This is a genomic window from Rhodococcus sp. JCM 9793 (assembly GCF_055380405.1).
Genome location: NZ_AP043721.1, coordinates 5685458 through 5800800, shown reverse-complemented (window position 1 = coordinate 5800800; position 115343 = coordinate 5685458). Strand labels below are relative to the sequence as shown.

General features: G+C 65.9%; 94 protein-coding genes, 5 tRNA genes and 3 pseudogenes (2 of these 102 running past the window's edge). 58 read left to right on the top strand and 44 right to left on the bottom strand.

Annotation, left to right across the window (positions count from 1 at the left end; translation table 11 throughout):
- Positions 1 to 733 carry the end of an ABC transporter ATP-binding protein gene (locus ACZ46K_RS28940; RefSeq protein ID WP_464746142.1) on the top strand. The gene continues 1100 nt to the left of window position 1, outside the view, so only the last 733 of its 1833 coding nucleotides appear in the window; the start codon falls outside the window, past its left edge; its stop codon occupies positions 731 to 733.
- A gap of 31 nt (positions 734 to 764) precedes the next feature.
- Here ACZ46K_RS28940 and ACZ46K_RS28935 read toward each other — a convergent pair whose 3' ends face one another.
- Both ACZ46K_RS28935 and ACZ46K_RS28930 read right to left on the bottom strand, forming a co-directional pair.
- Entirely contained in the window at positions 765 to 1535 is a 771-nt protein-coding gene (locus ACZ46K_RS28935; protein ID WP_464746140.1) for an SDR family oxidoreductase, read from the bottom strand.
- Entirely contained in the window at positions 1532 to 2674 is a 1143-nt protein-coding gene (locus ACZ46K_RS28930; RefSeq protein WP_464746138.1) for an isochorismate synthase, read from the bottom strand. The genes ACZ46K_RS28935 and ACZ46K_RS28930 overlap by 4 nt, the downstream gene beginning before the upstream one ends.
- A gap of 245 nt (positions 2675 to 2919) precedes the next feature.
- Between ACZ46K_RS28930 and ACZ46K_RS28925 the strand changes: the two genes are divergently transcribed.
- On the top strand, positions 2920 to 3960 hold the full coding sequence (locus tag ACZ46K_RS28925) for an ABC transporter substrate-binding protein (protein WP_054807135.1): 1041 nt from the start codon (positions 2920 to 2922) through the stop codon (positions 3958 to 3960).
- A gap of 55 nt (positions 3961 to 4015) precedes the next feature.
- On the opposite strand, the gene ACZ46K_RS28920 is transcribed toward ACZ46K_RS28925, so the two are convergent.
- Complete coding sequence (locus ACZ46K_RS28920; protein WP_054807136.1) at positions 4016 to 4426, bottom strand: hypothetical protein; 411 nt, start codon at positions 4424 to 4426, stop codon at positions 4016 to 4018.
- A 181-nt stretch (positions 4427 to 4607) separates the two neighbouring features.
- Positions 4608 to 5522, bottom strand: a pseudogene (locus tag ACZ46K_RS28915) (MFS transporter); the annotation flags it as partial.
- Between the two features lie 83 nt (positions 5523 to 5605).
- Between ACZ46K_RS28915 and ACZ46K_RS28910 the strand changes: the two are divergent.
- Positions 5606 to 6826, top strand: coding sequence for an RNA-guided endonuclease InsQ/TnpB family protein (locus tag ACZ46K_RS28910; protein ID WP_464746136.1), 1221 nt, complete (start codon positions 5606 to 5608; stop codon positions 6824 to 6826).
- Here ACZ46K_RS28910 and ACZ46K_RS28905 read toward each other — a convergent pair.
- Positions 6819 to 7346 (bottom strand): annotated as a pseudogene (locus ACZ46K_RS28905) (MFS transporter); the annotation flags it as partial. The gene ACZ46K_RS28910 and the pseudogene ACZ46K_RS28905 overlap by 8 nt on opposite strands.
- Before the next feature lie 138 nt (positions 7347 to 7484).
- Here ACZ46K_RS28905 and ACZ46K_RS28900 point away from each other — a divergent pair.
- From ACZ46K_RS28900 to ACZ46K_RS28865, 8 genes are all read left to right on the top strand, one after another.
- The gene (locus ACZ46K_RS28900) at positions 7485 to 8369 is read left to right on the top strand and encodes a phosphoribosylaminoimidazolesuccinocarboxamide synthase (protein ID WP_054806745.1); all 885 of its coding nucleotides are present in this window, start codon (positions 7485 to 7487) and stop codon (positions 8367 to 8369) included.
- A gap of 5 nt (positions 8370 to 8374) precedes the next feature.
- Entirely contained in the window at positions 8375 to 10501 is a 2127-nt protein-coding gene (locus ACZ46K_RS28895) for a S9 family peptidase (protein WP_464746134.1), read from the top strand.
- Positions 10502 to 10958: 457 nt separating this feature from the next.
- Entirely contained in the window at positions 10959 to 12689 is a 1731-nt protein-coding gene (locus ACZ46K_RS28890; protein WP_464746132.1) for an ABC transporter ATP-binding protein, read from the top strand.
- Positions 12686 to 14473 carry an ABC transporter ATP-binding protein gene (locus ACZ46K_RS28885; RefSeq protein ID WP_464746130.1) on the top strand — a complete coding sequence of 596 codons (1788 nt, stop codon included), beginning with the start codon at positions 12686 to 12688 and terminating at the stop codon, positions 14471 to 14473. Before ACZ46K_RS28890 ends, ACZ46K_RS28885 begins: the two co-directional genes overlap by 4 nt.
- Before the next feature lie 117 nt (positions 14474 to 14590).
- Positions 14591 to 16213, top strand: coding sequence for a (2,3-dihydroxybenzoyl)adenylate synthase (locus tag ACZ46K_RS28880; RefSeq protein ID WP_054810916.1), 1623 nt, complete (start codon positions 14591 to 14593; stop codon positions 16211 to 16213).
- Complete coding sequence (locus ACZ46K_RS28875; RefSeq protein ID WP_464746129.1) at positions 16210 to 29478, top strand: amino acid adenylation domain-containing protein; 13269 nt, start codon at positions 16210 to 16212, stop codon at positions 29476 to 29478. The genes ACZ46K_RS28880 and ACZ46K_RS28875 overlap by 4 nt, the downstream gene beginning before the upstream one ends.
- A gap of 92 nt (positions 29479 to 29570) precedes the next feature.
- Positions 29571 to 29798, top strand: coding sequence for a phosphopantetheine-binding protein (locus tag ACZ46K_RS28870; RefSeq protein WP_241997449.1), 228 nt, complete (start codon positions 29571 to 29573; stop codon positions 29796 to 29798).
- A gap of 22 nt (positions 29799 to 29820) precedes the next feature.
- Positions 29821 to 31647 carry a siderophore-interacting protein gene (locus ACZ46K_RS28865; RefSeq protein WP_054810358.1) on the top strand — a complete coding sequence of 609 codons (1827 nt, stop codon included), beginning with the start codon at positions 29821 to 29823 and terminating at the stop codon, positions 31645 to 31647.
- 9 nt (positions 31648 to 31656) lie between these two features.
- Here the strand turns inward: ACZ46K_RS28865 and ACZ46K_RS28860 are convergent, their stop codons facing one another.
- Together ACZ46K_RS28860 and ACZ46K_RS28855 are read right to left on the bottom strand one after the other, a co-directional pair.
- Entirely contained in the window at positions 31657 to 32349 is a 693-nt protein-coding gene (locus tag ACZ46K_RS28860) for a response regulator (protein WP_054806565.1), read from the bottom strand.
- Positions 32346 to 33947: a sensor histidine kinase gene (locus ACZ46K_RS28855; protein WP_464746126.1), complete on the bottom strand. Its 1602-nt coding sequence runs from the start codon at positions 33945 to 33947 to the stop codon at positions 32346 to 32348. The genes ACZ46K_RS28860 and ACZ46K_RS28855 overlap by 4 nt, the downstream gene beginning before the upstream one ends.
- A 120-nt stretch (positions 33948 to 34067) precedes the next feature.
- Here ACZ46K_RS28855 and ACZ46K_RS28850 point away from each other — a divergent pair, with 120 nt between their 5' ends.
- Positions 34068 to 35438 (top strand): cation:dicarboxylate symporter family transporter, encoded by a 1371-nt coding sequence (locus tag ACZ46K_RS28850; protein ID WP_464746124.1) that lies wholly within the window; start codon positions 34068 to 34070, stop codon positions 35436 to 35438.
- Positions 35439 to 35522: 84 nt separating this feature from the next.
- Here ACZ46K_RS28850 and ACZ46K_RS28845 read toward each other — a convergent pair whose 3' ends face one another.
- The 6 genes from ACZ46K_RS28845 to ACZ46K_RS28820 all read right to left on the bottom strand — a co-directional run bounded on the left by ACZ46K_RS28845 (position 35523) and on the right by ACZ46K_RS28820 (position 41127).
- Positions 35523 to 36305, bottom strand: a complete 783-nt coding sequence (locus tag ACZ46K_RS28845) for a TetR/AcrR family transcriptional regulator (RefSeq protein ID WP_277874525.1) — start codon at positions 36303 to 36305, stop codon at positions 35523 to 35525.
- 191 nt (positions 36306 to 36496) lie between these two features.
- On the bottom strand, positions 36497 to 37291 hold the full coding sequence (locus ACZ46K_RS28840) for a hypothetical protein (RefSeq protein ID WP_132475385.1): 795 nt from the start codon (positions 37289 to 37291) through the stop codon (positions 36497 to 36499).
- Complete coding sequence (locus ACZ46K_RS28835) at positions 37285 to 38784, bottom strand: LLM class flavin-dependent oxidoreductase (RefSeq protein ID WP_464746122.1); 1500 nt, start codon at positions 38782 to 38784, stop codon at positions 37285 to 37287. Before ACZ46K_RS28835 ends, ACZ46K_RS28840 begins: the two co-directional genes overlap by 7 nt.
- Positions 38781 to 39038: a hypothetical protein gene (locus ACZ46K_RS28830; RefSeq protein WP_464746120.1), complete on the bottom strand. Its 258-nt coding sequence runs from the start codon at positions 39036 to 39038 to the stop codon at positions 38781 to 38783. Before ACZ46K_RS28830 ends, ACZ46K_RS28835 begins: the two co-directional genes overlap by 4 nt.
- A 40-nt stretch (positions 39039 to 39078) precedes the next feature.
- Positions 39079 to 39702, bottom strand: coding sequence for an HD domain-containing protein (locus ACZ46K_RS28825; RefSeq protein ID WP_054716780.1), 624 nt, complete (start codon positions 39700 to 39702; stop codon positions 39079 to 39081).
- A gap of 57 nt (positions 39703 to 39759) precedes the next feature.
- A complete protein-coding gene (locus ACZ46K_RS28820; protein WP_241997451.1) occupies positions 39760 to 41127 on the bottom strand; it encodes an MFS transporter in 1368 nt (455 codons plus the stop codon).
- A 514-nt stretch (positions 41128 to 41641) separates the two neighbouring features.
- Between ACZ46K_RS28820 and ACZ46K_RS28815 the strand changes: the two genes are divergently transcribed.
- Complete coding sequence (locus tag ACZ46K_RS28815) at positions 41642 to 42385, top strand: class II aldolase/adducin family protein (RefSeq protein WP_054716787.1); 744 nt, start codon at positions 41642 to 41644, stop codon at positions 42383 to 42385.
- A gap of 82 nt (positions 42386 to 42467) precedes the next feature.
- Positions 42468 to 43718 (top strand): amidohydrolase family protein, encoded by a 1251-nt coding sequence (locus tag ACZ46K_RS28810; protein WP_054810437.1) that lies wholly within the window; start codon positions 42468 to 42470, stop codon positions 43716 to 43718.
- A gap of 39 nt (positions 43719 to 43757) precedes the next feature.
- Here ACZ46K_RS28810 and ACZ46K_RS28805 read toward each other — a convergent pair whose 3' ends face one another.
- The 6 genes from ACZ46K_RS28805 to ACZ46K_RS28780 all read right to left on the bottom strand — a co-directional run bounded on the left by ACZ46K_RS28805 (position 43758) and on the right by ACZ46K_RS28780 (position 50061).
- Complete coding sequence (locus ACZ46K_RS28805; RefSeq protein ID WP_464749500.1) at positions 43758 to 44501, bottom strand: FadR/GntR family transcriptional regulator; 744 nt, start codon at positions 44499 to 44501, stop codon at positions 43758 to 43760.
- 180 nt (positions 44502 to 44681) lie between these two features.
- The gene (locus ACZ46K_RS28800) at positions 44682 to 45611 is read right to left on the bottom strand and encodes a 2-hydroxyacid dehydrogenase (protein WP_464746118.1); all 930 of its coding nucleotides are present in this window, start codon (positions 45609 to 45611) and stop codon (positions 44682 to 44684) included.
- Between the two features lie 56 nt (positions 45612 to 45667).
- Positions 45668 to 47134 (bottom strand): MFS transporter, encoded by a 1467-nt coding sequence (locus tag ACZ46K_RS28795; protein WP_158289211.1) that lies wholly within the window; start codon positions 47132 to 47134, stop codon positions 45668 to 45670.
- On the bottom strand, positions 47131 to 48012 hold the full coding sequence (locus tag ACZ46K_RS28790) for a VOC family protein (protein ID WP_132475397.1): 882 nt from the start codon (positions 48010 to 48012) through the stop codon (positions 47131 to 47133). The genes ACZ46K_RS28795 and ACZ46K_RS28790 overlap by 4 nt, the downstream gene beginning before the upstream one ends.
- A gap of 16 nt (positions 48013 to 48028) precedes the next feature.
- Complete coding sequence (locus tag ACZ46K_RS28785) at positions 48029 to 49192, bottom strand: acyl-CoA dehydrogenase family protein (RefSeq protein WP_132475400.1); 1164 nt, start codon at positions 49190 to 49192, stop codon at positions 48029 to 48031.
- A gap of 32 nt (positions 49193 to 49224) precedes the next feature.
- The gene (locus tag ACZ46K_RS28780) at positions 49225 to 50061 is read right to left on the bottom strand and encodes an alpha/beta fold hydrolase (protein ID WP_054719589.1); all 837 of its coding nucleotides are present in this window, start codon (positions 50059 to 50061) and stop codon (positions 49225 to 49227) included.
- Between the two features lie 272 nt (positions 50062 to 50333).
- Between ACZ46K_RS28780 and ACZ46K_RS28775 the strand changes: the two genes are divergently transcribed.
- From ACZ46K_RS28775 to bluB, 4 genes are all read left to right on the top strand, one after another.
- Complete coding sequence (locus ACZ46K_RS28775) at positions 50334 to 52022, top strand: class I adenylate-forming enzyme family protein (RefSeq protein ID WP_132475403.1); 1689 nt, start codon at positions 50334 to 50336, stop codon at positions 52020 to 52022.
- A 208-nt stretch (positions 52023 to 52230) separates the two neighbouring features.
- A complete protein-coding gene (locus tag ACZ46K_RS28770) occupies positions 52231 to 52818 on the top strand; it encodes an HD domain-containing protein (RefSeq protein ID WP_241997453.1) in 588 nt (195 codons plus the stop codon).
- A 100-nt stretch (positions 52819 to 52918) separates the two neighbouring features.
- Positions 52919 to 53413 carry a glutathione peroxidase gene (locus ACZ46K_RS28765; protein WP_054719685.1) on the top strand — a complete coding sequence of 165 codons (495 nt, stop codon included), beginning with the start codon at positions 52919 to 52921 and terminating at the stop codon, positions 53411 to 53413.
- A gap of 38 nt (positions 53414 to 53451) precedes the next feature.
- A complete protein-coding gene (bluB, locus tag ACZ46K_RS28760) occupies positions 53452 to 54123 on the top strand; it encodes a 5,6-dimethylbenzimidazole synthase (RefSeq protein ID WP_132475406.1) in 672 nt (223 codons plus the stop codon).
- A gap of 65 nt (positions 54124 to 54188) precedes the next feature.
- On the opposite strand, the gene ACZ46K_RS28755 is transcribed toward bluB, so the two are convergent.
- Entirely contained in the window at positions 54189 to 56315 is a 2127-nt protein-coding gene (locus ACZ46K_RS28755) for an NAD(P)/FAD-dependent oxidoreductase (RefSeq protein WP_132475409.1), read from the bottom strand.
- A 210-nt stretch (positions 56316 to 56525) separates the two neighbouring features.
- Between ACZ46K_RS28755 and ACZ46K_RS28750 the strand changes: the two genes are divergently transcribed.
- On the top strand, positions 56526 to 57230 hold the full coding sequence (locus tag ACZ46K_RS28750; RefSeq protein WP_054806039.1) for a DUF2334 domain-containing protein: 705 nt from the start codon (positions 56526 to 56528) through the stop codon (positions 57228 to 57230).
- Positions 57231 to 57292: 62 nt separating this feature from the next.
- Complete coding sequence (locus ACZ46K_RS28745; protein WP_464746114.1) at positions 57293 to 58933, top strand: FAD-binding dehydrogenase; 1641 nt, start codon at positions 57293 to 57295, stop codon at positions 58931 to 58933.
- Here the strand turns inward: ACZ46K_RS28745 and ACZ46K_RS28740 are convergent, their stop codons facing one another.
- Positions 58934 to 59578, bottom strand: a complete 645-nt coding sequence (locus ACZ46K_RS28740; protein ID WP_054806040.1) for an MBL fold metallo-hydrolase — start codon at positions 59576 to 59578, stop codon at positions 58934 to 58936. It abuts the gene before it with no gap.
- A 102-nt stretch (positions 59579 to 59680) separates the two neighbouring features.
- Between ACZ46K_RS28740 and purS the strand changes: the two genes are divergently transcribed.
- The 13 genes from purS to purM all read left to right on the top strand — a co-directional run bounded on the left by purS (position 59681) and on the right by purM (position 73728).
- Complete coding sequence (gene purS / locus ACZ46K_RS28735) at positions 59681 to 59926, top strand: phosphoribosylformylglycinamidine synthase subunit PurS (RefSeq protein WP_054714511.1); 246 nt, start codon at positions 59681 to 59683, stop codon at positions 59924 to 59926.
- Positions 59923 to 60600 (top strand): phosphoribosylformylglycinamidine synthase subunit PurQ, encoded by a 678-nt coding sequence (gene purQ, locus ACZ46K_RS28730; RefSeq protein ID WP_054806038.1) that lies wholly within the window; start codon positions 59923 to 59925, stop codon positions 60598 to 60600. Before purS ends, purQ begins: the two co-directional genes overlap by 4 nt.
- Positions 60601 to 61009: 409 nt before the next feature.
- Complete coding sequence (locus ACZ46K_RS28725) at positions 61010 to 61840, top strand: acyl-CoA thioesterase (protein ID WP_054714514.1); 831 nt, start codon at positions 61010 to 61012, stop codon at positions 61838 to 61840.
- Positions 61841 to 61930: 90 nt separating this feature from the next.
- A complete protein-coding gene (locus ACZ46K_RS28720; protein ID WP_464746112.1) occupies positions 61931 to 63076 on the top strand; it encodes an RNA-guided endonuclease InsQ/TnpB family protein in 1146 nt (381 codons plus the stop codon).
- Positions 63077 to 63194: 118 nt separating this feature from the next.
- Positions 63195 to 63614 carry a DUF427 domain-containing protein gene (locus tag ACZ46K_RS28715; RefSeq protein WP_054806037.1) on the top strand — a complete coding sequence of 140 codons (420 nt, stop codon included), beginning with the start codon at positions 63195 to 63197 and terminating at the stop codon, positions 63612 to 63614.
- Between the two features lie 56 nt (positions 63615 to 63670).
- Complete coding sequence (locus tag ACZ46K_RS28710) at positions 63671 to 64978, top strand: M18 family aminopeptidase (protein WP_054810002.1); 1308 nt, start codon at positions 63671 to 63673, stop codon at positions 64976 to 64978.
- Positions 64979 to 65043: 65 nt separating this feature from the next.
- Positions 65044 to 65646 (top strand): Uma2 family endonuclease, encoded by a 603-nt coding sequence (locus tag ACZ46K_RS28705; RefSeq protein WP_054810001.1) that lies wholly within the window; start codon positions 65044 to 65046, stop codon positions 65644 to 65646.
- Between the two features lie 67 nt (positions 65647 to 65713).
- On the top strand, positions 65714 to 67996 hold the full coding sequence (gene purL, locus ACZ46K_RS28700; protein WP_464746110.1) for a phosphoribosylformylglycinamidine synthase subunit PurL: 2283 nt from the start codon (positions 65714 to 65716) through the stop codon (positions 67994 to 67996).
- Between the two features lie 4 nt (positions 67997 to 68000).
- A complete protein-coding gene (locus ACZ46K_RS28695; RefSeq protein ID WP_464746108.1) occupies positions 68001 to 69776 on the top strand; it encodes an alpha/beta hydrolase in 1776 nt (591 codons plus the stop codon).
- Positions 69773 to 70423 carry a lysostaphin resistance A-like protein gene (locus ACZ46K_RS28690; protein WP_464746106.1) on the top strand — a complete coding sequence of 217 codons (651 nt, stop codon included), beginning with the start codon at positions 69773 to 69775 and terminating at the stop codon, positions 70421 to 70423. Before ACZ46K_RS28695 ends, ACZ46K_RS28690 begins: the two co-directional genes overlap by 4 nt.
- A gap of 11 nt (positions 70424 to 70434) precedes the next feature.
- On the top strand, positions 70435 to 70821 hold the full coding sequence (locus ACZ46K_RS28685; RefSeq protein WP_054806553.1) for a sterol carrier family protein: 387 nt from the start codon (positions 70435 to 70437) through the stop codon (positions 70819 to 70821).
- A 95-nt stretch (positions 70822 to 70916) separates the two neighbouring features.
- The gene (gene purF / locus ACZ46K_RS28680; RefSeq protein WP_054806552.1) at positions 70917 to 72500 is read left to right on the top strand and encodes an amidophosphoribosyltransferase; all 1584 of its coding nucleotides are present in this window, start codon (positions 70917 to 70919) and stop codon (positions 72498 to 72500) included.
- 154 nt (positions 72501 to 72654) lie between these two features.
- The gene (gene purM / locus ACZ46K_RS28675) at positions 72655 to 73728 is read left to right on the top strand and encodes a phosphoribosylformylglycinamidine cyclo-ligase (RefSeq protein WP_054806551.1); all 1074 of its coding nucleotides are present in this window, start codon (positions 72655 to 72657) and stop codon (positions 73726 to 73728) included.
- 188 nt (positions 73729 to 73916) lie between these two features.
- Here purM and ACZ46K_RS28670 read toward each other — a convergent pair whose 3' ends face one another.
- The 4 genes from ACZ46K_RS28670 to ygfZ form a co-directional block, all read right to left on the bottom strand.
- Positions 73917 to 74123, bottom strand: coding sequence for a DUF3073 domain-containing protein (locus tag ACZ46K_RS28670; RefSeq protein WP_054806550.1), 207 nt, complete (start codon positions 74121 to 74123; stop codon positions 73917 to 73919).
- Positions 74124 to 74317: 194 nt separating this feature from the next.
- Positions 74318 to 75274 carry an asparaginase gene (locus ACZ46K_RS28665; RefSeq protein ID WP_464746104.1) on the bottom strand — a complete coding sequence of 319 codons (957 nt, stop codon included), beginning with the start codon at positions 75272 to 75274 and terminating at the stop codon, positions 74318 to 74320.
- Positions 75271 to 75942: an MOSC domain-containing protein gene (locus tag ACZ46K_RS28660; RefSeq protein ID WP_464746102.1), complete on the bottom strand. Its 672-nt coding sequence runs from the start codon at positions 75940 to 75942 to the stop codon at positions 75271 to 75273. The genes ACZ46K_RS28665 and ACZ46K_RS28660 overlap by 4 nt, the downstream gene beginning before the upstream one ends.
- Positions 75939 to 77069 (bottom strand): CAF17-like 4Fe-4S cluster assembly/insertion protein YgfZ, encoded by a 1131-nt coding sequence (gene ygfZ, locus ACZ46K_RS28655; protein WP_464746100.1) that lies wholly within the window; start codon positions 77067 to 77069, stop codon positions 75939 to 75941. The genes ACZ46K_RS28660 and ygfZ overlap by 4 nt, the downstream gene beginning before the upstream one ends.
- 55 nt (positions 77070 to 77124) lie before the next feature.
- Between ygfZ and ACZ46K_RS28650 the strand changes: the two genes are divergently transcribed.
- From ACZ46K_RS28650 to ACZ46K_RS28625, 6 genes are all read left to right on the top strand, one after another.
- Positions 77125 to 77979 (top strand): aminodeoxychorismate lyase, encoded by an 855-nt coding sequence (locus ACZ46K_RS28650; protein ID WP_054806547.1) that lies wholly within the window; start codon positions 77125 to 77127, stop codon positions 77977 to 77979.
- A gap of 209 nt (positions 77980 to 78188) precedes the next feature.
- Positions 78189 to 79709: a cytochrome ubiquinol oxidase subunit I gene (locus ACZ46K_RS28645; RefSeq protein ID WP_054806546.1), complete on the top strand. Its 1521-nt coding sequence runs from the start codon at positions 78189 to 78191 to the stop codon at positions 79707 to 79709.
- A 9-nt stretch (positions 79710 to 79718) separates the two neighbouring features.
- Complete coding sequence (gene cydB, locus ACZ46K_RS28640) at positions 79719 to 80756, top strand: cytochrome d ubiquinol oxidase subunit II (protein WP_464746098.1); 1038 nt, start codon at positions 79719 to 79721, stop codon at positions 80754 to 80756.
- Complete coding sequence (gene cydD, locus ACZ46K_RS28635; protein ID WP_054810538.1) at positions 80753 to 82465, top strand: thiol reductant ABC exporter subunit CydD; 1713 nt, start codon at positions 80753 to 80755, stop codon at positions 82463 to 82465. Before cydB ends, cydD begins: the two co-directional genes overlap by 4 nt.
- Positions 82462 to 84129 carry a thiol reductant ABC exporter subunit CydC gene (gene cydC / locus ACZ46K_RS28630; RefSeq protein WP_464746095.1) on the top strand — a complete coding sequence of 556 codons (1668 nt, stop codon included), beginning with the start codon at positions 82462 to 82464 and terminating at the stop codon, positions 84127 to 84129. Before cydD ends, cydC begins: the two co-directional genes overlap by 4 nt.
- Before the next feature lie 321 nt (positions 84130 to 84450).
- On the top strand, positions 84451 to 86175 hold the full coding sequence (locus ACZ46K_RS28625; RefSeq protein WP_464746093.1) for a BCCT family transporter: 1725 nt from the start codon (positions 84451 to 84453) through the stop codon (positions 86173 to 86175).
- Between the two features lie 3 nt (positions 86176 to 86178).
- Here ACZ46K_RS28625 and ACZ46K_RS28620 read toward each other — a convergent pair whose 3' ends face one another.
- The 7 genes from ACZ46K_RS28620 to ACZ46K_RS28590 all read right to left on the bottom strand — a co-directional run bounded on the left by ACZ46K_RS28620 (position 86179) and on the right by ACZ46K_RS28590 (position 90207).
- Positions 86179 to 86838: a heme-binding beta-barrel domain-containing protein gene (locus ACZ46K_RS28620; RefSeq protein WP_464746091.1), complete on the bottom strand. Its 660-nt coding sequence runs from the start codon at positions 86836 to 86838 to the stop codon at positions 86179 to 86181.
- 240 nt (positions 86839 to 87078) lie between these two features.
- The gene (locus ACZ46K_RS28615) at positions 87079 to 87384 is read right to left on the bottom strand and encodes a DUF1416 domain-containing protein (RefSeq protein ID WP_054807291.1); all 306 of its coding nucleotides are present in this window, start codon (positions 87382 to 87384) and stop codon (positions 87079 to 87081) included.
- A gap of 4 nt (positions 87385 to 87388) precedes the next feature.
- Complete coding sequence (locus ACZ46K_RS28610; protein ID WP_054810574.1) at positions 87389 to 88222, bottom strand: sulfurtransferase; 834 nt, start codon at positions 88220 to 88222, stop codon at positions 87389 to 87391.
- 52 nt (positions 88223 to 88274) lie between these two features.
- Positions 88275 to 88727 carry a DUF4395 domain-containing protein gene (locus ACZ46K_RS28605; RefSeq protein ID WP_464746089.1) on the bottom strand — a complete coding sequence of 151 codons (453 nt, stop codon included), beginning with the start codon at positions 88725 to 88727 and terminating at the stop codon, positions 88275 to 88277.
- A 134-nt stretch (positions 88728 to 88861) separates the two neighbouring features.
- Entirely contained in the window at positions 88862 to 88948 is an 87-nt protein-coding gene (locus ACZ46K_RS28600) for a putative leader peptide (RefSeq protein WP_464749499.1), read from the bottom strand.
- 57 nt (positions 88949 to 89005) lie between these two features.
- Positions 89006 to 89428, bottom strand: coding sequence for a thioredoxin family protein (locus ACZ46K_RS28595; protein ID WP_464746087.1), 423 nt, complete (start codon positions 89426 to 89428; stop codon positions 89006 to 89008).
- Complete coding sequence (locus ACZ46K_RS28590; protein ID WP_464746085.1) at positions 89425 to 90207, bottom strand: LmeA family phospholipid-binding protein; 783 nt, start codon at positions 90205 to 90207, stop codon at positions 89425 to 89427. Before ACZ46K_RS28590 ends, ACZ46K_RS28595 begins: the two co-directional genes overlap by 4 nt.
- A gap of 134 nt (positions 90208 to 90341) precedes the next feature.
- Here ACZ46K_RS28590 and ACZ46K_RS28585 point away from each other — a divergent pair, with 134 nt between their 5' ends.
- The 6 genes from ACZ46K_RS28585 to pstB all read left to right on the top strand — a co-directional run bounded on the left by ACZ46K_RS28585 (position 90342) and on the right by pstB (position 96228).
- Entirely contained in the window at positions 90342 to 91064 is a 723-nt protein-coding gene (locus tag ACZ46K_RS28585) for a winged helix-turn-helix domain-containing protein (RefSeq protein ID WP_054810965.1), read from the top strand.
- 17 nt (positions 91065 to 91081) lie between these two features.
- Entirely contained in the window at positions 91082 to 92014 is a 933-nt protein-coding gene (gene mshD, locus ACZ46K_RS28580) for a mycothiol synthase (protein WP_054806863.1), read from the top strand.
- 237 nt (positions 92015 to 92251) lie between these two features.
- Positions 92252 to 93370 (top strand): phosphate ABC transporter substrate-binding protein PstS, encoded by a 1119-nt coding sequence (gene pstS, locus ACZ46K_RS28575; RefSeq protein WP_054806864.1) that lies wholly within the window; start codon positions 92252 to 92254, stop codon positions 93368 to 93370.
- Between the two features lie 61 nt (positions 93371 to 93431).
- Positions 93432 to 94481, top strand: coding sequence for a phosphate ABC transporter permease subunit PstC (gene pstC, locus ACZ46K_RS28570; protein WP_464746082.1), 1050 nt, complete (start codon positions 93432 to 93434; stop codon positions 94479 to 94481).
- A gap of 4 nt (positions 94482 to 94485) precedes the next feature.
- A complete protein-coding gene (pstA, locus tag ACZ46K_RS28565; RefSeq protein WP_464746080.1) occupies positions 94486 to 95394 on the top strand; it encodes a phosphate ABC transporter permease PstA in 909 nt (302 codons plus the stop codon).
- A 57-nt stretch (positions 95395 to 95451) separates the two neighbouring features.
- Positions 95452 to 96228 (top strand): phosphate ABC transporter ATP-binding protein PstB, encoded by a 777-nt coding sequence (pstB, locus tag ACZ46K_RS28560; RefSeq protein ID WP_464746078.1) that lies wholly within the window; start codon positions 95452 to 95454, stop codon positions 96226 to 96228.
- 81 nt (positions 96229 to 96309) lie between these two features.
- Here pstB and phoU read toward each other — a convergent pair whose 3' ends face one another.
- The 6 genes from phoU to ACZ46K_RS28530 all read right to left on the bottom strand — a co-directional run bounded on the left by phoU (position 96310) and on the right by ACZ46K_RS28530 (position 103163).
- Entirely contained in the window at positions 96310 to 97014 is a 705-nt protein-coding gene (gene phoU, locus ACZ46K_RS28555) for a phosphate signaling complex protein PhoU (protein WP_054806866.1), read from the bottom strand.
- Between the two features lie 85 nt (positions 97015 to 97099).
- Positions 97100 to 99112, bottom strand: coding sequence for an LCP family protein (locus ACZ46K_RS28550; protein ID WP_464749498.1), 2013 nt, complete (start codon positions 99110 to 99112; stop codon positions 97100 to 97102).
- Between the two features lie 397 nt (positions 99113 to 99509).
- Positions 99510 to 100652: a tRNA dihydrouridine synthase DusB gene (dusB, locus tag ACZ46K_RS28545; RefSeq protein ID WP_464746076.1), complete on the bottom strand. Its 1143-nt coding sequence runs from the start codon at positions 100650 to 100652 to the stop codon at positions 99510 to 99512.
- A gap of 165 nt (positions 100653 to 100817) precedes the next feature.
- Positions 100818 to 101774: an acyl-ACP desaturase gene (locus ACZ46K_RS28540; RefSeq protein WP_464746074.1), complete on the bottom strand. Its 957-nt coding sequence runs from the start codon at positions 101772 to 101774 to the stop codon at positions 100818 to 100820.
- Between the two features lie 250 nt (positions 101775 to 102024).
- Entirely contained in the window at positions 102025 to 102633 is a 609-nt protein-coding gene (locus ACZ46K_RS28535; protein WP_054810003.1) for a DUF937 domain-containing protein, read from the bottom strand.
- Between the two features lie 65 nt (positions 102634 to 102698).
- On the bottom strand, positions 102699 to 103163 hold the full coding sequence (locus tag ACZ46K_RS28530; protein ID WP_054805933.1) for a hypothetical protein: 465 nt from the start codon (positions 103161 to 103163) through the stop codon (positions 102699 to 102701).
- Between the two features lie 124 nt (positions 103164 to 103287).
- On the opposite strand from ACZ46K_RS28530, the gene ACZ46K_RS28525 reads away from it, so the two are divergent.
- Positions 103288 to 103932 carry a hypothetical protein gene (locus tag ACZ46K_RS28525; protein ID WP_464746072.1) on the top strand — a complete coding sequence of 215 codons (645 nt, stop codon included), beginning with the start codon at positions 103288 to 103290 and terminating at the stop codon, positions 103930 to 103932.
- Positions 103933 to 104230: 298 nt separating this feature from the next.
- Here the strand turns inward: ACZ46K_RS28525 and ACZ46K_RS28520 are convergent, their stop codons facing one another.
- The gene (locus ACZ46K_RS28520) at positions 104231 to 104914 is read right to left on the bottom strand and encodes a DUF2510 domain-containing protein (RefSeq protein ID WP_464746070.1); all 684 of its coding nucleotides are present in this window, start codon (positions 104912 to 104914) and stop codon (positions 104231 to 104233) included.
- A gap of 242 nt (positions 104915 to 105156) precedes the next feature.
- On the opposite strand from ACZ46K_RS28520, the gene ACZ46K_RS28515 reads away from it, so the two are divergent.
- Entirely contained in the window at positions 105157 to 105477 is a 321-nt protein-coding gene (locus ACZ46K_RS28515) for a nucleoside triphosphate pyrophosphohydrolase family protein (RefSeq protein ID WP_054805936.1), read from the top strand.
- Here the strand turns inward: ACZ46K_RS28515 and ACZ46K_RS28510 are convergent.
- The 4 genes from ACZ46K_RS28510 to ACZ46K_RS28495 all read right to left on the bottom strand — a co-directional run bounded on the left by ACZ46K_RS28510 (position 105474) and on the right by ACZ46K_RS28495 (position 108093).
- A complete protein-coding gene (locus tag ACZ46K_RS28510) occupies positions 105474 to 105629 on the bottom strand; it encodes a hypothetical protein (protein WP_464746068.1) in 156 nt (51 codons plus the stop codon). The genes ACZ46K_RS28515 and ACZ46K_RS28510 overlap by 4 nt on opposite strands.
- A 377-nt stretch (positions 105630 to 106006) precedes the next feature.
- Complete coding sequence (locus ACZ46K_RS28505; protein ID WP_464746066.1) at positions 106007 to 107194, bottom strand: AAA family ATPase; 1188 nt, start codon at positions 107192 to 107194, stop codon at positions 106007 to 106009.
- Between the two features lie 330 nt (positions 107195 to 107524).
- The gene (locus ACZ46K_RS28500) at positions 107525 to 107758 is read right to left on the bottom strand and encodes a hypothetical protein (protein WP_464746064.1); all 234 of its coding nucleotides are present in this window, start codon (positions 107756 to 107758) and stop codon (positions 107525 to 107527) included.
- A gap of 86 nt (positions 107759 to 107844) precedes the next feature.
- Positions 107845 to 108093 carry a helix-turn-helix domain-containing protein gene (locus tag ACZ46K_RS28495; protein WP_054805941.1) on the bottom strand — a complete coding sequence of 83 codons (249 nt, stop codon included), beginning with the start codon at positions 108091 to 108093 and terminating at the stop codon, positions 107845 to 107847.
- 103 nt (positions 108094 to 108196) lie between these two features.
- Between ACZ46K_RS28495 and ACZ46K_RS28490 the strand changes: the two genes are divergently transcribed.
- Both ACZ46K_RS28490 and ACZ46K_RS28485 read left to right on the top strand, forming a co-directional pair.
- Positions 108197 to 108697, top strand: a complete 501-nt coding sequence (locus ACZ46K_RS28490) for a helix-turn-helix transcriptional regulator (protein ID WP_054805942.1) — start codon at positions 108197 to 108199, stop codon at positions 108695 to 108697.
- A pseudogene (locus tag ACZ46K_RS28485) lies at positions 108694 to 109851 on the top strand (site-specific integrase); the annotation flags it as partial. The gene ACZ46K_RS28490 and the pseudogene ACZ46K_RS28485, both read left to right, overlap by 4 nt.
- A 197-nt stretch (positions 109852 to 110048) precedes the next feature.
- Here ACZ46K_RS28485 and ACZ46K_RS28480 read toward each other — a convergent pair.
- A tRNA-Lys gene (locus ACZ46K_RS28480) sits at positions 110049 to 110124 on the bottom strand.
- 233 nt (positions 110125 to 110357) lie between these two features.
- Here ACZ46K_RS28480 and ACZ46K_RS28475 point away from each other — a divergent pair.
- The 9 genes from ACZ46K_RS28475 to ACZ46K_RS28435 all read left to right on the top strand — a co-directional run.
- Entirely contained in the window at positions 110358 to 111002 is a 645-nt protein-coding gene (locus ACZ46K_RS28475; RefSeq protein ID WP_054805944.1) for a TetR family transcriptional regulator, read from the top strand.
- A gap of 106 nt (positions 111003 to 111108) precedes the next feature.
- Positions 111109 to 111181, top strand: a tRNA-Glu gene (locus tag ACZ46K_RS28470).
- Between the two features lie 55 nt (positions 111182 to 111236).
- A tRNA-Asp gene (locus tag ACZ46K_RS28465) sits at positions 111237 to 111310 on the top strand.
- A 38-nt stretch (positions 111311 to 111348) separates the two neighbouring features.
- Positions 111349 to 111422 (top strand) — tRNA-Phe (locus tag ACZ46K_RS28460).
- A 105-nt stretch (positions 111423 to 111527) separates the two neighbouring features.
- Positions 111528 to 111601 (top strand) — tRNA-Asp (locus tag ACZ46K_RS28455).
- A gap of 196 nt (positions 111602 to 111797) precedes the next feature.
- Entirely contained in the window at positions 111798 to 113030 is a 1233-nt protein-coding gene (locus ACZ46K_RS28450; protein WP_464746062.1) for a glycosyltransferase family 4 protein, read from the top strand.
- Positions 113030 to 113761 carry a class I SAM-dependent methyltransferase gene (locus tag ACZ46K_RS28445; RefSeq protein ID WP_464746060.1) on the top strand — a complete coding sequence of 244 codons (732 nt, stop codon included), beginning with the start codon at positions 113030 to 113032 and terminating at the stop codon, positions 113759 to 113761. Before ACZ46K_RS28450 ends, ACZ46K_RS28445 begins: the two co-directional genes overlap by 1 nt.
- 13 nt (positions 113762 to 113774) lie before the next feature.
- A complete protein-coding gene (locus ACZ46K_RS28440; RefSeq protein WP_054805947.1) occupies positions 113775 to 114836 on the top strand; it encodes a hypothetical protein in 1062 nt (353 codons plus the stop codon).
- A 113-nt stretch (positions 114837 to 114949) separates the two neighbouring features.
- A protein-coding gene (locus ACZ46K_RS28435) for an FMN-binding glutamate synthase family protein (protein WP_054805945.1) crosses the window boundary here: on the top strand, positions 114950 to 115343 show its 5' portion. It continues 1193 nt past the right edge of the window; the window shows 394 of its 1587 coding nt (coding positions 1–394); it begins with the start codon at positions 114950 to 114952; its stop codon lies off the right edge, out of view.

Genomic DNA, 115343 nt, shown 5'->3' with positions numbered 1-115343 from the left:
AGTGCGATTCGAGAACGTCGACTTCCGGTACGACGGCGCGCACCGCCTCGCACTCGACGACGTCACCCTCGACGTGCCTGCCGGTGCTCAGATTGCCCTCGTCGGCGAGACCGGTTCGGGCAAAACCACACTCGGCGGTCTCGTCGCGCGGTTGTACGATCCGACATCGGGGCGCGTCACGATCGATGGTGTAGACCTGCGCGACATGTCGCTCGCCGATGTCGCCGCGCTCGTCGGTGTGGTCTCGCAGGAGACCTACCTTCTCCACGCGACGGTGCGTGAGAATCTGCGCTACGCGAAGGCCGACGCGACCGACGTGGAAATCGAGGACGCCGCCCGCGCCGCGCGTATCCACGACCTGATCGTGTCGCTGCCCGAGGGTTACGACACCGTCGTCGGAGCACGGGGCCACCGCTTCTCCGGTGGTGAGAAGCAGCGGCTCGCCATTGCGCGGACGTTGCTGCGCGACCCGCGGATCCTGGTGCTCGACGAGGCCACCAGCGCATTGGACAACGAAACCGAACGCCTGGTGCAGCAGGCGATCGACACGGCGCGACACGGCCGTACGACGATCACCATCGCGCACCGCCTCTCGACGGTCCGCGACGCCGATGAGATCGTCGTACTCGATCAGGGCAGAATCGCCGAACGAGGTAGCCACGACACGCTTGTCGCGCTCGGCGGCCGGTACGCGGCACTCGCTGCCCGAGTCGAACAACCCGTCGCCGTGTGAGATGAATCCTCACGGGTACTTCAGCGGCGGATCATGCTCTCAGTGTGGCACCGCCGTCGACGTACAGGGTCTGCATGGTGATGTGCCGTGCACGCGGTGAGAGCAGGAACTCGATCGAGTCGGCGATATCGACGGGGTCTGCGATGCGTCCCAACGGAATCCCGACCTTGAACTGCGCGAGGTCGCCCGCGATCGCGCCGAGGGCTCCATCGTTGTCGTCGGGGTCGGCCCACAGCGTCCGCTGCATCGCGGTGTCGGTGGAACCGGGCGCGACGATGTTGGCGCGGATCCCGTACTGCGCGAGTTCGAGGCCGAGAATCCGCACGAGCATCGTCGCGGCTGCCTTCGACGATCCGTAGGCTCCCATACCCATGCGGGGCACACCCGCAGAGTTCGAGCCGACCACCACGATCGACCCGGATCTGCGGTCGCGCATCGCACGTCCGACAGCCCGCAGTACCGAGACGAGTCCGGTGACGTTGATGTCGTGGATGCGTTGCCATTCGTCCGGATCGCAGTCGAGGATCGAGGCGACGGAGAACACACCGGCGACGTGGGCGAGGCCGTCGATCGGGCCGTGGGTGCGTTCGATGTCGGCGATCACGGTGTCCACGGCCTCGCGGTCACGGATGTCGAGTCGGTACGAGGGAGCAGGGTCGTTCAGCATTGCTGCCGTCTCGTGCACTCCGTCGAGATCACGATCGGCGAGGACGACGCGATGTCCTGAGGATGCGAGTGTCAGGGCTGTTGCCCGTCCGATGCCCTGGGCTGCGCCGACGACGAGGGTGACCGGCGCGCTCATCGCCGAACTCCGAAGGCATCGAGTACGGTCCCGAACTTGACTGTGGTCTCGGCCAATTCGTCGGTCGGATCGGACGCGGCGACGATACCTCCGCCCGCGTGGGCGGTCAGTGTCGTTCCGTCGGGTTCGAGGACCGCGCAACGGATGGTGACCATCCATTCGCCGTCGCCGTTGCCGTCGCACCAGCCGAGCGCGCCCGCATAGAAGCCGCGGTCTCCTTCGAGTTCGTGAATCAGATCGCGGGCGGACTCGGTGGGGGTACCGCAGATCGCGGGTGTGGGATGGACGGCAAGTGCCAGGTCGAGGGCGGTCACCGACGGGTCGCGAAGTCTGCCCGACACCGGCGTGCCCAGATGCCATAGCTGCCGAGTGCTGGTGAGGGAAGGGTGATTCGGAATGTCCAGTTCCGAGCACAGCGGCTCGAGCGATGCCCGCAGGGAATCGATCACGTGGGCGTGTTCACGCAAGTTCTTGGCCGATGCGCGAAGTTCCTCGGCGGTGGCGCGGTCGAGCTCGGGGTCCGAATTTCGGGGCGCAGAACCGGCGAGCGGGTGCGCGGTGACGAGGTCGCCACGGCGGCGGATGAGCACCTCGGGGCTTGCCCCTACCAGGCGACGTCCGGACCACTGTGCGCCGGCCGCGCTGAGATCGACGGAGAAGCCGTTTCCCACGGTGTCGTGGGAAACCAGAGCGGCGAGAAGTGCTCCGGGATCGATGCGGCTCTCGGCCTCGAGGACGAGAGCGCGGGCGAGAACGACTTTCTCCAGCGCGTTGTCCTCGGCGCGGAGCAGGCCCAACGCTGTGGACACCCGGTCGACGTGCTCGTCCTCGGGCGGTATGACTCCGGATACCCGGATCATCGGCAGCGCAGGGGTTTCTGTCACGTACGCGGTGGCGGTGTGGTCGAGGACCTCCGGCGCGGTGAGTGCTGCCGGGTGGTCGGGGGCGAAGGGCAGTGCTCCGACCACGGCGCGAACCCGTCCGGTGCGCAGTGCGGAGGCGGCGTCGGCGGCGGAGTCGAAGCGGTCGTGAACACCGTGGGCGAGCACGGTGCCGTGAGGACGGGACAGCACGAACGGAGGTGGTGTGGCCCGTCCGGCCCGGTCGGTTGCGGTGGCGACGGCGACCGGTACTCGCATGCTCACGCCTTTCGGTTGCGGCTCATCGGCCGCGGCGGCTGCGCACGACCGATGACGAAGATATACGGTTAGCCTTACCTTTGCTAGCGTTTCGAATCATGTCGCGGGACAAGGCGAGTCGGGTCGTCGAAATTTCGGTCGAAATCGGATGAACGGGGCGCTTGGCTGGGCAACCCTTTACGGTTAGCCTAACCAATCGTGACCGGGACAATGCACCCCGGCGAAGGATATGTGGGAGACATACGATGCGGGTTCTGGAACGGAGCCGGGCGCGCAGCGCCGCAGTGCTCGGCGCGGCGGTCTTGTTGACCGTCGGGCTGGTGGGATGCTCGAGCGACGGCGACAGTGTCGATGGGGCTGCCGCGGATGCCGACACGGCGGCTTCCGCGGAGACTCGGACGTTCGAGGCGCAGAATGGTTCCATCGAGATCCCGGCCGACCCGCAGCGCATCGTCGCCTGCGGCTACGCGGTGCTCCCTCTGATTCAGGCGGGCGCCGAGCTCGCTGCAGTGTGCGAGTGGACCCGCGAGACCGAGAACATGGACGAGGAAACTCTCGCTGCATACGAAGAGCTGCCGAAGGTCGCTCCCGACATGTCGGTCGCCGACCTCAATTACGAGGCCATCACCATGGCCGAGCCCGACCTCATCATCATGGGCGTTCCCGCGATGGTTCAGGAGCAGCTCGACATGGCCACGCTGGAAGCGCTTGCGCCGGTGGTGTTCCTCGGCCCCAGCATTCCGGGTGAATGGCGTCAACTCGGCGAGCAGTTCGCCGATGCTGCGAACGTGAGTGACTCGTACGGCGAGTTCAAGGACGAGTACGACGCGCGCGCTGCGGAACTCGCCGATAAGTACGCCGGTACCCTCGGCGACCTGAGGTTTGCGGGTGTGTGCAGCGAGTGTGGCACGAACCCCGGTGAGTACATGCGCGAGTACAAGTCGTCCTACACCTCGAACCTGTTCGACGACTTGGGCTTCGACTTCCCCGGTGAGTCGTCCGACCCCGCGATCACCCACGGTGAGTACCTCTCGTTCGAGCAGTTGCCGGAGAATCTCGGCGACGCCGACGTGATCGTCTACGGCGTCGAAGCGGATGGCTCCGTCACTCCGGCGCTGCAGGAACTGTTCGACTCACCGCTGTGGAAGGAACTGCCCGCCGTGAAGGCCGGTAACCTCGTCGCCGTCGAGCACGCCAATGCGGCAACCTATCAAACCGCTCTCCTCGCACTCGATTCCATCGATGCGGCACTCGAAAAGCTGCCGGCCGACCAGTCGCAGCAGTAGTACCTCGTTGCGGGCGCGAGCCCGCCGCAGGTATGCCCGAACGGATGTTCGCGTATCACGGACGCAGAGCGTTCTTGGTGGTGCGTGCCCACGTCTCGATCGCCGAGTAGCTGTCGCCGACACCCTGTGTGTAGGCCACGAGAGCCCCGTACAGGTGTGCTCCCTCGGCGGCCAGTTCGATCGTGCTGACCCAGTGGGATGCGCGCGCCATCACGGCCGCGGAGATGTCGAGGCGATCACGCGTCTCCCTGGAGACCACGGTGAACGAATCGTCTGCGATCTGGAACGTCTCCTTGACGCCGCGCCAGTAGTACTCCGCGTCCATTGCCGCACGCAGTGATTCGTAGTCGGTCGTGTCCTGCATAGCCGTGGCATTCCGCAGTTCGTTCGACGCCTGGCCGGACGAGCCGAGGGGGATGTACGTGATGTCGTCGGTGGATCTGTTGTCGCCGCGTCTGGTCCTCACTGGAGAGATGGTGCCCCATCATGCGGCAGAACGAAACAAGCGGTTCCGTTACGATCACGACACGGTCGCGGAGTTGTCTCGATGGGGGTGGGCGCGCCTGTTGCCGCGGGTCGTGTTCGTCCTGATTCGTCATGTCCCCGGCACGCCAGGGAAACCTGATCCGATTCAGCGGGGTGGGGTTTCAGCTGTGTCGGCGTTCCGGGCCCGGCCGGTGCGGTATCAGTGCGACGCAGGCCGAGAGTACGAGCGCACACACCAGAACGGCCGTGAACACGGGGGCGACGGACGACGCAAGCTGACCGGCATCCGGCGTCGCCCCGTCGGCCACACCGGAGCGAGACAGCGCGGCGTTCGCGAGAGCACCGAACACCGCAACGCCCACAGCGCTGCCGACCGAACGGGCGAATGCGTTCGCTCCGGTCACGACGCCACGCTCCGACCATTCCACGCTGGACTGGGCGGCGATGAGCGACGGACTGGCGATCAGGCCCATGCCCAGCCCGATGACGACACAGCACCCCGCGACCTGCCACGGCGTCGAATCCGGTCCGGTCTGTGTCAGGAGGGCCGTGCCGGTCAGGAGGGGGACCGCCCCGATGAGGCCGGTGGTGCGGAACCCGAGGCGCAGGTACAAGCGTCCCGATTGGGAGGCTGCTATCGGCCAGCCGAGTGTCATCGCTGCCAAGGTGAACCCGGCGACCAGGGCGGTCGTGCCCAGCGAGCCCTGCACGAACGACGGCACGTACGACGTCAGGCCCAACACCACAGCACCGACCAGGCACGAGACCGCGCTGGTGGTGATCAGGACCCTGAGGGTCAGCACCCAGACCGGCAGGATCGGTTCGGCTACGCGGGTCTCGATCCACACGAACAGGACGAGCAGCACCACACCGGCCGAGAAGATCGCAATGCTCGCCGTCGACGTCCACGCCCACGCCTGGCCGCCCTCGAGTAACCCCAGGATCACCAATGCTGCCCCCACTGCGAGCGTGGCGGCGCCCGCCCAGTCGATGGGGCGTCGCGGGCCGCGGGGCTTCGACTCGTGGAAACTGCGCACGAGTACCCACGCCGCAATTGCGCAGAGGAGCACGTTCACCGGGACCTCGCCTGGATGCCCCGTCGTTCACGGCAGGCAGGAATGGCGTTCGACATGTCGGACCCTTCTGTTGTCATGAGGAGATGAGGACCGCGTACAAGGTCCGGGCCTACCCGGACCCCGAACAGTCGGCGCTGCTGCGCCGCACGTTCGGCTGCGTGCGCGTCGTGTGGAACAAGACCCTCGCCGACCGGCAACGCCGGTACACCACCGAACAGAAATCGACCTCGTACAAGGACACCGACGCCACACTGTCCGAGTGGAAGAAAACCGAGGAGCTTGCGTTCCTCGGAGAGGTGTCCTCGGTGCCGCTTCAGCAGACGCTGCGCCACCAGCACACCGCGTTCCAATCGTTCTTCAAGGGCACCGCCAAGTACCCACGGTTCAAGAACCGGCATTCTCGCCAGTCCGCGCACTACACACGCTCCGCGTTCCGCATCAGAACGGACGGGCTGTGGCTGGCGAAGACCACCGCGCCGCTGAAGGTGGCGTGGTCCTGGCCGGACATCGACCTTGCCACGCTCGACCCGACAATGGTGATCGTCTCCCGCGAGGCGGACGGGCGGTGGTTCGTGACGTTCGCCGTCGACACGTCCGATCCCGCTCCGCTTCCGGATACTGGCGAGTCGGTCGGTGTGGACCTCGGGATCAAGGACTTCGCGGTCCTCTCGACCGGGGAGAAGATCGGGAACCCGAAGCACATGGCCCGGCACGAACGCGGCCTGCGCCGCCACCAGAGGCGCCTGGCGCGGATGCAGAAGGGCTCGAACAACCGCGCCAAGCAACGCCGGAAGGTGGCCCGCAAGCACTCCCGTGTCCTCGACGCTCGACGCGACTTCCTCCACAAGACCAGCACGGATCTCGTGGCGCGGTTCGACACCATCGCCGTCGAAGATCTCGCCCCGCGCAATATGGTCCGCAACCGCAGCCTGGCGAAGTCGATCAGCGAATGCGGGTGGGGAGAGTTCCGATCCATGCTCGAGTACAAGGCCGAGCGGGCCGGTCGCCGGTTCGTGGTGATCGACCGCTGGTATCCGAGCTCGAAGACGTGCAGCGCGTGCGGGCGTCTGCTCGCCGTGCTGTCCCTCGGGACACGCCACTGGACGTGCCCCGACTGCGGTACCCGGCACGACCGGGACGTCAATGCCGCGAAGAACATCCTCGTCGCCGCCGGGCTGGCGGAGATACCAAACGCCTGTGGAGGCGATGTCAGACGGCACGGGTCTTCCCGTCCGCACTCGCCGGTGAAACAGGAACTTTCGGATGTGAGTCCGAGAGTCCCCGTCTTTCAGGGCGGGGAGTAGTCAACCAGAAGATCCACCGCCACGACAGGAAATCCGAGAACACACCACCGACCGTGGGTCCCACGATCGACGACATGCCCCACACACTGGCCAGGTAGCCCTGCGCCTTCGCGCGTTCCGCCACCGTGTAGATGTCGCCCGCGATGGTCTGCGCCATCGGCAGTACCGCGCCCGCCCCGATCCCTTGGAGGGCGCGGAAGGCGATGAGTGCCGGCATGCTCCACGCCAGCGCACACAGCACCGAACCTGCCGCGAACATGCCGATGCCGAACAGCAGGACCGGCGTGCGTCCGAATATGTCGGACAGCTTCCCGTACACGGGGACGAGAACGGCCTGCGTGAGCAGATAGCTCGAGAACAACCAGGGGAACTGGGTGAATCCGCCGAGGTCACCGACGATCGTGGGTATCGCGGTTGCCAGGATCGTGCTTTCGAGCGCCACCAGCGCGGTCGCGAGCATCAGGGCGATCAGGACCGGCCCTCGCTCCGACCGGAAGCCGACGTCCACGCGGTCCGGCACGGCCTTGCCACCTCTCGTTGGTTCTGCCGCGTCGTCGTCCTGGGGAGCGATCTTCGTGGCCACTTTCGGCAATTGTGGTCGATGGGATATCCGCCACGGCGTGCGGTGTGCGTCGGTGTCGACCACTAAGGTGTTCTCGTGCGTCCTTCACTCGAGTCCTACTCACACCTCGCAGGCGGCAAGGTCCGCGACCTCTACATCGTCGACGACGAGCATCTGCTGCTCGTGGCCAGCGATCGGATCTCGGCCTACGACCACGTTCTGGACACTCTGATTCCCGACAAGGGGCGTGTCCTCACGGCGATGAGTGTGTTCTTCTTCAACCTTCTCGACGCCAACAACCACCTTGCCGGCGAGCCCGACGACGAGCGGATTCCCGCCGAGGTCCTCGGACGCGCGCTGATCGTCAAGCGCCTCGAGATGGTGCCGGTGGAGTGCGTGGCCCGCGGCTACCTCACCGGGTCCGGTCTCGCCGACTACCAGGCCACCGGCTCGGTGTGCGGCGTGCAACTGCCGGAGGGGCTGGTGGAGGCATCCCGGCTTCCCGAGCCGATCTTCACGCCCGCGCGGAAGGCAGACCTCGGCGATCACGACGAGAACATCAGCTTCGAGCAGGTCGCGGAGAAGATCGGGCTGAACCTCGCGATGCAGCTGCGCCAGGACACCCTCGACATCTACGACCGAGCTTCGATCTACGCGTACGAGCGCGGCATCATGCTCGCAGATACCAAGCTCGAGTTCGGTCTCGACAAGGCCGGCAATCTCGTGCTGGCCGACGAGGTGCTCACCCCTGATTCGTCCCGGTACTGGGATCTGGCCGAATACGAAGTAGGCAAGGCGCAGCCGAGCTTCGACAAGCAGATCGTCCGCAACTGGCTGACCAGCGCCGAATCCGGCTGGGATCGTGCGTCCGACACTCCGCCGCCCGCGCTGCCGCAGCACATCGTCGACAAGACCCGTGCGCGCTACATCGAAGCCTACGAACGAATTTCAGGACTGTCCTTCGACGATTGGATCGGCTGACCACGATGACCTCCCCGACCCCGCCCGTTGCCACGAAGGTTCCGCAAGAGCGCATCCATCACGGTCATACGTTCGTCGACGACTACGAGTGGCTGCGCGACAAGGACAACCCGGAGGTGATCGCGTACCTCGAAGCCGAGAACGCGTACACCGAGGCGCAGACCGCGCATCTGGCACCGGTGCGTGAGTCGATCTTCGAGGAGATCAAGTCGCGGACTCAGGAGACCGACATGTCGGTCCCCGCGCGCATGGGCGAGTGGTGGTACTACGCTCGCACGGTCGAGGGCAAGCAGTACGGAATCCAGTGCCGCTGCCCGATCACCGACCGAGACGACTGGACTCCGCCGGAGGTCACGGCGGGCACCGAACTGCCCGGCGAGCAGGTACTGCTCGACGGCAACGTCGAGTCCGAGGGGCACGACTTCTTCTCCGTCGGCGCCTTCTCGCTCAGTCACGACGGCACGCTGCTCGCGTACTCGACCGACGTGGTGGGCGACGAGCGCTACACGCTGAAGTTCAAGGATCTCACTACCGGTGAACTCCTCGCCGACGAGATCCCCGGCACCGCACCCGGTGCCACGTGGGCGCTCGACCACAGTCACGTCTTCTATCAGACGGTCGACGAGTCCTGGCGCCCCGACACCGTGTGGCGGCACCGGCTCGGCACCGCCGTGGACGACGACGTGAAGGTCTTCCACGAGCCCGATGAGCGGTACTGGGTGTCGATCGGTGCCACGCGTAGCGAGAAGTACCTGATGATCTGGGTGGGATCGAAGATCACCACTGAGGGCTGGGTTCTCGAATCCGACGATCCCACAGGTGAGTTCCGCGTCCTGTTGCCACGGCGCGAAGGTGTCGAATACGGCGCTGAGCACGCCGTCGTCGGAGGCCGAGACCGGTTCCTGGTGTTGCACAACGATGTCGACCCGGACACTGGAGAGAAAGCGGAGAACTTCGTCCTCGCGGAAGCTCCCGTCGACGATCTGTCGGCGCTGCGCACCCTGATCGAACACCGCAAGGACGTCCGGCTCGAAGATGTCGAGGCGTTCGAAGGCCACCTCGTGCTGAGCTACCGACGCGAGGCGCTCACCCGCATCGCGGTGTGGCCGCTCACCTCGGACGGATACGGCGAACTCCACGAACTCGAATTCGACGAAGAACTGTTCGCCGTCGGACCGGGCGGAAACCCCGAGTGGAAGCAGCCCGTGCTGCGACTCGGATTCACCTCGTTCATCACCCCGACCCGCGTCTACGAGTACGTCGTGGGCACCGGCGAGCTGCTGCTGCGCAAGTCGCAGCCTGTGCTCGGCGACTTCGATCCGTCGCACTACGAACAGCGACGTGAGTGGGCGACGGCCGACGACGGCACGAAGATCCCGATCTCCATCGTCGCAAAGAAGGGCACTTCTGGAAACGCTCCGACCCTGCTGTACGGGTACGGCTCGTACGAGGCCAGCATCGACCCCGGTTTCTCGGTCGCGCGACTGTCGCTGCTCGACCGCGGCATGGTCTTCGCGGTCGCGCATGTGCGCGGTGGTGGCGAGATGGGCCGGCACTGGTACGAGCACGGTAAGTCGCTCACGAAGAAGAACACGTTCACCGATTTCGTCGCGTGCGCGCGGCACCTCGTCGACACGGGTGTCACGAGCCCCGATCGGCTCGTCGCCGACGGTGGCAGTGCGGGCGGATTGCTGATGGGCGCGGTCGCGAACATCGCACCCGAGCTTTTCGAGGGCATCCTCGCGAATGTGCCCTTCGTCGATCCGCTGACCTCGATCCTTGATCCGTCGCTGCCGCTGACGGTGATCGAATGGGACGAGTGGGGCAATCCTCTCGCGAATCCTGAGGTGTACGAGTACATGCGCTCGTACAGCCCCTACGAGAACGTCGAGGCGAAGGATTACCCGGCGATCCTCGCGATCACGAGTATCAACGACACCCGCGTGCTGTACGTCGAACCCGCCAAATGGGTCGCGAAGCTGCGCGCGACGAAGACGGGCGATTCGCCGTTGCTGCTCAAGACCGAGATGAGCGCGGGCCACGGCGGTGTGTCGGGCCGGTACGAGAAGTGGCGCGAGGTGGCATTCGAGTTCGCGTGGGTGCTCGACATTTCCGGCGCCCTTCGCTCGTGATGGGGTTCCCGCGGCAGACCTGCGGGTGAAGCGGCCCCGGTAGGTCGCCGACGAGGTGCGCGATGCCCTCCGGATGTACGCCCGTCAGGGCACAATCCGGAGGGCATCCTCCGTTTCCGGGCGACCGACACGCCACGCTCAGGGCTAGGCCTGTACTGATCGACCCGAGGTAGGTTAGGCTCCCATTACTGATACCGGGTGAGGGGCGGATTGTGTCTACGAGGCGTGTCCAGGTTCTGTACGAGAGTTCTGGTTCATGTTGTACCAGAGATGGATTCGTGCACCTTGACGCGCGTGGATCTGCACTCCACCCGCGACGAGCCCACTTCCGCGCGCGAACGAACGCCGGGGACGGGTCATCCGCAGTGCTCGGCACCGTGCCGACCCACTGACGTACCGACCACTCGGAGCTGCCGCGACATCGGTGGCTCCGTCATGGGCCAGGAGAGCCGAGTACATGCAACTGCCAGTTTTCTTCGAAGCGCCTGCGACACCGCTGCGCACCAAACACATAGACGTCACGGAATCCACGACTCCGCGGGAGCTGACGCTGCGGACGATGTTCGCGGCGAAGAAGTACACGGTCCCGGGCGGTCTGCTGCTGATCGTCCATCAACTGTGTGCGGCACTCGTTCCGGTCATCATGGGCGTGGCCATCGACCGGGCGATCAGCACGAACGACTCGGGTCAACTGGTGCTGTGGGTCGTGGTGCTCGCCGTCGATTTCGCCCTCGTATCGTTCACCTTCCGGTTCGGATCCCGCGTCGGATTCCTCGGCATGCAGTCGATTCAGCATCAGGTGCGGACGCGGATCACCGACCGGATCCTCGATGCGCGGGGACTGGGTGGTCCGTCGCGGCAACCCGGAATGTTGCTGAGCATCGCGACGTCCGACGCACGTCAACTTGCCATGTCGGTCGCGATCGTCGTGTACCCATTGGGTGAATTCGCCGCGGTGGTCTTCTCGGCGATCATCCTGCTCTTCATCTCGTGGCCGCTCGGACTGGCGATCCTGGTGGCGGCGCCGCTGATGCTGTGGGTGATGGACCGCGCCGGTTCGCCGTTGCGCAAACGAAGCATGCAGGAACAGCAGGTGGCGGGAGAGGCTGCAGGTACTGCTGCGGATCTCGTGGGAGGCTTCAGGATCGTCAAAGGACTCGGCGCGGAACACGAGGCGGGACGCCGATACCTGGCTGCCAGCGAACGCGCGCTGCAGGGCACGCTCAAGGCGAACGTCGCCCGCGCAGGCTACCTCGGGTCGATGGAGATCGTCTCCGGGCTGTTCATCGCCGGAGTCGCGATCGCTGCCGGATTGATGGCGGTCGGCGGCGAGCTGACCATCGGCCAACTCATCACCGTTGTGGCAGTGACCCAGTTCGTCATGGGTCCCCTCCAAGCGTTCGCGGCAAACTTCGGTGCCATCTGGGCGCAGGCGCTGGCCTCGGCGGAACGCGTCCTCACGGTGCTGCAGGCACCGTATTCGAACGAAGACGCCGCTGACCCGCATGCTCCGCACGGCTTCGAACTGCGATTCGACGGTGTTGCGTGCGGTACCGCGACCGATATCGACCGCCTCGTCCCCGAAGGGGATTTCGTCGCTGTCGATGCAGACGCGGCCACCACCTCTGCATTCGCCGACGTGCTTGCCGGACTGGTGAAGCCGAACGTCGGAACGATCACCGTCGGCGGTGTGGATGTCCGCTCTCTGCCCCACGAGGTGCGTACACGAACCCTGCTCGTCGCCCCGCACGAGAGCGACCTGTTCGAGGGAACGATCGAGGAGAACATCGCGGCAACCGCCGACGTCACCGACGAGGCCGTGACTCGTGCGGTCTTCGCAGCAGCCTGCGACGATGTGCTGGCGACGCTTCCCGACGGGCTCGCCACCGACGTCGGAGAGGCCGGCCGACTGTTGTCGGGCGGGCAGCGGCAGCGCGTCTCGCTGGCACGGGCCCTCGCCGCGGACCCTGACATCCTGGTCTTGCTCGACCCGACGACGGCCGTCGATTCGGTGACGGAAGCGACCGTCGCCGGTCGCATCGCGGCTTCCCGGGCCGGAAAGACCACCATCGTGTTCACCTCGTCGCCGGCGCTGTTGGCGGCAGCGTCGACTGTGTGGCGAATCGACGCCGCCACCGGCGAGATGAGCAGCGATATCGATTCGACGCTGATGGAGCCTTCACGATGACCACCCAGTCGATTTCCGAGTCACCAAGACTTCCGATCGCCGACGCACGATCCGTGTGGCACGAGGTCCGCCGCACGATGCACGGACAGGGCACCCGCCTGATCACGGTCGTGGCGACGATGGTCGTCGGGGCTGCGCTGGGGCTCGTTGCTCCGTGGGCGCTCGGTCGGATGGTCGACACCGTCATCGACGGGAACGGCACGGGCCGGATCTGGCTACTCGGCGCGGCCATGATCGGTGCTGCGCTGGCCTTCGCCGGATTTACCGCACTGGGAGTCATCTTGTCTTCCAGGCTCTTCGAGATGATTCTGGCGCGGCTGCGCGAGCGGATGTTCACGACGAGTCTGTCGCTGCCACTGGAACGGGTGGAGGCGGCGGGTAGCGGCGATCTCGTCTCGCGCGCTACGGACGACGTCGAGGAGGTGTCCCGAGCCATCAGCACGGTGGTGCCTGCGCTGTCGACGTCGTTGTTCACGGTGGTGCTCACCGCCGTGGGACTGACCGCTCTCGACTGGCGATTCCTCGCGGTGCTCGTGGTGGCCCTGCCGATCTACGTGTTCGCGGTCCGCTGGTATCTGCGCAAGGCGCCGGCAATCTACGCGGCCGAGCGGGTGGCTATGGGGCTTCGAGCACAACAGGTTCTGGGCGGCGTACACGGACTTCGCACGGTGCACGCGTACGACCTGTCGCCGCGACTGGCGGATCGCATCGGATCGCACTCGTGGGAGGTGGTGCGCTGGTCGATGCGCGCACGCATCGTGCAGAACCGCTTCTACGGACGGCTCAACTCCGGGCAGTTCGTCGTCATGGCCGGCCTGCTCGTCGCCGGATACCTCCTGGTGGGAGCCGATGCACTCACCGTGGGTGCGACGACGACGGCAATGTTGCTCTTCCTCAGGCTGTTCGCGCCGATCGACGACCTCCTCCTGGTCATCGACGAGTTGCAATCGGCGCTCGCATCGCTCGCACGGATCGTCGGTGTGATCGAGGTACGTACGGCGGAGGAGACCGAAGGAGACGAAGGGGAGAGCGCATCGCGGCTGCCGTCGCGAGGCGCGCTCGCGGTGAGGAACGTGACCTTCGGTTACACGCCCGGGCGGGACGTCATCCGCGGCATCGACCTCGATGTCGCACCCGGCGAAACGGTCGCAGTCGTGGGATCCTCGGGCGCGGGTAAGTCGACGCTGGCGGCACTGCTCGCCGGTGTCCGGACCCCCGATTCGGGGGCGATCCGGTTCGGTGGCGTCGACATCGGAGATGTACCGGAAACCGCGCGCGCCCAGCGGATCACCTTGGTCACACAAGAGGTGCACGTCTTCGCCGGATCATTGCGTGACGATCTCGCCCTCGCGAACCCGACAGCCGATGACGCCACCATGGAGGCAGCGTTGCGGACCGTCCTCGCCGGCGACTGGTTCGATCTGCTTCCCGACGGACTCGACACCGTCGTCGGGGACGCCGGCCATCAGCTCACGCCCATGCAGGCCCAGCAACTCGCTTTGGCGCGACTGGTACTTGCGGATCCGCCGATGGTGATTCTCGACGAGGCCACTGCGGATGCCGGCAGCGCCGGCGCCTCGCTACTCGAGCGTGCCGCTCGCGCGGCGCTCGACGGACGCAGCGCCCTCGTCGTCGCACACCGCTTGGGGCAGACCCGAGATGCGGACCGAATTCTGTTGATGGAGAACGGGACGGTGGCAGAAGAGGGCACGCACGAGCAGTTGATCGCGCGTGACGGCCGCTACTGCGAACTGTGGGATGCATGGAGCATGCATCGGCAGTGACCGTGCGCGCGGCAAAGGACTTTCTGGCACAGCGGGGCAGAGCCGAACCCCCCCGCTGAAGACCGAAGCGAGAGGGATGCAATGGCAATACCGACGAGTTCCGTTCACACGATGCCGATGCGTGACGGGACGGTCGATCCGGTCGTCTCCCCGCTTCGGCTCGACGGGGTGGTGGACTATCCAGCAGAGTTCGCTGCGGAGTACCGCGAGAAGGGGTACTGGATCGGGCAGACACATTCGGCACTCCTCGCCGGCGCTGTGTCGGCACATCCGGATCGGCCGGCGGTGGTGGATCTCCGGCGCACATTGACCTACGCCGGACTCTCGGAGCGAGTGCAGGTCATCGCGGGCGCCTTCGCCGCCGAGGGACTCGGCCGCGGCGACCGCGTGATCGTCCATATGCCGAACACCGTCGAGTACGTCGAGGTCGTGTTCGCGCTGTTCGAGATCGGTGCGTTGCCGGTGTTCGCCCTGGCGGCACATCGCTCCGCCGAGATCCACCAGTTCTGCACGGCGGCAACGGCCCGCGGGTACGTCACCGTCGACAAGTTCGGTCTCACCTCGTACGGAGACCTCGCGACGGAGATCGATACCGATTTCCCAGACGTCTCGACCTTCGTGATTCCGATCGGAGACGAATCCTGGGCGGCCGGCCCGCCCTTGCCTCGGGTCGACCGCTCGCTGCCCTCGGACGTGGCGTTCCTCCAGCTCTCGGGCGGTACCACCGGCACCCCGAAACTGATCCCACGCACTCACGACGACTACCTGTACTCGGTGCGGGAGAGTGCTCGCATCTGCCACATCGACAGCTCCTCGGTGATGCTCGCGGTACTGCCGATCTCGCACAACTTCACGATGAGTTCGCCGGGCCTCCTGGGAATGATCGCCGTCGGTGGTTGTGTGGTGATGTCCCCGGATCCCAGCCCGGACACCTGCTTGCGACTGATCGAAGAACATGCGATCACCCACGCGGCGCTCGTGCCTCCAGTGCTGATCGCGTGGCTGAACTCGTCTGCTCTCGCCGATCGCGACATCTCCTCCCTCGAATCGGTCTGGGTGGGCGGCGCGAAACTCCCGGAGGAAGCGGCCCGGCGCGTCGCCCCGGAACTCGGATGCACTCTGACCCAGGTGTTCGGAATGGCCGAAGGCCTGGTCAACTACACGCGCACCGGTGACGACGACGAGACCGTCACCACCACGCAGGGACGCCCCATCTCGCCCGACGACGAGGTGCGGGTCGTCGACGACGCCGGCGTGCCGGTGGCCGATGGCGTTGCGGGGCACCTGCAGACCCGCGGTCCGTACACGATCCGCGGCTACTACCGGGCGCCGGAGCACAACCGGAAGTCGTTCACGGCCGACGGGTTCTACGCGACCGGCGACATCGTGGTCCGGGACCCACGCGGATACCTCACGGTCGTGGGCCGAAGCAAGGACCAGATCAATCGCGGAGGCGAGAAGATCGCGCCGGCGATGGTGGAGAACCATCTCCTGGCACACCACGAGATCCACGACGTATCCGTCGTGGGTATTCCGGACGACGCTCTGGGCGAACGCATCTGTGCGTACGTGATCCGGCGCGACTCCGAGTCCGGGACGCCCACGGCGTCACAGTTGCGCGCGTTCCTCCGCACCGAACGGCAGGTGGCTGCGTACACGATCCCGGATCGATTCGAATTCGTCACCGAGTTTCCGACCACCTCGGTCGGCAAGATCGACAAGAAGAGTCAGGGCGAATGACACTTACTGAAGGGCACCCCGCCGCGGCCCCTGTCCCCACTACCGCTGCCCCCACGCTGCTGCCGCTGACCGGAGCGCAATTGGGAATCTGGAACGCGCAACGACTCGAACCGGATTCGCCGTACTACCTCGTGGGTGAGGTACTCGAGATCGACGGCTCCGCGGCGGGGGTGGAGATCGATCTGTCGGTGCTGATCGCGGAGATCTCGGCGACCGTCACCGAGGCCGAGACGATGAGATTGCGATTCGTCGAGACCGAAGACGGACCCCGCCAGTGGATCGCTCCCGGCGAGGCGTTGTCGATCCCCGTCGTCGACCTCTGCGACGAGGAGAATCCTCACGCCGCAGCAGACGAGACAGTGACCCGGATCCGCGCCGACGCCGCCCGTGCAGCCCGCGACATGGAGGATCGGGAACTCTTCACCTATACCCTGCTCCGGTTGTCGTCGACGCAGGTGTGGTGTGTTCAGCTGTACCACCATCTGATCGTCGACGGTTACTCCGCGGCGATGATCTCCCGACGGTTGGCGACACGCTACACCGCCGCGATGACCGGAAAGCGTCTCCGCCCGAATACTTTCGGCTCGATCGCCGATGTCGTCACCGAGGACGTGGAGTACCGGAACTCCGAGCAGGCGGCGCTGGACCGTGCCTATTGGACGGCACGCCTCGATCCGCTGCCCGCACTGCACGGCCGCCGCGGCGGCGCCGACCTCGGATCGGCAGCGCAGACGCATTCCGCGCGCGCGATCCTGGATGCAGACGTCAGGAAGCGGCTCGAGCTGATCGCCGACGAGTGCGGATGCACGTGGGCCGACCTGCTGATCGGTGCCTACGCGGGATTCGTTGCACGACTGCACGGGACCACCGACGTCGTTCTGGCGCTGCCCATCATGGTGCGCACTACGCGCACCGCCCTCACGACTCCGTCGATGGCAGTCAACGTGCTGCCGTTGCGGGTCTCGGTGTCGCTCTCCGATGACATCTCGGCGCTGGGATCGACAGTCGCGACCGCGCTGGGTGAGCTGCGCGAGCACCAGCGTTATCGCGGTGAGGATCTCGTACGTGACCTGGCCGCACCCGGAGCGGGTGCCGTGCTTCACGGCGTCGGGATCAACCTCAAGGCATTCGATTTCGACCTCGACTTCGCAGGGGCCGTCGGAACCTTGCGTAACGTCGCGGGTGGTCCACCGGAGGAACTGGGACTGACGGCCACACCGATCGACGGTGGGCGAATGATGCTCGGGTTCGAGGTCGACGCCCGTACCGTGTCCGCGGCCGAGGTCGACGCGAGGGTCGAGGGTCTGGCCACGCTGGTGCGCGCGCTGTGTTCACCCGATCGCCTGCCGCTCGGCCGGCTGGATCTGAGCGGACGAGGGCCCGCCGACGGGTGGACTCCGGCCGCACTGCCGAATGCCGGGGCGCGATCGGTCGCCGACATGTTCGCGGACATGGTGGCCCTCCACGCCAGCGACGTGGTGCTCACGGACTCCGAAACCTCCCTCACTGCAGTGCAACTCGCTGAGCGTAGCTACCGGCTCGCACGGCTGATCCGGTCTCGCGGGGTCGGACCGGACGACATCGTGGCGATCGCGCTTCCGCGGACCGCCGACATCGTGGCGTGCATCTTCGCGGTCTGGGAGGCCGGTGCCGCCTACGTGGTGCTCGACCCGGCGTACCCGACGGAGCGTCTCGACGGCTTGGTCGATCTCGCACGCCCGTCGTTGCTGCTCTGCAACGACGAGCCCCCGGTCACCAATGCAGAGTGTGACATCGTCCGACTCGGATCGGATCCGATCGAGTCCGAGCTCGCCGCACTCGCCGGCGACCGGTTGAGTGCCGACGAATTGGCGACCACCCCGCACCCCGACGACATGGCCTACGTCCTGTTCACCTCGGGCTCGACGGGTACTCCCAAGGGAGTGGTCGTCCGCTCGGGAGGCCTCGCGCACCTTGTTCATCGCCAGCGCGGCACGGTGTACGCCGACGCGCGTGAGCGCGCCGGTGGACGGCAACTGCACGTCGCCCATACCACCTCGTTCGCGTTCGACGCCTCTCTCGATCCGCTGTTGTGGATCGTCGACGGACATCGAATCCATCTCTACGGCAGCGATATCCAGCGCGACGCCGATATGCAGATCCAGAAGTTCACGGACGACGCGATCGACGTCGTCGACACGACCCCGTCCATGGCGGCGTTCCTCGTCGAGGCGGGACTGATCTCGACGTCCTCCGAGGACATGCGGCACGCCGTCGGCACGATCGTCGTCGGTGGTGAAGCGTTGCCTTCCGCGCTGGCCGAACAGCTCGGGCGGAGTCCGGCCCGGGTCTACAACATGTACGGGCCCACCGAGGCCACCGTGGATGCGATCGCGGCCGAGGTCACCGGCTCCGATGTGCACATCGGTACGCCGCTGGAAGGTACCGCGGCGTACCTCCTCGACGCGGCACTGCAGCCCGTCCTCGAGGGGGAGACCGGTGAGCTGTATCTGGCCGGACCTCAACTCGCCCGTGGCTACCTCGGACGTCCGGGTGCGACGGCCGACCGCTTTGTCGCAGATCCGTTCGGTGCCCCGGGCGGTCGCATGTACCGCACCGGCGATCTCGCACGCTGGAATCCGGAGACCGGTTTCGAATACCGCGGTCGTGCCGACGACCAGGTGAAGATCCGAGGCCACCGCGTCGAACTGCGCGAGGTGGAAACCGCATTGTCGCAGTGCCTTTCCGTATCCGCTGCGGTTGCGGTGGTCGTCGGATCCGGACTGTCGGCGAAGCTCATCGGCTACGTGACGTCCGACGATGACGTACTGGCGGGTGACGACATCCGGCGTGAGCTGCTGTCCCGGGTGCCGGATCACCTGGTTCCCTCCGCCGTCATCGTTCTCGACGAGATGCCGGTGACGGTCAACGGCAAGATCGATCGCAAGCGACTGCCGGATCCGCTCGGCTCCGGTGCCGCGAGCGGCGGAGAGAACCGCAAACCCGGCACGTCTGCGGAATACGCCCTGTGCGCCGTCATCGGCGAGGTGCTGGGTGTCGCAGAGGTATCGCTGGACGCAGACCTCTTCACACTCGGCGGCGACAGTATCGGTGCGATCAGCATCAGCAGCCGTCTGCGCACCCACGGCCTCGTGCTCACTCCCAAGGAACTGCTGTCCGGTCGCGATCTGGCGACCCTCGCGCAGATCGGTCGCGAGTTGGTCGACGATGCCACGGAGATCACGGACGACGCCGGAATCGGGTCGGCGCCGACCACACCGATCATGCGCAACATTCTGCGCGCCGACACCGTCGACGACGTGGCCTCGTACGCGCAGTGGACCGCAGTGGAGCTCGACGGCGACATCGACCGTGACGCGCTGGTCGCGGGCGCACAGACCCTGCTGGATCGGCACCCGGCGCTGCGGATGATCGTCCGTGACGGTGACACCGCGGACATCCCGGCCCCGACCGACGTGGCCGTGCAGATCGCGGAACGCGGACCGGTCTCCGCGGACGACTTCACTCGTGAGGTGGCATCGTGGGTACGTGAGGCTGCAGCCGGACTGTCACCAACTATCGGAGACCTGCTGCGTTTGATCATCGTTCGCATGTCCGACGGCAGCGATCGCGTGCTGACGGTGGTGCATCACTTCGCTGTCGACGCCGTGTCCTGGAACGTCCTGATGGCCGACCTGGTAGCGGCGTGCAGTGGTCGGGCACTCCCGCCCACCACCGGTGAGTCGTGGCGTCATCGTGCGGCCGAGTTGGCTTCCCGCGGTGCGGTGCACCGATACGTCGACGAACTGGATGCGTGGCGTGCGGTCCTCGGATCGGGATCGCGGGTGCTCGTCGAATCCGATCTGCGTCGCGGAATCGACACCCACTCGACGACGACAGTGACGCGAACGGACACCTCGCCCGCGGTCACCGCCGCCGTCCTCGACGACCTGTGCTCCAAGTATCGCGCACGCCCCGACGAGGTGCTGCTCGCGGCACTGACCGTCGCGATGCGTGCGTACCGCGGAACGTCGACCGGTGACTTCCCGGTTCTGATGGAGGGGCACGGCCGCGACGCAGACGCGGGCGTCGAGCGTGGATCGACCGTCGGCTGGTTCACCACGGAATATCCGGTCTCGGTGCCCGCCGAGATCATCGACTCGGACGAGCGTCTGGCCGAAGCGACGGGTGGCGGGCACGTGCTCGCCGAGATCCTCCACGAGATCAAAGCGCGTCGGCGGGCGTTCCGCGACAACGGAATCGGATACGGGGTGCTGCGATTCCTGGACGAGGCCGGTGAACCGCTCACGACACTTCCGGCCCCTCAGATCGTGCTCAACTACCTCGGTAAACCCGCGGCTCTGTCGGGCGACGGGTGGCGCACGGTCGGAGACGACGGATTCGGAGTGGTGGAGCCGGACGGACGAACGCTCACGGAAGTGTTGGCGATCAACGCGTTCGTGCACGACGGCCCCGACGGTCCGGCGCTGTCGATCGAATGGACAGCCGCAGGCGAACTGCTCGACGCGGTATCCGTCACCGCACTCCAGGACCACTTCGGCCGAGCGCTGGAAAGCCTGGCGGCGCACGCGGCGTTGCACCCCGGTGGCCTGAGCGCGGCCGACTGCGACGACGTCGCCGTAACTCAGAGTCAGATCTCCGCTCTGGAGTCCGTGACCGGACCGTTGGCCGAGATCCTGCCGCTCTCGCCGCTGCAGGAAGGTCTGCTCGCGCATGCGGCGCGCTTCACCGATCACGACCCGTACGTCCTGACGGCGGTCGTCGATCTCGCCGGCGAACTCGACGTCGACCGGTTGCGATCCGCTTTCACGGCCGTCGTCGCCCGGCATCGGAATCTGTCGGCCGGCTTCCATTTCGAAGGTGTGGACGAGCCTGCGGCGACGATCCCGCGGGTCGTCGATATTCCGTGGCGTGTCTCCGATCTCGGTCATCTTCCCCCGGCTGCGGCAGCCGCCGCGGCGGCAGAGGCACACCGCAGTGCCGCAGGCCGGGTATTCGACGTCCGGCGTGGTCCGCTGCTGGCGGCACATGTGCTCCGGCTTCCCGGGGCGCGGACACAACTGATCCTCAATGCGCACCATCTCGTGACCGACGGATGGTCGACTCCGATCGTGTTGCGCGAACTGGTCCACCTCTACAACCATGGCGCCACCGGCCTGCCGATTGCCCCGGACTACGCCGACTTCCTTCGGTGGCTGGCCCGCCTGGACAGGGACGCACTGCACGTAGCGTGGCGTCGGCGTCTGGAAGGCATGACGGAGCCCACCTTGGTTGCACGAGGGGAGGGTACCGCGGAGCACCCCGTGGCAACCGAGATCACGGTCGACGACGCGCTCGGTGCGCGGCTCGCGGAGGCTGCGCGCGAGAACGGGCTGACCGTCAATACCTTCGTGCAGGGGGCGTGGAGTGCCGTGCTGTCTGCGCTCGTCGGGCGCGGCGATGTGGTCTTCGGTACTACGGTGTCCGGGCGACCCGCAGATCTCGCGCGGGTCGAAACGATGGTGGGTCTGTTCAGCAACACCGTGCCGGTCCGCATGCGCATGGACGATCGCCCGCTGCGGGAAGTGTTGCAGGACAGTCAGCGTGAACAGTACGACCTCGGCGACGCCGAGCACCTGCCGCTGTCCGAGATCGAGACCTGCAGCACTGTGCGAGGGAGAACCGGTCTGTTCGACACCCTGGTGGTGTTCGAGAACTATCCCGCGAGGTTCGGTGCGGACTCTGCGGACTCCGGCGATTCGACCCACATCATCGGGATCGGCAACATCAGCACGACGCAGTACCCGTTGTCGCTGCTGGCGCCCCCCGGCGACCGCTTCCGGCTGGTCGTCGACCACGACCCGGTGGTCGTGGACGGGCGAACGGCGGAGATGGTCGCGGCGGCGCTTCCGATCGTGATCGCCGAGATGATCGAGGACCTGGATCGTCCGGCGGCCGAGTTCGTGCCGGACACGATCGAGATGCTGCCGGCGCGGAGCATCGCCCCGCGCGTGCCTGCGGCCTCGGGTGCGCCGCACGTCGTGGACACTGTCACGGCGCGGTTGGGTGAGGTTCTCGAGACCGCGTTGCTACCGGACGACGACTTCTTCGATCGCGGTGGGCACTCGCTGGTGGCGATGCGCGCGGTGAGCAGTCTGCGACGGCACGGCATCGTCGTCACGGTCGCCGATATCTTCGCGGCGCGCACGCCCCGGGCGCTTGCGGCCCGCGCGCAGACCGTCGACGCTCTCGAGGTGCCGGATGCACCCGCACAGGAAGCGCCCTCCGGTGAGCCGGTTCTGTCGTCCGCGCAGGAACGTCTGTGGATCGTGCAGCGGCTGGACAGCGTATCCCGAGCTCACGACGTTCCCATCGTCCTCGAGCTGTCCGATGCTCTCGACACGCAGGCCCTGAACGCGGCATGGCGAGATCTGCTGGAGCACCACGTGATTCTCCGTACCTGCTATCCCGCCGGGGACAACGGTGAACCCCGAGTTCACGTGCTGCCGGAGAGTGCGATTCCCGAACTGCGCGACCGCAGCACGGGCCTCGACCTCGACACCGCTGTGCGCCTCGAAATCCAGGACCCGGAGTCGGCATTCGACATCGAGTCCGACGTGCCTGCACGTGCAGCCCAGCTCCGGGGGCCCGGATGGGTGGCCCTCGTGATCGTGATCCACCACATCGCCGTGGACGGTGCATCGGTGCCCGTGCTTCTCGACGCTCTGGCCCTGGCATATCGCGAACGGCTGGCGGGGAGAACCCCGCAACTGCCCCCTGCTGCACCCGCTTTCGACGAATTCGCCGCGGCAGACCGGACACGGACGAGGTCTGCAGAGGCAGACCGTGCGCTGCAGTACTGGTCTGCACAGCTCACCGCCCTGCCGTCCGAACTCGAACTGCCGACCGATCGGCCACGCCCGCGACAGTCGACGTATCGATCCGCCGAAGCTTCACGCCGGCTCGACGAGACGACGACCAGCGGTATGCAGCGTGCTGCAGTGCATCACGGGGTATCGGCACTGATGCTGCTCGAGGCCGCGGTCGCGTTGACGTGGCAGCGGTTCGGAGCAGGCACCGACATTCCTCTGGGCACGACGGTCTCGGATCGGGAACTTCTCGAGGACGGACGATTCCGCGACACTGTCGGGTACCTGGTGAACACGACCGTGCACCGGATCGATCTGAGCGGAAACCCGACACCCGGACAGGTCCTCGACCGGGTGCGCACCGCCGGGCTCGGCGCGTTGGAGCATCAGCACGTGCCGTTCGATCGTGTCGTCGACGCGATCGCACCGGAGCGTGCGGCCGGACGCCACCCGCTGTTCCAGACGATGGTCGGGCACGAGGTCCTCGGCGCACCGATCGCGCTGGGAGATGTCACCGCAACTCCCGTCGAGCCGATCGATCCACCGGCGCGCATGGACGTCGCAGTCTGGCTCCGTGAGCGCGATGCTCAGGCCGAGATCCGTCTGGGAGCGGCGGCCGACCTGTTCGATGACGACACGGTCGCCCATATGCTCGACGAGCTGATCCTCACGCTCACCCACATCATCGAGCAGCCGGACCGGCCCATCGCACAACTCGATCGCATCGTCGCCGAGAACGGACCGACGCGCGACGTGACTCCACGCACGGTGGTCGAGCGGTTCCTGCACCAGGTCAGCGAGCGACCCGAGGCCACAGCCATCGTCGCGGACGGGCAGGAGACGAGCTATCGCGACGCGGGAGTTCGTGTGGACGCGGTAGCACGCGAATTGACCTCACACGGGGTGCGGTCCGGATCCGTCGTCGGTGTCGCGGTCGGCAGGGGCGGGGACCTTCCCGTGGCACTGCTCGCGGTACTCCGGTGCGGTGCCACCTATCTGCCGCTGGACGTCGACTACCCCCGTGATCGCGTGCGGTACATGATCGACGACGCACGGCCGGTCTGTGTCCTGACATCGGACGCCACGGTCGACGACGTCGCATGGATGGACCTACCGACGGTGCGGGTGGACGCCGCAGATGCCGACTCGCATGCGGACACAGCGCTGCCGGAGGTGCCCGTCGCCGACGACGGGTTGGCCTACATCATCCACACCTCGGGGACGACCGGAAAACCCAAGGGTGTCATGGTGACCTCGTCCAATCTCGCGGCCTTCGCGGATTCCGTGAGCACGCTGGGATGGGTCCGCCCGGACGATCGCGTGGTCGCGGTGACCACGGTGTCGTTCGACATCGCGGTGCTCGAACTGCTGTGCCCGCTGGCGGTCGGCGCGTCCGTCGTGGTGGCTCCGCGCGCGTCGGTGATCGACCCGGAGAAGCTCGCTGCGCTGATCACGACCACCGGCGCCACGGTCGTGCAGGCGACCCCCTCGCTGTGGCGACTGCTCCTGACCGTGCCCTCGGTGCGCGTGACGCGTGCTCTGGTCGGCGGTGAGGCAGTACCCGCAGAACTGGCGGAGCAGCTGACCACCGTGAGCGACGAGGTCTGGAATGTGTACGGCCCCACGGAAGCCACGGTGTGGGCGACGGCGGATCGGCTCACGAAGGACGCGCCGGTCACGATCGGTGAACCCTGGATCGATGTGCAGGCCCGCATCCTCGACGACCTCCTCCGCGAGGTTCCGGAAGGGGCGTTCGGCGAGCTGTACCTGGGTGGCGCACAGATCGCGCGCGGCTACCTGAATCGACCGGCGCTGACCGCAGCCCGCTTCGTCGCCGATCCTCGGCGGCCGGGGGAGCGCCTGTACCGGACCGGCGACGCGGTACGCACACGCCGCGGCCGGATCGAATACCTGCGACGCACGGACGACCAGGTCAAGGTGCGCGGATTCCGGATCGAGCTCGGCGAAGTAGAGACCGCGTTGCGGGCGCTGCCCGGCGTCGGTGACGCGGCAGCGAAGGTCGCTGCGATCGCGGACGGAAGCGCCAGACTCTTCGGGTATGTCGTCGTCGCCGACGGTGCGACGACCGATCCCGCCCGGATGCGTCAGTCACTCGCAGAGATGCTACCGGATCAGTTCGTTCCCCAGTCGATCACCGTTGTCGAGACACTGCCCCGCACATTGAACGGCAAGCTCGACCGTGCGGCCCTACCATCTCCGATGGCGCCGGCGTCGGTGAGCAGTGCGCTCGCGGCCACCGCTGAACAGGTGCCGGCATCGGTTGCCTCCGATCTCGCTGCGGCAGCGGAAGAAGTGCTCGGAACCGAGATCGACCTGCAGTCGAACTTCTTCGCGATCGGCGGTGACAGCATTGCCGCGGTCCGGTTCGTCTCGTCCGCGTCCGGGCGCGGTGTGCGCATCGCGGTCGCCGATGTGTTCGAGTGCGACACGCTCGCAGAATTGGCCGACCGTGCCGTACGGATGGTGACCGGAGAGGACGGGGCGCACGAGCGTTCCGAACTCGTCGAGATGGACTCCGCCGCAAGAGCACTCGTGGAGGCCCAGTATCCGGGATGGCAGCAGGTGCTGCCGCTGACACCGCTGCAACGGGGCATGTACTTCCAATCCGTCACCGGCGGACGAGGTGCCACGGACAGCTACCACGTACAGCACCGCTTCACGTTCCCGCAGCCCGTCGACCGTCGGGCGCTGGCAGCTGCCCTCGTCGCGATCGTTCGGCGGTACCCGAACCTCGGTGCCGCGTTCACACATTCGATGTTCCCGGAACCGGTCGCGATCCTTGCGCCGGTGTCGCTCACGGTCGAAGAGCAGTCGGTCGACTCGCCCGCAGACTTCGATTCCGTTGCCGCGGACGAGTTCGCACGACCCTTCGAGCTCGACCGCGCGCCGTTGGTGCGCGCGGTCCTGGCGACCGGACCCGATTCGGCAGAGCACCTGGTGCTGACCCAGCATCACCTGCTGTCGGACGCGTGGTCCCAGGGAGTGCTCTTCACCGAGCTGTTCACTCTCTACGGCGTCGCGAAGATGCTGGTCGGGTTGCATCAGGAGGGCGGTGAGGGCGATCGGGAGGTGACGGCGGCGTTGCAGCGCGTGCTGCTTCCTGCAGCCGACTTCACCGATCACCTGCGCTATCTGGCCGACCGCGACACCGTGGTTGCGGAGAAGGCGTGGGCACTGAACCTGGCCGACCTCGGCGAGCCGACATTGGTGGCACCGAACGCGGACCCCGGTACGATGTCTCTGCCGAGCCGCGTCACGGCCGGGCTCGACGACTCGGTACGTGACGAGATCGTGGCGGTCGCAGCGGAGCACGGCGTGACCGTGTCGACCGTGATGTCGCTCGCGTGGGCGCTCACGTTGCGCCGGTTCACCGGCCGCGACGACGTGGTCTTCGGGTCCACCGTGTCGGGTCGCGACCCGCTCGTACCCGACGTCGATCGCATGGTCGGGCTGACACTGAACACCGTGCCCGTCCGGGTGCGGCTGCGCTCGGCGTCGACACTGTCGGACATGCTGCGCCAGTTGTTCGTCGAACAGAGCGGTCTGATCGAGCACCAGCACGCCGGGCTGGGCGAGATCGCCCGGGCCGCCGGTTTCGGGGTGCTGTTCGACACGTTGCTGGTGTTCCGCAATGTCGGTGGGGACGCGGCGCGATTCGGTGTGTTCGAACGCGCAGGGATCATCGCTGCAGACGCGACGGACGCCACCCACTATGCGATCACCGTCGATGTCGACCCCCGGAGTCGAAGCGGCGCGATGGAGGTGACCATCGAGAACCGCCCCGATCTCGTCGACGACGAGACCGCCGCGTCGCTTCTCGAGATCATGACCGGCATGCTCGTCGAGATCGCAGGACTTCGGGCGCGGGGCCGGGTCACGGTGGCCGAATCCGGTCGCGGACACGGCGAACTCGAACGCACCGCACTGACGGCGCCCCGCGTGGCGATTCCGCTGCCCGGCGCCGTGGAGGGAAGTATCGACACCCTCCTGTGCGAACGTGCTGCCTCCACCCCCGATGCACCCGCATTGACCTGTGGTACCGAGACGTTGACCGCTCGGGAATTCGACGACCGCGTGACCGCGCTGGCGCGGTACCTGGCTGCGTCCGGTGTGGGCGCAGGCGATCTGGTCGCACTGATGCTGCCGCGAATCGCCGATCACGTGGTGGCGATCTTCGCGGTGATGCGCACCGGCGCCGCGTACCTGCCGCTCGACCTCGAGCATCCGGGTTCGCGACTGCGGGAGATCGTGCTCGACAGCGGCGCCCGCACTGTGATCACGGCCGATGCGCGGACCGAGCGGGTGGCAGAGGTGGCTTCCGGTCTGCCAGGGGTTTCCGTCGTCGATCTCGCAGAGCCCGCGGTGGCCGAGGTGCTGTCGGGGGCTCGTCCCGCACCGAATGTGCCGATGCACCGCATCGGTGGACCCATCCATCCGGACCAGCCCGCCTACGTCATCTACACGTCGGGATCGACGGGTAAACCCAAGGGCGTCCAGGTCGGTCATCGTGGTCTGACGACGATGTACCACAATCACCGTGACGAGATCTTCCGCGGGACAGAGCAGCTCGTCGACGGCCGGCAGTTGCGCATCGCGCACACCGTGTCGTTCTCCTTCGACATGTCGTGGGAAGAGCTGTTCTGGTTGCTGGCAGGCCATCACGTGCATGTCATCGACGAGGCGGCGAGAGCCGATCCGCGCACGCTGGTCCAGCATTATCGAACTGTCGGAATCGACGTCGTGAACGTGACACCGTCGTATGCACGGGAACTGATCGCTGCCGGTCTGCTCGACGACGAGCGGGCTCCGAAGCTGGTGATGCTCGGCGGCGAGGCCGTTCCGCAGGAATTGTGGACCCGGTTGCGTGAGCAGGACGGAATCGACGGCTACGACCTCTACGGACCGACCGAATTCACCATCAATGCGATGGGATCGGCCGTCGCGGACAGTGAAAGTCCCTGCCTCGGTCGGCCGATCCGCAATGCCTGCGCACGTGTCCTCGATTCCGGGCTGCGCCCGGTCGCCGTCGGAGCGGTCGGTGAACTCTACATGTCCGGTGACGGTGTCGCGCACGGGTATCGAGGCCGGCACGGACAGACGGCATCGGTGTTCGTCGCTGATCCGTTCGCAGCCGGAGAGCGGATGTATCGCACCGGCGACCTCGTGCGGTACCTCGCCGGCGGCCGCGTGGAGTACCTGGGACGGGTCGATCGCCAAGTCAAGATTCGCGGCATCAGAATCGAACTCGGCGAAGTCGAGTCGGCGCTCGAAGCGTTGCCCGGTGTGACGCGAGCCGCCGCAACGGTCCGATCGAACGGCCCTGTGGCGCGGCTGATCGGCTACGTCGTGGGTGAGGGGGCCGACTCGGAGAGCGACCTGCGCGCACAGCTGCGTGAGATCGTCCCCGCGCATCTCGTGCCCGCGCAGATCGTGCGAGTGGACACCATCCCGCTCACGGTCAACGGCAAGCTGGACCGCGCGGCGCTGCCGGAGCCGCCGCGTCGCAACGTCGCTGATTCGCTGCGCACGCCGACCCAGTGGACGGTGGCCGCCATCTTCTGCGAGCTGCTCGGATTGGACGAAGTGGGAGCCGACGACGGCTTCGCCGACTGCGGGGGCGACTCGCTGGCGGCCATGCGGATGGTTTCTCGGCTCGAGCGCGACACGTCCGTTCGAGTGGACGTCCGGGAGCTCCTCGAGCGTCAGTCGGTTGCGTCGGTCGCGGAACTCATCGACTCCCGGCGTGACGGCGGTGTCGACGAGGTACCGGACGATGTGATCCGATTCGGACGGGACGGAACAGGTGAGCCGTTGTTCTGCATCCATCCGGCCGGGGGCTACGCCTGGCAGTTCGCATCACTGGCGTCGATGCTCGATCGCCCGGTCGTCGGGCTGCAACTTCCCCAGGGAGATCGTCCGGGTACCTTCGACGAGCTCGTCGAACATCACGTCCGTGCGGTACGTCGTGAACAACCGCGAGGGCCGTACCGCCTGCTCGGATACTCGTTCGGCGGAACGCTCGCTCACGCGATGGCCGCGATGTTGACGGAGGCGGGCGAGACGATCGCCTTCGTCGGCCTCGTGGACAGCGAGCCGCTGGATGGGCGAAACTCCGACGTTCCGGCAGCACCGGCACGTGAGCTTCCGGCGGAGTTGGCAGACGACATCGCCGCGAACTTCACTTACACATCGTTGCTCCTGAGGACTGCGAAGGCACCCGGATACTCGGGCATCGTCACGTTGTTCGAGGCGCAGCGCGGAAAGCCGTCCGATGGCTTCGCCGACCGGTGGCGACGGATTCACGGCGGCGAGCTCGTCGTTCACGTGGTGGACGAGGACCACGACGGCATCGTGTCGGAGACCGGATGGCGGCAGATTCTGCCGGCGCTCGAGTAGGTCCACCACGTCGAGGTTCAGCAAGTTGAGGTTCGGCTCGGCGCCGGTGGGTGCGGAGAAGAAAACTGATTCGAAATCGGAAGGACGACACTGTGCTCACTCGTGAGACCGTCATCGGAGACATCGCGACGGCCCTGGATCAGCCGCCCGAGTACATCAGCGACGAGCTGAATCTGCTCGACGAGGGGCTGGATTCCATTCGGATCATGGGGCTTGTGGAGCGATGGCGGTCTGCGGGCGTTCCGGACATCGATTTCCCGACGCTCGCCGCCGATCCGACCGTGGCACACTGGGTTGCCGTCGCGCTCGGCGAGTACTGATTTTCGAAAGAAAGGTCTATCGATGGCTGGGACCGCCCGTGAAGTCGAGGTATTTCCGATCTGTATCCGAGAGGTGGACGTCCTCCGAGTCGAGGATGTCACTCCCGGCATGCGCCGGGTGACGGTCGGTGGTCCGTCGATGGACAGTCATGTTCGAGACGGTGTTCAGTTGCCTGCGGTGCGGACCAGCGGTTTCGACGACGACGTCAAGCTGTTGCCGGTCGACCCCCGGACCGGAGAACTGCCGTTCGAGGTGCCGCGAAATTCCGACAGCGGCGCTGTCGAATGGCCGTCGGGATCGTTCCAGTACGCCCGGACCTACACGGTTCGTTCCTTCGACGAGGACACGCGCGAGATGGCGATCGATTTCGCCATGCACGAGGGTGGATTGGCCTCCGACTGGGCGAATCGCGTGCAACCGGGGGAGACGGTCCTCATGGCAGGGCCGAAGCACTCGGCCGGTCTCCCCGCCGGCGTCGACTGGATGCTGATCGCCGGTGACGAGACGGCGCTGCCCGCGATCGCGCACTGCCTCGAGCAACTCCCCTCGGATCTGCCCGCGACGGTGGTGATCGAGGTTGCCGAGCCGTCGCATCGACAGGAGCTGAAATGCGAGGCGCCCCTGGACGTGACGTGGCTGTTCCGCTCCGAGAACGACGGTGAGTCGCGGTTGGTCGAGACGGTGAAGGCAGCGCAGTGGAGGCCGGGGCAGCCGTACCTGTGGGTCGCGGGCGAGACTCTGACGATCAAGCCGCTGCGGCGCTGGGCGAAGCTGGACAAGGAGATCGCCAAGCAATTCGTGGAGATCGCCGGGTACTGGCGTCACCGCGAGGTCGCGCAGACAGGACCGGCGTCACCGGTCGCTGCTGACGTCGAGATCGACCCGGACGAGCAGCTGCACGAGATGTCGGAGTTGCTGCCCCCGTTGGCGATCAGGACGGCGGTCACCGTCGGGTTGTTCGAGGCGATCGACGGCGGTGCCGATACGGCGGAGACGGTCGCCGCCGAGTGCAGAACCCACCCCGGTGCAACCGCGAAACTGCTGCGCCACCTCGTGCTGATGGACCTGGTCTCGGTGGACGAGGGGCGCTTCGCGCTCACCGAGATGGGGTCGATCCTGGCCGATCAGGACGCGTTCGCCAGTCAGGCTCTGCACTTCGACAAGATTCACACCCGCCTCGACATGGCGTTCCTCGGACTGCTCGAATCGGTTCGGACAGGAGCGCCCGCGGCAGGACACAGCTTCGCGGACAAGCAGAAGGATCCCGGGTTCGTGGACGGCTTCCACGAGGAGGTCGCCTTCGGATCCGTCTACCGCGCGCCGGCACTGCCGGATGCCGTCGATCTCGACGGCGTACGTACCGTCGCGATCTACGGAGAGGGCGCCGGGGTGTACGCCGACAACCTCGCCCGGGTGCTGCCGGACCTCGAGATCTCCCTGGTGGGGCTCCCGGCGCAGAACACCAGGAATCTGGGTGATGTTGCGGAGTCGCGCCGGGACCGGATCAGGCGTATCGACGGGAGCGAGTTCACCGCCCTCGCAGCACCCGTCGACCTGGCCGTTGCGGTCGAGATGGTCGACTGCCATCCGGATGCTGACGCGCGAATGCTGATCGGGGCGCTCGGTGCGTCCGCGCGCCGGGTCGTGCTGGTGACCGATCTGCTCGACCCGGAGACCACCGACGACCACGACACCGAGGCCGACCTCCTGAAATTGTGTCTCCACGGATCGGGTCAGCGCACCGAGGCCGAGCTGTCCGCTCTGATATCGAAATCAGGCTGTGGAACACCGCGCTTCGGAGCGATCGGCTGGGGATCGACGGTCGTGGAGTTCACCGGTACTCACTGACAGGGTGCGTCACGTTCGTCGGGCGTAGCGCACCTGCGGACGACCGGCCTTGCCGTATTCGGTGAGTCGCACGAGCGCGCCGTCGTCGGCAAGACGTTCGAGATAACGCCACGCCGTCACCCGCGACACCCCGATCCCTTCACCTACCTGTGCGGCGGTGCACGGCTCGTCGACCTCTCGGAGGAAGCCGACGATCCGGTCGAGTGTCGCGGGGGCGATGCCCTTCGGGCTCGACGCGCGTGTGTCGGATGTTCGCAATGCCGCCATCGCGCGATCGATCTCGTGTTGTCCGGCGGCTCTACCCGCGCTGTCGAGTGCCTCGCGGTACGACACGTAGCGTTCGAGCTTGTCGCGAAGCGCTGCGAAGGTGAACGGCTTGAGCAGATACAGCACGATTCCGCGGGCGACGGCGGTGCGCACCACCTCGAGTTCGCGCGCCGAGGTCACGGCGATGATGTCGGGACTCGGGTGGAACACGCTGAGCGCGGCCGCGATATCGAGTCCGCTGGTGTCGGGCAGTCCGATGTCGAGGAGTACGAGGTCGATCGGTTCACCCGCGTGAGCGGCCGCGGCAACCGTGCGCAACGCGTCCTGCCCTGTATGTGCGACACCGGAAACCGTGAATTCCGGTAATCTGCCCAGATATTCGCGGTGCGCGTCCGCGATGAGAGGTTCATCTTCGACGATGAGTACACGAATCATGATTCGGTACCGTCCCTTCCGGGCCCCATCGGGATCTCGACGACGACCATCGAAGCGAGTGACGACTCGGTGTGCACCGTGCCGCGGTACCGGTTCACGACCTGGCTGACAAGCGCCAGCCCGAGACCGTGATGATCGGACTTCGTGGAGTATCCGCGCTGTGTCGCGTGGGCGAGTGTCTCCGCGGTCATCCCCGGTCCGCTGTCTGCCACTTCCACGACCATCGTCGACCCCTCCTGCCGTATTGCGACTTCGACCCACGGGTCGTCGGAAGCGCGTGACGCATCGATGGCGTTGTCGACGAGATTGCCGACGAGGGTGACGAGATCCCCGGTGCTCATCGGCGGGGTGGACTCGAGCGCGGTGTCCTCGGTGACGGTCAGCGCGACACCGCGGGTCGAGGCGTCGCTGGACTTTCCGAGCAGCAGCGCAACCAGAGCAGGTTCACGGACCGCTGTGGTGAGGCGATCTATCAGCGACTGCGACAACGCCAGCTCGTGGGTAGCGAACGAGACCGCCTCGTCGGTGCGACCCAACTCCACCATCGTGACGATCGTGTGCAGCCGGTTCGCCGATTCGTGCGCCTGGGTTCGCAGGGACTCCGCGAACCCCCGCACAGAATCGAGTTCGCCCAGGACGTTCTGCAGTTCGGTGTGGTCGCGGAGCGTGACCACGGCGCCCAGTCGTCGTCCTTCCCAGAGCACTGCGTCACTGTTGACCACGAGCACCCGGTTTCCGGTCACATGCATTTCGTCGCGCACGTCGTCGCCCCGGCGGGCAAGCTCCCGGAGGGTTTCGGGGAGGTCGTCGAATCGTGCGGCGCGGTCGGAAGGAACTTCGAGCAGGCGGCGGGCTTCGTCGTTGATCACGTCGATCCGCGGTTGGGAGGAAGCGTCGGTACCGAACACCAGCAGACCTTCGCCGATGGAGTGGAGGACGGCGTCGTGGTGCTCGTAGAGCAGACGTAGCTGCCGGGGGTCGAGTCCCAGCGTCTGCCTTCGCAACCGGCGAGCGATGAGATAGGCACCCGCCGCGCTGACCGCGACCCCGGCCGCAACCACACCGATGATGGTCGGAAGACCGTCCAGGAAGCCCTGCCAGATCCGCTGCCTGGTCACTCCGACGGACACGAAGCCGACGAGTTCTTCATCCTGACCGTAGACCGGCGCGACCGCACGGATGGAGGGGCCGAGCGACCCGGTGTACGTCTCGGCGAAGGTCTCGCCCGCGCGTGCCGACTCGGTGTTCCCTGTGAACGGGCGTCCGATCTCCTCCGGAGTCGGGTGCGTGAGCCGGATTGCGTCCTCGGTCATCACCACCACGAAGTCGACGCCGGTCGCGGCGCGCACTTCCTCGGCCCGCTCTTGCAGCGTCCCCACGGGGTCACCGGCGGAGATGCCCTCTGCGACCTCGGGAAACCGCGCGATGGTATCGGCGATCTCGATCACTTCTCTGCTCGTTGCCCGGTCCGCCTCACGGCGTTCGTCGACGATGAACAGGGCTCCGGCCGCCACGACCATCACAGTGAACACCACCAGCTGCAGGATCAGCAGCTGTCGGGCGACGCTGAGTGGGCGGTGCTGTCGGGGTTCCGGCATATGTCCTCGCGCATTCGACGTGCATGAACTCAATGCACGCAATCTTCTCCCGCGGCTTTCCGGGTACCACCATTTTCCAGGGTGGACGTGACTCCGGTCACCAGACGCGAAGGGCGCACAATGAGCATCAGTAAGAGCGGTTCCACACGCCGCGACCGTACCCACTGGCTGTATATCGGCGTCATCGTCGCGGTGGTCGCCGGGGTGGTCGTCGGATGGTTGGCCCCGGAAACGGGTAAGTCGCTCGGTGTCCTCGGCACCATGTTCGTCGATCTCATCAAGATGATGATCAGCCCGGTCATCTTCTGCACGATCGTGCTCGGCATCGGATCGGTGCGTGCTGCTGCCAGCGTCGGACGCATCGGCGGTCTCGCCCTGATCTACTTCATCGGAATGTCGACGGTCGCTCTCGCGATCGGTCTCGGTGTCGGCAACCTCCTCGATCCAGGTTCGGGCCTGACACTCGATCCGTCGACCGCCGGCTCGGGCGCCGCACTCGCCGAGCAGGCACACGCCGCGGGCGGCACCGCCGATTTCATCGCCTCGATCATCCCCACGTCGCTGCTGTCCGCTCTCACCGCCGGTAGCGTGTTGCAGACCCTGTTCGTGGCGTTGCTCGTCGGATTCGCGATCCAGGGCATCGGGAAGTCCGGAGAGCCGATTCTGCGCGGTGTCGCGCATGTCCAGAAGCTCGTGTTCAAGATCCTGACGATGATCTTGTGGCTCGCCCCGATCGGCGCGTTCGGTGCGATCGCGAACGTGGTCGGTCAGACAGGCCTGAACGCGGTGGTGCAGCTGGGCGCTCTGATGCTTGCCTTCTACCTCACGTGCCTGGTGTTCGTGTTCGGTGTGCTCGGCTCGCTGCTCAAGGCCGTCGCCGGAGTCTCTGTCTTCAAGCTCGTCCGGTACCTCGCCCGCGAGTATCTGCTGATCTTCGCGACTTCGTCGTCGGAGTCCGCTCTGCCTCGTCTGATCGCCAAGATGGAGCACCTCGGTGTCGAGCGCACGACGGTCGGTGTCGTGGTGCCCACGGGCTACTCGTTCAACCTCGACGGCACCGCCATCTATCTGACGATGGCTGCGCTGTTCGTCGCCGACGCCATGGGCAGTCCGCTCATGTTGTCGGAGCAGGTGTCGCTGCTGGTGTTCATGGTCATCGCGTCGAAGGGTGCTGCGGGAGTCACCGGCGCCGGTCTCGCGACATTGGCAGGCGGCCTGCAGAGTCATCGGCCGGATCTGCTCGACGGTGTCGGGCTGATCGTGGGTGTCGACCGATTCATGTCGGAGGCGCGCGCCGTCACCAACTTCTCCGGCAACGCCGTCGCGACGCTGCTGATCGGCACGTGGACTCGCTCGGTCGACCGCGAACGCGTCGATGAGGTGCTGTCGGGCCGGGTGCCGTTCGACGAGAGCATGCTCGGTGACGACGACATGCCGGAACCTCCCAAGGAACCGTCGCGGCTCGAGAAAGTCTCTGCTGTTGGGCCGTAGTGCCGTAGTCAGGGTGAATTCACGCTCCGCCGCACGAGTGGCGGGTTGGTAGAGACCTGTCGGTATGCCCGCCCGGTCAGCAAGTCAGTCGTCGGTAGCGGTGTTGCCATTCGCGTTGCGAGACTTGGACAACGATTCCATAAGACCGCGCATGGCACGCATATCGGAGCGTAGCTCGTCCAGTTCGGAGCGGAGGTCGTCCACTGTGTCGATGGGTGGTTCGGCGGGCGCCGGTTCGCGCTTCACCTTCGTCGGCGACGGGGGCGGCGTCACGGTGGTTGATTCGGTTCGTGCCGGGGCGAACCCGTCGAAGAAAACCGATGTGACAGTGGCGGTTATCGATTCGATGTCGGCGGCGAGGGTGTCTCGGTGCCATCTGACCGACTGGAAAACGCACTCTCGCATCATCCGCTGGAACTCGAATACGTCTATACCGGAATTGAATTCACCATTGCGTACTCCTTCATCGACAACGTCGAACCATGCCCGGTGCGAGGATTCGACGGAACCGGCGATCTCCGTGTACTCGGGGAGCGCACCGAGGTTCTCGATCTCGTTCTGATAGATCTCTGTGGCGTAGGGATGCTGGTCTGCGACTTCGAGTGAGACTCGGACCATGAGCCCGAGACGATGGCGGGCCGTCTCGGGCTCGGCCCGGACGCTCTCGTAGTTGCATACCAGGTCCGTCAGGAAACTCCTCAGGATCTCGGAAACGATGGCATCCTTGGAACTGAAGTAGTGGTACAGCGTCCCGGAATTCAGCCCGACCGCGTCGGCGATCTCGCGGATTGTGGTGGCTGACATTCCTCGTTCGGAAAAAAGCCGAGCCGATTCGGCCAGGATCTTCTGACGCCGACTGGCTGTCACTGTTCACCTCTCGTGTTCGGGTCTGACGATCTGTGCATGCGCCGCCGCATTCGAGGCTATCAGCAGGTCAGGGCTGTTTACCTGAGCCACGTCAATGCGCTCTTCGCTCGTTGTGGCCACGTTTGCCGAGCATGCGACCCAGGTGGGGTCGAGTTGCTACCGGTAGGGGTGTGATGCGGGGAACTGCCTTCTCACGAGTCGAACCATGTCCAGTTCCAAGGCTCGATGTTGCGTAGTACCCCGGCGAACAAGAGTTCGAAGCCTTGTTCGAGCGGTTTCGGCTCGAGCTCGATCCCGCGCCGTGCCCGATCGGCCAGATACAGGGCTGGGTCTCCGTCGAGAAACACCATCACGATCCGCACCTGACCCGATGAAGTGCGGTCGTCCTCTGCGAACGTGACCCCGTCGTCCGAATCGCGTCCCACGTCGAGTGTGGTGCTGTAGCTCGAGAAGGTCCACACCCCGGCGACCTCCTCGCATTCCAGCAGGGCCGGTATTACTTCGCGGTCCTGCCTGGCAAAGAACTGCTCGCTCACACTGCCGTTGGGGTCCTGGACCCGAGTCGCGACCAGCGAGATTCCCCGGTTCGGACGCATCGGCAGCGCGTCCGCGCTGACCAGGCAACGCGGGCTCACGTAGCCCTTGACCGGCATGAAGGTGCCCATCACCAGACGCCGACTGAGGCGGACATCGGGTCGCCGTCCCATTTGGAACGTCCGGACCGCGAGGTCTTGCCATTGGGCGAGGCTCTCGTCGACGGGGTCCCGGAACCAGTAACTGTTGACGTAGTGCACTCCGTCGAGCGCTTCGCAGGTCCGGGTGGATTCTGCGCAGTCCGGGCTGTGCACCCACCGCTCGCCGTGGACGACACCGTCCAGAGCCAGATTTTCGGGCCGATGGTCGAGCTGGTGCCAAGCGTTGTACTCCGCGTGCGAAGTCGGGTCTACCACCTGGGTGAACGAGAAGAACACCTTGCGGCCTAGCATTGTGCTGCCTCGGCGAGTGCCGGCGCGACCCGGGTGAATAGCAGTTCCACGTGGCGGTCGACCAGCGCGTCGGGCATCCCCGGGAGCCCGGCCCACAGATAGACGTGCTCCACTGGCATGGAATGAGTTCGGAGACGGATCTCATGGGCCGCCACCTCGGGTGTGGCGACGGTCAGCCCCGGCACCGCCCCCGTCAGATCGAATTCGGCGATCAACTCGATCTCCAGATCGGTGGCGCTGCGCACATCACCACGCCTGCTCGCATATGTTGCCTGTTGGTGTGCGAAATGCGGGATCAGTCGTCTTGTAGTCGCCTCGGGATCATCGGCCACAATGATGTTGAGCATGCCACCGCGGCGGGCCGCGCCCGCGCCGTGGCCGCCCTCCTCGAGACCGGTGAGGTACGGCGCCGACAGAGCCGGGTCGAGCGAGAGTAGTCCGGCTCCGAGACGTCCGGCCCGGGCGGCGCCGCGGGGCCCCTGATATCCGAGCCACATCGGCACCGGTGCCTGCGCCGGTCCCGGCGTGACACCGCCATCCGACAGTAGATTCCGCACCGCGGCGAACACTGTGTCGGTGACGTCGTAGCGGGTGCGAAAGTCCGATCCGAATGCGTCGAATTCCTCTGAGGACCACCCGGCGCCGAGCCCGAGTTCGAGTCGCCCGCCCGAGACCAGGTCTACGAGCGCGGCCTCTTCCGCGATGTGGACGGGATGGCGGTGGGGCGCGAGCAGGACGGCCGTGCCGATCCTGATGCGCTCGGTTCGGGCGGCGATCGCGGCGGCGAGGGTGAGCGGTTGCGGTAGGTAGCCGTCCTCGAAGAAGTGGTGCTCTGTCAGCCACACCGAATTTGCGCCGAGTTGCTCGGCCCAGGCAACCCGATCGAGCATCGCACCGTAGTGCTCAGCGCGGGGGCGTTCCCATCGGGTCGGGTTGCGCATGTCGAGGAAGAGTCCGAGCTTCACGAAAAGCGGTGTCCTGTCCGTCGGTGTGGTCGAATGAATGAAGTGGCTGGGCTCAGTCAGCGGCGGGAGGGGCAGGGCCATCGAAGGCACGATCTCTGCGGCGGCGTTGTCGCCTGAATCGGCGGCGCCGCACACGTCGACATCCGCGCAGTCGCGCGCGTCCTCGATGTCGGCCCCTCTACCGATCTCGGTTTCGAAGGTGGTTTGCCACTGGGTGAGCTGCTCGGAGGTCCAGCCGAACTGTGTGCGTTCGTCGAGCAGCCGATCGGCGACCCTTGCAACCATCGCCACCCGCGGTGCGCGTCTCGACTCGACCTCCCCGAGAATGTCTGCGGGGGCCAACGGCCGTGTCTTTGTGCGGTAGTGCGCCCAGGTGGCCTCGAGAGCGTCGGATTCGGCACAGTCCCTGAGCAGTTCGGACCAGTAGTACTCGCCGAATCCGTCCGGGGGCGCGTACTGTTCGATTCCGGACCGGATCCGAAGGATTTCCCGGCACGTAAAGACGTCGACGGTCTTGACCCTGGTCACGACGCGATCACATTCGGTGATGCGGCCGTTACGGATTCGAGCGCCACCCGGCGGATATCGCGCCTGCCGAACTTGCCGCCCGACGAGCGCGGAGCAGCTGGTCGACGGCCGGATGTGTTCAGCCTTCGGTCCGATGTGTCGGAGCGCTCGGGAGTGGCAACGGCTTGTACCTGCACGATCTCGTGCAGCGGGTCGATGCCCCACCAACCCGACTCGACGTACTGCCGTGCAGTCGCCGCGTCGATCGAACTCATGGACTGGTTCCTCCTGTGCGGGGGTGGCGGGTGTGCGGAGTTACTCGGACTGCGGGTCCCCGGAGACCTCTTTCGACCACACCAGGTCCTGATCCCCCCACGTGCGCGGTGGGCGGGAGAAGACCTCCTCGAGCATCGGCATGAAGAACTCGAGTGGTTCGGTGTCGTAGTCGGGGTCGAACGACTCCTGGTCCCATGCTCCGCAGAAGTGGGCGCAGGTGTCGAAGTAGGGGGAGTCTCGATACCGGTCACGACTGTCGGTCGGAATCCCGAGCTTGTCGCCGTAATGGTAGGTCTGGAAGACACCGTGGTGTTTGACGATCCACACCGCCTCGTCGTCGAGCACCGGCCGCAGGATCGCGGCAGCGACCTCGCTGTGATTGTCCGGGCAGAGATCGTCGCCGATGTCGTGTAGGAGGGCGGCCACCACGAGATCGACGCGGGCACCTTCCCGGTGTGCACGGGTCGCGGACTGCAACGAGTGCTCGTAGCGATCGACGCGGTAACCGAAGGTGTAGCCCTTCATCGACTCGAGCAGACGCACAACCGTCGCGAGCCAGTGGTCGCGACGATGGACCGCGGCCTCGTCCCGGATCAGTTCCATCTCCGCGGCGGTGGCGTCGTCCATCCGGGAGAATTCGACGGTACGGGTGTTGTCAACCATGTCAGCTTCTTTCGGTCTCGGTCTCGGTCTCGTTGGTCGATGCGTCGGGCCCGGCAGTCAGCCCGGGCTGACACTGGTTTCGCTCGGTGTGTCCGTCACCGCGGTGAGGGCGAGGCCTTTGGTCTCCTGGGTGAAGTAGGCGGCGGCGGCAACAGCCAGTGCGAGCACGATGACGTACCAGGTGAACAGGTCCGGCGTACCGCGGGAGGTCAGCCACGAATTGAGGTACGGCGCGGTACCTCCGAAGATCGCAGCCGCGAGCGACACCGCGATTCCCGTACCTGCGGCGCGGGACTTCGTGGAGAACAATTCGGCGAACCAGGCGACCTGTGTACTGGCCGCGAGCGCCTGGATGACGAGCGCCAGGGACATCGCCACGACCAGGGTGAGAGCCGAACCGTCGAGCATGCCCGACAGGGGGAAGGCGAGCAAGGCCACCAGCAGTCCCCACGCGATGTTGTTGGGACGACGTCCGAATCGGTCGGCGAGGAGTGCCGCGAGTGGGAGAGCGAGGATGAAGACGATGTTGGCGACCACGCCGGCCCACATCGCAAGTTTGTCGTTCACGTGGTGGAAGCTGATGGCGTACGCGGGAGCGTTGACCGACCAGGTGTACGAGAAGACCGATGTGCCGCCGACGAGGAGAACGACGCGCAGGATCGAGGTCCGCTGCGCCCAGATGTCGCGGAGCGCGGAGCGTGCCGACGACGGTGTCCCGGTGCTCGCGGCCTGGTCGGCGAAAGCTGCGGATTCCTCGAGGCCGCGACGCAGGTAGAGCGCGAAGAATCCGAGCGCACCGCCGATCAGGAACGGGATGCGCCAGCCCCAGTCGGCCATCGCCTGGGAGTCGATCGCGGTACGCATCACCGCGCCGAGGAGGGTGGCGAGCACCGTTCCTCCGACGGTGGACATGATGACCGTGGTACCCCACAGTGCGCGGTTGTCGGGCCGCGCCACCTCGGCGATATAGGTGTATGACCCGCCCTGCTCACCGCCGTGTGCTACGCCCTGGATGCAGCGGACGACGAGCAGCCACAGCGACGCGAACACGCCGATCCGCTCGTAGGTGGGCGCGATCGCGATCAGGACACTCGATGCTGCGACCAGTGTCATGGTCAGCACCATGACGAATTTCCGTCCGCGCCGATCGGCGACCAACCCGAAGATCAGGCCGCCGATCGGGCGCATGACGAACCCGACCGCGAACACCGCCATCGTCGACAACAGGTTCGACACCTCGTTGGTCGAGTGAAAGAACTGGTTGGAGAAGTAGACCGCGAAAATCGCGAACACGGTCCAGTCGAACCACTCCAACGTGTTTCCCATATTGACGGCCAGAATCATCCGAGCCCGGCCCTTGACCCGGGATCGGATCGCCGGCGTCGGACTCTCCGCAGGATCGTTCTGTGTTGGTGAGGCGGTCATGCCGGTTCTCCTTGTCGGGAGGGGTGCGGTGGGGCAGTGGGAAGGGCGGAGCAGTCTCAGCGCTGGACGGTTGTTGGAGGGGACCCGGTGCCGTCGTGTGAGGTTCCTCGGTTTTCTGCTCCTGCCCGATTCGGAATCGGGACGAGGGGCACGAGAACACGGAGGACTGCGCGCTGTATGGCGAGCATCACAAATTTAGGGCGATCCGCAAAATATGTCAATCAAGCGTTTGGCTGGCTATGCGGGACGTGGGATGCGCGATGTGCATCTCTGACGACTCGGGCTGCACGGTATGTGTGCAGATCGGGGGACCTGGGGGCCGGTCGGTGGTCGCGGGTGCGGGGCTGGGTGCTGTTCGTCGACGGCGTGGGGTTCCCCGGTGCGAGGGCTTACATCAGTATCTTTTGTAAGATAGAGTTCCGACACGTCCGAATCTGTGACCCCAATCTCACCCCATGGAGGCGCTGTGACCGTGTACGACGAATCGACGGCCATTGAAGGTGGTCCGGATTCGATGGGTGAGTGGCGACCGCGTGCCACGCCTCCGATCGGGGTCGATCTCAACAACGAGCAGAAACTCGCCTGCGCGTTCCGGATTCTGGCGCGCGACGGCTTCAGTGAAAACATGGCCGGCCACATCACCTGGGCCGATCGGGACGACGACAGCCTCCTGATCAACCCGTGGGGGCTGTGGTGGGACGAGGTCGCGGCTTCCGATGTGTGCCGTGTGGACGCGAACGGTGCTGTGATCGAGGGCAAGTGGGATGTCACGCCCGCTTACCACATCCACACCGAACTGCACCGGCGTCGTCCGGACGCCCGGGTGGTCATCCACAACCACCCGTACTACGTGACCGTGCTGGCCGCTGTCGGTGTTCTGCCGATGATCGCGCACCAGACCGGCAGTCTGTACGACGACGACCTGTCCCTGGTCGACGAGTACGACGGTGAGATCAACGACGCCGAGCTCGGTCGGGGTCTCGCCGACCAGATCGGCGACCGCAACAACGTCATCCTCGCCAGCCACGGCATCATCACCACCGCCGACACGATCGAACTCGCGGTCTACCGCGCAGCCTCGATCGACCGGTTCTGCCGGCTGGCGTACGACATCCTGCTGCTCGGCAAGGACCCACTGCCGATCGAGAAGAGCATTCGAGTCGCGATGCAGAAGGCGCTCGTCGAGCGAGCGGCCGGTGTCTACTGGGCCGGCGCCGTGCGCAAGCTGCTCCGGACCGACCTCGACGTTCTCGACTGAAGACTTCCATACCCCAAAATTTGCGGCTGCGTAGGTAACGCAGCCGGATTCGCCGACCCCCGACAATTGAGGAGCGTGCGAGATGGCCAATCTCGACGAACTGATCCACAACACCGACTTCACCCAGAACGTCAAGGGAAAGGTGACCTTCCTGCCCGAACCGGAGAGGGCGCACCGGCCTTTCCCCTTCATCTCCGTCGATGATCACATCGTCGAGCCCAAGGACGCGTTCGAAGGTCGTCTGCCGGCGAAGCTCGCCGACCGAGCACCCAAGGTCATCCACCGCGACGGCGCGGATATCTGGGTGTACGACGGTAAGGAGATCCCGAACGTCGGCTTCAATGCGGTCGTCGGACGCCCGGTCGACGAGTGGGGTTTCGACCCGCAGCGCTTCGAGGATATGCGCCGTGGTTCGTGGGACATCCACCACCGTGTCAAGGACATGAACCTCTCGGGTGTGTATGCGTCCCTGAACTTCCCGTCGTTCCTCCCCGGATTCGCCGGCCAGCGTCTACAGCTGAGCACCAATGACCAGGAACTGGCGCTTGCTGCGACGCGCGCCTACAACGACTGGCACCTCGAGGGATGGGCGGGCCCGTATCCGGACCGGATCATCCCCTGCCAGATCCCGTATTTCCTCGACCCCGAGATCGGTGCGCAGGAGATCTACCGCAACGCCGAGCGGGGCTTCAAGGCGGTGACCTTCTCCGAGGGTCCCCACGCCCTCGGGCTGCCGTCCGTGCACTCGGGTCACTGGGACCCGATCATGCGGGCGTGCGAGGAGACCGAGACCGTCATCAACCTGCACATCGGCTCGTCCAGCACGTCGCCGAGTACATCGGAGGACGCTCCGCCTGATGTGTCCGGCACGTTGTTCTTCGGCTATGCCATGTTCGCGACCGTCGACTGGTTGTTCTCGAAGATCCCGGTGCGCTTCCCGAATATCAAGATCGTAATGTCGGAAGGTGGAATCGGTTGGGTTCCTGCACTTCTCGACCGTCTCGATCACATGAACACCTACTCGTCGATGTACGGCACATGGGAAGGCATCGACATCTCCCCAGCGGACGTGCTGAAGCGGAACTTCTGGTTCTGCGCCGTGGAGGATCCGTCGACGATGGTTCTGCGTGACCGGATCGGGATCGACCACATCCTGCTGGAGGAGGACTACCCGCACAGCGACAGCCTGTGGCCCCGGACCATGGAGGTCGTCAGTGAGTCCATGAAGGGACTCTCTGCCGACGAGCTACGCAAGATCACATGGGAGAACGCATCCAAGCTGTACCGGCATCCAGTGCCGCAGAGCGTGATCGACGATCCGAACAGCTTCTGACCGAGTGCTGGGCGGGTCCGGCCTTCCGGTCGGGCCCGCTCAGCCGAAGAACAGGCGGTCCCGCGCGACCGCGGGATCGAGCGAGACCGCAGGTCGGTCCGGGTCGTGCGGATAGGTTTGTACATCCCGGAGATGCCGGGCCGCGATCACCCGCGCCGATGCGGCGTCGCCGTCCTCGATGCACTGCAGGATCTGGCCGTGTACGGCCAGCGCCTGGGTCCGTTCTGCCGGCGGAATCCGTTCCGGGTCCGCTCGCTCGCTTGCCCAATCCGTGACGTGGCTCGACCACAGGGCCTCGAGGGCTCCAGCCAGCACGATCAACGACCGGTTTCCGCACAGCTTCACCACGGATTCGTGAAACCGTCGCGAGAGTGCGGTCGCGGCAACAAGATCGTCGACTTTCGACAGTGATTCCTCGTGCAGGGCGCGCAGAACCGGAACCACCTCGGTGGCACGGTCTCCGCGTTCCGCGCACAGCGCCGCGCACATCGGCTCGACCTCGTGCAGCGCGCGACCGACGTCGTCGATGTCCGTTCCCGACATCGCGAGCACCATCGAGAGGCTGTAGGCAACGTTTCCGGGGGTGGGCCGGTGCACGACGGCTCCGCCCCGGTTACCGCGGCGGACACGGACGAGACCCTCGGCCTCGAGAATGCGCAGGGCCTCACGTAGGGACTGGACGTTGACCGGGTACTGCTCGCGCAGTTCGGCTTCCTTCGGCAGGAGGTCGCCCTCGTTCAGATCGCCGCGCAAGATCCGCTCGCGGATCTGGTCTGCCACCATCTCGGCGAGTCGCCGCCAGCGCAGGCTGCCCGGGTCGGAGACTGGCGACTTCCGGTCTTGTGCGTGTGCGGGCACTGCCGCCGCATCCTTCCGATCTCGGGAGTCCATGAGTATAAAGTTACCAAATTTACTGAACTTGGCCTGCAACCTATCGAGCCGTTCCCGCGGGTCGGAAGCGAATCACCCTAGCGTCCATAGCGGCAGTTCGTCGCGGCACACCCGTGCGACATTGGCCGCAGTCATCTCGTACATACGTCGACGGGCCGTCGAACTACCACCGGCGACATGCGGGCTCAGCAGGACATTGTCCAGCTCGAACAGCGCACTGTCGGACTCGAGCGGTTCGCGCGCAAAGACATCCAGCGCGGCCCCGGCCACGGATCCGGAGCGAATTGCAGCGGCGAGCGCAGCCTCGTCGACGACCGGACCGCGAGCAACGTTGACCACCAAGGATTCCGGTGGTAGCAGCGCCAGCTCCGGTGCGGCGATCAACCTGTGGGTCTGTGCGGTGAGCGGGACTGCGACCACGAGCACGTCCGAGCGCGCGAGGAGGTCATCGAGCGGCCGGTGTCGCAGCGGAGAACCGGGGTCGGGGTGCCGCGAGGTGTATACGACGTCACATCCGAATGCCTGGAAGAGCGCGCCGCAGCGCCGGTTGATGTCGCCGAAGCCGACGAGCCCGACCCGGCGTTCGCCGAGGTCACGACACTCGCGTTGCAGGATCGACGCCTGCGGCCACCGTCCGGCACGCATCTCGGCGTCGGACCACCTGATCGAACGACACAGGTCGGCTGTTGCCGCGACCACCCACTCCGCGACCGAAGCGGCGTTACCACCGGGTGTATTGGCAACGGGTACACCGACTTCGGTCCAGGAATCGACGTCGATGAAGGAGATGCCGACGCCGGGCTGCTGGATCAGCTGCAGGTGTCCGCCCACCGCGGCCTCGGCGGCACCGAGCGGCAGCTGCCCACTCCAGTCCGCAACGACGATGTCGGCGTCCGGCAGCAGGGCCCGCACTTCCTCCGCGGTCCGGACGGCGGGTACGAGAACGGAGCCGGCATCGCCGACGGCGGTCCGCACCGCCCGCTCGACCGCCGGATCCTCCATGAGAATCAGGACCCGGTGGGGCGGGCGGTGCGGGCTGTGCCGGTGCGGCGCAGGGATCAGGCCGTCGATGGTTCACCGGTTCTTCCGGGCAGTCGTGTCGCCGCCAGGCCACCGAGCACTGCGCATGTGGCGATCAACGCGTACGCCCACTGGAACCCGATGCCCTCGTACACCGGCCTTCCGCCGGCCATCGCCTGAATGTTCGCATTGAGCACCACGAACACCACGGTTGTGCCGATACCTGCCATCAGGGTGCGGCTCACCTCGGTGAGGCTGGCGCTGACCACCTGATGGTCAGGCGGCACCGCCGCGATGACGAGATTCGGTATCGCGGCGCCGGCCAGTCCAACACCGAGATGGGCCAGTGCGGTCGCGGTGAGCACGAGCAGTTCGTCGCCGCGTCCGAGGCCCATCGTCAGCGCGCCGACCGCGATGGCGACGGCCGCCGCTACCATGTGCACCTTCGCTCCGTGTCGCCGCACGGTGAGTCCGACGATCAGTCCGCCGCCGACGATGCCGATTCCGTTGATCACGCCGAAGATCGCGAACTCACTGGCCGTCATGCCGAATCCGTAGTCGCCGCCGGCCTCGCGAGGCGTCATGGCCATGATCGCGAGGATCGAGCTGGTCGTGGTGCCGACGCCGTACACCAGGCCCGACGCGAGCACCGTGTACAGCAGCGCCGGACGTCGCAGTTTCCGCAGATCGACCAGCGGTTCGGGGGCGTGGCCCGCCTGCACGATCCAGGCCGCGAACAGCGCGCACCCCACCGCCAGCAGACCGAGAGTTCCGGCGCTGGTCCAGCCCCACTGCGGCGCCGAGCTCACCGCGACCAGGACGGCCGCGACCGAGCTGCCCAGCAGGAGCGCACCCATTAAGTCGGGACGCGAATCCGAGGACCGCACCGGGGATTCCGGCACCATGAGCAGAGCGGCGCCCGCCAGTACCGCCGTGAGGACGGTGACGAACCAGAAGGCGCCCGAAACACCGTGATTGTCGATGAGCCAGCCCGCGAGGAACGGCTGCAGCACGACGACGATACCGGTACCGGTCACGGTGACACTGACCGCGAACGGCACGATCTTCTCGGGGAAGACGTCTCGGATCAGCGAATAGCAGAGGAACGCGACCGAGAAGATCGCACCCTGCAGCGCGCGGCCGAGCAGGAACATCGGGAAACTCGACGCGACCGCGGACAGCAGGGAGCCGACGACGGTGATCGCGAGCACGACCATCAACAGGCGCTTCTTGCCGTACATGTCGGCGAGTTTGCCCACCAACGGCATCGCGATGCTCGCGGTGAGGAACGCGATCGTCATGGTCCAGCCGGCCTGAGTGGTCGCGTACTCGGCCGAGATGGTAGGCAACGCGGTACCCGCGAGGACCGCGGACACCGGGATGATCTCACTGACGAGGATCAGGACGATCAGGATCGTGACGAGCCGTGGCGTCCACCGGTGAGGGTCCTCCGCGACGGCGGCGGTGCCGCCCACCGGCACTCCGCCGTCGACGGTGCCTGTCACTGCGGGAGTCCCTTCGCTCCGGCCGGCGGCGGCGTGTACCGGTGGCCCCACACCGCGCCCTCGGTGATCCGGTAGGTGGGGGCCGCGTCTTCGATTCGTTCACCACCCCATCCGATCTCGGTGGCGTGACCGTCGGGGGAATAGGTGTAGAACGAGAGCATCCGGTCGTTGGTATGCTTGCCCAGCGACTGCATCATCGGGACTTCGAGATCGTGGGCGCGATCGAGAGCCTTGCCCATGTCGTCGAGGTCGACGGTCTCCACCATGAAGTGGAGCAGCGCAGGGCCCGCAGCAGGATTGAGTCCTAGCGTGTGCTGGCGAGCGTTGCAGCCGAGGAAGTAACTGGTGCCGCCGGGCAACGCGAGCGAGTTGCGTTCGGCGAATCCCAGTACCCCTACGTAGAATTCGTAGGTCGCTTCGGTGTCGACACAATTGAGGATGACGTGTCCCATGCCCTGATCGCCCGTGACGAAGCCGGACAGGTGCGGAAGCTCCACACGCCGGTGGCTCAGCACCGGCCCGTAGAACAGTTCCACCCGATTGCCGGACGGATCGTCGAACGCGGCGAAGCCCGTGACCTGCCGCAGGGCGCACTCCTCGGCGGTGCCGGCGCGGGTCTCGATGCCCGCGGACTCGACACGGGATACCAGGTCTTTCAGATCGGAACGGTTCAGGACCTCGAAGCCGACGGCGTCCAGTCCTGGTACGGCAGACTCGGTGACTACCAGTCGCGGCGGGTAGTGGTCCATGCGGTAGTGCAGTGAGTCCGGCAACGGGCCGTCGACCGGCATCATGCCGATGAAATCGCGGACGAAGGGATTCCACCGCTCCGCCGACTCGACGTTGAGGCGTAGGTATCCCAGGGAAAGGACAGGCATTGCGTACTCCTCGAATTCAGTAGAGGTTGCCGGGTTCGCCGGTGAGCAGGTACCGGCCGTACTCGAAATTGACGATGTCCGGCAGGTTGATGGCATGATGCTGGCCGGCATGGACGTCGCGCCAGACCGATTGCAGGGCACTCGACAGCGCGATCGACCGTGGCCCACCCACCTGGTATGCCTTGTCCGCAGCCGAGACCGCCAGTCCGACGGCCGCGATGTGATCGCGTTTGGTGCGCTGACGCATCGTCATCGTGACCGGCTCGCCGCGCTCGACAGCACCGAAGGCGTCGGCGAGGTCGGCCTGCAGGGTCCGGTACGCGGTGTCGACCTCGAAGTCTGCCACGGTCAGGCGTGCCAGCGTGGCCGCGTGCGGCATCTTGGACGCGTCGACCGCCAAGCGAGACTTGTGAATCGAGACCGCTTCGTCGATCACCCGGCGGGCCATGCCGATCAACGGCACCGCGACGGCATTGACGAACAGGGTGTACCAGGGCAGCCGGAAGAGTCCGGTGGTGTTCACCTCGTTTCCGGGATAGCGCTGCGAATAGAGATCGACGACGTCGTGCGTGCGATGTTCGGGCACGAATGCGCCGTCGACGACGATGTCGTTGCTGCCGGTACCGGCGAGGCCGGACATGAACCAGACGTCGTCGATCGTGTAGTCGGCGCGGGGCAGCAGCAGATGGATGTGCTGCCCGGTGCGCTGCCCCTGCTCGTCGGTGACCATTGCGCCCAGGAAGACCCAGTCGCAGTGGTCACTGCCCGACGAGAATCCCCACCGTCCGGTCAGTTCGTAGCCGCCCGGCACAATTTTGGCGGTGCCGGCCGGACTGTAGGACGAACTGATCCACGCGTCGGGATTCTCTCCCCACACGTCCTTCTGGGCTCGATCCGGGAACAGGCCCAGGTGCCAGGAGTGGACGCCGACGACACCGGTGACCCAGCCCGCAGAGCTCGACAGCCGCGCGAGCTCGTACATCGCGGTGTTGAAGACACCCGGATCGGCCTCGAACCCTCCGTAACGCTTGGGTTGGATGAGTCGCATGATGCCCGCGTCTCGCAGGATCTTCGCGGTGTCCGCCGAGAGTCGGCGCTCTTCGGTACATTCGGTTTCGAGTGCCTTCAGGCGGTCGCCTGCAGCGAGGGCGGTGTCCAGTGCGTCGTGCCGGAACTTCATGTGGGAAAACTCCTTCGGTGCCAGAGGGGGAATCAGCGGGTGAGGAAATCGGTCGTGAGCGACTCGAAGTCGTGCTTGCGTTCGACTTGGGCCCAGTGCCCGCATTCGCCGAGAATGTGCAGGTCCGCCTTGGGCATGCGGCGAAGCGCGAACAGGGCGCCGTCCGGGGGTAGCATGCGGTCGTCGCGGCCCCAGGTGACCAGGGTCCGGTGCGGGATCTCGTCGGTGCGTGCCCACAACGGCGCCTTGCCGGGCAGGGCCAGCGACGCCATGACCGCGCGCATCCGCTCGATGGCCCGGGGCGCGGTGGCGTTGTTCCAGCGTTCCTCGAGCAACTGAGGTGTGATCGTCGCCGGGTCGTAGACCATTGAGTCCACCCAGGCCTCGAGCGCTTCGCGGCTGGGGTCGACGAGAAACGCGTTCAAACGCCGGGCGCCCTCGCTCATCATCGGTCCGAGCAGCGGTGCGTACAGGCCGCCGGGACCCATCAACACCAGTCGCTCGACGCGTTCGGGTGCGATCGCCGCCGTTTCGAGCGCGACCCATCCGCCCATGGAATTGCCGAGAACGTGGGCCTTTTCGATGCCGAGGTCGTCGAGCAGCGTGACCATCGACTCCGCGGCGAGTTCGGGGTACGGACGGTCGTACTCGATATCCGGGCTCGCACCGAAACCGGGCATGTCGACAACGATGGTGCGGAAATTACGCGCGAAAACCGGCAGGTTCTTCGAGAAATTTGACCAGCCGGAGACTCCTGGCCCCGACCCGTGCAGCAGTACGAGGGGATGACCTTCACCGGCCTCGTGGAAGTGCAGCTTGTCGGTGGCCGACGGTCCGTGCGTCGTGGCGTCGTAGTCGAGGGTTTCCATGCGATCCGATCTCTCTCTTGCGGCGAGTGCATTTCGTCCCGACGAAGCCGGGGCCGAGGTCCACGAGGAAGTGGGCTCGGTCTCAGCCGGCCAGGCCGTGTGAGGCGAGTCACGTACGAGGGGTACGGTAACGGCTGTTGCCGCCCCGATCAAGCGAACGGTTGATATTTCCCAATCAATTGATTGATCAACCGCTGTTTTGGCGCTACCGTATGTGTTCGGGCCGTCTGTGATGGCCGACACGATCATGAATTCGGGCCCGGGAGGCAGTGATGGACATCGCGGCGGCTGCACGCTACAGGCAGGCCGGCTGGTGGGGTACGCGTTCGCTCGGTGAGGTCGTCGCCGACCACGCGAGGAGGATTCCCGCGGCGCCGGCGTTTGTCGCCGGCACGGACCGGACGAGCTGGCTTGACTACGACACCTATGCCGACACCATCGCGGCGGCACTGGTGGGCGCAGGAATCGAGCCCGGGGGTCGCGTCGGGGTGCTCCTCCCGGACACTGCGGATGTGCATGCCGCGTTGGTGGGGACCGAGCGAGCCGGTCTCGTGGCGATGGGCATCGGCGCACGTGCCGGCGACGCCGAGATCACGCACCTGCTCGGTCGTTCCGGTGCGGTCGCGCTGATCACGAGGGCGGATGACCGGGGCCGCGACATCGAGCAACTCGGGCAACTCGTGCACGCGGCCGGGCTGCCCGTTCGCGCGCACCTCGTCGTCGGGGCCGGGCGGGTGCAGGCGCTCCGTCGGCTCGACGCCGGACGCTGGCGTGAGGTCCCGGTCGAGTTCGCCCCGGACGACCTGGTGCGTCCGCGCGCCCTCGGTCCGGACGAGGTCTCGATGCTGAATTCCACTTCGGGGACCACCGGCCTGCCCAAGTGTGTGGTGCAGTTCCAGAACCGCTGGATGCACTTCTCCCAACTGGCTGTCGAAGCCGGCGAACTCGGCCACGACGAGGTATTCCTCGCGGCGGTCCCGGCCCCCTTCGGCTTCGGACTGTGGACGAGCCACTTCGCACCGGCGATGCTCGGGGCGCCCGCCGTGCTGCTGCCCCGCTTCACCGCCGACGAGATGGTGCGGAAGATCGCAGAGGAGCGGGCGACTGTCCTGTTCTGTGTCAGTACGCAATTCCGCATGCTGCTCGCCTCGGATCTGGCGGAACAGGTCGATCTGTCGTCCTTGAAAGTCATGTTCACCGGCGGCGAAGCGGTGCCGTACCGGGACGCCGCGAGGTTCGAGGACCGGACCGGCGCCACCGTGCTGCAGTTCTTCGGATCCAACGAGAGCGGCGCGTTCAGCTACACGACGACGAAGGACCCACGGGAGAAGCGGCTGACGACCGCGGGCCGGATGGTGCCCTCGATGACCGTCCGGCTGTACGACGACGAGGGACGGGACATCACCGCAAGTGGCGGGCCGGGGCAGCCTGGCGGCACGGGACCGCTCCTGAGCATGGGGTACTACGACGACCCGGCGGCCAACGACGCGCTCTACGCACCGGACGGCGCGCTGCTCATGGGAGATCTGGTCACCATCGACGACGGCGGCTACCTCACCGTCGTGGGCCGCAAGGCCGAGATCATCATCCGAGGGGGGAAGAACATCTCGGCCGCCCACGTGGAGCGAGAGGTCGAAACCCATCCGGATGTCGAAATGTCGGTGGCCGTAGGACTTCCGGACCACGTCTTCGGCGAGCGGGTCTGCGTCGCCGTCAGCGGAAGTTCCGCTGCCCGGCTGACACTGCCCGGTCTGGCCGCGCATCTGATCGAGCACGGGATGACCAAGGAGTATCTGCCCGAGTACCTGCTCGTAGTCGACGAGCTGCCCCGGTCCTCAGGAGGCAAACTGGCCAAGGGACAGGTCCGGGACCTGGCTCTGGCGGCGCTTGCCGCGGGTGAGCTCGAGGTCGCGGCCGGTGTCGGTCTCCTCGATCCGGTAGGGCGAGGGGCGCAGGGATGAGTTCGGCCGCCACCGCGCGTGGTGGTGTCGTGTCGTTCCGCGGTCGCCGATCGGCGACCGGCGCCCACATACCGGTGTCGGCGATCGGTCGCCGTGTGAGCTCGGCCCGCTGAGAGGGAATATCGTTGTTCCAGTGCTGCTGCGCCGGTAGGAAGGCAGCACGCCCGCGGGTCCCGATTCTGTATCCGCCAGTGAAAAGGAGGTCCGCGTGACCGAGATCGACCAGCCGAACCGTGTGGTCGGCTTCACCAGAATGGACGAGTCCACCAAGGAGGACATCGCACTCATCTTCACCGAGTCGAAGAAGTTCCTCAACGATCGCCTGGTCGACACCATGGTCGACCTGCTCGACTCGCTCAAAGGGCCGACGCTCGGCTATCAGGTCGACCGTTACGAGCACTCGCTGCAGACCGCGTCGAGGGCGTACCGTGAAGGGGCCAGAACCGATCTGATCGTCGCCGCGCTGCTGCACGACGTCGGCGACGCGATGGCGCCGGCGAACCACGCGGAGCTGGCGGCGTCGATCGTCCGTCCATACTTGGATGCGGAATCGACATGGGTTGTGCAACACCACGGAATCTTCCAGGGTTACCACTACTGGGACCGGCTCGGCCTCGATACCGATGCACGCGAAAAATTCCGCGGTTCACCGTATTTCGACACCTGCGCCCACTTCTGTGCCGAGTGGGACCAGGTGTCCTTCGACCCAGGCTACGAGACCTTGCCGATCGATCACTTCGTGCCGATGTTGCGTGAGGTGTTCACCCGTTCGGCGTCAGGGTTCGGCTCGGACTGATCCTGATCGACACCCGCGCATTGCCGTTGCTCGGCTACCGGAAGACGGTGGTTCTACGCGCCTGAGGGAGCAGTGTAGATGGGCACGCTAACTTGGTCGTATGACCACGCCTCTGCAGAACATCGCAATCAACACCCTCTCGGGTGAACCCACCAGCCTCGGCGCGTACGACGGCCACGCGCTGCTCGTCGTCAACGTTGCTTCCAAGTGCGGTCTGACACCGCAATACACCGTGCTCGAGCAGCTCGCGACCGAGTACGCCGATCGCGGCCTGTTTGTCATCGGCGTCCCGTGCAACCAGTTCATGGGTCAGGAACCGGGCACAGCCGAGGAGATCCAGGAGTTCTGCTCCACCACCTACGGGGTCACGTTCCCGCTGCTCGAGAAGATCGAGGTCAACGGCGAGAACCGGCACCCGCTGTACGCTGAGCTCACGAAGCAGGCCGACGCGAGCGGTGAAGCCGGCGACATCCAGTGGAACTTCGAGAAGTTCCTGATCGCGCCCGACGGGACCGTCGTGAACCGTTTCCGTCCCCGCACCGAGCCCGACGCACCCGAAGTGATCGACGCGCTCGAAGAGATCCTTCCGGCCTGATCCCGATCGACACAGCACGAGAACAGAGCACCAGAGATATGTTTTCCACCGACGCGCGCGACGCGTTGTACGACATCATCCGCATGCGCCGCGACGTGCGCGCCGAGTTCAGCGGTGACGTGATTCCGGAGGACGTGCTGTGGCGCGTCCTCGGGGCCGCGCACCACGCACCGAGCGTCGGCAACACGCAGCCCTGGGACTTCGTGGTTGTGCAGGACACGCAGCGCCTCGAGCAGTTCGCCGCGCATGTGGCCGGGTGCCGCCAGGCCTTCGCCGACTCGTTGCCGGAGGACCGCAAGGGCACCTTCGACCCGATCAAGGTCGAGGGCATCGTCGAATCGGGCACGGGCATCGTCGTCACCTACGACCCGGAGCGCGGCGGCAAGCACATCCTCGGCCGCCACACGATCGACGAATCAGGCCTGTTCTCTGCGGTGCTCGCGATCCAGAATCTCTGGCTTGCCGCGACCGCGGAGGGACTCGGTGTCGGCTGGGTGTCGTTCTACGACGAGCCCTTTCTCGCCGACTTCGTCGGTGTGTCCGGCCCGGTGCGCCCCATCGCGTGGCTGTGCGTCGGGCCGGTGACCGCATTGCAGGAGGTCCCCGATCTGGAACGGTTCGGATGGCGTACCGGGCGCCCGCTCACCGACGCCGTGCACCGTGACACGGTCGCCGGCACCGCACTCGAACAGGACACCGCCGACGCCTGACATCCCGATACGCAGGCGGCCGCCGACATCCCATGTCGGCGGCCGCCTACGTATATCCGGACCTGTCAGAGTTCGGTAGCGACCTTCCACGCCGTGTGGATGGCGCCTTCGATGTAGTCGACGCTGCCTGCGTCGCCGACGACCCGCACGTCGAGACCGGAGTCCGCGAGCTGGTCGGCCAACGGTGCCGCAGCAGAGACACCGGACGCGACGATCACCATGCTCGCGCGAGCAGATTTCGTCTCGCCGTCGACGGTGAACTCCACGGTCTTCGGGGTGATCCGCTCCACGGTGGCGTTGCGGTGCACCTGCACACCGATTTCACGAGCGTGCTTCGCGGCGGTCCACCTGCGCGGCATGGCCATCGGAACGCCGAGCTGCTGACCTTCGGCGAGCAGCGTCACGCGGCTACCGCGTTCGGCCATGAACTCTGCCAGCTCGAGTCCGACGAGCGAGCCGCCGATCACGACGACGTCCTTGGCCATCGGCAGGAACTTCAGGAACCGGGTGCTGAGGCTGCGGATCCGTTCGGCGCTGGTGGTGATGCCTGCCAGTTTGCCGAGCTTGCCCATGATGCGTAGGAACAGTGCCTGGTCGGAGACGTCGCCCGTGCCTGTCATGAGCGCACGCATGCTGTCGCCGGTGTGCACGTGCGGCAGGTCGCCGCCGGGAACGGTCGGACGCTCTCGCACTGCGCCGGTCGCGACGATCACCACATCCGGGTTCAGCGCACGCACGGATGCCGCGGTCGCCTCCGTGTTCAGGCGCACGTCGATGCCGAGCCGGGTGACTTCCTGGGCCTGCCACTTCAGCATGCGTCCGTTGTCGGGGGTGGTCAGGCTGGAGAACCACATCGTGCCGCCCAGTCGGTCCGCCTTGTCGAGGACCGTCACGCGGTGTCCGCGTTCGGTGGCGACCCGTGCCGCCTCGAGACCGCCCGGTCCGGCGCCGATGACCACGACGTGCTTGGACGTGGCGCTCCGGACGAACGGCATCAACGTTTCGTTGCCGAGCGTGGGGTTGACGGCGCAGATCGGTGTGGCATCCCAGAAGTTCTCCTGGACGCACACGTAGCAGTTGATACACGGGCGGATCTGCTCGGTGCGGCCCGTCTCGAGCTTGTTCACGAGCTGCGGGTCGGCGAGCAACTGGCGGCCCATCGCAACGAAATCGGTGTGACCCTCGGCGATCATCTTCTCGCCGACCTCGGGCAGCATGCGTCCGACCGTGATGACCGGGATCGACACCCCACGTTTGATGACCGACGCGTTGTCCGTGTAGAAACCGACCTTGTTCGGCAGCGGGCCGTCGGTGAAGTTCGCGAACGCGTTGAGTGCGGTGCCCGTGACGTGGATGGCGTCCGCGCCTGCTTGCTCGAACATGACGGCGGCGGCGGCGGATTCCTCGATGGTGAGACCGTCGGTTTCGCCGTACTCCTGTCCGGCCAGACGCACGATGACGGCGAGGTCGTCGCCGACCTCGGCCTTGACCGCGCGGATCACCTCGACCGTCAGCCGTGCCCGATTCTCCAGCGACCCGCCGTACTCGTCGGTGCGCTGGTTCGAGTATCGGCTCAGGAAACCCCCGAGAACGTAGTTGTGGGCGACGTGGATCTCGACCGCATCGCCACCGGCGGTCCTCACGCGTCCCGCAGCCTCGGCGAACATGCGAACCAGCCACTCCAGGTCTTCCGTGGTGGCTTCGTGATACGTGGCCTTCTTGCCGCCGGAGATGGCAGCCATCTTCTTCAGCTCTTCGGGGGTGTTGTCGATGAACGCGCTCATGTCGCTCGGCGGCTTCGGCGTGCTGGGAACCAGCTGGGGCCGATCCTGAATTGTGTCGATACGTGCGACCTTGCCGTGGTGCGTCATCTGTACACACAGCTTGCTGCCGGCCTCGTGAACTGCGTCGGCGAGCGCTTTGATTCCGGGGATGAACCGGTCCTCGGACAGTCCGGGCTCTTTCATGCTGGTACAGCCCGCGGGGTACGCAACGGCGCAGCACCCGGTGATGATCAGCCCGGTTCCCCCGGCGGCGCGAGCGACGAAATGATCGATGTCGCCCTGCTCGATCTCGCCGTCCTCGCAGAGGTTCATGTCCATCGCGGGTAGTACCACCCGGTTGTCGAGCGACATGGGGCCGATGGTGCCGGGGGAGAGCAAGCTGGGGTACGTCTGAAGCCGGTTCGTCACGCAAAGAAGCTATTCCCAGGACAGGAACCCCGGGGCGCCCGGTCTCGATGAACGAGATGTCGATCACTCACCGCCGGAGCGGCGATACGGGTACGCTTCTGAACCCGCCTGCGGGGTGTCCGTTCAGTGTGCCGACCGGCGAGTACATGTTGTGCCGGTTTTCAAGCCCCCGACGGTTTCCGTTCACTCCTGTGGTGCATCGTGGCAGGCATGAGCGGACAGCTGATCGTGTCGGTATCGGGGATCCGTGACGCCACACGCGACGACGTCGACGAATTCGCGCGGGAGATGGACGCACGCGGCGTCCCGCTGTCGCTGTTCGTGGCGCCGAGGCTCAAGGACCACTACCGGCTGATCAATGATCCGGAGACCCAGGAGTGGTTGCTCGAACGTCGTGAGGGCGGCGACGCGATCGTGCTGCACGGCTACGACCAGGCCGCCACCAAACGTCGTCGCGCCGAGTTCGCGTCGCTACCCGAACACGAAGCCCGTCTGCGTCTGCTCGCAGCCGATCGTGTGCTCGAGGAGACCGGACTGCGTACCCGGCTGTTCGCACCGCCGCGCTGGCTCGCGTCGCCCGGTGCGCTCGCCGCGCTCCCACAGACCGGCTTCCGGCTGATGGCCGACATCGCGGGCATCCGCGATCTCGAACGCGACACCGTCGTCAAATCCCGCGTCTACGGGATCGGGGACGGTGCGAAGACCGAACCGTGGTGGTGTCGCGCCATGGTGATCGGGGCGGGGCGCGTCGCCCGTCGTGGTGAGCTGCTGCGTGTCGCGATCTCGGGTGCGCATCTTGCGAAGCCCGGTCCCCGGCAGGCGATGCTCGACGCGGTCGACATCGCGCTGCATCACGGGGCCGAGCCCAGCGTCTACCGTTGGCAGCGCACTGTATTCGATCGAAGCGTGGCCTGAATCACCGTGTCGAGGCCTGGACCTCTCCCGTTCCGCGCTACTGCTCGGTAATGTTCACGGGCATGGAAGCAGACGTGATCGTGGTGGGGGCGGGGCTTGCAGGGTTGGTGGCCACGGGGGAGTTGATCGACGCCGGCCGCACGGTCGTTCTCGTCGACCAGGAGAACTCGAACAACCTTGGTGGCCAAGCATTCTGGTCTTTCGGAGGCCTGTTCTTCGTGGACAGCCCGGATCAGCGGCGACTCGGGATCAAGGACTCGTACGAACTCGCCCTCCAGGATTGGATGGGCACCGCCGGCTTCGATCGTGACGACGAGGACCGCTGGCCGCGCCGCTGGGCACAGGCCTACGTCGAGTTCGCGGCAGGGGAGAAGTACGCCTGGCTGCGGGAACGAGGTCTGAAGATCTTCCCGATGGTCAACTGGGCCGAACGCGGCGGCTACGACGCCGGGGGTCACGGCAATTCCGTTCCGCGCTTCCACATCACGTGGGGAACCGGTCCCGCACTCGTCGAGATGTTCGCGCGCAAGGTCCGTGACGGTGTCGCCCGCGGACTGGTGACGCTGAAGCACCGCCACCAGGTGGACGAGCTGGTCGTGACGGGCGGCGCGGTCACCGGCGTGCGCGGTACCGTCCTCGAACCGACCACCGCCGCGCGCGGAGTGAAGTCGTCGCGGACTGCCGTCGGCGACTTCGAATTCTCCGCGGGAGCCGTCATCGTCACGTCCGGCGGCATCGGAGGCAACTACGATCTCGTGAAGAAGAACTGGCCGAAACGGATGGGTGAGCCGCCGAAGCACATGCTCACCGGGGTGCCCGCGCACGTCGACGGCAGAATGCTCGAGATCACCGAGAACGCCGGCGGCAACGTCGTGAACCGCGACCGCATGTGGCACTACACCGAGGGCATCACCAACTACGACCCCGTGTGGCCCAACCACGGCATCCGCATCCTGCCCGGGCCGTCGTCGCTGTGGCTCGACGCCACCGGCAAGCGACTCCCGGTGCCGCTGTTCCCCGGGTTCGACACCCTCGGCACGCTCGAGCACATCGTGAGCACCGGTCATGACCACACGTGGTTCGTGCTCGATCAGAAGATCATCGAGAAGGAATTCGGGCTCTCCGGCTCGGAACAGAACCCCGACCTGACCGGCCGTGACATCCGTCTGCTCCTGCAGCGCGTCAAATCCGGCGCCCCCGGCCCGGTGGAGGCCTTCAAGGAACGCGGCGTCGACTTCGTGGTGCGCGACAACCTCGCCGATCTCGTCGCAGGCATGAACGAACTCAGCCCCGACGCGCCGCTGGACTACGCGACGGTCCGGTCGACGGTCGAGGCCCGCGACCGCGAGATCGCCAACAAGTACACGAAGGACCTGCAGGTCGCGGCGTTGCGTGCGGCCCGCGCCTACAAACCGGACCGCATCGCGCGGATCGCGGCGCCGCACCGGATTCTCGACCCCAAGGCCGGCCCGCTGATCGCCGTCAAACTGCACCTGCTCACCCGCAAGACACTCGGCGGACTCGAAACCGACCTGTCGTCGCGGGTCCTCAAAGCCGACGGATCGGCGTTCGAGGGTCTGTTCGCTGCGGGCGAGGTCGCGGGCTTCGGTGGCGGAGGCGTCCACGGCTATCGGGCGCTCGAAGGTACGTTCCTCGGCGGCTGCATCTTCTCGGGTCGGGCGGCGGGTCGCGCCGCCCGGTGATCAGACCTCTTCGTCGTCCTCGTGCTTCAGCACCCGGAACTCGGTGCCCTCGGGCGCCATCTCGGAGTACCGGCCGTAGAAGATCCCGTTGGCCTGGTCGGTGATGATGCCCTGGTGGATCGGCACCGCAACCCGAGGATTGACCGCCCGCAGGTAGTCGACGGATTCCCAGATCTTCAGCCAGGGAGCGGCCGACGGCAGCGCGAGCACGTCGACCTCCTCGTGCGGGATGTAGAGCGAATCACCCGGATGAAGCAGACGAGCCGGGTTCTCGTCGTCGCCGACGAGGTAGGCGGTGTTGTCGATCACGGGCAGCTCGGGGTGGATCACCGCGTGGCGTCCACCGGTGCCGCGGACGGTGAGGGTGCCGACGGAGAACGTGTCGCCGGGACGCACCGCCGACCACTCGCCGTCGAGCATCGACGCCGACTGTGGATCCGAGAACAGCGCGGCGCCGGGATTCGCCTCGAGCAGCGCGGGAAGTCGCGCCGGATCGGCGTGGTCGGGATGCTGGTGGGTGACGAGGATGGCGTCGAGCCCGGTGATCCCCTCGAATCCGTGCGAGAAATTGCCCGGGTCGAACAGGATCGTCGTGCCGTTGTGTTCGAGCAGGATGCAGGAGTGTCCGAAGTGCGTGAGTCGCATGGATCCGAGTATGCCGGGCTCGACCGTTCCGCGTGGGCCGGTAAACTCCAGCGTGTCCGGTGTCCGTCTCCGGGCGCCAGCACTACTACCGAGGAGCAGCACGTGGCGCGTGTCGTCGTCGAAGTCATGCCCAAGACCGAGATTCTCGACCCCCAGGGCCAGGCCATTGTCGGGGCGCTGTCGCGGCTGGGCTTCGCGGGCGTGACCGACGTCCGTCAGGGAAAGCGGTTCGAGCTGGAGATCGACGGCAGCGTCGACGACGCCGAGCTCGAGAAGATCGCCGAGGGTCTCCTTGCGAACACCGTGATCGAGGACTGGACGGTCCGTCGGATCGACGGTGAGGCATGAGCGCCCGCATCGGAGTCATCACGTTCCCGGGAACGCTCGACGACGTCGATGCATCCCGCGCCGTGAAGCTCGCCGGTGGTGAGGCCGTGAGCCTGTGGCACGGCGACGCCGACCTGAAGAATGTCGACGCGGTCATCGTGCCCGGCGGATTCTCCTATGGCGACTACCTGCGCTGCGGCGCGATCGCCCGCTTCGCTCCGGTGATGGGCAAGGTCGTCGAGGCAGCGCAGGGCGGCATGCCCGTCCTCGGCATCTGCAATGGCTTCCAGGTGCTGTGCGAGGCCGGTCTGCTGCCGGGCGCACTGACCCGCAACGCGGGTCTGCACTTCGTGTGCCGCGACGAGTGGCTGGAGGTCGAGGCCACCGACACCGCGTGGACGTCGCGCTACGAGTCCGGCGCCGAGATCCTCGTGCCGCTCAAGTCGGGTGAGGGCCGCTACCAGGCCTCCGAACAGGTGCTCGACGAGCTCGAAGGTGAGGGGCGTGTCGTGTTCCGTTACGCGGGCGACAACCCGAACGGTTCGCAGCGCGGCATTGCCGGCATCTCGTCGGCGAACGGCCGCGTCGTCGGTCTCATGCCGCACCCGGAGCACGCCACCGAGGCACTCACCGGTCCCAGCGACGACGGGCTCGGCATGTTCTACAGCGTTCTCGACGCCGTTGTGAACGCCTGAATTCTGGCAAGACAAGACCCCGCTGTTCATCTGGGCAGCGGGGTCTTGCATTCGGAAACAGAACGAGGGACCTCGTCGCCGTCCCGATCGGCTTCGAGGTCCCTCGCTCGGTTACACCCGGAATTCAACCCCCCGATCGAGTCCCGAGCCGGAGCCATCCCCATCCCCCTCCAATGGCGCCGAGCTCAAGTGTGCCGGACTCGGTCGATCTTGTCCTGAGTAGGAATACGCAAAATTTGGGTATCCACAGTCGGGCCGCTCGGACGTACGCTGTAGCGCATTGTTCGCGATCCCACTGACGAAGGACCGGCATATGGCATTTCCCGATACGGCACCCCTCGATCCCGCTGCCGCGAATCCCACAGCGTCGAGCGAAGCGCCTGTGCCCGAAGAATCTTCGGTGGAACGCATGCTGCGCATCTTCGATGTGACGCCGACCGGGGAGAACAGCTTCACCGGCGAGAGCGACGGCGGAGGGCGACGCGTCGTCGACGGCACTCAACTGCTCGCCCAATCGATCGTTGCGGTGGCGAAACGATTTCCGGACAAGGAGATCCGATCTGCGCGAGCGATCTTCTCGCGCGCGGTCGATGCGGACGAGCCGGTCGATTTCGACATCGATGTCGTTCACGCGGGACGCACCGTGGTCAGCGCGAACGTGGCCGTCTGCCAGAACGGCCGACGGCACGCGATGGTGTCGATTCTCGCGGACCTCCCCACCCCGGATGTGATCCGCCATCACGCACCACGGCCCGACGTCGCCCCGCCCGGCGAAGCACATCGGAACGAAATGCCCATGACCGGACGGGAGCTCAGGGTCGTCGATGTCGTCGACGTCCGCAGCCCCGAGGAGGTCGGGCCGCCCGAACTCCATGCCTGGCTGCATTACGACCCGATCCCGACGCGTACCGACCTGGCCAAGGCGCTCATTGCACACTTCACCGGGCACCTGTCGGTCTCCGCGACCATGCGGGCACACGACGGGGTCGGAACGAGCCAGGCACACCGGACGATATCGACCGGGATCATGACGGTGTCGGTTGCGTTCCACGAACCCGTCCGATGGGACGGATGGCTGCTCTACTCGCACGAAAGCACGCAGGTGGGAGCCGGGATGTCGTACGTGCGAGGACAGGTGCACACCGAAAGCGGGGAACTGCTCGCCTCGTTCACCCAGGAAGCGATGATCCGGCCGCTGCAAGCCGACCACTCCGCGATACCCGCAAGCGCGCGGTTGTGACCGGAGTGCGTAGCGCGCAGGCTCCGGCCTTCAGGCCGGTGATAACGCATCAACGATGACATGACAGAACGACACGGTATTCTGTCACAAATGGCATCGAAGGTGGTGAAGCGGGCGTACAAGTACCGCTTCTATCCCACGGGCGAGCAGCGCGAGCAGCTCGCCCGGACCTTCGGCTGTGTGCGATACGTCTACAACCGGGCGCTGGACGAACGCTCCCGCGCCTGGTCGCAGGAACGCAGGAACATCACCCACGCCGAGACGGACAAGATGCTCACCGGCTGGAAGCGCGATCCCGAAACGGAATGGCTCACCGAGCCATCCAAGGGCCCGCTCCAGGCCGCGCTGCGGAATCTGCAAGGCGCGTTCGACAAGTTCTGGCGCAAGCAGGCGGGCTACCCGACGTTCAAGAAGAAGGGTCGCTCGAAGGACTCGGCGACCTATTTCTCGAACTGCTTCACCTACCGGGACGGGCGGATCAAGCTCGCCAAACAGGCGCAGCCGCTGGACATCCGCTGGTCTCGCCCGTTGCCCGAGGGAGCGGTCCCGTCACAGGTCACCGTGTCTCGCGACGCTCGGGGCCGGTACCACATCTCGATCCTGGTCGAGGGCACGATCACCGAGCACGACCCGACCGAGGTCATGGTCGGACTCGACGCTGGGATCACCAGCCTCTACACCCTCTCCACCGGGGAGAAGATCCACAACCCGCAGCACGAGAAGAATGACCGCGCGAAGCTCGCCAAGGCGCAACGCGCACTGGCGCACAAACAGAAGGGATCGAACAACCGGGCCAAGGCGCGCGAAAAGGTCGCCAAGGTCTACGCCCGCATCGCTGACCGGCGCTGGGACCATCTGCACAAGCTCTCCACTCGACTGGTGCGCGAAAACCAAGTGATCGCCATCGAGGACCTGAGCGTGCGGAACATGGTCCGCAACCACAGTCTCGCCCGAGCCGTCTCGGACGCGAGCTGGTCGAGCTTCCGGTCGATGCTCGAGTACAAGGCCGACTGGTACGGCCGGGAGGTCATCGCAATCGACCGGTTCTACCCCTCGTCCAAGACCTGCTCGGCGTGCGGGCACATCGTGGACACGCTGCCGTTGGATATCCGGGAATGGACCTGCTCGAAATGCGGGACGGTCTACGACCGGGACCACAACGCCGCGAAGAACATTCTTGCCGTCGGACTGGCGGTGCAAGCCTGCGGAGATGGTATAAGACCTCTTCGCGCATAAGCGCAGAGAGGCAACCTCGATGAAACAGGAATGCCCTGTCGTAAGTCAGGGAATCTCCCGCCTTCAGGCGGGAGAGGAAGTCAAACCGCGGGAACACCGGACAGACAGGAGAGTGCCGATGAGTGTGCAGGACGGCGAGACGGGCCCTCGGAGCAGTACGGGTTTCGCGGCCAGGCCGGACTACCGGGTCGATATCCACGCCCGCCGCAATGTGGTGCGCGCGACTCTGAACGGGGTGCTCCTCGCCGAGACCACAGCATCCCTGCTCGTCGACGAGCAGGACCACGGTCTGGTGTTCTACTTCCCACGCGCGGACGTCGCGGTGGATCTGACACCGGCCGGGGACGCAGGGTCGCGGTGTCCGTTCAAGGGGGAGGCCACGTACTGGCGTTTCGACGGGGACGGCGAGCAGTCGCTGTGCTGGAGCTACGAGGAGCCCTGGGAGCAGGTGGCCCGGATTCGCGGCTTCGTGGCGTTCTACCAGGACACCGTCACCGTGAGCGTGGGGCAGGCCCATCCGGCGGTGTCGGGGCGCTGAGCAGAAGGCGACGGTGGCGCCGCGAGGACGCAGCAGCGAGTGCGAAGATGCTGTGCATGCCTTCGATCACGAATGCCGATGCCCAGGGTCTGTGTAATTTCGTCGACCTGTCGCCTTCGCCGTTCCATGTGTGCGCGACCGTTGCGGCAACGCTGACCGACAACGGGTTCGCAGAACTCGACGAGACCGCCGGCTGGCCGGTCGATCCGGGTCGGTACTACGTGATCCGGGGCGGCTCGCTCATCGCGTGGAGCACCGAGGGCGACGACACGAGCCCGGCCCGGCCGTTCCGCATCGTGGGGGGACACACCGACAGTCCGAACCTGAGGGTCAAGCAACACCCGGATCTCGCGTCGGCGGGGTGGCAGCTCGTCGGTCTCGAACCGTACGGCGGGGCGTGGCTCAACTCGTGGCTCGACCGCGACCTCGGGGTGTCCGGACGATTCACCGTCCGCGCCGGGCACACGACCGAGGACGTGCTCGTGCGCGTCGACAAGCCCGTACTGCGCGTGCCGCAACTCGCCATCCACCTGTCGGAGGACAGGAAGGGCGTGCAACTCGATCCGCAGCGCCACGTCAACGGTGTGTGGGGAATCGGCGGCGAACCGCGGTCGTTCATCGACTACCTCGCGGAGGAGACGGGCATCGACGCCTCCGCGGTCCTCGGCTGGGAACTCATGACCCACGACCTGGCACCGAGCTCCCTCGTCGGAGCCGGAGGAGATCTGGTCAGCGCACCGCGACTCGACAACCAGGCCACGTGTTACGCGGGCCAGCAGGCGCTGCTCGCCGCGACCGGGCACGTCGCCGAGCATGCGGGGCCGATGCCCGTGCTGGCGTTGTTCGACCACGAAGAGGTCGGCAGCATGTCAGACCGGGGGGCCTTCTCCGATCTGCTCAACACCGTCCTGGAGCGCATCGTGCTGGTGCGCGGCGGTGGGCGCGACGAGTTCCTCCGCGCTCTGGCGGGGTCGATCGTCGCGTCCGGCGACATGGCACACGCGACGCATCCGAACTATCCGGACCGGCACGAACCCGCTCACCGGATCTCGGTGGGCGGCGGACCGGTCCTCAAGGTCAACCAGAATCTGCGGTACGCGACCGACGCGGAGGGTGCCGGTGCATTCGCCCTCGCCTGCGAGCAGGCCGGTGTTCCACTGCAGCGGTACGTCCACCGGGCGGATCTGCCGTGCGGTTCGACGATCGGCCCGATCACTGCGTCCCGGACCGGCCTGACCACCGTCGACGTCGGTGCGCCGCAGCTCGCGATGCACTCCGCTCGGGAGTTGATGGGTGCGGCGGACGTGACGACGTATGCGGAATCGCTGGCCGCATTTCTCACACCGCGCTTGTCGCATTCCTGAGACCGGCGCGCCGACCGATGCGAGACTGAGGGCGTCCAGTCCGGGTCGCGATCGGGGGTGTCGAGGTGAGTGTCCCGTCCTTCCCCGACCACCTGCTCGGCCTCGACGAATGGGTGAGGCTCCCCGAGTACGACAGTGTCCATGTGGAGGTCTGCGAGGGGGTTCTCGTTGCGTCGCCGCGACCAGGATCGGCGCACGACCACGTGGCGCTCGCGCTGGCGATGCAACTCGACGATCAGCTTCCCGGCAACCTGTGCGTGCTCGGCGGGGTGGAGGTCCTGGTGACGGCGGTGCCGCTCACCGTGCGCATCCCCGACGTCATCGTGGTCGACCGGACCCTCGTCGACGCAGATCCTGATCGAGCTCCGTCCACCGAGGTACGACTGGTGCTCGAGGTCACCGTCGACGGCACCGCCCGCACCGACCGGGTCACGAAGTTCTCGGAGTATGCGGAGGCCGGGATTCCGCAGTACTGGATCGTCGATCTCACCGGTCCGCCGGTGATTGCGGTGTTCACCCTCGACTCCGGGTGGTATCGGTACGACGGTGAACACAGCGGCGCGCCGAGGCTGACTGCCGTGGGAAACGAGGTCACCGTGGACCTCGGCGGGCTCGTCGAGCCGGGCGCTGTGGCACCGGAAGCGCCGGAGGGGCCCGCACCCCGATAGACTGACTCCCGGCAGTGCCCGCCCGGCCTGCTGTTTTCGATCCCAGAGTGAAGGGACCCGACGCCCAGTGTCATCGCACGTGGATACCGTCACCCACGCCGCCGAAACCCCCGATGTCGCTCAGCCCTATCGGGAGCTGGGTCTGAAGGAAGACGAGTACACCCGCATCACGGAGATCCTGGGGCGCCGCCCCACGGACGCCGAGCTGGCGATGTACTCGGTGATGTGGTCCGAGCACTGCTCGTACAAGTCGTCGAAGGTGCACCTGAAGTACTTCGGTGAGACCACCACCGACGAGATGCGTTCGTCGATGCTCGCCGGCATCGGTGAGAACGCCGGCGTCGTCGACATCGGCGACGGCTGGGCCGTCACCTTCAAAGTCGAATCCCACAACCACCCCTCCTACGTCGAGCCCTACCAGGGTGCGGCGACGGGTGTCGGCGGCATCGTCCGCGACATCATGGCGATGGGTGCACGCCCGATCGCGGTGATGGACCAGCTGCGCTTCGGCGCGGCCGACCACCCCGACACGCGGCGTGTCGTCGACGGTGTCGTGCGTGGCGTCGGCGGTTATGGAAACTCCCTCGGCCTGCCCAATGTGGGCGGCGAGACCGTGTTCGACTCGTCCTACCAGGGCAACCCGCTCGTCAACGCCCTGTGCGCCGGCGCGATGCGCGTCGAGGATCTGCACCTGGCGTTCGCGTCCGGCACCGGTAACCGGATCATCCTGTTCGGTGCCCGCACCGGCCTCGACGGCATCGGTGGCGTATCCGTTCTCGCGTCCGAGACCTTCGACGACAGCGAGGGCGGGGGCCGCCCGAAGAAGTTGCCGAGCGTTCAGGTCGGCGACCCGTTCACCGAGAAGGTGCTCATCGAGTGCTGCCTCGACCTCTACCGCGAGAAGCTCGTCGTCGGGATCCAGGATCTCGGCGGTGCCGGGCTGTCCTGCGCGACGTCCGAGCTCGCCGCGGCCGGCGACGGCGGCATGCACATCTACCTCGAGCGTGTCCCGACCCGTGCGACGGGCATGACCCCGGCCGAGGTGCTCTCGTCGGAGTCGCAGGAGCGCATGTGCGCGGTCGTCGCACCCGAGAACGTCGACGCGTTCATGGCCGTGTGCAAGAAGTGGGATGTGCTCGCCACCGACATCGGTGAGGTCACCGACGGTGAGCGTCTCGTCATCGACTGGCACGGCGAGACCGTCGTCGACGTCCCGCCGCGCACGGTTGCGCACGAGGGACCGGTCTACGAGCGTCCCGTGCAGCGTCCCGACACACAGGACGCGCTCATCGCCGACACCACCGCGAAGCTGAAGCGTCCGGAGACCGACGACGAGCTGAAGGCCACGCTGCTGAAGATGCTCGCGTCGCCGGCGCTGTGTAGCCGCAAGTGGATCACCGAGCAGTACGACCGGTACGTGCGTGGCAACACTGTCCTCGCCGAGCACGCCGACGCCGGCGTGGTCCGTATCGACGAGGAGACCGGTCGCGGTATCGCGCTGGCGACCGATGCGTCGGGCCGCTACACGCAACTCGACCCGTATGCAGGGGCGCAGCTCGCGCTCGCCGAGGCATACCGCAACGTCGCCACCACCGGTGCTACGCCGAAGGCCGTGTCCAACTGCCTGAACTTCGGGTCGCCGGAGGATCCGGGCGTGATGTGGCAGTTCCAGCAGGCCGTGCGTGGCCTCGCCGACGGCTGCGCGCAGCTGGGTATCCCGGTCACGGGCGGCAACGTCAGCTTCTACAACCAGACCGGTTCCACACCGATCCTGCCGACGCCCGTCGTCGCGGTCCTCGGTGTGATCGACGATGTGCACCGACGCATCCCCACCGGCCTCGGACTCGAGCCCGGCGAGACGCTGATCCTGCTGGGGGAGACCCGCGACGAGTTCGACGGATCCATCTGGGCGCAGGTGGAGCACGACCACCTCGGCGGTGTGCCGCCGAAGGTCGACCTCGAGCGCGAGCGTCTGCTGTCGGAGATCCTCCTCGCCGGGTCGCGTGACGGACTGATCTCCGCCGCCCACGACCTGTCCGAGGGCGGGCTCGCCTCGGCGGTCGTCGAAGCCGCACTCGCGGGAGAGACGGGCTGCCGGATCCTGATGCCCGAAGATGCGGATCCGTTCGTCACGTTGTTCTCCGAGTCCACGGGTCGTGTTCTCGTCGCGGTTCCGCGTACCGAGGAATCCCGGTTCACGGGGATGTGCTCGGCGCGCAACATGCCGTGGGTCCGGATCGGTGTCGTCGACGAAGGATCCGACTCGATCGAGGTTCAGGATCACTTCTCGGTGACCATGAGCGAACTCCGCGAGGTTTACGAAGGCACCTTGCCGGCGCTGTTCGGGTAACCGGATGGCGGCTTCCCAGGTCGACAGGCTGGCAGCGATAGAAGCTCGTCAAGGGCAGATCATCGCCGCAGTCACCGATTTCGGTGAACGCCACCCCCTCACCGCTCGGGTGTTGGGGTGGCTCAGCCTCGATACGACCGGGGTGGCCGTCGCCGCTGTCTTCTTCTGCTGGTCACTGTCGCCGTCACTGCTACCGCGCGACTGGCTGTTCCAAGGCATCATCGGCGGGATCAACGCCACGATCGGGTACGGGCTGGGCTGCGTGGTCGGCTGGGCTGTCACCCGTTTCGTGCTCCAGGGCCGACCATGGTGGCCGCTGCCGCTGCCCGTCGAGCGGGCGATCATGGTGGCGGTGCCCGTCGCCGGAATCCTCGCCTCGCTGGTCGCGCTCGTGCTTGCCGCCGGCCAACAACGTCAACTGGCCGCCCTCATGAATGCCGAGGGCACCACGACGTCCGGTTACCTCCGCACGTGTCTGCTCGCTCTTGTCGTTGCCGCACTGCTGATCTCGATGTGGCGTGGACTGCGCGACATCGGTCGCTGGATCTCCGGGCAACTCGTCCGACGCACACGGATGCCGGTGGGTCTCGCCCGCACCCTCGGGGTGATGCTCGTCGTCCTCGCGACTTTCATGCTCATCGACGGTGTGCTCCTGCGTGTGGCCTACGCGGTCACGAACTCGGCGTTCAGCCTCCAGGACGACACCACCCGACCCGGCGCAATTCAACCGCTGAGTCCCTCGAAATCGGGAAGCCCCGAATCCTTCGCACCGTGGGAGACGCTGGGGTTCGAGGGCCGGAACTTCGTGTCGCGGGGGCTGGACGCCGAGGAACTCACCGCGATCAATGGTGAGCCCGCACAGGAACCGATTCGTGTCTACGTCGGCCTCGACACCGCCGAAACACCCGAGGAACGCGTGGACCTCGTCGTCGACGAACTCGAGCGGACCGGCGCGTTCGATCGTTCTGTACTGGTGCTCATCCCCACGACCGGGACCGGCTGGGTCAATCCGACGGCGGCGCAGGCGATGGAACTCGTGCACAACGGTGATGTCGCGATGGTCGCGTGGCAGTACTCGTTCCTGCCGAGCTGGATCTCGTTCCTCGCCGACAAAGAAAAGGCTGCAGCCGCAGGCGAGATGCTGATCGATCGTGTGCACCAGCGGTGGCTCGAGCTCCCCGAGGACGAGCGACCCGAATTGTTCGTCTACGGGGAGAGCCTCGGAACCCAGTCGGGTGAAGGCGCTTTCGACAGTCTCGCCGACATCCGGGAGAGCGTCGACGGTGTGCTGTGGGTCGGCCCGCCGAATTCGAATCGGCTGTGGGGCCAGCTCGTCGAGCGCAGAGATCCGGGCAGTACCGAGGTCGATCCGGTCTATGCCGATGGTCTCGTCGTGCGGTTCGCGGACAGCCGGTGGGACATCGGTGTTCCCGACACCCCGTGGTTGTCGCCGCGCGTTCTGTACATCCAGCACGCGTCGGATCCCGTCGTGTGGTGGACGACGGACCTGCTGTTCGCACGGCCCGACTGGTTGTCGGAGCCGCCCGGCCCGGACCGGCTGCCGCAGATGCGATGGTTCCCGTTTGTCACGTTCTGGCAGGTCTCCGCTGATCTGACGAACGCGGCGGGGGTGCCGGACGGGCACGGGCACAACTACGGCACCACCGTGCTCGACGGGTGGGTCGCGGTGACGCAACCCGAGGGGTGGACCGAGACCGACACCGAACGGGTCCGGATCGCACTGGACGCGCTGCGCAAGACCCAGGGACCGGAGAAATGACGGTTCGGTCGTGGCGCGGCCCGGCGGCTGTGGTGGCTGCGGTCATGCTCGGTGCGGTGCTTCCCTCAGCCCCCGTCGGACCGCGTGGCCGTGTGCTGCTCGCCGTCGGTGCCGGGGTCGGGGCGGTGGCGCTGACCCGCGTGTCGGGTCTCGATCGACACGCATTGGGTCTCGATGTGTCGCGGCTGCGTGCGGGCCTGCGGTGGGGTGCCACCGCGGCGGCTCTGATCGGGGGCGGTTATGTCGTCGCGCTGTCCGTCCCGGCGCTGCGCGTCCACTTCGTCGACGACGAACGTGGCCGGCGCGAGGACTTCTACGAATGGATCGGCCTGCACATCCCGGTCGGCACCGTCCTCGCCGAGGAGTTGCTCTTCCGCGGCGCGCTGACAGCCCTCGTCGGACCGCTACCGCAGGCCGCGGCCTTCGGATTGTGGCATGTGCGTCCCGCGATCGCCGTCGGTGACAGCGTCGCGACCACGGTCGTCGTCACCGGGCTGTCCGGTCTGGGTTTCGCGTGGTTGAGGAAGGGGAGCGGAAGCGTTCTCGCGCCGGCACTGGCTCACCTCGCGGTCAATGTCGGAGGAGCGGTCGCGGTCCGGGTGGCCACGCTCGGGGCCGGCCCCGAGCGTCACGACGCCGCGAATTAGATTGGCGGGCCATGGCACCGCGTAAGACCGTCGATCCCGTCGAACTCCGTGAGGCACTCCTACGCGTCGAGGCGTGGGTGTCGGGCAGCAGCGACGAGAAGCCGCCGCGGGCCGACCTCGCGGCAGCGGTGCGGCTCAGTGCCCGCACCCTCGAGCAGATCGCACCCGGTTCGAGTGTCGAAGTGCGTGTGCCGCCGTTCGTGGCGGTGCAATGCATCGAAGGGCCCCGGCACACTCGTGGGACGCCCCCCAACGTCGTGGAGACGGATCCCCGCACGTGGCTGCGCCTCGTCGTGGGACTCGAGGTGTTCGACGACGCGGTGGATACCGGCGGCGTGGACGCGTCGGGCACCAGGACGGGCGAGATCGCGCACTGGCTTCCCGTGCTGCGCCTCTGATCGGGAGGCCCGTTCGGGTGCGTGGTCAGGGACGTCCCGGACGGCACGTAGAATGGGACCTGCCCCGATTTTGTCCAGCCCCAGGGAGCACCCCGGTGACCAGTGCCGATCTGTCGGTTCACACACGTAATCTTCTCGCCTCGGACGAACCCGAGAACGAGCCGCGCGAAGAGTGCGGCGTCTTCGGAGTGTGGGCTCCGGGCGAGGACGTGGCGAAACTCACGTACTACGGATTGTATGCGCTTCAGCACCGAGGTCAGGAGGCCGCGGGTATCGCTGTCTCCGACGGCTCGCAGGTGCTCGTATTCAAGGACCTCGGCCTGGTGAGTCAGGTCTTCGACGAGCAGACCCTCGCCGCGATGCCCGGCCACATCGCCGTCGGCCACTGTCGCTATTCGACGACCGGGTCGACGACGTGGGAGAACGCGCAGCCGATCTTCCGCACGACCGCAGCCGGCACCGGAGTGGCGCTCGGCCACAACGGCAACCTCGTCAACACTGCAGAACTTGCACAGAAGGCCCGTGAGCTGGGCGCGCTCGACCAGAATCGTCCGGGCGCAGCGTCCTCCGACTCCGACCTCGTCGGTGCACTCCTGGCTCACGCTGCGGCAGACAGCACGATCGAAGACGCCGCAATGAAGCTCCTGCCGACTCTTCGTGGTGCCTTCTGCCTGACGTTCATGGACGAACACACCCTCTACGCGGCGCGCGACCCGTGGGGCATCCGGCCGCTGTGCCTGGGCCGCCTCGATCGTGGCTGGGTGGTTGCCAGCGAAACCGCGGCGCTCGACATCGTCGGTGCGTCCTTCGTTCGCGACATCGAGCCAGGTGAGCTGCTCGCCATCGATTCCGACGGCGTCCGGTCGTCCCGTTTCGCGGCGCCCGAGCCGAAGGGCTGCGTCTTCGAATACGTGTATCTGGCGCGCCCCGACTCGACGATCGGCGGACGGTCGGTGCACGCGACCCGCGTCGAGATCGGCCGGCGCCTCGCCAAGGAACACCCGATCGACGCGGACCTCGTGATTCCGGTCCCCGAATCCGGCACTCCCGCCGCGGTCGGCTACGCCCAGGGCTCGGGTCTGCCGTACGGGCAGGGCCTGATGAAGAACGCCTACGTTGGCCGCACCTTCATCCAGCCGAGCCAGACCATCCGTCAGCTCGGTATCCGGCTCAAACTGAACCCGCTGCGCGAGGTCATCCGCGGCAAGCGTCTCGTCGTCGTCGACGACTCGATCGTGCGCGGCAACACCCAGCGCGCGCTGATCCGCATGCTGCGTGAGGCAGGGGCGCTCGAGATCCACGTCCGGATCGCGTCGGCTCCTGTGAAGTGGCCCTGCTTCTACGGCATCGACTTCGCGTCGCCCACCGAGCTCATCGCGAACGGTGGCGGTCACCGCGACACGAACGCCGACGAGCACGACTACGACGAGATGGTCGAGATGGTGCGCCGGTCGATCGGCGCGGACTCGCTCGGTTACATCTCGATCGACGGCATGGTCGGCGCGACCGAGCAGCCGTCCTCGCGTCTGTGCGCGGCGTGCTTCGACGGGCAGTACCCGATTGCGCTGCCCACCGAGTACGCGATCGGCAAGAACGTTCTCGAAGGCGTCGTCGATGCGGAATCGGTCACTCCGACCGTCCTGGACAATGCCAACGCGGACGTTCTGAGCCGCCCGTAGATCCGGTTCCGGTACCGTGAGTGCGCGGTCGGCTCTCTCGGGCCCGCTTTCGCATGCGTTCTGACGGAAACCGGCCACCCTGCATTTCGGTCACGAACGTGCCGTCACGCAACCGACAACCCTATTCACAACTCGAAGCTGGAGCCGACAACCCATGACCGAGGAGACAACCCCCGGAGCTTCCTACGCAGCGGCAGGCGTGGACATCGAGGCGGGCGACAAGGCCGTCGAACTGTTCGCCCCGCACGCGAAGAGGGCCACACGACCGGAGGTGCTCGGAGGTCTCGGGGGCTTCGCGGGCCTGTTCGCACTCAAGGGCGACTACAAGGAGCCCCTCCTCGCCGCGTCCACCGACGGCGTCGGCACGAAGCTCGCGGTGGCGCAGGCATTGGACAAGCACGACACCGTCGGGCTCGACCTGGTGGCGATGGTCGTCGACGACCTGGTCGTGTGCGGTGCCGAGCCGCTGTTCCTACAGGATTACATCGCCGTCGGGCGTGTTGTGCCCGAGCGGGTCGCCGAGATCGTCTCCGGCATCGCCGAGGGCTGTGTCCAGGCCGGCTGCGCCCTTCTCGGCGGCGAGACCGCGGAGCACCCGGGCGTGATGGCCGACGGAGACTACGACCTGTCAGCGACCGGTATCGGTGTGGTGGAGGCCGACAAGCTCCTCGGACCCGACCGCGTCCGTCCGGGTGACGTCGTGATCGCGATGCGATCGTCGGGCCTGCATTCCAATGGATACTCCCTGGCACGCAAGGTGCTGCTCGAGATCGGCAAGATGAGCCTGACGGCGCACGTCGACGAGTTCAGCCGCTCGCTCGGCGAGGAACTGCTCGAGCCGACGCGGATCTACGCGAAGGACTGCCTGGCTCTCGCCGCCGAGACGGAGGTGCGCACCTTCTGCCACGTCACCGGTGGCGGACTCGCTGCGAATCTGGCACGAGTGATGCCCAAGGGCCTCGTCGCGGAACTCGATCGCACCACGTGGAGCCCGGCACCCGTGTTCGGGCTGATCGCTCAGCGCGGACGGGTCGAGCGCGTGGAGATGGAGAAGACCTTCAACATGGGCGTCGGCATGGTCGCGATCGTCGCGCCCGAGGACGTCGATCGTGCCCTTGCGGTGCTCACGGCCCGGCACATCGAGAGTTGGACTCTCGGAACGGTCCGCAAGGCGCAGGACGCCGACGGTGAGCGTGCGCTGCTTGTGGGAGATCACCCCCGCTTCTGACGGGTGGACGGCAAGTACGAACAAGGGTCGGGGATTCACGCTGGAGCGTGAATCCCCGACCCTTCGGTGTTCATGTCAACTCGCTGTCGTTGCGTCGCACACGCACGAATGCCACTCGATCAGTCGACGTCACCACCAGTGGAGGGGGAGCCGATGTCGGCTCCCCCTCCACTGGGGTATACGTCTGGTCAGCGACGCCAGTCGTCGTCGCGGTCGTCGTCCCAACCGGAACCTTGGTCGGCGAAGACCTCGTCCCTGTGCGAGTTGGGTGCACCGCCCGACAACTCTCCGTCCGACAACTCTCGTTGAAGGCTCTCGAAGTCGGTGGATGGCGAGCTGTACTTCAGTTGCCTTGCAACCTTGGTCTGCTTTGCCTTAGCTCGGCCGCGGCCCATGGCCAACCCCCTCGCGCTTTGACGGGGCGGCCTGGGGAATTTGGCGGCCCCGGTGTGTTGAGTATTTTCCTGTGCCCCACTTTAGCTTGGAAAACTCAGTTCCGCTCCCACCCACCCACCCAGGCGGGTGTCCGTTACATCTCATTCACACCCGACCTGCGGTAATACGGTTTTCACATGTGTGAAGATGCGGTTCAGAACACCCCCGGCACGGCTCGGACGGTGCCGACACGCACACCGCCACCGAGCACAGGTTGCGAGGCGAGGGCTGCGAGCTTCTCATCGACAGTCACTCCGAGCCGAGTGAGAACCGCGGCAGTGAGGGGAAGCCGGGCGCGCTCGTGACCATCGTCGATCTTGAACGCGAACGCCGAGCCGTCCGGCAATGCACCCGCATGGATGCCGTCGGCTCCGGCCTTGCACATCAGTCCCGGAACGGCTTGCATCAGCCGCAGATCGTCCTTGCCCGATCCCGAGATGAGGAACGGGTGCTCACGGATCGCATCGGCGACGGCGTGTTCGGGCGTGTCGGGTTCGGCGGTCACCAGCCGGGAATACGCGCGCGCCAGGTTGATCAACGGCACCGGGACGATGGGAAGCCCGCATCCGTCGATGCCGAGATCGGTCTCCTCGAGGTCGCCCGTGAGATCGAGGATCGTCTCCACCACCGCCCGCTGCAGGGGGTGGCCCGAGTCGAGGTAGCTCGAGGTGGGCCAGTCGTTCACGGCGCACGTCGCGAGCATCGCGGCGTGCTTACCCGAACAGTTCATGTATGCCGGACGAGGGGCTCGGCCCGCCGCGAGGACCTCGGCGCGGGCAAGTTCGTTGGCGGGCAGATCCGCGGGGCAGAGCAGTGCGCTTTCCTCGAAGCCCGAATAGGCGAGGAGCTCTTCGACGAGTTCGATGTGGTCCGATTCGCCTTCGTGCGAGGCCGTCGCGATGGCGAGTTCGGCGGAGTTGCGCGGCGCGAAGCCCAGTCGCAGCATCGCGGTCGCCTGCAACGGCTTGTTCGACGATCGCGGGTAGATGGGAGTGTGGACCTCGCCCAGCGAGACGATCACCTCACCACGCGGATCCAGGACGACCAGGGATCCCCGATGTACGCACTCCCGGAAGCCGGAGCGCACCACTTCGACCAGTTCGACGCTCAATACTCCACCCGTACCTCTCGCCCGGCGACACGGCGCCGAGCCTTGTCCGCGACGCTCGGCGACAGATCGTCCTGCTGCTCGAGCATCGTCGCGATCCGCTCCGGGTCGCGTCCGGTGAACAGATCTCGCACGGTCACCCCGTGTTCGGGCACACCCTCGACGACGATCCGGTCGCCGGGCTGCACTGGGCCTTCGACGAGCACCTTCAGATAGACGCCGGTGTCGCCTCGGGCTGCGAACCGCTTGACCCAACCCGATTCGCCCGACCACACGCCGAACGTGCCGCAAGGCGTGCGAGGGCCCGTCACTTCGAGCAGGAGGCCGGCGTGGCCCACCCGCCACCGCTCGCCGATGACCGCGTCGCTTGTCGCGATGCCGCTCGTCCGCAGGTTCTCCCCGAACCATCCGGCGGGAAGGTCGCGTCCGAGGTCGTGGGCCCAACGCCGGGCTTCGCCGTCGCCGTACACGTAGACGGCCTTGAAACGGCCACCGTGGTGCTCGGTGTCGCACTGCCGATCGCCGGACAGTCCGAGACGTCCGACGTGGACGGGGCCTTCCACCGGTCGCTTGTCGATCCCGGTTTCGGTGACGCGGCGTGTGCCGCTGGCCCGGATCTCGTGCAGTACGCACACGGCGTCGACCCGGCCGGGATTCGCCGCGTCGTTCACCGCCCGCGCAGCCGCTCGATCGCAAGTCGGCCGGCCTGGACCGCGTCGTCGGACGGCACCGAATCCGGATCGATCGCCACTGCACACGGACCCGCGACGAGAGCGGTGTCCGGCGCGATGTTCCGCTTGACGAGAGCCAGGGCGATCGGACCGAGCTCGTAATGATCGACGACTGTGCCGAGCCGCCCCACTGTCCGGCTTCCGGCGGTGACGGCCTCGCCCGGTTCGGGGCGACCGTCGGCCGAGCCATCGAGGTGCAGCAGCACCAGGTGTCGCGGGGGTTTGCCGAGATTGTGGACGCGGGCCACGGTCTCCTGACCGCGATAGCAACCCTTGTCGAGGTGTACGGCACCCGCTTCGGCGGGGCTGCCGATCCACCGCGCTTCGTGCGGGATGGTGCGGTCGTCGGTGTCGAGACCCACCCGCGGCCGGGCATCGGCGACGCGCAGTGCCTCGAACGCCCATATGCCCGCGGCGCGGGCCCCGGCAGTGGTGAGCGCGGTGACGGTCTCCGCGAGCTTCTCGCGCGGCACCAGAAGGTCGTAGGAGTGCGCGGTGGGCCACGGCATCCGCCGCACGAATCCACCGCCTGGGAGCGCGATGGCCGAATAGGCCTCGGTGGGTAGTGCCTCGAGGCCCAGCACGGCGAGGATCTGTGCGTTGCCCGCATCGGGGCCCATCAGGGTCAGTACCGCAAGTTCGTTGCCGTCGCGCGGCTCGGCCTTCGCCCAGAACACCATCTTGGTGAGGAAGCCGAGGAGGTCGGGGCCTCGGTCGTGTTCGGTGTCGATCCACGTGACACCGTCGAGGTCGGTCTGCACGAAGTGGTGCTCGACGCGTCCGTTCAGGTCGAGACTGAGGTTCTCGGCGGAGGTGCCGTCGGGCAGCGACTGCACGTGCTGGCTGGAAATAGTGTGCAGCCAGCTCAGGCGTTCGTCGCCGGGAATCGCGATGACGAAGCGGTTGGACCGGTCGACGACGGCAACGGAGGCGACGGCGGCACGCTGTTCGCCCAGTGGATCCCCGTAGTGCCACGGCAGGCCCTCATCGGGACTTCCGGGCGGTGACGCGACGGCATCGGGGAAGGTGAGCAATGGGCTCTCGGACACGATCGGAAACTCGGCCACGACACCAGTCTATGGGGAAGCGATCGGCAGGGGAGTAGTGGATAGGGTGGGCGGCATGGCTGATCGGGTGCTGGTGACACTGGATGGCGAGGTGAGGGATGCTGATGCGCCCCTGCTGCACGCCGACGATTTCGGAGTGCTGCGAGGGGATGGTGTCTTCGAGACGCTGCTGGTGAGAGGTGGCAAGGCCCGCGCGGTCGAGCTGCATCTTGCACGGCTCGCATCGTCGGCATCCGCGGCGGATCTGCCCGCCCCCGAACTCGACGACTGGCGACTGGCGATCGACCTCGCCGTCGAGCAGTGGGGCGACGAGCGGGAAGGCGCGCTTCGCCTCGTGTACACGCGCGGCAGGGAAGTCGGCAACGAACCCACCGCGTTCCTGCTGGTGACGCCGGTGGCCGAGCGTGTGGAGACCGCCCGACGCGACGGTGTCTCGGTGGTGTCGCTCGAACGCGGATACTCCGTGGATCTCGCGCAGAAGGCGCCGTGGCAGCTCCTCGGTGCGAAGACTCTCTCGTACTCGACGAACATGGCCGCGCTGCGGCACGCGGAATCGGTGGGAGCCGATGACGTGATCTACACGAGCAGTGAGGGGCACGTCCTGGAGGGTCCGCGGTCGACGGTGGTGATCGCGCGCGGACGGACGCTGTTCACGACACCGCCGGAACTGGGTATCCTGCCGGGTACCACCCAGCAGGCGCTGTTCGACGCAGCGGGTGAGCACGACTTCACGGTGCGCTACGAGGCGCTGCGGCCGGCCGATCTCATCGTCGCCGACGGCGTGTGGCTGTTGTCGAGCGTGGCGCTCGCCGCGCGCGTGCACACTCTCGACGGTCACTCGCTGGCCACCGAGGCGCTCGACGGGGAGATCGAGAAATTGGTCGACAAGGCGATCGACGCCGCACGCTGACAGTCGAGTGACCTCGGCGGTCGAGCCGGCCGAGGTGTGGTTGTGGCCACCGATGGTGGGCGACGCCGACATTTTCTACTACCGTTCGTAGTAACAGGCCGTTGTGCATGTGCGTCGGCGGCTTTGTGTGCAGAATCCGACGTGGGCCTCGCGCTCGGACTTCATTCAGGTACTGGGCTCCACCTGTACTGGCTCGACTCGGAGTGGCAATGGACGTGCTCGACCTGTCCCGATGGCAATTCGGGATCACGACGGTGTATCATTTCATTCTTGTTCCGTTGACCATCGGGCTCGCCCCGATGATCGCGATCATGCAGACGATGTGGGTGATCACGAAGAAGGATCACTGGTATCGGCTCACCAAGTTCTTCGGGAAGATGTTCCTGATCAACTTCGCACTCGGTGTGGCCACCGGCATCGTGCAGGAATTCCAGTTCGGCATGAACTGGAGCGAGTACTCGCGCTTCGTCGGCGACGTGTTCGGTGCGCCGCTCGCGCTGGAAGGGCTCGTCGCCTTCTTCATGGAATCCACCTTCCTCGGACTGTGGATCTTCGGCTGGAGTCGCCTGCCCAAGCTTGTGCACCTCGCGACCATCTGGCTCGTCGCCATCGGCGTCAACGCCTCCGCGTTCTTCATCATCGCGGCCAACTCGTTCATGCAGCACCCGGTCGGTGCCGTCTACAACCCGGAGACGGGTCGCGCGGAACTGACGAGCATCTGGGAACTGCTCACCAACAACACCGCGCTCGCGGCGTTCCCTCATGCGGTCGCAGGCGGCTTCCTCACGGCGTCGACTTTCGTTGCCGGTATCGGCGGATGGTGGATGGTGCGGAACATGCGTCGCGCCAAGCAGGTCCGCGAGTCCGACGCTGCCGAGACGGATGTTCTCGAGGCCGAGCGTCTCGAATCGGACGCGCGGACGATGTTCCGCCCGGTGACCCGGCTGGGCCTGCTCGTGATGATCGTCGCGGGTATCGGCCTGTTCGTGACCGGCGACATGCAGGCCAAGCTCATGTTCGAACAGCAGCCCATGAAGATGGCATCAGCAGAATCGCTGTGCCATACCGAAACCGATCCGAACTTCTCGATCCTCACCATCGGGACCCACAACGACTGTGACGGCGTGATCCACGTCCTCGATGTTCCGTTCGTGTTGTCCTACCTCGCCGAAGGCGAGTTCAGTGGCGTGACGTTGCAGGGAGTCGAAGACCTGCAGGCCCAGTACGAACAACAGTTCGGCCCGGGCAATTACAAGCCCAACCTGTTCGTCACCTACTGGTCGTTCCGCGCGATGATCGGCCTCGCGGCGGGATCCGCAGCGCTGGCGCTCGCCGGTCTTTGGGTCACCCGCCGCGGACGGGTGCCCGATCAGAAGTGGTTCGGATGGCTCAGCATCGCGGCGATCCCCACACCGTTCCTCGCGAACAGCGCCGGCTGGATCTTCACCGAAATGGGCCGCCAGCCCTGGGTGGTCCACCCGAACCCGACCGGCGTCGACATGATCCGGCTCACCGTCGAACAGGGCGTGTCGGACCACGCGCCCGCGACCGTGATCACCTCGCTCGTCGCGTTCACTCTGGTCTACGCGGGCCTCGGTGTCGTGTGGTTCTGGCTCATCCGCAAGTACGCGATGGAAGGCCCACTCGAGCACGACGCGCAGCCACCCGGTGAGCACGACGACGAGTCCGACGACAACGGACAGCCCAAGCAGCTGTCCTTCGCGTATTAGGAGACGGTCATGGGGCTTCAAGAAGTCTGGTTCATCCTGATCGCCGTACTGTTCACCGGATACTTCGTCCTCGAGGGATTCGACTTCGGTGTCGGCATGCACATGCCGGTACTCGGACGGGGGAGAGACGAGCCCGCCGACACCCGTCGGCGCGTGCTGCTCAACACCATCGGGCCCGTGTGGGACGGAAACGAGGTGTGGCTGATCACCGCCGGCGGCGCAATGTTCGCCGCCTTCCCCGAGTGGTACGCGACCCTGTTCTCCGGGTTCTACCTCCCGCTGCTGCTGATCCTGCTCGCGCTCATCGTCCGCGTGTGTGCCATCGAATGGCGCGGCAAGATCGACGACCCGACGTGGCGTCGCCGCTGTGACTGGGGCATCATCTTCGGCTCGTGGGTACCCGCGGTGCTGTGGGGCGTGGCATTCGCGAACATCGTCCGCGGCGTCGCGATCGACGAGGACAAACAGTACGTCGGTGGGTTCTTCGATCTGCTCAACCCGTACGCCTTGCTCGGCGGCGTCACCACCGCACTCGTATTCGCTCTGCACGGGGCGGTGTTCATCGCACTCAAGACTGCGGGCGACGTGCACGAAGACGCGGTGAAACTCGCTCGGCGATTGGCGATCCCGGCGATCCCGGTCGCGGGTGGGTTCGTACTGTGGACCCAGCTGGCCTACGGCAAGGACTGGACATGGACCCTCGTGGCCGTCGCGGCGGTGTCGCTGGTGGTGGTCGCCGCGCTCACCGTCGTCGAGCGTGAGGGCTGGGCGTTCGCGTTCACGACCGTCGCGATCATGGCGACCGTCGTGCTGCTGTTCGGGTCGCTGTTCCCGAACGTCATGCCGTCCACCCTGGATCCCGCATGGTCGCTGACGATCGAGAACGCGTCGTCGAGCCCGTACACATTGAAGGTCATGACCTGGGCTGCGGCGATCATGACCCCGGTCGTTCTGATCTACCAAGGTTGGACGTACTGGGTGTTCCGCCAACGCATCTCGACCGGTCAGATTCCCCGATCCATCGGCCTGCCCATCGGAACCAAGTGACCGTCGAAGCCGCTGCGGTCCCCGCCGACGTGCGCGCACGTCGGCGGGGACCGATCGATCCGCGGCTGTGGCGTTACTCCGCCGTTGCGCGGGGGTACCTCGTCCTCACCGTCCTGACGGCACTCGTCGATGTGGTGATGGTGATCGTGACCGCACTCATGGTCGGCAAGGTCCTCGCCGGGGTCATCACCACCGACGCGCGGTCGCTCGGGGATTGGACCACCGAACTCGGTGTCCTCGCCGCGGCCATCGTCATGCGGGTCGCGGTGACCTGGCTGCATTCCCGCTTCGCGCACCGGTCCGCTACGCGTGTGATCGCCGAACTCGAACACGAAGTCCTCGATGCCGCATCGAGTCTGCCGCCCCGCGCACTCGATCCGCGCCGCGCCGAGATCGCCACTGTGCTCACCCGCGGACTCGACGGACTCGGCGACTACCTCACCGGCTACGTGCCGGCCCTGCTCCTGACCGTCACGCTCACACCGATCACGATCGTCGTCATCGCCACTCAGGACCTCACTTCCGCGATCATCGTCGTGGTCACTCTTCCGCTGATCCCGATCTTCATGATCCTCATCGGATTCCTCACCAAAGGGAAAGCCGACCGCACCCTGTCGGCGATGACCACTCTGTCGTCGCAAATGCTCGACCTGGTCGCGGGACTGCCGACCCTCCGTGCACTGGGCCGTGAACGCGGACCGGAAGCCCGTGTCCGCGAGTTGGGAGACGTTCACCGGCGCACTACGATGTCCGCGCTTCGAGTCGCGTTCCTGTCCGGCACCGTGCTCGAATTCCTTGCGACGCTCTCGGTCGCGCTCGTCGCCGTGACCATCGGCATGCGCCTCGTCACCGGCGGGATGCCCCTCGAAGCCGGCATCATCGCACTGATACTTGCGCCGGAAGCCTACCAGCCACTTCGTACCGTGGGCAGCAAGTTCCACGCCGCTGAGGACGGGATGGCCGCCGCGGAAAGAGCATTCGCGATCCTCGACAACGCTGCAACCGTTGCACCGCGACCCGCACCGGCAGCGGTTCGGGCGCGTACCGATCCGAGCCGGGACCCCGCACCGGAGTTGGTGTTCGATGGGCTGAGTGTCGCGGGCCGCGACGGATACGCCCCGCACCGGCTCGACGCGGTGTGCCGACCCGGCGAGATCACTGCGCTCACCGGCCCCAACGGCAGCGGTAAGTCCACCGCGTTGCTCGCGCTCCTCTGCCTCGCCGAATCTGCGGAAGGGCACGTCACCGTCGACGGCATCCCGGCGGAAGGCACCGATCAGTGGTGGCAACGGGTCGCCTGGCTGCCGCAGCGACCGGTGCTCCTTCCCGGAACCCTCGCCGACAACCTGTGGCTCACCGGGGTCGACCCCGCGAACCCCGAACTCGACGCCATCTGCGCGGCCACGGGATTCGACGCCGTCCTCGCCGAACTTCCGGATCGGTGGAACACCGTCGTGGGTGCCGACGGAACCGGTCTGTCGCTGGGCCAACGGCAACGGCTGGCACTCACCCGAACTCTGGCGTCACCGCGAGAAGTCCTGCTGCTCGACGAACCCACCGCACACCTCGACGAAGCCACCGAAGCCACCGTCCTGGACGCCCTTCGCGCTCGTGCACGGGCGGGTCGCACCGTTGTGATCGTTGCGCACCGACCTTCCCTGCTCGCGATCGCGGACCGGGTGGTCACTGTGGAAGCCGGTGCCCGATGAATGATCTGCGACGAGCCATGGTGTTACTCGAACTCGAGCCTCGCCGCGTGATGATCGCTGTGGCCGCGGGTGTCGCGACACTCGGCAGTGCGCTTCTGCTCGCCGGACTCTCGGCGTGGCTGATCGTGCGCGCGTGGGAGATGCCTCCGGTCCTCGATCTGACCGTCGCGGTCGTCGCGGTGCGTGCGCTGGGTATCTCGCGCGGACTCTTCCGGTACTTCGAGCGGCTCGCCACGCACGACACCGCACTGCGCGGCATGACGTCGGCGCGGGCGCGGCTGTACGAGCGTCTCGCCGAGGGGGATCCCGCTGCTTCCGCAGGGTTGCGACGTGGGGATCTGCTCTCGCGCACCGGCTCCGATGTCGATGCACTCGGCGACGTCGTGGTGCGCGCCCTTGTGCCGATCGCCGTCGCAAGTGTGTTGAGTCTCGCCGCTGTGGTCACGGTCGGGGTGATCGCACCGGCGGCCGGCGCTGTACTTGCCGTCGCTCTGCTGGTGGCGGGGGTCGTCGCACCGTGGCTGTCGGCGTCCGCTGCGGCGCGTGCGGAAGCCGACGGCGACGCCGCCCGGACTCGCTTCGGTGAGGACGCTGTGACGGCACTCGACCACGCCGCGGAACTACGTGTCGCGGGGTGTTCGACCTCCGTGACGGATCGGGCGCGGGCCGCGAATCTCGAATCGGTGCATGCCACGGACCGTTCGGCGGTGCCCGCCGCATTCGCGGATGCGGCCGTGCCCCTCGCTGTCGGAGCGAGTGTGCTCGGGGCTCTCCTGATCGGCGTCACCGCATTCGGTTCGGATGTTGCGTCGATGAGTCCCACGACGCTCGGCATCCTCGTGTTGCTGCCGTTGTCCGCATTCGAAGCCACCGCGGTGCTCCCTGCTGCGGCGCAGACACTGACCCGTGCTCGACTTGCGGCACGGCGCATCGTCGACCTGCTCGACCGTGCAGACCGCCCCGTGCCCCGCGGCGCCACATCCGCGGACGGTCCAGGCAGACTCCGTGCCGACGGGTTGCGCAGTGGATGGCCGGGAAGCTCGGCCACCGAACCCGTCGACCTGGACGCGGCCCCCGGTTCGAGGGTCGCGATAGTCGGGGGCAGCGGTAGTGGCAAGACCACCACGGTGATGACCCTGGCCGGGCTGCTGGCACCGGCGGGCGGGTCGGTGACCCTCGACGGTGTGGATCTCGTCGAGATCGAGCAGGCTGCGCTCCGTCGACGTGTCGTGTTCTTCGCCGAGGACGCCCACATCTTCGACACCTCGATCCTCGAGAATCTGCGTGTTGCCCGAGGCACTGTCGACGAGTCCGAGGCGCGGGCCGCTCTCGCGTCGGTCGGGCTCGGACCGTGGGCCGACGGATTGCCGGACGGAGTGCACACCGTGCTCGCCTCCGGCGCCCGCGACATCTCGGGTGGACAGCGCCGCCGGTTGCTCCTGGCACGCGCGATCCTGTCGTCGGCGGAGATACTGCTGCTCGACGAACCGGCCGAACACCTCGATGCGGAGGACGCCGCGTACCTGCAGCGGCAACTCCTCGATTCGGGTTCGGGACTCGTCGATCCTGCCCGTACGGTCGTCGTCGTCACACACAGCCTGCCTGCGGACACCGCAGCCGACCTGGTGGTACGCATCGAGAAAAATGCGTTGCCGACGCCGTGATCCGCGCGTACTTTCTCAGGTACACGAGAAAGGAGGTGGTCTGGAAGTGATTGATATTCGGACGCGTGAGGTGACCATCCGCTAGCAGCGTGACGACGGAATTCTCCCGCCGCACGCGGTAGGCGAATCCCAGGTGGTCACCCGGCCCTCGAGCACCGGTCTGTCCGGACCGGATCCGACATGCACGGACGAACTCCGTGATGAGTCGGTGGCTCGGGGGCCGTTCGCGTGTGCTCTCGACACCGTGAACGCGGAGAGGCCGTCGACTGCACATGTGGGAAACCGGGTATATCGGCCGAGCCGGTGGGGTACATCTAGCGGATGTCGATCTTGCAGCGCGCCCACGACGCCCTCCGGCTGCGGACATCGCCGGGCATCTTCTTCGCATCAGCGGTGGTGGCACTCTTGTTCGTCGTCGTGACGATCGCATTCACCGGCGCCGTCGACGAGATCTTCAGCAACGCGTCGACCTGGATCATGACCAACCTGGGCTGGTTCTACGTCCTCGGCGTCACGACCTTTCTCCTCTTTCTGCTGGGGATTGCGCTCACCAGATACGGCAGGGTCAGGCTCGGCGGTGACGACGAGCGGCCCGAGCACTCGAACATCACCTGGTTCTCCATGTTGTTCGCCGCGGGTATCGGCACGATCCTGATGTTCTGGGCGGTTGCCGAACCGATCTCGCACTTCGCGAACCCGCCGATGCAGGACGTCGAACCCCGTTCTGTCGAGGCCGCTCAGGAGGCGATGGGCTTCGCCCTCTATCACTTCGGTCTGCACACCTGGACGATCTTTGCGCTACCCGGCCTGTGCTTCGGGTATTTCATCTACAAGCGGCATCTGCCGCCGCGGGTGAGTTCGATCTTCGCGCCGATTCTCGGCGGCCGCATCTACGGTCCGATCGGCCACGCCATCGATGTCCTTGCGATCCTCGGCACGGTGTTCGGTGTCGCAACCTCGGTGGGGCTGGGAACCCTGCAGATCAATGCGGGTTTGGCGCAGCTGTTCGACCTCGAGGAATCCGGGTTCATCCAGATCGGGTTGATCGCGATCGTGACTGTGATGGCGGGTGTCTCGGTGGCACTCGGGCTCGACAAGGGCATCAAGCGGTTGTCGAATCTCAACATCGGCATGGCCGTGGGCCTACTGGTGTTCGTGCTGGTCACCGGGCCGAGTCTGTTTCTGCTCAAAGGCATGATCGAATCGGTCGGAATCTACGCCGAAGCCTTGCCGCGACTCGCGTTCTGGAACGACACCTTCGCGAATTCCGGCTGGCAGAACACATGGACGGTGTTCTACTGGGCGTGGACCATCACGTGGTCGCCTTTCGTCGGAATTTTCATCGCCCGGATCTCACGCGGCCGCACGATCCGAGAATTCGTCGGTGGCGTGCTCGGATTACCCGTGCTGTTCTCGGTGATCTGGTTCAGCATCTTCGGTATGGGGTCCTTCGACATCGAGCTGAACGGCGAAGGTGGGCTCGTCGACCGTGTGGTCGGCGACGGCGACATCCCCGGTGCGCTTTTCGAATTCCTCGGACACTTCCCGTTCACGGGATTCGTCTCGTTCATTGCCATCGTGCTCGTGGTGATCTTCTTCGTCACATCGGTCGATTCGACGGCGATGGTGCTCGATATGATGGCGTCCGGGCACGAGGAGAAGGCTCCGATCCATCAACGTCTCTTCTGGGCGATCCTGATGGGTCTGGTCGCGGCGACCATGCTCGTCGCGACCGGCAAGGACGGCCTCGACGCGCTGCAACAGCTGATCACGGTCGTCGGTCTGCCGTTCTTCGTGATGGGTTTCGTGATGATGTACAGCTTGGTGCGGGGAATCCGCGAGGACCTCGGAGAGCGCCCGGAACCGGTCACTCGTCAGTGGCCTCAGGTGCACACGCCCGAGGCCCTCGCTGCGGCCGAGGAATTGCCTGCACCCGAAGTCGTGGTGGTCACGCACGCGATCCCGGACACAGGGTCGATCAAGGACGACGAGGAGGGCGACACGGAACCGGAATCAGGTGACGAAGACCCGTCCGAGACGAGGTGACCGTCAGCCGACGTAGCGCGACAACCGCGCCGACATGCGCGGGGTCAGATCGCCATCGCCGATGATGCGTTCTTCGACGTAGGCGAGGTCGCCGCCTTCGATGATGCCGTAGAGTCGCTTGGCTCCGCCCACGGTCTCACCGGACTTCGTGCGGATCACCACGTCGGTCGCGAGTTCCCAGGACGACTGGGTCAGGGCCGCTCCGTAGTACAGCTCGACCACACCGGAACTGTGGGTGAGCAGCAGTTCGATGGTCTCGGGGTCCTCGCTGCCGGCGACGTCGGTGCCCGACACACGCCAGAAGCCGCTCTCACGGCGGTCGGGTGCACTGAACTTGCCCGCGTCGTCGAGACGCCACGAACGTGCTTCCCACGCGAGGTAGGCGGCGCCGCTGTGAGAGACGACGATCTGCTGACCGAAGCGGTAGTCGCCGGTGTCGGGATCGTGTCCTTCACCTTCGCCGCGCCACACACCGACCAAGGGCAGCAATGCGAGCATTGCCGGGTCGAGGTCGGGGCCGAGCCTCAGGTTCGCGGTGTCCTCCGGGCCGGGCAGGCCGGGCAGCGCCGGGATGTTGCGTTCGGCTGTGGCAGCCGCGCGTTTCTCGGCCTCCGCGATCGCGTCGTTACCGCTGCGGCGGGAGTCGTCCGATTCCGCAGTCACTAGTCTTGAGTAACCAGGCGGTAGATCGTGTACAGCGCAAACCAGGCGATGAGCAGGGTTGCGGCGAGCAGCAAGATTTCGAAGAAAATGACCACGCGGCCATCTTAGACCTCGGCAGGAATACCCGCCGACGACGGGTCCGGGTTGTGCAGGAGCGAACCGGCATTCACGATGTGATGAAACGCAGAAAGGGCCTGGGCCCGGTGTGATACCGGACTCAGGCCCTCGCGGACCGGGCCGCTACTTCGAGACGGTCACGTCGACGTTGTACACGCCGGCAGCGGTCGGGTTCACGGTCGCGGTGCCGTTGCCTGTGCTGGACAGCGCGCGGATCTTCCAGTCGCCGGGAGCGGCGAAGAAACGGAAGTCGCCGGTTGCCGATGCGACGACCTCGGCGGTGAACTCATCGGTGCTGTCGAGCAGTCGCACGAAGGCACCACCGACGGGCTGCCCGTCGGAGGCGAGAACGCGGCCGGTGATGACCGTTTCCTTCTCGGTGTCGACGTTCGAAGGCAGGGTCTGGGTCTGGACGGGTGCTCCACACATGTTCTTATGCTCCCAATTCGATCGGTGCGCCGACGAGTGAGCCGTATTCGACCCAGCTGCCGTCGTAGTTCTTGACATTCTGCTTGCCGAGGATCTCCTGCAGCACGAACCAGGTGTGGCTCGAGCGCTCGCCGATACGGCAGTAGGCGATGGTTTCCTTGCTGTCGTCGAAGCCCTTGGCCGCGTAGAGGGCGGTGAGGTCGTCGTCGGACTTGAACGTGCCGTCCTCGTTGGCGGTGGTGCTCCACGGGATGTTGATCGCACCGGGGACGTGTCCACGCTGCTGGGCCTGCTCCTGCGGGAGATGCGCGGGAGCGAGGATCTTGCCGGAGAACTCGTCGGGTGAACGCACGTCGACGAGGTTCTTGCTGCCGATGGCGTCGATCACCTCGTCGCGGAACGCGCGGATCGATGTGTCGGGCGCGGCGGCCTTGTACTCGGCGGCGGGGCGGGTCACCTCGTCCTTCGACAGGGGACGGCCGTCGAGCTCCCACTTCTTACGACCGCCGTCGATGAGCTTGACGTCCTGGTGGCCGTACAGCTTGAAGTACCAGTACGCGTACGCGGCGAACCAGTTGTTGTTGCCGCCGTACAGCACGACGGTGTCGTCGTTCGCAACGCCCTTCGCGGACAGCAGGGCAGAGAACTGCTCCTGGTTCAGGAAATCGCGGCGGACCGCATCCTGCAGATCCTTGCGCCAGTCGAGCCGGATCGCACCTTCGATGTGGCCGCCTTCGTAGGCGGAGGTGTCTTCGTCGACCTCGATGAAGACGGTCTTCGGCGCTTGCAGGTTCTGCTCAGCCCAGTCGGCGGAGACCAGAACATCGGAGCGAGCCATGGATTTTCCTTTCGGTGGTGACACTGAAGAAGCTGATGAAGGTATGTGGAACTCAGGTGGGTTCCGGCCGCAACCGGACGATCAGCGGGTATATCCGGCAACCGAGGCACACCCCGAATGCGGCGTTCAGCAGGGCTGCGAACAGAGCGAATCCTGCGGCGACGATGCCGAGGGTGACGGCGCCGGTGAGCAATGCGACGGTGCCGATCAGGGCGAAGACGAAACCGACAGCCTGCGCGAACCGTAGCGGCGCAGCAGGTTCGGTTTCGGACGGGGATGTCAGGCGGGGTGCGACGACGGTGGCGAAGAGTGCGCCGTACGGACTGCGTCGCGGACCGAGTGCCGCACCGAAGGCGAACACGATGGTCTGCGCCGCCAGAACGATGCCCGCTGTCGTAGGAGAGAACGAAGCGAGGACGAGTACCGCTGCGAGTACCACCGTGGTGATCCATGCGGCGAACCGTGGGCCGCGGACATCCACATGGGCGGGTGATGAAGTGGACATGAGAGTGCTCCTGCTGGATCGATATCGCTGGGGCGAGTCGAATTGCGGTAGGTCACCGCGGGTTGATCACATCGGCGAAGGTGGCGCACATGCCGTGCCGGGGAGCCTGGACGGTATGCGCCTGCGCGCTGTGATCAGCAGCAGATACAACAACAGCCACCGAGGCGGCACAGATCGACTGCGCGGCGTCGGGTGAGCAGCAGCTCTCGGCGGTGTTGCACGAGTCGAAGTCTAACCGAGAATTCGGCACAGGGAAGAGCCAGGTGCCTGCCGGATCTCTACAGCGAGGCCAGCGCGTGCCGCAGGTCGGTCGCTGTCGGAACCCCGGAGACTCGGAACCTCTGGTGTCCGTCGCCATCGAACAGGAACGTCGTGGGAAGTGACAGTACGCCGAGTTGCATGGCCAGCGCGGAGTTCTCGTCGAAGTCGAGTTCTATGTCGCGCGCGGGCGCGGTGGTGTCGCCGTCGCCCTCGAGCACCCCGGCGACCACCCGGCGGACGGCGGCGCACGGCCCGCACCAGGGCGCGGAGAAATGCAGGATCACCGGCTCACCGTCGCCGATACCGACCTTGCCGAGTTCGGGGTTCGCTGGGGCGGTATCGGTGGGGCGTTCCTTCAGGCGACCGGACTGTGCCCGCATCATCACTCCTGCAACGCACGCTGCGACGATCACGACGGCAAGGACGACGAATGCGATCACGAGGGGCGCTGCACTTCTGCGAGGTCGATGGTCACATTGCGTGCTTCGCCCTCGATGACGATCCGCGATCCGCGTGCCTCCACGGAGGTGGGGTAGACGCCGAACGGCAGATCCTGCGGCTCGATGGTGGTGGTGAACAGTCCCAGTACCAGGGGCTTCAACGGTTCGGGAACCGTGAAGTCGGCATGTCCTTCAGGGCCGAAGTACAGGTCGGACGCGACGATCTGTACCTGGTCGCCGTCCAGCACGAGGTCTGCCTGGACGCTGACCCGCGCCGAGAGCGGGCCGACGGGCACGGTGCCGGTGAGCACGACACCGCCGGCGGTGGTCGGACCGGATCCGCCGGATCCACCCGTGCCGTCGGATTTGCTGTCCGGCGGTGCCGAAATCTGCAGATCGGGAATGCCGAGCGCCTGGCCGAGCTCCGTGGCGTCGATCATGACGCGGCCGAACAGCAGGTCGACCGGAACAGACCGGATCGATCCGTCGAGGAGCTCCGACGCCTCTGCGTGGGCACCCACCAGGTTCGCCTCGACAGTGATGTCGCCGAGCATGTCGGTGGGGACCCGATCTGCGGTGATCTCGATGTTCTCGTAGTGCCCGTTGCGTGCCTGCAGGAGAAACGGGAACCCGTGGATCGTCACCGCGGGGTCGGATTCGAGGGCTCCGCCCTCACGCAGCGCGCGTGACAGCCGGTACTCGGACCAGGCCGCAGCTCCGAAATCGGCAAGGAGAGCGACGCCGACGAGGACGACGAGGCCGTAGATGAGTTTGCGCACGCCGACCATTGTGACGGAACGTACCGCGCCGCGTTCTCGCCAGCTAACACGGCGGTAACAAATGGGGGGTTAATCTGTAGCACGTCGTTCATCCAGAACGATCCGCCCAGTCAGCGCGACGAAACGGAGGCCCGGTGGAGCTTCTCCTTCTGACCTCCGATCCGAATCCTGATGCCGTATTGCCGTCGCTGTCGTTGTTGGCGCATTCGGTACGGCCCGTCCCGACCGAGGTGTCGTCGTTGCTCGAGGCCGCGACCGCAGACATCGCGATCGTCGACGCCCGGACCGATCTCGCCGCAGCGCGCGGACTGTGTCGTCTGCTCGGGGGAGCAGGGTCGGCCATCCCCGTCATCGCAGTTCTCACCGAGGGTGGGCTCGTCGCGGTCAATCCCGAGTGGGCGCTCGACGACATCCTGCTCACGGGCACAGGGCCCGCGGAACTCGACGCCCGCTTGCGGCTGCTCCTGGCTCGATCCGGTGGTGCGGTCGGCGCCGAGACGTCCGGGCGGATCACACTCGGCGAACTCACCATCGACGAGGACACCTACACGGCGAGGTTGCGCGGAAAACCGCTCGACCTGACGTACAAGGAATTCGAACTCCTCAAGTATCTCGCCCAGCACGCCGGTCGGGTCTTCACCCGCGCGCAGTTGCTGCAGGAAGTGTGGGGCTACGACTTCTTCGGCGGCACCCGCACGGTCGACGTCCACGTACGACGACTCCGCGCGAAGCTCGGCCCCGAACACGAAGCTCTCATCGGCACCGTCCGCAATGTCGGATACAAGGCGGTCCGGCCGAGCAGCCGCACCAAGGGCGGTCACACGGTCGGGCACCCCGAGGACGAATTCGTGGAGTAGTGGTTACCCTCGGGTTCATGAAGACCGGGCCCAACGAGCGCGAAGAGCTCCCGTTGCATCAGCAGTTCGTCGATCGTCCGAGCGCGGAGCACGCCGCCGAAGTACAGGCACTTCTCGATCGCGCGACCGAGCACGACGGAACCGCTCCGGTATCGGAGCAGGCAGTTCATTCACTGACCCGTGACACCGATGCGCGGCACCTGATCGCCATCGTGGACGGTGCGGTCGCCGGGTATGCGAACCTCACGCCTGCGCACGGCGAGCACCCATCGATGTCCGAGGTCGTCGTGGATCCGGCTCATCGAGGGCGTGGCCTCGGTAGCGAGCTCGTAGGAGCGGCGCTGACCGAAGGCGGATCCGGGGCGCGGGTGTGGGCGCACGGAGACCTTGCCGCGGCCCGCGCTGTCGCCGCGAAACTCGATCTGAGGGGCGTGCGCGAACTGCTTCAACTGAGACGGTCGCTCGATCTCGCGCTCCCCGAGCTCGAGGTTCCCGATTCGGTCGAGTTGCGCACGTATCGAGGTCCCTCGGACGACCCGGAACTCGTCCGGGTCAATGCATCCGCCTTCGAATGGCATCCCGAGCAAGGGCGAATGACCCTGAGCGATGTGGCCGACCGTCGCGCCGAGTCGTGGTTCGACCCCGAGGGGCTCTTCCTCGCATTCGACGTCGCGGACCCGGATCGACTTCTGGGATTCCACTGGACGAAGGTGCACCCGGCGGGTCCGACGGAACCGTCGCTCGGCGAGGTCTACGTGGTCGGTATCGATCCCACGGCGCAGGGCCGGGGTCTCGGCCGGCTCCTCACTCTCGCCGGACTGCATCATCTGCGCGAGCGCGGACTGCCCACGGTTCTGCTCTATGTCGAGGGCGACAACACGGCGGCGCTCAACACCTATGGCAAGCTCGGGTTCGAGCGCTTCCATGTGGATGTCGCATACGCGAAGTGAACATCTCCCGACGACACGTTGTTGTCCGGTGAAGTTCGGGTGATCGTCGCAACACCACCAGCGCCTGTATCCGGCGTGTTCATCTCCCGTTAACCGGCGAGAGAGTATCCGTCCACCGGATCCGCCTACCTTCTGCATACGGGTCGGATGCTGTCGACTCGGCGCCGGGATCCTCCCGCGTCTCGAAGTCGCCACCCAGCCTTGTGTGGCGGAAGCGATATTCCCGAAGGAGTACAGGTGAACCTGAAGCGCAATGGTGCCCTGCTCGGCCTGTTTGCGGCCGGCACCCTCACGCTCGCGGCTTGTGGTAGCGACAACAACGCGGGTTCGGTCGAGGTCGACGCCGACGCGTCGGGCGCGACTTGCGAGGGCAAGGAGAACCTCTCCAGCGCGGGGTCGTCTGCGCAGAAGAACGCGATGGACAACTTCGTGTCGACCTACATCGCTGTCTGCAACGAGAAGGGCTCCACGGTCAACGTGGCGTACAACCCGTCGGGTTCCGGCGACGGCCGCACGCAATTCATCGCAAGCCAGATCGATTTCGCAGGCTCCGACTCTGCCATCAAGGACGAGCAGGCTGCGCTGGCCGCCGAGCGTTGCGCAGGCAACCCGGCATGGAACCTGCCGCTCGTGTTCGGCCCGGTCGCGCTCGCCTACAACCTCGAGGGCGTCGACAACCTCGTCGTCAACGGCGAGGTCGCCGCCAAGATCTTCAACGGCCAGATCGCGACGTGGAACGATCCGGCGATCGCCGCACTCAACGAGGGCGTCGAACTGCCCGATGCCCCGATCACGGCGATCGTCCGTTCGGATTCGTCGGGTACCACCGACAACTTCCAGCAGTACCTCGAAGCGTCGTCCAACGGTGCATGGACCACCGGTGCAGGATCCGACTTCACCGGCGGTATCGGTGAGGGCGCGAAGGGCTCTGCCGGTGTCGCCCAGGCTGTTTCGGGTGCGCCCGGATCGATCACCTACGTCGAGCAGTCGTTCGCCGAGCAGAACGGACTCAGCATCGCTTCGATCGACACCGGCAACGGCCCGGTCGAGCTGACCTCCGAGACCGCCGCTGCGGCCATCGACGGGGCCGAGTTCGCCAGCGCCGGCGGCGGCGACCTGACCCTCGATCTCACGTCGATCTTCGGCACGGACACCGAAGGTGCCTACCCGCTGGTGCTCGCCACCTACGAGATCGTCTGCTCGGGCGGCTACGACGCCGACACCTCGGCCGCGGTCAAGTCGTTCCTGACCAGCGCGGCCAACGAAGGCCAGGAAGGCCTGGAGGAAATCGGCTACGTTCCGCTTCCCGATTCCTTCAAGACGAAGCTGACCGAGTCGATCGACGCCATCGCCTGATCGTCTCTGCAGGCGGACCGCCCGTTCCTGAAATCCACAACGAGATAGATTGCGAGTTCACATGAGTGACGCGCCGAGCACCTCGGCTACTCGCGCCGCCGGTCCTGACCCGGCCGGGTCAGGACCGGGCGGTCCGCACGGCAGGACACCGGAGGCCAAGATTACTTCCCCACAGACCAAGAAGAAGACCGTCGTCCGGCCAGGCGACCGGATCTTCAGTTCGTTGGCTTCCGGGTCCGCCGTCCTGGTCTCGGTGATCATCGCCGCGATCGCGGTGTTCCTCGTCTGGCGTGCTGTGCCGGCGCTGCAGCGCAATACCGTCAACTTCCTCACCAGCCGTGATTGGGTCACGCAGGACATCGAGGCGATGGCCTTCGGTGTCCTCGATCTCTTCCAGGTCACCGTCCTCGTGTCGGTGTTCGCGCTGGTGCTTGCGATGCCGGTGGCCCTCGGTATCGCGATCTTCCTCACCTCGTACTGCCCCGCGCGCATCAAGAATTCGCTTGCGTACGTGATCGACCTGCTCGCCGCGGTGCCGTCGATCGTCTACGGGTTGTGGGGCATGCTCGTCCTCGCGCCCTTCCTGCGTCCGGTCGCGGAGTTCCTCAACACCAGCCTCGGCTGGTTCCCGTTGTTCGCGACGGGCAGTGGTTCCATCATCGGCGGCGGAACGATCTTCACCGCGGGTATCGTGCTCGCGGTGATGATCCTGCCCACCATTGCTGCGGTCAGTCGTGAGGTGTTCGTCCAGACGCCCACCGCGCACATCGAGGCGGCGCTGGCGCTCGGCGCGACTCGATGGGAAGTCGTGAAGACCACGGTCATCCCGTTCGGAAAGTCCGGCTATGTCAGCGGTTCCATGCTCGGTCTCGGACGTGCACTCGGCGAGACCATGGCGCTCTACCTGATCCTGCGGACCACGTCCGAAGCGTTCTCCTGGTCGCTGTTCGACGGTGGCGCCACCATCGCATCGAAGATCGCCCTCGGTTACGCCGAGTTCAACAACAACATCCAGGCCGGTGCTTACATCGCGGCGGGTCTCGTGCTCTTCGTCCTGACCTTCATCGTCAACGCCGCAGCCCGCATGATCGTCGCTGGAAAGAAGGACTGAGGCCATGACGACGACAACCCTCACATCGCCGGTGAAAGCGCCGACATTCCAGCGGGTCAGCGGTGCACGCCGTACCAAGGACGTCGCGGCCACGGTGCTCGTCACGCTCTCGGTGCTCGTTGCTCTCGTACCGTTGGCCTGGGTGCTGATCACCGTGATCACCAAGGGCCTGCCCGCCCTGCTCTCGGCGACCTGGTTCACACACTCGTTGAGTGGACTGACTGCTTCGTCCATGGGCGGCGGTGTCTACCACGCGATCATCGGCACCCTGCTGCAGGGATTGGTGTGTGCAGTCATCTCGATCCCGCTCGGTGTGTTCGTTGCGATCTATCTCGTCGAGTACGCAGGCAAGTCGAAGCTAGGCCGCATCACGACATTCATGGTCGACATCCTCAGTGGTGTTCCGTCCATCGTGGCCGCGCTGTTCATCTACGCGCTGTGGGTCGCGACGTTCGGTATGCCGAAGTCGGCATTCGCGGTGTCCCTGGCGCTGGTGCTGCTCATGGTGCCGGTCGTGGTGCGTAGCACCGAGGAAATGCTGCGGATCGTTCCGCAGGATCTGCGAGAAGCGTCGTATGCGCTCGGTGTCCCGAAGTGGAAGACCATCGCTCGGATCGTGCTTCCGACCTCGCTCGCCGGCATCATCACCGGTGTCATGCTCGCGCTTGCCCGTGTGATGGGCGAGACCGCGCCGCTGCTGATCCTCGTGGGCTACGCGCCGTTCATCAACTTCAACCTGTTCGGCGGCGAGATGGCTACCCTGCCGGGCTTGATGGTGGCGGAGATGAACAACCCCACGGAAGCGGGCTCGATGCGTATCTGGGGTGCCGCCCTGACGTTGATTCTCATCATCGCGATTCTCAACATCGCGGCCAAGCTGATCGGCCGCCTGTCGCAGGTCGGCTCCAAATAGTTCCGATCCGCCGATGACCCCATTCTTCTTGTTCGATACATCATTAGGGAGCCGGTAATGGCCAAGCGTCTGGACCTCAAGGACGTCAACATCTACTACGGGAAGTTCCACGCGGTGTCCGACGTGACGCTGTCGGTGCCGCCTCGCAACGTCACCGCGTTCATCGGCCCGTCCGGCTGCGGTAAGTCCACCGTGCTCCGCTCCCTCAACCGCATGCACGAGGTCACACCCGGCGCCTACGTCGAAGGGTCGGTGCTCCTCGACGGCGAGGACATCTACGACACGGTCGTCGACCCGGTGGGTGTTCGCAAGACCATCGGGATGGTGTTCCAGCGGCCGAACCCCTTCCCGACGATGTCGATTCGTGACAACGTCGTGGCGGGTCTGAAGCTGCAGGGTATGCGCGACAAGAAGAAGCTCGACGAGGTCGCCGAGAAGTCGCTGCGTGGTGCGAACCTGTGGACGGAGGTCAAGGATCGTCTCGACAAGCCCGGCGGTGGTCTGTCCGGCGGCCAGCAGCAGCGTCTGTGCATCGCCCGCGCGATCGCGGTGCAGCCCGACGTGCTGCTCATGGACGAGCCGTGCTCCGCTCTCGACCCGATCTCGACGCTCGCGATCGAAGACCTGATCACCGAGCTGAAGCAGGAGTTCACGATCGTCATCGTCACTCACAACATGCAGCAGGCAGCGCGTGTGAGCGATCAGACCGCGTTCTTCAATCTCGAAGCCACCGGTAGGCCCGGCAAACTGATCGAGATCGACGACACCGAGAAGATCTTCTCGAACCCGACGGAGAAGGCCACCGAGGACTACATCTCGGGCCGTTTCGGCTGAGTCCTCCCCGGCAACAGTGCACATAGGAGAGCCCCGACCGGATCATCCGGTCGGGGCTCTGAGCGTGTGGCGCAGGCGAACTCAGGACTCGGGGTACACCGTGAGCTTGTCGACGCGCTGCTGCATCGTGTGGAAGTCCTCGAGGGTGGGCAGCTTGCCCGTCACCAGGAAGATCACGCGACGACCCACCTCTACGGCGTGGTCGGCGAACCGCTCGTAGAAGCGGCCCAGGAGGGTGACGTCGACGGCTGCGGCCACGCCGTGCTTCCATTCGCGGTCCATGAGCACAGTGAACAGGTGGCGGTGGAGATCGTCCATCGCCTCGTCCTCCTCGTGGAGGCGTGCTGCCCGCTCGGGGTCGCGGGTCTCGAGGATCTCGCGGGTCGCGGCGCCGAGGGACACAGCGATCCGGCCCATCTCCGCGAAGTATCCGCTGACCTCGTCGGGAAGCACGTGATTGGGGTGACGTCGGCGCGTGGCCTTCGCGATGTGCAATGCCAGCGCACCCATCCGGTCGATGTCCGCGACTATCTGGATGCCACTCACCACCGCGCGCAGGTCGCCCGCGACCGGGCCCTGTAGTGCGAGAAGCGCGAAGGCCTTCTCTTCACACACGGCACCGAGTTCGGTGATCTTGTCGTGCTCTTCTATCACCATCTCCGCGAGGGGGAGGTCGGCCTGGAGCAGGGCTTGGGTGGCCCGTTCCATTGCCGTTCCGGCAAGCCCGGCCATTTCACCGAGGAGCCCGGTGAGTTCATCCATCTGTTCGTTGTAAGCGACACGCATAATGCCACACCATACGGTGTCGAGCAGTACATATCACGATCAACAAGTGAACCGCAGGTGAACGTCCCCGCGGCGTTCAGCGCTCTCAGCTGCACAGATCGGCGCCGGCATTGGTGACGGCGAGGTCCTCCGGCAGCTGTGCGGCCCCCTCGTCGAGGGCTTCTTCGATCGCAATCGGCTCGAGGGCAGTTCCGGCCGGGGTGGGAAATGCGACGGTACCGTCGAAATCGGCTCCGAGAACGACCTCGACCACATTGCCGAGCGACGAGTCGGATGCCCGTTGCAGCACCGTACCGGGGAACGAGGACGCCACCGTCGCCGCCTCGGCTTCCATTCCGGCAGCAAACCGCACGACGGTCTGCGTGCTGGTGCCCGTGTAATTGCCCGTGTCATAGATCGGGAAGCCGTTGGCGGCGAGTTCCTCGCTGGTACGGGCCGCGAGGCCGGACTCGCCCGACGCGTTCGACACCTTCACCGACACCCACGACGGATCGACCGCGGTGAGTGCGAGGGTCGGGGCTGCGGCCGCGTCGGACTCTGCTTCGGGGGGCGGGGCATCACGCTTCTCGCCGGGGAGTGGCTGGTCGTCGATGATCGCGGTGAAGATCGCCTTGATGTCGTCGAGCCGAGGGATCTCGTTGCCCCAGTCGTTGGTGCCGGCAGTGGGGACGGTCAGGAAGGAGACGGCGCCGGCGTCGACGTTCTGCAGCGATCGCCCGAGCTTCACCAGTGAATCGGCGTTGACGTTCTCGACGAACGTTGCGCGGGTGAAGGCACCGATGAGCCCGTTGAGCTTCCCCGGGTCGAGCAGAACCTTGTTCGACAACGCAGACCGCAGCAGCGACGACAGGAACTTCTGCTGGCGGTTGATCCGCGAATAGTCGCTGTTGATCTCGGACTCGACCTTGCGCGCACGAACGTAGTCGAGGGCTTGTCGGCCGTCGAGGAAATGGGTGCCCGCAGTGTCGATGATCGTGCCGAGCTCACCGTCCACCAACGGAGTCGGGGTGCAGACCTCGACACCGCCGACCTCGTCGACCATGGATTCGAAGCCGGCGAAGTCGATACCGACGAAATGGCCGATCTTCAGACCCGACATCTTCTGGATCGTCTTGACCAGGCATTTCGGGCCACCGAGTGCGTACACCGCGTTGAGTTTGTCGCCTTCGGCCGCGGAATGGACCTCGGAGCTGTAGTCGCCGGTCATGCTGTCCCACGCGAGACACACCGGCCGCTCCACGTCGAGATCTCGAGGGAACGACACCGCGACCACGCGACTGCGATCGGCAGGAATGTTGACGAGGATCGCGACGTCGGCGCGAGAACCCTCGGCGTCCTCGACGCTTCCGGCACCCACTGCACCGCTGGCGCCCGCACGAGTATCGGTACCGACGATGAGGTACGTCTCGTCGCCGGTCTGCCCGATGGGATCGACGATGTCCTCGGACTCGGTGTCGAGTGCTGCGATCTGTGAGAATCCGGCCTCGGTCGCCCGGAGATAACTCCAGACCGATCCCGTGCCGACGAGGGCGAGGACGGATGCGAGCGAGACCGCGACGCGTGCGGCGAGTCGCAGCTTGCGCTTCTTGCGTTTCTTGCTCAGTGCCAGCCGGCTGAGCCCGTCGCTGCCTACCGCCTGCGGTGCCGCCGTCGGCTCGTCGTCGAACTCGGTGTCGGGTCCCGCGGGGTCGCCGGCAGTAACCGGGCCGACCGATCGGGTGCGGGCATCGGCCGGGTCCGCGCGATCGACAGGGGTTGCGCGCGCGTGGCCACGACCCTGGGGTGGGGTCGCAGGTGGATGAGCAGGGGGAAGCGCTGCCGCCGCGGTCCGAGGAGGTGAACTCGGCCGCTGCGGAGGTGCCGGAGCTTCCGCAGCCCTTCGGGGCTGCAGGGGTCGCGGAGGCTGCGGAGGCTGTGTCGTCGAGGGCGGAGGCTGTGTCGTCGAGGGCGGAGCCTGCGGCGTTCGGATGGCGGGCGGAGTATCGGGAACCAGAGGTGCCGCGGACGGTCGGGACACTGCGGGAGGTGGCGATGATGCGGGAGAGGGAGATGACGGGGTGGCGGAGGGCGAGTTCTTCTCGCGGTCCACCTTGTTCATCAGCTCTGCGACGGTGAGCTGCTTCGACTTGTCGGCAGAGTCGTTGCGCCTGCTGCGTCCGGTCTCGCTGCGGCGGCTGTCGGAGCGTGAACCGGCACTTCGTCCGGTGTCCGACCGACCGCTGTCGGTTCCTGCATCGTCGGTCCGGTCCCGACGGATTCGGCCGGAATGTGAGTCGCGGTTGGCGGGGTCGGCGATCGGCCGCTCCCAGGGGGCACGACTGTCGGGCGAACCCGGATCGTGCTCCTCACCCACAGATGTCCTGGCCTCTCCGCGTCGCGTTCCCGCACTCGTAGTGTTCGCCCTCGGTCCGGGCGACCTCGCCATGATACTGATTGCCGGGCGATGAGCGGAGATATGCGAGTTTTGTCTCGCCCGGAAGGTGTATCAGTGCAGGTCATCCACCGGAATGCATGATGTCGGCACCCGCCGGGACGAGCGTGTCGTCGGGGTCGTCGAGCCATCCGTCGGGCAACGCCACGGCGCTGGGTGAGCCTTGGCGGCCACGGGGGCCTTCGGCATCGGCCGGGAACGAGACGGTCGGATCGAGTTGGCCGAGGAGATCGTCGAACTCGCTCAGCGACGACACCCGTGCCAGGCCGCTCCGTACCTCGGAACCCGCGGGGAAGCCGCGCAGGTACCAGGCGATGTGCTTGCGGATCTCGCGCATGCCCTTGTCCTCGCCGTGGTGGTCGGCGAGCAGCGTGGCGTGGCGGCGCATGATCACCGTCACCTCGCCCAACGTCGGCGGGGTGGGAATCTCCCGACCGTTCAGTGCCGCACTCAACTCGGCGAACAACCAGGGGCGTCCCAGGCATCCTCGCCCGACGACGACACCGTCACATCCTGTCTGGGCCATCATCTTCTCGGCGTCTTCGGCATCGAAGATGTCGCCGTTACCGAGTACCGGCACCTCCGTGACGTGGTCCTTCAGGCGGGCGATCTCGTTCCAGTCCGCGGTGCCCGAGTACCGCTGAGCAGCAGTGCGGGCATGCAGCGCCACGGCAGCCGCACCCTCGGCGGCAGCGATCCGCCCCGCGTCGAGGTGGGTGTGGTGCTCGTCGTCGATGCCCACCCGGAACTTGACCGTGACCGGGATGTTCGTGCCCTCGGTGGCGCGCACCGCGGCCGCGACGATCTGACCGAACAGGCGACGCTTGTAGGGCAGAGCCGACCCACCGCCCTTACGGGTGACCTTGGGGACAGGGCATCCGAAGTTCATGTCGATGTGGTCTGCGAGGTCCTCGTCGACGATCATCTTCGCCGCGGCGTACGTCGTGTCGGGATCGACCGTGTACAGCTGAAGCGAACGGGGTGTCTCGGTGGGACCGAACGTGGTCATGTGCATCGTGACCGGGTGGCGTTCGACGAGCGCGCGCGCGGTCACCATCTCGCATACGTACAGGCCCGACGTGCTTCCCGCCCGCTCGAGCTCGAGGTCGCGGCACAGGGTGCGGAATGCGACGTTGGTCACCCCGGCCATCGGAGCCAGCACGACGGGGCTGTCCAATTCGAGCGAGCCGATCTTCAGGGCAGACATGAGAACCTCGAGAAAGCGTTGTGGTGCAAAGGAATACGAATATAGTGCGGCCGAAGCATGCGGGACAACTGTGCCCGGCACCGAGGACGGTACCGGGCACAGGATAACCGCTGGTGGCGGCAGAGCCCGAATCGGTCGGACCGGGACGGCGTCCCGCTCGCGGCCTCAGGAGACGGCTGCGGCGCGCTCGCGCTTGGCTGCTTCGCGCGCGAGTGAACGGTCGCGCATCTCCTCGAACTTCACGGCCTGCTTCTCGAGATCTTCGAGGAACGCGCCGAGTTCGTCGAGGGTCTGTGCACCGGCGCTACCGAAGTCGCGCTCGAACAGCTTCCACTTGCGCAGAACCGGCATCACGACGTCGTCGAGGTGCTGGCGAAGGTCGTAGATGCCGTGCTTGGCCATCAGGACGCCGTTGCGGCGGAAGTTGGGCATGCCTGCACCGGGCATCTGGAAGTTCTTCAGGATTTCGGTGATCGCTTCGAGGGCCTGGACCGGCGCGATGTCGAGGGCGGCTTCGCAGATGTTGCGGTAGAAGATCATGTGCAGATTTTCGTCGGCCGCGATGCGCTGGAGCATCTTGTCGGCGATCGGGTCGTTGCACGCGTGGCCGGTGTTTCGGTGGGAGACGCGCGTCGCGAGCTCCTGAAAGGTCACGTACGCGACCGAGCGCAGCAGGCCGGTGTCGTCGCTCGGAGACGAGAAGCCGTTCGTCATGTGCTCGATACGGGCGTTCTCGAGAGCGACGGGATCGACGCCGCGCGTGACGACGAGGTAATCGCGCATCACGATGCCGTGACGGTTCTCCTCGGCCGTCCATCGACCGACCCAGGTGCCCCATGCGCCGTCACGCGAGAAGTTGACGGCGATCTCGCGGTGGTAGGAGGGCAGATTGTCTTCGGTGAGCAGGTTGGTGATCATCGCTGCTTTGGCGACCTCGCCCAGCTTCGACTGCTCGGGCTCCCAGTCGTGCCCACCCATGGCTGCGAAATTGCGTCCCTCGTCCCACGGCACGTAGTCGTGGGGATGCCAATCCTTCGTCATCGAGAGGTGTCGGTTGACGTTCGCCTCGGCCACGGGCTCCAGCTCACGCAGTAGCTCCAGTTGTGTCAGGACTCGCGTCATGAATTTCTACCCCTGTCCGTGTGATGTCGTTTCGGTGATGCAGCCTACGGGACCGTAGGTTCGTGCCCGTCGAAGTCTGTCGTCGCGCACCGGTACCTGGCGGCTGATCGGAATGACAATGTTGCCTGTCACAAACGTCCGTCGGCTACGGTACCGGGTCATCGCGGTGTAATGCCGGAAGTCCCCTGAATCAGAAACGGCCCCGGTGGGTTCCGGGGCCGAGTCCATACCTGTGTTCAGAAGGTGCCGATCAGCGCTTTCCTCCGCCGAGCAGGCCGCCCAGCAGCCCACCGAGTCCGCCGCCGGAACTACCGCCGAGGACGCCACCGAGTATGTCGCCGAGCCCACCACCGGTGTTACCCGAGCCGCCTGCGGCGTTCTTCAGCAGTCCGCCGAGCAGGTCGCCGAGGACGCCCTGGTTACCCGCGCTCGCCGTCGTCGTGGCGGGAGCGGAGCCGCCGGTCATCTGCTTCGCGATGTAGGACAGCACGATCGGCGCCAGGATCGGCAGCAGTTGCGCGATGAGGTCCTTGCCGCCGGAGCCGTTGACCGAACCCAGGGTGTTGATGACCTGGTCCTTGTTGTCGCCGAATACGTTGGCGACGATCTTGTTGCCGTCCGACGTATCGACCTTCTCGACGTCGACTCCGCCGTCGAGGATCGTCGACCCCGAGTGCTTGTTCACAGCCGACATCAGGGAGGCAGCTCCCGCCGTGTCCTGAGCGTTCGCGTCCAAGCCGCCGACGAGGGTCGGGAGGGCTGCGCGGACCGCGGTTTCCGCCGTTGCGGTATCGACGCCGAGCTTCTGCGCCACCTGATCGATCGGTACCTGGGAGATCAGTTCGTCAAGGCTTGCCATGTGGACCCTCGCCTGGTCAGGGCGCCTCACCAATGGACGCCGGTGTCGTGAGCGTATCTACCGCGTCACTGTCGGTCGCGTGCCGGTTGCCCGGACGGTCCCCTCAGTGAGACGAGGCAGCACACCAGGCCGACGAGGGTGCCGCTGACGAGTAGTACGAACCCGTTCTGGTTGGTGAGGGCCGTGCTGTGATTCTCGGCCAGATAGTCGCCGTGGGACTGGAAGATGCGTACCGCGGCGGTCACGCACACCGACAGCGCGAGGATGGTGCCGGCCCACCCGGTGATCACGGAGTCGAACAGCGCTGCGATCAGCAGCAGTACCGATGCTCCCGCGAGAGCCACCGCGAGGGACTCGTACAGCGGTAGGCCCGCCACGGCGAGGCTCGTGGGATCGCCGCTCGGAAATCCGTCGCGGAGCCCCGAAAGTGGAATCTCGGTGGAGCGAACCCCTCCGGTCATGGGCAGGACGGTACCGATACCCAACGCCACCGCGGCCAGGAACAGGCCCAGATCCACGAAACTGCGCATGTGCCTCCCCACCCGTTCGATTCGCGCGTGCCCACACTATCCAAAGCGGGGCGGTGAACGCGGAGAGAAACGCCAGGACATGGAATTGAATCCACTGCGCCGGGGTGGACCGTAGGCTGGGCCCATGTCTGACGCGAGGACATCGTCCGAGATCGAGCGACCGGGAATGAAGCCGTGGCTCAAGAAGACCATCACCGTGGTCGCGACCCTGCTCGTGCTCGTCATCACCTATTTCGTCCTTGCCGCATTCCTGCCTCGGTGGTGGGCGCAGCGTATCGCCGGCCTCGCCGAAGGCGGATTCTCTCGTGGGATCCTGTGGGGGCTCTTGTTCGGAATCCTGTGCACCGCGATCCCGCTCGTTCTTCTCGTGTGGGTCTGGCAGGTGCGTGGGTGGAAGTTCGGTCGCGGTGTCCAGATCGCGCTCACCGTCCTCGCGCTCGTTGTCGCGATACCGAACCTGATGACGCTCAGCGTCGTGCTCGGCGGAGGGAATGCGGCGCACGCGGGTGAACGGATCATGGATGTCGACGCGCCCGGATTCCGCGGAGCCTCGCTGGTCGGGGCTGTCATCGGCGTGCTCGTGTTCGTGCTGCTCGTCGTGACGACGGTCCGATATCGGAAGCGTGGGAAGGACCTTCGCGCTGCGCGCGCCGACCTCGAACGGAAGGCGTCCGAAACCGGGGGGCGCGACGTCGATTCGGTGGGCGACACCGGCGTTGTGGAAGGGCTCCCGCCTGAGGATTCGTCTCGGGGTCCGGTCGACCGCTGACCTTCTACGTGAACTGAAATGACCCGGCGTCCGTGATTCGGAACGCCGGGTCATGCCTGTGCCCCCAGTAGGGCTCGAACCTACGACCTGCGGATTAAAAGTCAGAATCCGCCCGAACTTCTTGGTGACACCGAATGACACCGGAGCGTGGTTCATGCAGGTAGGGCGGTTGTAGTCGCTTCCTGATGATGCCGGGTGCGGTGGTCACACACATCGTCTGTGACCACCGTGTGACCGCTACTGTGCCCGACCACCAGCCTCGACCGGGAATGATCGCCATTGCCAGTGGGGGCAGGCCCTACCCGGCAGACTTCCAGCGCAGACGCCCATCCGATCCGGTTCCGCACACCATCGGAGTGCCCTTGTTCGTCACTCCCGGAGCCCCCGCAACGTCACAGAAGGAACCGGGATGCACGGTGCCGATCGACGGCGCGGCTGGTGCTGCAGGAGGCGGGGTGTAGGCAGGTGCGGTGGTGACCGGCGCTGGGGGTGGGGTGTACACCGGTGCCTCGGTTGTTGCAGGCGGTACGTACACGGGCTCGGTAGTCGCTGGTACTTGCTGGTCTGTAGCCGTGTCTTCGTATTGGGGAACCAGCGGCACCACCGCAGCTTCACTTGTCGTGGTGCTCGGTGTTGTGGTGCGTGCAGGCTGCGTTGTCGTAGGCGTCGCTGTTGTGGTCCGCACAGTGGTTGTCGAGGTCACTACCGTTGTGTCGGACTCCGACTTTGGTGGATCCTCGCTCAACGCACCGATCCCCACGAACCCGACGACCACAGCGCCCGCGATCCACGGCCACTTCCTCCGCTTCCGCTCGGGCCCCGCGGGAGTGTCCGATCCGTTAGACCCAGTGACCGGAGCAAACACGCGTGTCGGATCGGTCATATCAGTCGGCCGGGTCTGCGCAGTCCACTGCTGGCCATCCCAGTAGCGTTCAAGGCCGGAGTCGTAGGGGTCAGGGTGCCATCCGGCGGGTGGATTCATGGGGTGGGTCCGTTCTGCGGTATCTGGTCGCATGGGATTCGCGTAGGGGTCGCGGCCCGTTACAGCGTGACCAGTGGTCACACGCAACCCTTCGTCGGCAAATCTGTTTCTTCGCCTGGGGAGCGTTGGGTCGATTCGTGAATGCACGTTGAGCAGCGCCCGGCGCGATGCGGGGGTGCCCCGATGTCGTTCGTCAGGTGTTCGGGGCAGTCGAGTCGGGGGTAGCTGTCAAGATCTGAGACATGGATATTGCTGACCTGAAGGCCGACGTTGAGGCGGTGTCGGCGTTCTATGCGGAGCGGCACGACATCGCGCGAACTGACGACTGGTTCGTGCTCAAGCTTGGGGAGGAAGTCGGAGAGCTGACGCAGGCGTATCTTGCGAGGTCAGGTCAGGCTCGCGACAAGGGTCGTGATGAAACGCAATTGGAGGAAGACTTCCGGGCGGAGGTTTCCGACGTACTCGCGCAGGTGTTGTTGATCGCGCATCGGTTCAACATCGATTTGGAGGCGGAGATCGCTCGTAAATGGCTCGTATGGAAGCCGGAGCAAGCAGGGTCCTAGGCCGCCACTTGCCGGGTCGGCGGCTGGTAGAGGGTGCTGGTGCACGCCCAGTAGCACCGTGCCGTGCGCTGCTGGTGGGGTGTTCGCCTTTTGCCGACGTCGAGCCCGACGAACACGTCGGCCTCGTCGTGTCTGTCGATGCTGGTGACCACTGAGTCCTCTGTTTCGCTCGACGGCGTTCGCAGGCGGTGCGTCTCGGCATCCGCGTTACGACCGGCCTCAAGCGAAAGCGCTCGGGTCCAGCCCCTATCAGCGATCACGCGCCAACCCGGCCCGGCGGCAACACCCCCAGATCATGAGCGACAAGGGCAGCAATCATGTCAGGTCTGGCAGGCCGTCACCGCCCAGCATGGCCGCCGAACAGGTCGCAAAGAAGAAACTGGGCGGTAGATCGCTGGGCGGTGGCCGGCGGTTGCGACAGCAGTCCCTATGTGCCGCGAGCGTCGCGACTGTCGCCACTACCGGCAGTCGCGACAGTTCATTCCGGCAGTGCGCAATTGCGACAGTCGCGACACACGACAGGCATAGGTCAGTGCTGTCGCGGCTGGGGAAGGGACCAGTAGGTTTCACGCGGGAATCCCTCGCTGTCGTATACGACCTTCAGCGATTTGGCGGCGCGTTGAAGCGACCGCTCCTGGAATCCGACCTTTTTGCCGTCGGTCTTGGCGACCCGTGCAAGAACCTTGCCCTGTTTGGTGAGGTAGTCCTCGAGCCACTTTCTTGCGGACAACCGGGACTCTGCGGCCGAATCCTCCGCGAGTTCTGCAGCCTCAGTGAAGAACTCGCCTGCGGACTGCTCGGCGTCGCCGACCCACGCGAGTCGAGGAACGGTACCGTCGCTGGCATCGGTGGGCTCAAAGACCTGTACCGTCTCGATGCGGAACTTCGAAGCAACAATTGGTGCAGTTACGTTCGATTTTTCCGGTCCGATCACAAGGACGTCTTCCTCCTGATCCGGTTGTGCAAGTATCGTCATGCGAGCCTTCTTCCGTATTTCGCCCGAGAGTCCGTAGGCGTTGCGGACGTTGCCTCCCTTCTCGCGATTCGTATGGCCTGACAGGAGCATGGCAGCACCTGAGCGAGTCGCGAGTTCTTTCCAAGGGTGCAATGCTTTTCGTGCTTGTTGGGGATCCTTGACGGACAGCGATCCGGGTAGTGTGTCGGCCCATGCGTCGACCATCACCGCAGTCGCGCCATCCGACGCCTCGGCGACGATGTCCATGTGTTGTGGGAACGTGGGTGAGCCGGAACCGTCTCTGTCGGTGCAGATGACGCGGATCATCTCGAGGTCCGCGCCCACCACCTCGAGTCGTGGGCGCACAATCGTCGACCAGTCGTCCTCCGTCAGCACCAGGACGACGATGCCGGGATCGCGTGCGGGGATACCGAACCCGTGTTCCGGCTTGCCTCGAGTGATGATTGCAGTGAGCCACATCAGGAAGAGGCTCTTTCCGATCCCTTCGGGTCCCAACATGTACGTCACCGCACCGGCGGGGAGTCGTTGCCGAGCAATCCAGTCGATGCTCCGTGAGCCTTCGAGCTCGGTCGCGCTCCACACCCTCGGTCTGCCGAAGTCTGTTGTCTTCGGGCCAGGATCAGGGCCAGGCGCGACCCCGAGGGGGCGAATTGTGTCCGCCCCCTCGGTCCCGATGTGGAGCACCCCGTCCTCATCGACCCACTCGTCGACGTCGGGGTAGTTGCGTCCATACGGAATCACCGGCGCCCCTCGATGGGTCCTTGGCTTTTGTCAGTCCGCCCTTGTAGCTCGTGGGCAACAGTGGCTGGGACGCCGGGGGTGATGCCCAACGCGAGGAGATGTAGTACGGCATACCGCCATGAATCGATATATTGTTCTGTTAGACAGCACTTTTCATGACATCTGCATGTCCACGGATCTCGGCACAGGCAGTCCAGCGGTGCTGAACGGTCGATGTCGAGTGGTAGCGCCCGCATGGCGATCTCACGTCGGCGGTGGAGTTGTGATGCCACGCTGTCACGGCTGATTGAGGTAGCGCATGTTTGCGCTTGTGATCTACGGCGGCGCATCTCAGATGCCCTCCGTGTTGCCTGCTGTGAGAGCGTGGAGGGCTGACTGTAACTGGTGCACCAGTGTGTGAGCGGCATCGGGTTCGAGGTGGATCGACCCGATGAAACCGAGTTCGATCGTGACCTTGCGAATGGACTTCGCTGATCGGGCGCGGCACGGCAACTGCGCGGCGATGTGTAGTGACGCGGCTTGGTCGGTCGTAGATTGCGGATGGAGAGGGGTATCGTCGGTCATTGAGGTCTCCTGGAACTGGATGATTTCGTTCCGAATGTCGGCGGTCGCACCCGCCGGCATTCGCATTTCCGCCGGTGGCTGTGCGCTCACGCGGTTGCCTTGGGTTCGTTTTCGAGGCCGAGGACCGCGAGCAGTCCTGCTACTGGGACGACATACTTCCGGCCGAGGCGAAGGATCGGAGCCGGAAACTCGTCTCGTTTCGCGAGTTCGTATGCATGCGGCCGACTGATTCCGAGGATGCTTCCTGCGGTCACGAGATCCGTGCGGACACCGAGTCCGCGAATCTCCTTCTCGGTCCAGCGCTTGGACATCACATTCCCCTTTGTCATGTTCATCAGGACTGTCCTGTTGAACACGACAAAGGATGCGCGCACGGAATCCTCTTGTCAATGCTGTGTGTGCGTGTCATTCTGAATCAGACAAACTGAAGGGGTGGGAATGCAGATCGAAGAGTTGATTGGTCGGAGAATTCAGGCTCTGCGCAAAACCATGAAGGATGGCGAGATAGTCACTCAAGAAGACCTGGGTGAGCGGATGGGTACCTATCTGGAGAAACCGTGGAGCCGCCAAGCGGTGTCTGCCGCGGAAAAGGGGCAGCGCTCCTTCACTGCGGTTGAGCTCGCGGCCTTCGCGTCGATATTCGAGGTTCCTGTTCAGAGCCTGTTCCAGGCGCCGATCGACGTCGTCTATCTCGACATGCCGAGTGGTGTCTCCGTTGACGTGCGTAATCTTCGGCGGGGTAGGGGGATGGTCACGGAGGTAGGTTCACGCTCCAAGGGAGGGCTGGACGAGGTCGTCGAGAAGTTTCGTGAGGCTGCCGCGGAGATGCAGGGGCTCGTGGACGTTGCGAACCAAACCCGTGGTGTGCTTACGGCTGGCTATGAAGCAGCGTTGGCGCTCGAGCAGAGTGGCGATGAGACGACTGGATCAGGGTCATGAAGGGCTCGGTTTACAAGCGCTGCAAGTGTCCAGTCGAACGTGACGCCAAAGGTCGGCGCAAAGCCTGCAAGAAGGCACACGGTAGTTGGGTATTCGTCGCCGACCTCGGGATCGACCCCGCCACGGGCAAGCGACGCCAGGTCCGCAAATCCGGATTCCGCACTAGCGACGATGCCCGCGAGGAACTGAACAAGCACCTCAACGCCGTGGCAACAGGGCAGGTCGCCCACGATGATCGGCTCACCGTCGCCGACTACCTCCGTCAGTGGATCACGACAAAGGAGGTCGCTGGCCTCCGCCCGACCACCGTGCGCTCCTACCGCCAGCACATCGACAGCTACCTGATACCGAACCTTGGCTGCCTACGCCTCGGAGATCTCAGGACCACACACGTCGAGAAGATGCTTCACGACATTGCCCAGCCGCCCGCGAAGCCGAAAGCCGGCGAGAAGATCGGCAAGGGGCAGCGCCGCAACCCGAAGAAGATCAGCCCCGCGACTGTGCGTCGAGTCCACGCCACCCTCCGATCGGCGCTGACCAGCGCGAAACGTAAGCACCTAGTTGGCCACAACGCGGCCGAGAACCTCGAGCTTCCCAGAGCACCTCGCCCGAAGGTCGTGCCATGGGAGCCCGAAGAGCTGGGACGGTTCCTCGACCACGCCGCAACAGATCGACTCGGCGCACTGTTCGAGGTGATGGCAATGACCGGCCTACGACGAGGTGAGGCCGCGGGTCTGCGGTGGGACGACGTCGACCTGACCAAGGGAGTGATCACCGTGCGTCAGCAGCTCGTCGAGGTCGACGGCACCGGCGTCGAGTGCCCGTTCTGCAAGGGGGAGCACCGGCAGTACCGGTTCGGCCGGCCGAAGACAGCGAGCGGTGAGGACCGCGTCGTCGACTTGGACCAGGCAACCTCGGGCGTCCTGCTCGCTCAGCAGCTCGCCCAGGGCACCGAACGAGAGCAATGGGGTGAGGCGTACAGCGATCACGGGTTGGTGTTCTCGCGCGAGGACGGGACACCGTTGCCTCCCCAGACTGTCAGCGCCGAGTTCGCGCGACTCTGCGAGGGTGCGGGACTGCGGCCGATCCGGCTGCATGATCTGCGCCACGATCAGGCATCGCTGATGCTCGCGGCCGGTGTACCGATCGCGGTGGTGTCCAAGCGTCTCGGGCACTCGTCGATCAGCATCACGTCGGACACCTACAGCCACCTGCTCGGTGGTGTCGGTGCCCAGGCTGCGGAGGCTGCGGCATCGTTGGTGCCCAGAACCCCGCGTGACCACTCGGTGACCACTTCGGCCGATCCGAACGTATTCGGACCGGCCGATGACCAGGAAATGCCTGGTCAAGATGGTGCCCCCAGTAGGGCTCGAACCTACGACCTGCGGATTAAAAGTCCGTAGCTCTACCAACTGAGCTATAGGGGCATGGGCGCACAGTCTAACCACACTGCGCCGCCAGATCGTATCGGACACGCAGATCGAATGCTTCGATGGGCTCGGGTGCACACCCCCTGCTTCCGCACCCGAGCCGCGCAAAGCATACCACTCGGTGTGTTCTGCGGTTCATGGCCCTCGAGGGGCAGGTCACACGGCCGCGACGGATATTGCGCGACTAGAGTTTCCTTCGGGGATCGGATATTCGGAGGCTCGGTTCGTTCATGTCACGTCAACAGGAACGTGCGCGTCGTACGCGTTCCGCCATCATCAGGGCGGCTGCTGTCGAGTTCGCGAAGCGCGGCTACGGAGCTGCGTCGATCAACTCGATTCTCGAACACTCGAACGCGACCAAGGGCGCGATGTACTTCCACTTCACGTCGAAGGACGAACTTGCGCGCGCCGTTCTCGAAGAAGGGCTCGAGCACTACCGGACGATCGTGTCGCACTGGGTCGGCGCAGCAGGCCTCGACCCGTTCGAGCGTCTGCACGGGATGATTGCCGATCTCGGGGAAGCTCTCCACAACGATGATGTGATCGCGGCCGAGTTCAGACTCGTCACCGAACCCGAGTTCATCAACGAAGCGCGACTGCGTGGCAGCTATATCTGGGGGAGAGCGGGCTATCAGCTCGCGGTCGACGCTCAGGAGCAAGGACTGTTCCGACCGGGTGTGGATATCCGTCGGTTCGTCGAAGCGGTCGGGTCGTCGCTGGCCGGGCAGCGCTACCTTGCAGATCTCACCTCACCGGACACCGACGTCAAGTCCAAGTTCGAGGCCTGTCTCGAGGTTCCTCTCGAGGCGATGGCCTCGGAGCAGTGGCTTGCTCGCTGGCGGGGGCGTGGCTGGCCACAGACATCCGATCAGTAGCATGACCAGCTGATTTGTGATTGAGGAATGGCGTGGCATAAGCTGTCCAAGCTCCCAGCGGAACTGAAAATCCCGTTGTGGGTACGGGTCGGAGAAATCCGGTCGGGCCCCCTTCGTCTAGCGGCCTAGGACGCCGCCCTTTCAAGGCGGTAGCGCGGGTTCGAATCCCGTAGGGGGTACACTTCGGTTTCGGCCGGATGTGTGCAGTACGCTGGCAGAGAATTGAATATCTAAGGCCCTGTAGCGCAGTTGGTTAGCGCGCCGCCCTGTCACGGCGGAGGTCGCGGGTTCGAGTCCCGTCAGGGTCGCAGAAGTATGCGATCGGCATTCAGTTCGGGTGCCGTCCGGCCAGGTAGCTCAGTTGGTACGAGCGTCCGCCTGAAAAGCGGAAGGTCGCCGGTTCGATCCCGGCCCTGGCCACAGCGATGGTTGCATGCAACCATCGATAATTGAATACAGATAATTGAATACAACAGGCCCACCGCATGCGGTGGGTCCAGCTATAAGAGCCCAGTGGGTTTCTATGGCCCTGTAGCGCAGTTGGTTAGCGCGCCGCCCTGTCACGGCGGAGGTCGCGGGTTCGAGTCCCGTCAGGGTCGCTCGACACGAAGGTCCGGTATCTCATCGATACCGGACCTTCGTGTTGTTGCAGTTCGGCCCTGTTGTAGGTCGGCGCTGTTGCAGTCCGGCACGGTTGCCGACATCGGAACTCCGCTATCGTGACCGAGTGAACATGTTCTAGTGTGTGCTCTACGTAACTGCATGGACACGTGTCCGAACAATCCGGGGGTTGATGTGCGCATAGCTCTGCTGTCGTACCGGAGCAAACCGCACTGTGGGGGTCAGGGCGTCTACGTGCGCCACCTCAGTCGGGAGCTCGCAGCCCAAGGTCACACCGTCGAGGTGTTCTCGGGCCAGCCGTATCCGGAACTCGATCCGGCCGTGACATTGACGAAAGTTCCCAGCCTCGACCTCTATCGCGACGACGACCCGTTCCGCACGCCGCGGCCCGGCGAGTACCGAGATCTGATCGACGTCCTCGAGGTCGCCACCATGTGGACGGCCGGATTCCCGGAACCGCGCACCTTCGGGCTCCGCGCGGCCAGGTTGCTGCGCGACCGAGTCGCCGATTTCGACGTCGTTCACGACAACCAGTCACTCGGTTCAGGACTTCTCCGCATTGCGAAGGACCTTCCGCTGGTCGCGACCATCCATCACCCGATCACTCGGGACCGCGAACTCGATCTTGCGTCGGCGCCCACATTGCGTCGTAAGGTCACCCTGCGGCGTTGGTACGGATTCCTGCGAATGCAGGCACGGGTCGCGCGGAAGATGCAGACGCTGCTCACCGTCTCGGAGAACTCGGCCGATGACATTCGCACCGCCTTCGACATCGAGCCGCACCGCCTCCACACGATTCCGCTCGGCGTCGACACCGACCTGTTCGCTCCGGCGGTCACGCCGCGGATCGCGGGCCGCATCGTGTGCGTGGCCAGCGCCGATGCGCCTCTCAAGGGGGTGCCGACGTTGCTCGAAGCGGTGGCCAAACTACGCACCGAGCGCGAGATCGAGCTTGTGCTCGTCTCCAAACTCGCACCCGGCGGTGCCACCGAGCGACTCATCGACGATCTCGCCATCGGCGATGTGGTGCGCACCGTGTCGGGTATCGACGACGCCGAGCTCGCGGAGCTCCTTGCGTCGGCCGAGGTCGCTGCCGTGCCGTCGTTGTACGAGGGTTTCTCACTGCCGGCGATCGAAGCCATGGCGTGCGGGACACCGTTGGTGGCCAGCCGCGCGGGTGCGATACCGGAGGTGGTGGGTGATGCCGGCGAGCTCGTACCACCCGGCGATGCCGAGCAGTTGGCCGCCGCGATTGCGGCACTGCTCGACGATCCTGCCCGGCGGACGCAACTGGGCACAGCTGCCCGCACCCGCGTCGAAGAGAAATACAGCTGGGCTGCCGTCGCCGCGCAGACCGCGGCCGTCTACGAGAGCGCGATCGCCGCACACGAAGGAAGGACCGACTGATGCTGACCGTCGACTTCGACCGGCTGGGGGTGCGGCCGGGATGCCGCGCGATCGACATCGGTGCCGGTGCCGGCAGGCACTCGTTCGAGCTGTACCGGCGTGGTGCGGATGTCGTCGCCTTCGATCGCAGCGCCGACGACATGAAGGCGGTCGCCGACATGTTCGTGGCGATGGAACTCGAGGGCCAGGTGCCCGAAGGAGCCCTTGCCCGCGCCGAGGTGGGCGACGCACTCGCGCTTCCGTATGCCGATGAGACCTTCGACGTCGTCATGATTTCCGAAGTCCTCGAACACGTTCCCGCGGACGATCGGGCGATCGCAGAGTTCGTGCGGATCCTCAAGCCAGGCGGGGTCGCGGCGGTAACGGTCCCGCGGTGGTTCCCCGAGAAGATCTGCTGGGCGTTGTCGGACGCCTATCACGAGGTCGAGGGCGGGCACGTGCGCATCTACAAGGCGGACGAACTGGCCGCAAAGCTCACGGCGGCCGGTTTGACCGTGCGCGGGACGGACCACGCCCACGCTTTGCATTCGCCCTACTGGTGGCTCAAGTGCGCGGTCGGCGTCGACAATGAGAACAATCCGCTGACGAAGGCCTATCACCGGATGCTCGTGTGGGATCTGATGGAAGGTCCGTGGTTGACCCGCACCGCGGAGAAGCTCCTCGACCCGGTCATCGGCAAGAGCGTCGTATTCTATCTCGAGAAGCCGGGTGCATCCGGTGCGCCGCAGTGAGCTGCATCGTCCGATGATGCCGGAGATACCCGGAGTCCTGTCGCGCGACGAATGCCTCGCGACCGGGCGGGCGATTGCGCGCATGCAGGAGCCGTCCGGGGCGATTCCCTGGTTTCCGGGTGGTCACACCGATCCGTGGGATCACATCGAATCCGCGATGGCCCTCGCGGTCACCGGCTTTCTGGACGAAGCGTCGGCGGCCTTCGGCTTCCTGCGAAGGACACAGCGACCCGACGGCTCGTGGCCCGTGAAGTTCCGGAAGGGGATCATCGAGAACACCGACACAGACAGCAATTTCACCGCATACATTGCGGTGGGGGTGTGGCATCACCATCTCGTCGCCGGCAACCGGGTGTTCACCTCCGAAATGTGGCCGACCGTGCGGGCAGCGCTCGACCATGTCGTCGACATGCAGTTTCCTGGCGGGCACATCGCGTGGGCGCGAGGATCCGGCGGACTCGCCGACGAGGCGCTGCTCACCGGATGCGCCAGTATCCACCAGAGTCTGCGGTGCGGGGTCCAGCTCGCTGATCTCGTCGACGACCCGCAGCCGGAATGGGAAGTGGCGCTGTATCGATTGGGGCATGCGTTGCGCAGGCACCCCGAGGTGTTCACGCCGAAGCCCGAATACTCGATGGACTGGTACTACCCGATACTCGGTGGTGCATTGCGCGGACCCGAAGCTCATCGGCGGATCGACGAGCGATGGTCCGATTTCGTCGTGGACGGACTCGGGATCCGCTGTGTCGACCACAAACCGTGGGTGACCGGCGCCGAAACCTGCGAGCTCGTTCTCGCGCTCGATGCTCTCGGTGACAGTGCGCGAGCGAACGAGTTGTTCGCGGCCATGCAACATCTGCGCGACCCGGACGGTTCGTACTGGACGGGACTCGTCTACGACGACGGTAAACGATGGCCCGTCGAGGTCAGCTCGTGGACGAGCGCGGCGGTGATCCTTGCGGCCGATGCGTTGTCGCGGACGACCGGGGGAAACGCGCTATTTCGTGATGCCGCTGTGCCCCGGGGCCAGGCGGGTGCGGATCACTGCACCGAGCGCTGCGAGGTGGTCGTCTGACACTGCACCGAGCGCTGCGAGGTGGTCGTCCGAGCTCTGCCGGTGGGGTGCTTGCGCTTCTGCGCTCTGTAGGCGTAAGCCTGGAAGGTGAGTCTCGCCGGTAGGAGGCGCCGATGGTCAGGTATGTCCTGGTTGCTCTCCTCGGATTGGCGACGGTGGTATCGGTGCCGATCGCAGTGATTTCCGGGGGAGCGGGTTGGTGGATCCTCGCGTCGCTATGTCTCGTGCTCACAGCTGTCGGCGTGTACGACCTGCTGCAGACCGGACACTCGGTGCTGCGTAACTATCCGATCCTGGGGCACGCCCGGTATCTCCTGGAGGCGGTGCGCCCCGAGGTCCAGCAGTACTTCATCGAACGGAACGTCGACGGTCGGCCGTTCGACCGCGACACTCGCACGATCATCTACGAGCGCGCCAAAGGTATCCATGGGGAGCTGTCGTTCGGGACGGAACGCGACATCGACTCCGTCGGATACGACTTTCTGGTCCACTCGATGGCACCGGTGC

Coding starts and splice junctions, on each gene's coding strand:
- ACZ46K_RS28885 (WP_464746130.1), top strand. CDS start 12,686: ATGACCACCCAGTCGATTTCCGAGTCACCAAGACTTCCGATCGCCGAC.
- ACZ46K_RS28525 (WP_464746072.1), top strand. CDS start 103,288: ATGTCTGACGCGAGGACATCGTCCGAGATCGAGCGACCGGGAATGAAG.
- purQ (WP_054806038.1), top strand. CDS start 59,923: ATGAGCGCCCGCATCGGAGTCATCACGTTCCCGGGAACGCTCGACGAC.
- ACZ46K_RS28860 (WP_054806565.1), bottom strand. CDS start 32,349: ATGATTCGTGTACTCATCGTCGAAGATGAACCTCTCATCGCGGACGCG.
- ACZ46K_RS28720 (WP_464746112.1), top strand. CDS start 61,931: ATGGCATCGAAGGTGGTGAAGCGGGCGTACAAGTACCGCTTCTATCCC.
- ACZ46K_RS28745 (WP_464746114.1), top strand. CDS start 57,293: ATGGAAGCAGACGTGATCGTGGTGGGGGCGGGGCTTGCAGGGTTGGTG.
- ACZ46K_RS28685 (WP_054806553.1), top strand. CDS start 70,435: ATGGCACCGCGTAAGACCGTCGATCCCGTCGAACTCCGTGAGGCACTC.
- ACZ46K_RS28830 (WP_464746120.1), bottom strand. CDS start 39,038: ATGAGTTCGATCGACGCGGCGACTGCACGGCAGTACGTCGAGTCGGGT.
- ACZ46K_RS28715 (WP_054806037.1), top strand. CDS start 63,195: ATGAGTGTGCAGGACGGCGAGACGGGCCCTCGGAGCAGTACGGGTTTC.
- ACZ46K_RS28750 (WP_054806039.1), top strand. CDS start 56,526: ATGAGCGGACAGCTGATCGTGTCGGTATCGGGGATCCGTGACGCCACA.
- ACZ46K_RS28500 (WP_464746064.1), bottom strand. CDS start 107,758: ATGACCGACGATACCCCTCTCCATCCGCAATCTACGACCGACCAAGCC.
- ACZ46K_RS28670 (WP_054806550.1), bottom strand. CDS start 74,123: ATGGGCCGCGGCCGAGCTAAGGCAAAGCAGACCAAGGTTGCAAGGCAA.
- ACZ46K_RS28475 (WP_054805944.1), top strand. CDS start 110,358: ATGTCACGTCAACAGGAACGTGCGCGTCGTACGCGTTCCGCCATCATC.
- ACZ46K_RS28810 (WP_054810437.1), top strand. CDS start 42,468: ATGGCCAATCTCGACGAACTGATCCACAACACCGACTTCACCCAGAAC.
- ACZ46K_RS28875 (WP_464746129.1), top strand. CDS start 16,210: ATGACACTTACTGAAGGGCACCCCGCCGCGGCCCCTGTCCCCACTACC.
- ACZ46K_RS28930 (WP_464746138.1), bottom strand. CDS start 2,674: ATGCGAGTACCGGTCGCCGTCGCCACCGCAACCGACCGGGCCGGACGG.
- ACZ46K_RS28815 (WP_054716787.1), top strand. CDS start 41,642: ATGGGTGAGTGGCGACCGCGTGCCACGCCTCCGATCGGGGTCGATCTC.
- ACZ46K_RS28625 (WP_464746093.1), top strand. CDS start 84,451: ATGTCGATCTTGCAGCGCGCCCACGACGCCCTCCGGCTGCGGACATCG.
- pstA (WP_464746080.1), top strand. CDS start 94,486: ATGACGACGACAACCCTCACATCGCCGGTGAAAGCGCCGACATTCCAG.
- ACZ46K_RS28925 (WP_054807135.1), top strand. CDS start 2,920: ATGCGGGTTCTGGAACGGAGCCGGGCGCGCAGCGCCGCAGTGCTCGGC.
- purM (WP_054806551.1), top strand. CDS start 72,655: ATGACCGAGGAGACAACCCCCGGAGCTTCCTACGCAGCGGCAGGCGTG.
- ACZ46K_RS28805 (WP_464749500.1), bottom strand. CDS start 44,501: ATGGTGGCAGACCAGATCCGCGAGCGGATCTTGCGCGGCGATCTGAAC.
- ACZ46K_RS28725 (WP_054714514.1), top strand. CDS start 61,010: ATGCTGCGCATCTTCGATGTGACGCCGACCGGGGAGAACAGCTTCACC.
- mshD (WP_054806863.1), top strand. CDS start 91,082: ATGAAGACCGGGCCCAACGAGCGCGAAGAGCTCCCGTTGCATCAGCAG.
- ACZ46K_RS28645 (WP_054806546.1), top strand. CDS start 78,189: ATGGACGTGCTCGACCTGTCCCGATGGCAATTCGGGATCACGACGGTG.
- pstB (WP_464746078.1), top strand. CDS start 95,452: ATGGCCAAGCGTCTGGACCTCAAGGACGTCAACATCTACTACGGGAAG.
- ACZ46K_RS28710 (WP_054810002.1), top strand. CDS start 63,671: ATGCCTTCGATCACGAATGCCGATGCCCAGGGTCTGTGTAATTTCGTC.
- dusB (WP_464746076.1), bottom strand. CDS start 100,652: ATGTCTGCCCTGAAGATCGGCTCGCTCGAATTGGACAGCCCCGTCGTG.
- ACZ46K_RS28775 (WP_132475403.1), top strand. CDS start 50,334: ATGGACATCGCGGCGGCTGCACGCTACAGGCAGGCCGGCTGGTGGGGT.
- ACZ46K_RS28780 (WP_054719589.1), bottom strand. CDS start 50,061: ATGGAAACCCTCGACTACGACGCCACGACGCACGGACCGTCGGCCACC.
- ACZ46K_RS28820 (WP_241997451.1), bottom strand. CDS start 41,127: ATGACCGCCTCACCAACACAGAACGATCCTGCGGAGAGTCCGACGCCG.
- ACZ46K_RS28650 (WP_054806547.1), top strand. CDS start 77,125: ATGGCTGATCGGGTGCTGGTGACACTGGATGGCGAGGTGAGGGATGCT.
- ACZ46K_RS28850 (WP_464746124.1), top strand. CDS start 34,068: ATGAGCATCAGTAAGAGCGGTTCCACACGCCGCGACCGTACCCACTGG.
- ACZ46K_RS28790 (WP_132475397.1), bottom strand. CDS start 48,012: ATGCCTGTCCTTTCCCTGGGATACCTACGCCTCAACGTCGAGTCGGCG.
- ACZ46K_RS28605 (WP_464746089.1), bottom strand. CDS start 88,727: ATGTCCACTTCATCACCCGCCCATGTGGATGTCCGCGGCCCACGGTTC.
- ACZ46K_RS28615 (WP_054807291.1), bottom strand. CDS start 87,384: ATGTGTGGAGCACCCGTCCAGACCCAGACCCTGCCTTCGAACGTCGAC.
- ACZ46K_RS28740 (WP_054806040.1), bottom strand. CDS start 59,578: ATGCGACTCACGCACTTCGGACACTCCTGCATCCTGCTCGAACACAAC.
- ACZ46K_RS28865 (WP_054810358.1), top strand. CDS start 29,821: ATGGCTGGGACCGCCCGTGAAGTCGAGGTATTTCCGATCTGTATCCGA.
- ACZ46K_RS28495 (WP_054805941.1), bottom strand. CDS start 108,093: ATGAACATGACAAAGGGGAATGTGATGTCCAAGCGCTGGACCGAGAAG.
- ACZ46K_RS28690 (WP_464746106.1), top strand. CDS start 69,773: ATGACGGTTCGGTCGTGGCGCGGCCCGGCGGCTGTGGTGGCTGCGGTC.
- cydB (WP_464746098.1), top strand. CDS start 79,719: ATGGGGCTTCAAGAAGTCTGGTTCATCCTGATCGCCGTACTGTTCACC.
- cydC (WP_464746095.1), top strand. CDS start 82,462: ATGAATGATCTGCGACGAGCCATGGTGTTACTCGAACTCGAGCCTCGC.
- ACZ46K_RS28445 (WP_464746060.1), top strand. CDS start 113,030: ATGCTGACCGTCGACTTCGACCGGCTGGGGGTGCGGCCGGGATGCCGC.
- ACZ46K_RS28800 (WP_464746118.1), bottom strand. CDS start 45,611: ATGGAGGATCCGGCGGTCGAGCGGGCGGTGCGGACCGCCGTCGGCGAT.
- ACZ46K_RS28540 (WP_464746074.1), bottom strand. CDS start 101,774: ATGACGCGAGTCCTGACACAACTGGAGCTACTGCGTGAGCTGGAGCCC.
- ACZ46K_RS28935 (WP_464746140.1), bottom strand. CDS start 1,535: ATGAGCGCGCCGGTCACCCTCGTCGTCGGCGCAGCCCAGGGCATCGGA.
- ACZ46K_RS28550 (WP_464749498.1), bottom strand. CDS start 99,112: ATGAACAAGGTGGACCGCGAGAAGAACTCGCCCTCCGCCACCCCGTCA.
- ACZ46K_RS28785 (WP_132475400.1), bottom strand. CDS start 49,192: ATGAAGTTCCGGCACGACGCACTGGACACCGCCCTCGCTGCAGGCGAC.
- ACZ46K_RS28855 (WP_464746126.1), bottom strand. CDS start 33,947: ATGCCGGAACCCCGACAGCACCGCCCACTCAGCGTCGCCCGACAGCTG.
- ACZ46K_RS28520 (WP_464746070.1), bottom strand. CDS start 104,914: ATGAATCCACCCGCCGGATGGCACCCTGACCCCTACGACTCCGGCCTT.
- ACZ46K_RS28440 (WP_054805947.1), top strand. CDS start 113,775: ATGATGCCGGAGATACCCGGAGTCCTGTCGCGCGACGAATGCCTCGCG.
- ACZ46K_RS28840 (WP_132475385.1), bottom strand. CDS start 37,291: ATGCTAGGCCGCAAGGTGTTCTTCTCGTTCACCCAGGTGGTAGACCCG.
- ACZ46K_RS28890 (WP_464746132.1), top strand. CDS start 10,959: ATGCAACTGCCAGTTTTCTTCGAAGCGCCTGCGACACCGCTGCGCACC.
- bluB (WP_132475406.1), top strand. CDS start 53,452: ATGTTTTCCACCGACGCGCGCGACGCGTTGTACGACATCATCCGCATG.
- ACZ46K_RS28895 (WP_464746134.1), top strand. CDS start 8,375: ATGACCTCCCCGACCCCGCCCGTTGCCACGAAGGTTCCGCAAGAGCGC.
- ACZ46K_RS28825 (WP_054716780.1), bottom strand. CDS start 39,702: ATGGTTGACAACACCCGTACCGTCGAATTCTCCCGGATGGACGACGCC.
- ACZ46K_RS28695 (WP_464746108.1), top strand. CDS start 68,001: ATGGCGGCTTCCCAGGTCGACAGGCTGGCAGCGATAGAAGCTCGTCAA.
- ACZ46K_RS28530 (WP_054805933.1), bottom strand. CDS start 103,163: ATGCGCAGTTTCGTGGATCTGGGCCTGTTCCTGGCCGCGGTGGCGTTG.
- ACZ46K_RS28880 (WP_054810916.1), top strand. CDS start 14,591: ATGCGTGACGGGACGGTCGATCCGGTCGTCTCCCCGCTTCGGCTCGAC.
- phoU (WP_054806866.1), bottom strand. CDS start 97,014: ATGCGTGTCGCTTACAACGAACAGATGGATGAACTCACCGGGCTCCTC.
- ACZ46K_RS28515 (WP_054805936.1), top strand. CDS start 105,157: ATGGATATTGCTGACCTGAAGGCCGACGTTGAGGCGGTGTCGGCGTTC.
- ACZ46K_RS28610 (WP_054810574.1), bottom strand. CDS start 88,222: ATGGCTCGCTCCGATGTTCTGGTCTCCGCCGACTGGGCTGAGCAGAAC.
- ACZ46K_RS28765 (WP_054719685.1), top strand. CDS start 52,919: ATGACCACGCCTCTGCAGAACATCGCAATCAACACCCTCTCGGGTGAA.
- ACZ46K_RS28490 (WP_054805942.1), top strand. CDS start 108,197: ATGCAGATCGAAGAGTTGATTGGTCGGAGAATTCAGGCTCTGCGCAAA.
- ACZ46K_RS28910 (WP_464746136.1), top strand. CDS start 5,606: ATGAGGACCGCGTACAAGGTCCGGGCCTACCCGGACCCCGAACAGTCG.
- ACZ46K_RS28535 (WP_054810003.1), bottom strand. CDS start 102,633: ATGGCAAGCCTTGACGAACTGATCTCCCAGGTACCGATCGATCAGGTG.
- pstC (WP_464746082.1), top strand. CDS start 93,432: ATGAGTGACGCGCCGAGCACCTCGGCTACTCGCGCCGCCGGTCCTGAC.